The 98,864-nt window shown below is 65.7% G+C and carries 107 protein-coding genes and 3 tRNA genes (1 of these 110 only partly in view); 44 read left to right on the top strand and 66 right to left on the bottom strand.

Features of this window, described 5'->3' with window-relative positions; genetic code table 11:
• Positions 1–39: 39 nt before the first annotated feature.
• Positions 40–116: transfer RNA gene (locus tag K7H93_RS14115), tRNA-Arg, on the bottom strand.
• A gap of 75 nt (positions 117–191) precedes the next feature.
• On the opposite strand from K7H93_RS14115, the gene K7H93_RS14110 reads away from it, so the two are divergent.
• Positions 192–929, top strand: a complete 738-nt coding sequence (locus K7H93_RS14110; RefSeq protein WP_230784144.1) for a queuosine precursor transporter — start codon at positions 192–194, stop codon at positions 927–929.
• Here K7H93_RS14110 and K7H93_RS14105 read toward each other — a convergent pair.
• The 12 genes from K7H93_RS14105 to K7H93_RS14050 all read right to left on the bottom strand — a co-directional run bounded on the left by K7H93_RS14105 (position 926) and on the right by K7H93_RS14050 (position 13,874).
• Positions 926–2,482: a Ppx/GppA family phosphatase gene (locus tag K7H93_RS14105; RefSeq protein WP_230784143.1), complete on the bottom strand. Its 1,557-nt coding sequence runs from the start codon at positions 2,480–2,482 to the stop codon at positions 926–928. The two genes, K7H93_RS14110 and K7H93_RS14105, sit on opposite strands and share 4 nt — an antisense overlap.
• Positions 2,482–4,632 carry an RNA degradosome polyphosphate kinase gene (locus tag K7H93_RS14100; protein WP_230784142.1) on the bottom strand — a complete coding sequence of 717 codons (2,151 nt, stop codon included), beginning with the start codon at positions 4,630–4,632 and terminating at the stop codon, positions 2,482–2,484. The genes K7H93_RS14105 and K7H93_RS14100 overlap by 1 nt, the downstream gene beginning before the upstream one ends.
• Positions 4,633–4,764: 132 nt before the next feature.
• Entirely contained in the window at positions 4,765–5,805 is a 1,041-nt protein-coding gene (gene virB11 / locus K7H93_RS14095) for a P-type DNA transfer ATPase VirB11 (protein WP_230784141.1), read from the bottom strand.
• Between the two features lie 21 nt (positions 5,806–5,826).
• Positions 5,827–6,963, bottom strand: coding sequence for a TrbI/VirB10 family protein (locus tag K7H93_RS14090; protein WP_230784159.1), 1,137 nt, complete (start codon positions 6,961–6,963; stop codon positions 5,827–5,829).
• Between the two features lie 37 nt (positions 6,964–7,000).
• Positions 7,001–7,780, bottom strand: a complete 780-nt coding sequence (locus tag K7H93_RS14085) for a TrbG/VirB9 family P-type conjugative transfer protein (RefSeq protein ID WP_230784140.1) — start codon at positions 7,778–7,780, stop codon at positions 7,001–7,003.
• Positions 7,777–8,979: a TrbL/VirB6 family protein gene (locus K7H93_RS14080; RefSeq protein WP_230784139.1), complete on the bottom strand. Its 1,203-nt coding sequence runs from the start codon at positions 8,977–8,979 to the stop codon at positions 7,777–7,779. The genes K7H93_RS14085 and K7H93_RS14080 overlap by 4 nt, the downstream gene beginning before the upstream one ends.
• Entirely contained in the window at positions 8,976–11,414 is a 2,439-nt protein-coding gene (locus K7H93_RS14075; protein WP_230784138.1) for a VirB4 family type IV secretion/conjugal transfer ATPase, read from the bottom strand. The genes K7H93_RS14080 and K7H93_RS14075 overlap by 4 nt, the downstream gene beginning before the upstream one ends.
• A 23-nt stretch (positions 11,415–11,437) precedes the next feature.
• On the bottom strand, positions 11,438–11,722 hold the full coding sequence (locus tag K7H93_RS14070; RefSeq protein WP_010238208.1) for a VirB3 family type IV secretion system protein: 285 nt from the start codon (positions 11,720–11,722) through the stop codon (positions 11,438–11,440).
• Positions 11,723–11,743: 21 nt separating this feature from the next.
• A complete protein-coding gene (locus tag K7H93_RS14065; protein WP_010238211.1) occupies positions 11,744–12,052 on the bottom strand; it encodes a TrbC/VirB2 family protein in 309 nt (102 codons plus the stop codon).
• A gap of 4 nt (positions 12,053–12,056) precedes the next feature.
• Positions 12,057–12,695: a lytic transglycosylase domain-containing protein gene (locus K7H93_RS14060; RefSeq protein ID WP_230784137.1), complete on the bottom strand. Its 639-nt coding sequence runs from the start codon at positions 12,693–12,695 to the stop codon at positions 12,057–12,059.
• A gap of 209 nt (positions 12,696–12,904) precedes the next feature.
• Entirely contained in the window at positions 12,905–13,228 is a 324-nt protein-coding gene (locus tag K7H93_RS14055; RefSeq protein WP_054524434.1) for a hypothetical protein, read from the bottom strand.
• A gap of 187 nt (positions 13,229–13,415) precedes the next feature.
• Positions 13,416–13,874: a MaoC family dehydratase gene (locus tag K7H93_RS14050; RefSeq protein WP_230784136.1), complete on the bottom strand. Its 459-nt coding sequence runs from the start codon at positions 13,872–13,874 to the stop codon at positions 13,416–13,418.
• A gap of 126 nt (positions 13,875–14,000) precedes the next feature.
• Between K7H93_RS14050 and K7H93_RS14045 the strand changes: the two genes are divergently transcribed.
• The 3 genes from K7H93_RS14045 to K7H93_RS14035 all read left to right on the top strand — a co-directional run bounded on the left by K7H93_RS14045 (position 14,001) and on the right by K7H93_RS14035 (position 15,401).
• Complete coding sequence (locus K7H93_RS14045) at positions 14,001–14,414, top strand: holin family protein (protein ID WP_230784135.1); 414 nt, start codon at positions 14,001–14,003, stop codon at positions 14,412–14,414.
• A 97-nt stretch (positions 14,415–14,511) separates the two neighbouring features.
• Positions 14,512–14,937: an organic hydroperoxide resistance protein gene (locus K7H93_RS14040; protein ID WP_010238218.1), complete on the top strand. Its 426-nt coding sequence runs from the start codon at positions 14,512–14,514 to the stop codon at positions 14,935–14,937.
• Positions 14,874–15,401 carry a transcriptional regulator, SarA/Rot family gene (locus tag K7H93_RS14035; protein WP_338080328.1) on the top strand — a complete coding sequence of 176 codons (528 nt, stop codon included), beginning with the start codon at positions 14,874–14,876 and terminating at the stop codon, positions 15,399–15,401. The genes K7H93_RS14040 and K7H93_RS14035 overlap by 64 nt, the downstream gene beginning before the upstream one ends.
• Before the next feature lie 102 nt (positions 15,402–15,503).
• On the opposite strand, the gene K7H93_RS14030 is transcribed toward K7H93_RS14035, so the two are convergent.
• Positions 15,504–16,256 carry an SDR family oxidoreductase gene (locus K7H93_RS14030; protein ID WP_230784134.1) on the bottom strand — a complete coding sequence of 251 codons (753 nt, stop codon included), beginning with the start codon at positions 16,254–16,256 and terminating at the stop codon, positions 15,504–15,506.
• A gap of 154 nt (positions 16,257–16,410) precedes the next feature.
• Here K7H93_RS14030 and K7H93_RS14025 point away from each other — a divergent pair, with 154 nt between their 5' ends.
• The 4 genes from K7H93_RS14025 (at position 16,411) to K7H93_RS14010 (ending at position 19,549) form a co-directional block, all read left to right on the top strand.
• On the top strand, positions 16,411–16,845 hold the full coding sequence (locus K7H93_RS14025) for a type II 3-dehydroquinate dehydratase (RefSeq protein WP_230784133.1): 435 nt from the start codon (positions 16,411–16,413) through the stop codon (positions 16,843–16,845).
• A gap of 105 nt (positions 16,846–16,950) precedes the next feature.
• Positions 16,951–17,406 (top strand): acetyl-CoA carboxylase biotin carboxyl carrier protein, encoded by a 456-nt coding sequence (accB, locus tag K7H93_RS14020; RefSeq protein ID WP_010238224.1) that lies wholly within the window; start codon positions 16,951–16,953, stop codon positions 17,404–17,406.
• 11 nt (positions 17,407–17,417) lie between these two features.
• Positions 17,418–18,773: an acetyl-CoA carboxylase biotin carboxylase subunit gene (gene accC / locus K7H93_RS14015; protein WP_230784132.1), complete on the top strand. Its 1,356-nt coding sequence runs from the start codon at positions 17,418–17,420 to the stop codon at positions 18,771–18,773.
• Positions 18,774–18,898: 125 nt separating this feature from the next.
• Entirely contained in the window at positions 18,899–19,549 is a 651-nt protein-coding gene (locus tag K7H93_RS14010) for a hypothetical protein (RefSeq protein WP_230784131.1), read from the top strand.
• A 2-nt stretch (positions 19,550–19,551) separates the two neighbouring features.
• On the opposite strand, the gene K7H93_RS14005 is transcribed toward K7H93_RS14010, so the two are convergent.
• The 3 genes from K7H93_RS14005 to K7H93_RS13995 form a co-directional block, all read right to left on the bottom strand.
• On the bottom strand, positions 19,552–20,259 hold the full coding sequence (locus K7H93_RS14005) for an SAM-dependent methyltransferase (protein WP_230784130.1): 708 nt from the start codon (positions 20,257–20,259) through the stop codon (positions 19,552–19,554).
• A 94-nt stretch (positions 20,260–20,353) separates the two neighbouring features.
• Positions 20,354–20,788 carry a GFA family protein gene (locus tag K7H93_RS14000; RefSeq protein WP_230784129.1) on the bottom strand — a complete coding sequence of 145 codons (435 nt, stop codon included), beginning with the start codon at positions 20,786–20,788 and terminating at the stop codon, positions 20,354–20,356.
• Positions 20,789–20,799: 11 nt separating this feature from the next.
• Entirely contained in the window at positions 20,800–21,264 is a 465-nt protein-coding gene (locus K7H93_RS13995; protein WP_010238235.1) for an Lrp/AsnC family transcriptional regulator, read from the bottom strand.
• A 243-nt stretch (positions 21,265–21,507) separates the two neighbouring features.
• Between K7H93_RS13995 and K7H93_RS13990 the strand changes: the two genes are divergently transcribed.
• The 4 genes from K7H93_RS13990 (at position 21,508) to K7H93_RS13975 (ending at position 24,722) form a co-directional block, all read left to right on the top strand.
• Positions 21,508–23,439, top strand: a complete 1,932-nt coding sequence (locus K7H93_RS13990; protein WP_230784128.1) for a sensor histidine kinase — start codon at positions 21,508–21,510, stop codon at positions 23,437–23,439.
• Positions 23,440–23,479: 40 nt separating this feature from the next.
• Entirely contained in the window at positions 23,480–24,469 is a 990-nt protein-coding gene (locus K7H93_RS13985) for a polysaccharide deacetylase family protein (RefSeq protein WP_230784127.1), read from the top strand.
• Positions 24,470–24,540: 71 nt separating this feature from the next.
• Positions 24,541–24,614: transfer RNA gene (locus tag K7H93_RS13980), tRNA-Ile, on the top strand.
• 31 nt (positions 24,615–24,645) lie between these two features.
• Positions 24,646–24,722: transfer RNA gene (locus K7H93_RS13975), tRNA-Pro, on the top strand.
• 87 nt (positions 24,723–24,809) lie between these two features.
• On the opposite strand, the gene K7H93_RS13970 is transcribed toward K7H93_RS13975, so the two are convergent.
• On the bottom strand, positions 24,810–27,278 hold the full coding sequence (locus K7H93_RS13970) for a TonB-dependent receptor (protein WP_230784126.1): 2,469 nt from the start codon (positions 27,276–27,278) through the stop codon (positions 24,810–24,812).
• Between the two features lie 401 nt (positions 27,279–27,679).
• On the opposite strand from K7H93_RS13970, the gene K7H93_RS13965 reads away from it, so the two are divergent.
• Positions 27,680–28,207, top strand: a complete 528-nt coding sequence (locus tag K7H93_RS13965) for a nuclear transport factor 2 family protein (RefSeq protein WP_230784125.1) — start codon at positions 27,680–27,682, stop codon at positions 28,205–28,207.
• Between the two features lie 220 nt (positions 28,208–28,427).
• Here the strand turns inward: K7H93_RS13965 and K7H93_RS13960 are convergent, their stop codons facing one another.
• The 3 genes from K7H93_RS13960 to K7H93_RS13950 form a co-directional block, all read right to left on the bottom strand.
• Entirely contained in the window at positions 28,428–28,577 is a 150-nt protein-coding gene (locus K7H93_RS13960; RefSeq protein ID WP_156313799.1) for a hypothetical protein, read from the bottom strand.
• A 117-nt stretch (positions 28,578–28,694) separates the two neighbouring features.
• Complete coding sequence (locus tag K7H93_RS13955; protein ID WP_230784124.1) at positions 28,695–29,957, bottom strand: cation:proton antiporter; 1,263 nt, start codon at positions 29,955–29,957, stop codon at positions 28,695–28,697.
• A gap of 62 nt (positions 29,958–30,019) precedes the next feature.
• Complete coding sequence (locus K7H93_RS13950; RefSeq protein WP_230784123.1) at positions 30,020–31,423, bottom strand: M20/M25/M40 family metallo-hydrolase; 1,404 nt, start codon at positions 31,421–31,423, stop codon at positions 30,020–30,022.
• Positions 31,424–31,568: 145 nt separating this feature from the next.
• On the opposite strand from K7H93_RS13950, the gene K7H93_RS13945 reads away from it, so the two are divergent.
• Positions 31,569–31,976 (top strand): hypothetical protein, encoded by a 408-nt coding sequence (locus tag K7H93_RS13945; protein ID WP_230784122.1) that lies wholly within the window; start codon positions 31,569–31,571, stop codon positions 31,974–31,976.
• A gap of 13 nt (positions 31,977–31,989) precedes the next feature.
• Here the strand turns inward: K7H93_RS13945 and K7H93_RS13940 are convergent, their stop codons facing one another.
• From K7H93_RS13940 to K7H93_RS13930, 3 genes are read right to left on the bottom strand one after another with little or no spacing between them, the layout of a single operon-like run.
• The gene (locus K7H93_RS13940) at positions 31,990–32,487 is read right to left on the bottom strand and encodes a DUF427 domain-containing protein (protein ID WP_230784121.1); all 498 of its coding nucleotides are present in this window, start codon (positions 32,485–32,487) and stop codon (positions 31,990–31,992) included.
• Between the two features lie 16 nt (positions 32,488–32,503).
• A complete protein-coding gene (locus tag K7H93_RS13935; RefSeq protein ID WP_230784120.1) occupies positions 32,504–33,583 on the bottom strand; it encodes a L,D-transpeptidase family protein in 1,080 nt (359 codons plus the stop codon).
• Between the two features lie 38 nt (positions 33,584–33,621).
• Positions 33,622–34,551 carry an NAD(P)/FAD-dependent oxidoreductase gene (locus tag K7H93_RS13930; protein ID WP_230784119.1) on the bottom strand — a complete coding sequence of 310 codons (930 nt, stop codon included), beginning with the start codon at positions 34,549–34,551 and terminating at the stop codon, positions 33,622–33,624.
• 113 nt (positions 34,552–34,664) lie between these two features.
• On the opposite strand from K7H93_RS13930, the gene ettA reads away from it, so the two are divergent.
• Positions 34,665–36,338 (top strand): energy-dependent translational throttle protein EttA, encoded by a 1,674-nt coding sequence (ettA, locus tag K7H93_RS13925; protein ID WP_230784118.1) that lies wholly within the window; start codon positions 34,665–34,667, stop codon positions 36,336–36,338.
• Positions 36,338–36,541: a hypothetical protein gene (locus tag K7H93_RS13920; RefSeq protein WP_230784158.1), complete on the top strand. Its 204-nt coding sequence runs from the start codon at positions 36,338–36,340 to the stop codon at positions 36,539–36,541. The genes ettA and K7H93_RS13920 overlap by 1 nt, the downstream gene beginning before the upstream one ends.
• Positions 36,542–36,722: 181 nt before the next feature.
• Here K7H93_RS13920 and K7H93_RS13915 read toward each other — a convergent pair whose 3' ends face one another.
• Entirely contained in the window at positions 36,723–37,034 is a 312-nt protein-coding gene (locus K7H93_RS13915) for a GIY-YIG nuclease family protein (protein ID WP_269060260.1), read from the bottom strand.
• Positions 37,035–37,340: 306 nt separating this feature from the next.
• Here K7H93_RS13915 and K7H93_RS13910 point away from each other — a divergent pair, with 306 nt between their 5' ends.
• Together K7H93_RS13910 and K7H93_RS13905 are read left to right on the top strand one after the other, a co-directional pair.
• A complete protein-coding gene (locus K7H93_RS13910) occupies positions 37,341–37,919 on the top strand; it encodes a TMEM165/GDT1 family protein (protein WP_230784116.1) in 579 nt (192 codons plus the stop codon).
• 182 nt (positions 37,920–38,101) lie between these two features.
• Complete coding sequence (locus tag K7H93_RS13905) at positions 38,102–39,865, top strand: methyl-accepting chemotaxis protein (RefSeq protein WP_230784115.1); 1,764 nt, start codon at positions 38,102–38,104, stop codon at positions 39,863–39,865.
• A gap of 69 nt (positions 39,866–39,934) precedes the next feature.
• On the opposite strand, the gene K7H93_RS13900 is transcribed toward K7H93_RS13905, so the two are convergent.
• Together K7H93_RS13900 and K7H93_RS13895 are read right to left on the bottom strand one after the other, a co-directional pair.
• Positions 39,935–40,459 carry a DUF1214 domain-containing protein gene (locus K7H93_RS13900; RefSeq protein WP_230784114.1) on the bottom strand — a complete coding sequence of 175 codons (525 nt, stop codon included), beginning with the start codon at positions 40,457–40,459 and terminating at the stop codon, positions 39,935–39,937.
• Complete coding sequence (locus K7H93_RS13895; protein ID WP_230784113.1) at positions 40,377–41,357, bottom strand: DUF1254 domain-containing protein; 981 nt, start codon at positions 41,355–41,357, stop codon at positions 40,377–40,379. Before K7H93_RS13895 ends, K7H93_RS13900 begins: the two co-directional genes overlap by 83 nt.
• Before the next feature lie 66 nt (positions 41,358–41,423).
• Here K7H93_RS13895 and K7H93_RS13890 point away from each other — a divergent pair, with 66 nt between their 5' ends.
• From K7H93_RS13890 to K7H93_RS13880, 3 genes are all read left to right on the top strand, one after another.
• Positions 41,424–42,083 (top strand): TetR/AcrR family transcriptional regulator, encoded by a 660-nt coding sequence (locus K7H93_RS13890; protein ID WP_230784112.1) that lies wholly within the window; start codon positions 41,424–41,426, stop codon positions 42,081–42,083.
• Complete coding sequence (locus K7H93_RS13885) at positions 42,073–42,354, top strand: acylphosphatase (protein WP_230784111.1); 282 nt, start codon at positions 42,073–42,075, stop codon at positions 42,352–42,354. Before K7H93_RS13890 ends, K7H93_RS13885 begins: the two co-directional genes overlap by 11 nt.
• Positions 42,355–42,558: 204 nt before the next feature.
• On the top strand, positions 42,559–43,059 hold the full coding sequence (locus tag K7H93_RS13880; RefSeq protein ID WP_230784110.1) for a hypothetical protein: 501 nt from the start codon (positions 42,559–42,561) through the stop codon (positions 43,057–43,059).
• 7 nt (positions 43,060–43,066) lie between these two features.
• On the opposite strand, the gene K7H93_RS13875 is transcribed toward K7H93_RS13880, so the two are convergent.
• On the bottom strand, positions 43,067–44,428 hold the full coding sequence (locus K7H93_RS13875) for a chloride channel protein (protein ID WP_230784109.1): 1,362 nt from the start codon (positions 44,426–44,428) through the stop codon (positions 43,067–43,069).
• 33 nt (positions 44,429–44,461) lie between these two features.
• Positions 44,462–45,031: a pyridoxamine 5'-phosphate oxidase family protein gene (locus tag K7H93_RS13870; RefSeq protein WP_230784108.1), complete on the bottom strand. Its 570-nt coding sequence runs from the start codon at positions 45,029–45,031 to the stop codon at positions 44,462–44,464.
• A 211-nt stretch (positions 45,032–45,242) separates the two neighbouring features.
• On the opposite strand from K7H93_RS13870, the gene K7H93_RS13865 reads away from it, so the two are divergent.
• On the top strand, positions 45,243–46,121 hold the full coding sequence (locus tag K7H93_RS13865) for an RcnB family protein (protein ID WP_230784107.1): 879 nt from the start codon (positions 45,243–45,245) through the stop codon (positions 46,119–46,121).
• A gap of 60 nt (positions 46,122–46,181) precedes the next feature.
• Here K7H93_RS13865 and K7H93_RS13860 read toward each other — a convergent pair whose 3' ends face one another.
• Entirely contained in the window at positions 46,182–46,739 is a 558-nt protein-coding gene (locus K7H93_RS13860) for a cytochrome b (protein ID WP_230784106.1), read from the bottom strand.
• A gap of 67 nt (positions 46,740–46,806) precedes the next feature.
• Here K7H93_RS13860 and K7H93_RS13855 point away from each other — a divergent pair, with 67 nt between their 5' ends.
• On the top strand, positions 46,807–47,487 hold the full coding sequence (locus tag K7H93_RS13855) for a prolyl hydroxylase family protein (protein WP_230784105.1): 681 nt from the start codon (positions 46,807–46,809) through the stop codon (positions 47,485–47,487).
• Positions 47,488–47,493: 6 nt separating this feature from the next.
• On the opposite strand, the gene K7H93_RS13850 is transcribed toward K7H93_RS13855, so the two are convergent.
• The gene (locus K7H93_RS13850; protein WP_230784104.1) at positions 47,494–49,140 is read right to left on the bottom strand and encodes a lysine--tRNA ligase; all 1,647 of its coding nucleotides are present in this window, start codon (positions 49,138–49,140) and stop codon (positions 47,494–47,496) included.
• 76 nt (positions 49,141–49,216) lie between these two features.
• Positions 49,217–49,588, bottom strand: a complete 372-nt coding sequence (locus K7H93_RS13845) for a VOC family protein (RefSeq protein WP_230784103.1) — start codon at positions 49,586–49,588, stop codon at positions 49,217–49,219.
• Between the two features lie 113 nt (positions 49,589–49,701).
• Between K7H93_RS13845 and soxR the strand changes: the two genes are divergently transcribed.
• Positions 49,702–50,142, top strand: coding sequence for a redox-sensitive transcriptional activator SoxR (gene soxR / locus K7H93_RS13840; RefSeq protein WP_230784102.1), 441 nt, complete (start codon positions 49,702–49,704; stop codon positions 50,140–50,142).
• On the opposite strand, the gene K7H93_RS13835 is transcribed toward soxR, so the two are convergent.
• The 4 genes from K7H93_RS13835 to ubiA all read right to left on the bottom strand — a co-directional run bounded on the left by K7H93_RS13835 (position 50,139) and on the right by ubiA (position 56,019).
• Positions 50,139–51,620 (bottom strand): S41 family peptidase, encoded by a 1,482-nt coding sequence (locus tag K7H93_RS13835; RefSeq protein ID WP_230784101.1) that lies wholly within the window; start codon positions 51,618–51,620, stop codon positions 50,139–50,141. The genes soxR and K7H93_RS13835 overlap by 4 nt on opposite strands.
• 51 nt (positions 51,621–51,671) lie before the next feature.
• Complete coding sequence (locus K7H93_RS13830; protein WP_230784100.1) at positions 51,672–52,199, bottom strand: SixA phosphatase family protein; 528 nt, start codon at positions 52,197–52,199, stop codon at positions 51,672–51,674.
• A gap of 27 nt (positions 52,200–52,226) precedes the next feature.
• Entirely contained in the window at positions 52,227–54,998 is a 2,772-nt protein-coding gene (locus K7H93_RS13825) for an ATP-dependent DNA helicase (RefSeq protein ID WP_230784099.1), read from the bottom strand.
• Between the two features lie 97 nt (positions 54,999–55,095).
• Positions 55,096–56,019, bottom strand: a complete 924-nt coding sequence (gene ubiA / locus K7H93_RS13820; protein WP_230784098.1) for a 4-hydroxybenzoate octaprenyltransferase — start codon at positions 56,017–56,019, stop codon at positions 55,096–55,098.
• 40 nt (positions 56,020–56,059) lie between these two features.
• Between ubiA and K7H93_RS13815 the strand changes: the two genes are divergently transcribed.
• On the top strand, positions 56,060–56,827 hold the full coding sequence (locus tag K7H93_RS13815) for a 16S rRNA (uracil(1498)-N(3))-methyltransferase (RefSeq protein ID WP_230784097.1): 768 nt from the start codon (positions 56,060–56,062) through the stop codon (positions 56,825–56,827).
• A 40-nt stretch (positions 56,828–56,867) separates the two neighbouring features.
• Positions 56,868–58,238, top strand: coding sequence for a glutamate--cysteine ligase (locus K7H93_RS13810; RefSeq protein ID WP_230784096.1), 1,371 nt, complete (start codon positions 56,868–56,870; stop codon positions 58,236–58,238).
• Between the two features lie 10 nt (positions 58,239–58,248).
• On the opposite strand, the gene K7H93_RS13805 is transcribed toward K7H93_RS13810, so the two are convergent.
• The 5 genes from K7H93_RS13805 to K7H93_RS13785 all read right to left on the bottom strand — a co-directional run bounded on the left by K7H93_RS13805 (position 58,249) and on the right by K7H93_RS13785 (position 64,041).
• Complete coding sequence (locus tag K7H93_RS13805; protein ID WP_230784095.1) at positions 58,249–59,604, bottom strand: methyltransferase family protein; 1,356 nt, start codon at positions 59,602–59,604, stop codon at positions 58,249–58,251.
• A gap of 72 nt (positions 59,605–59,676) precedes the next feature.
• Positions 59,677–61,014, bottom strand: coding sequence for an outer membrane protein assembly factor BamB family protein (locus K7H93_RS13800; RefSeq protein WP_230784094.1), 1,338 nt, complete (start codon positions 61,012–61,014; stop codon positions 59,677–59,679).
• Positions 61,015–61,066: 52 nt separating this feature from the next.
• On the bottom strand, positions 61,067–61,870 hold the full coding sequence (locus tag K7H93_RS13795; protein ID WP_230784093.1) for a tetratricopeptide repeat protein: 804 nt from the start codon (positions 61,868–61,870) through the stop codon (positions 61,067–61,069).
• Positions 61,871–61,999: 129 nt separating this feature from the next.
• Entirely contained in the window at positions 62,000–63,154 is a 1,155-nt protein-coding gene (locus tag K7H93_RS13790) for a glycosyltransferase (protein WP_230784092.1), read from the bottom strand.
• A complete protein-coding gene (locus K7H93_RS13785; protein WP_230784091.1) occupies positions 63,154–64,041 on the bottom strand; it encodes an alpha/beta fold hydrolase in 888 nt (295 codons plus the stop codon). The genes K7H93_RS13790 and K7H93_RS13785 overlap by 1 nt, the downstream gene beginning before the upstream one ends.
• A gap of 69 nt (positions 64,042–64,110) precedes the next feature.
• Between K7H93_RS13785 and K7H93_RS13780 the strand changes: the two genes are divergently transcribed.
• The 3 genes from K7H93_RS13780 to rarD all read left to right on the top strand — a co-directional run bounded on the left by K7H93_RS13780 (position 64,111) and on the right by rarD (position 68,162).
• Positions 64,111–65,535 carry a protein adenylyltransferase SelO family protein gene (locus K7H93_RS13780; RefSeq protein WP_230784157.1) on the top strand — a complete coding sequence of 475 codons (1,425 nt, stop codon included), beginning with the start codon at positions 64,111–64,113 and terminating at the stop codon, positions 65,533–65,535.
• A gap of 84 nt (positions 65,536–65,619) precedes the next feature.
• On the top strand, positions 65,620–67,017 hold the full coding sequence (locus K7H93_RS13775; RefSeq protein WP_230784090.1) for a succinylglutamate-semialdehyde dehydrogenase: 1,398 nt from the start codon (positions 65,620–65,622) through the stop codon (positions 67,015–67,017).
• Positions 67,018–67,250: 233 nt separating this feature from the next.
• Positions 67,251–68,162: an EamA family transporter RarD gene (rarD, locus tag K7H93_RS13770; protein ID WP_230784089.1), complete on the top strand. Its 912-nt coding sequence runs from the start codon at positions 67,251–67,253 to the stop codon at positions 68,160–68,162.
• On the opposite strand, the gene pyrC is transcribed toward rarD, so the two are convergent.
• On the bottom strand, positions 68,159–69,199 hold the full coding sequence (gene pyrC, locus K7H93_RS13765; protein ID WP_230784088.1) for a dihydroorotase: 1,041 nt from the start codon (positions 69,197–69,199) through the stop codon (positions 68,159–68,161). The genes rarD and pyrC overlap by 4 nt on opposite strands.
• A 212-nt stretch (positions 69,200–69,411) precedes the next feature.
• Between pyrC and ygfZ the strand changes: the two genes are divergently transcribed.
• Positions 69,412–70,155, top strand: a complete 744-nt coding sequence (gene ygfZ, locus K7H93_RS13760; RefSeq protein WP_230784087.1) for a CAF17-like 4Fe-4S cluster assembly/insertion protein YgfZ — start codon at positions 69,412–69,414, stop codon at positions 70,153–70,155.
• A gap of 233 nt (positions 70,156–70,388) precedes the next feature.
• Here ygfZ and K7H93_RS13755 read toward each other — a convergent pair whose 3' ends face one another.
• On the bottom strand, positions 70,389–70,994 hold the full coding sequence (locus tag K7H93_RS13755) for a TetR/AcrR family transcriptional regulator (protein WP_230784086.1): 606 nt from the start codon (positions 70,992–70,994) through the stop codon (positions 70,389–70,391).
• Between the two features lie 131 nt (positions 70,995–71,125).
• Between K7H93_RS13755 and K7H93_RS13750 the strand changes: the two genes are divergently transcribed.
• Complete coding sequence (locus tag K7H93_RS13750; protein ID WP_226663885.1) at positions 71,126–71,974, top strand: metal-dependent hydrolase; 849 nt, start codon at positions 71,126–71,128, stop codon at positions 71,972–71,974.
• Positions 71,975–71,999: 25 nt separating this feature from the next.
• On the opposite strand, the gene K7H93_RS13745 is transcribed toward K7H93_RS13750, so the two are convergent.
• The 3 genes from K7H93_RS13745 to rplU form a co-directional block, all read right to left on the bottom strand.
• Complete coding sequence (locus K7H93_RS13745; protein WP_230784085.1) at positions 72,000–72,557, bottom strand: GNAT family N-acetyltransferase; 558 nt, start codon at positions 72,555–72,557, stop codon at positions 72,000–72,002.
• A 163-nt stretch (positions 72,558–72,720) separates the two neighbouring features.
• On the bottom strand, positions 72,721–72,990 hold the full coding sequence (gene rpmA / locus K7H93_RS13740) for a 50S ribosomal protein L27 (protein ID WP_010238344.1): 270 nt from the start codon (positions 72,988–72,990) through the stop codon (positions 72,721–72,723).
• Positions 72,991–73,021: 31 nt separating this feature from the next.
• Entirely contained in the window at positions 73,022–73,531 is a 510-nt protein-coding gene (gene rplU / locus K7H93_RS13735; protein WP_230784084.1) for a 50S ribosomal protein L21, read from the bottom strand.
• Between the two features lie 200 nt (positions 73,532–73,731).
• Between rplU and K7H93_RS13730 the strand changes: the two genes are divergently transcribed.
• A complete protein-coding gene (locus K7H93_RS13730) occupies positions 73,732–74,304 on the top strand; it encodes a hypothetical protein (protein WP_230784083.1) in 573 nt (190 codons plus the stop codon).
• Between the two features lie 72 nt (positions 74,305–74,376).
• On the opposite strand, the gene K7H93_RS13725 is transcribed toward K7H93_RS13730, so the two are convergent.
• The 15 genes from K7H93_RS13725 to coxB all read right to left on the bottom strand — a co-directional run bounded on the left by K7H93_RS13725 (position 74,377) and on the right by coxB (position 86,259).
• Complete coding sequence (locus tag K7H93_RS13725; RefSeq protein ID WP_230784082.1) at positions 74,377–74,907, bottom strand: hypothetical protein; 531 nt, start codon at positions 74,905–74,907, stop codon at positions 74,377–74,379.
• 86 nt (positions 74,908–74,993) lie between these two features.
• Complete coding sequence (locus tag K7H93_RS13720) at positions 74,994–75,461, bottom strand: molybdenum cofactor biosynthesis protein MoaE (protein WP_230784081.1); 468 nt, start codon at positions 75,459–75,461, stop codon at positions 74,994–74,996.
• A gap of 3 nt (positions 75,462–75,464) precedes the next feature.
• Positions 75,465–75,707 carry a MoaD/ThiS family protein gene (locus K7H93_RS13715; protein WP_054526546.1) on the bottom strand — a complete coding sequence of 81 codons (243 nt, stop codon included), beginning with the start codon at positions 75,705–75,707 and terminating at the stop codon, positions 75,465–75,467.
• A 1-nt stretch (position 75,708) separates the two neighbouring features.
• A complete protein-coding gene (gene moaA / locus K7H93_RS13710) occupies positions 75,709–76,749 on the bottom strand; it encodes a GTP 3',8-cyclase MoaA (protein ID WP_230784156.1) in 1,041 nt (346 codons plus the stop codon).
• Positions 76,730–77,110: a Rossmann fold domain-containing protein gene (locus tag K7H93_RS13705; RefSeq protein ID WP_230784080.1), complete on the bottom strand. Its 381-nt coding sequence runs from the start codon at positions 77,108–77,110 to the stop codon at positions 76,730–76,732. Before K7H93_RS13705 ends, moaA begins: the two co-directional genes overlap by 20 nt.
• A gap of 1 nt (position 77,111) precedes the next feature.
• A complete protein-coding gene (locus K7H93_RS13700; RefSeq protein WP_230784079.1) occupies positions 77,112–77,483 on the bottom strand; it encodes a dihydroneopterin aldolase in 372 nt (123 codons plus the stop codon).
• 9 nt (positions 77,484–77,492) lie between these two features.
• Positions 77,493–78,392: a class I SAM-dependent methyltransferase gene (locus tag K7H93_RS13695; RefSeq protein WP_230784078.1), complete on the bottom strand. Its 900-nt coding sequence runs from the start codon at positions 78,390–78,392 to the stop codon at positions 77,493–77,495.
• A complete protein-coding gene (gene thrC, locus K7H93_RS13690; RefSeq protein ID WP_230784077.1) occupies positions 78,392–79,786 on the bottom strand; it encodes a threonine synthase in 1,395 nt (464 codons plus the stop codon). The genes K7H93_RS13695 and thrC overlap by 1 nt, the downstream gene beginning before the upstream one ends.
• Before the next feature lie 2 nt (positions 79,787–79,788).
• A complete protein-coding gene (locus K7H93_RS13685) occupies positions 79,789–80,397 on the bottom strand; it encodes an SURF1 family protein (RefSeq protein ID WP_230784076.1) in 609 nt (202 codons plus the stop codon).
• Between the two features lie 187 nt (positions 80,398–80,584).
• Positions 80,585–81,448: a cytochrome c oxidase subunit 3 gene (locus K7H93_RS13680; protein WP_230784075.1), complete on the bottom strand. Its 864-nt coding sequence runs from the start codon at positions 81,446–81,448 to the stop codon at positions 80,585–80,587.
• A 62-nt stretch (positions 81,449–81,510) separates the two neighbouring features.
• Positions 81,511–82,092, bottom strand: coding sequence for a cytochrome c oxidase assembly protein (locus K7H93_RS13675; protein WP_010238372.1), 582 nt, complete (start codon positions 82,090–82,092; stop codon positions 81,511–81,513).
• Positions 82,092–82,244 (bottom strand): hypothetical protein, encoded by a 153-nt coding sequence (locus K7H93_RS13670; RefSeq protein WP_010238373.1) that lies wholly within the window; start codon positions 82,242–82,244, stop codon positions 82,092–82,094. The genes K7H93_RS13675 and K7H93_RS13670 overlap by 1 nt, the downstream gene beginning before the upstream one ends.
• A complete protein-coding gene (locus tag K7H93_RS13665) occupies positions 82,241–83,191 on the bottom strand; it encodes a heme o synthase (RefSeq protein ID WP_230784074.1) in 951 nt (316 codons plus the stop codon). The genes K7H93_RS13670 and K7H93_RS13665 overlap by 4 nt, the downstream gene beginning before the upstream one ends.
• A 124-nt stretch (positions 83,192–83,315) precedes the next feature.
• Entirely contained in the window at positions 83,316–85,037 is a 1,722-nt protein-coding gene (ctaD, locus tag K7H93_RS13660) for a cytochrome c oxidase subunit I (protein WP_010238375.1), read from the bottom strand.
• 73 nt (positions 85,038–85,110) lie between these two features.
• The gene (gene coxB, locus K7H93_RS13655) at positions 85,111–86,259 is read right to left on the bottom strand and encodes a cytochrome c oxidase subunit II (protein WP_230784073.1); all 1,149 of its coding nucleotides are present in this window, start codon (positions 86,257–86,259) and stop codon (positions 85,111–85,113) included.
• A 203-nt stretch (positions 86,260–86,462) separates the two neighbouring features.
• Between coxB and pyrE the strand changes: the two genes are divergently transcribed.
• From pyrE to ruvX, 9 genes are read left to right on the top strand one after another with little or no spacing between them, the layout of a single operon-like run.
• Entirely contained in the window at positions 86,463–87,044 is a 582-nt protein-coding gene (gene pyrE, locus K7H93_RS13650) for an orotate phosphoribosyltransferase (protein WP_054524675.1), read from the top strand.
• A complete protein-coding gene (locus K7H93_RS13645; protein ID WP_230784072.1) occupies positions 87,041–88,138 on the top strand; it encodes a serine hydrolase domain-containing protein in 1,098 nt (365 codons plus the stop codon). Before pyrE ends, K7H93_RS13645 begins: the two co-directional genes overlap by 4 nt.
• Before the next feature lie 6 nt (positions 88,139–88,144).
• Positions 88,145–88,885: a pyridoxine 5'-phosphate synthase gene (locus tag K7H93_RS13640; RefSeq protein WP_230784071.1), complete on the top strand. Its 741-nt coding sequence runs from the start codon at positions 88,145–88,147 to the stop codon at positions 88,883–88,885.
• Positions 88,882–89,157 carry a pyridoxal phosphate biosynthetic protein gene (locus K7H93_RS13635; protein WP_230784070.1) on the top strand — a complete coding sequence of 92 codons (276 nt, stop codon included), beginning with the start codon at positions 88,882–88,884 and terminating at the stop codon, positions 89,155–89,157. Before K7H93_RS13640 ends, K7H93_RS13635 begins: the two co-directional genes overlap by 4 nt.
• Positions 89,154–89,555: a holo-ACP synthase gene (gene acpS / locus K7H93_RS13630; RefSeq protein ID WP_010238389.1), complete on the top strand. Its 402-nt coding sequence runs from the start codon at positions 89,154–89,156 to the stop codon at positions 89,553–89,555. The genes K7H93_RS13635 and acpS overlap by 4 nt, the downstream gene beginning before the upstream one ends.
• A complete protein-coding gene (gene lepB, locus K7H93_RS13625; protein WP_230784069.1) occupies positions 89,552–90,451 on the top strand; it encodes a signal peptidase I in 900 nt (299 codons plus the stop codon). Before acpS ends, lepB begins: the two co-directional genes overlap by 4 nt.
• A gap of 11 nt (positions 90,452–90,462) precedes the next feature.
• Entirely contained in the window at positions 90,463–91,629 is a 1,167-nt protein-coding gene (locus K7H93_RS13620) for an AI-2E family transporter (RefSeq protein WP_230784068.1), read from the top strand.
• Positions 91,630–91,641: 12 nt separating this feature from the next.
• Complete coding sequence (locus K7H93_RS13615; protein WP_054526557.1) at positions 91,642–92,862, top strand: DUF3089 domain-containing protein; 1,221 nt, start codon at positions 91,642–91,644, stop codon at positions 92,860–92,862.
• Positions 92,841–93,329, top strand: coding sequence for a Holliday junction resolvase RuvX (ruvX, locus tag K7H93_RS13610; protein WP_054526558.1), 489 nt, complete (start codon positions 92,841–92,843; stop codon positions 93,327–93,329). Before K7H93_RS13615 ends, ruvX begins: the two co-directional genes overlap by 22 nt.
• On the opposite strand, the gene K7H93_RS13605 is transcribed toward ruvX, so the two are convergent.
• Genes K7H93_RS13605 through K7H93_RS13595 form a run of 3 tightly spaced genes read right to left on the bottom strand, consistent with a single transcriptional unit; the run spans position 93,321 to position 95,245 of the window.
• Positions 93,321–94,106: a transposase gene (locus tag K7H93_RS13605; RefSeq protein ID WP_230784067.1), complete on the bottom strand. Its 786-nt coding sequence runs from the start codon at positions 94,104–94,106 to the stop codon at positions 93,321–93,323. The two genes, ruvX and K7H93_RS13605, sit on opposite strands and share 9 nt — an antisense overlap.
• Complete coding sequence (locus K7H93_RS13600) at positions 94,091–95,059, bottom strand: hypothetical protein (RefSeq protein ID WP_230784066.1); 969 nt, start codon at positions 95,057–95,059, stop codon at positions 94,091–94,093. The genes K7H93_RS13605 and K7H93_RS13600 overlap by 16 nt, the downstream gene beginning before the upstream one ends.
• A 15-nt stretch (positions 95,060–95,074) precedes the next feature.
• Positions 95,075–95,245: a hypothetical protein gene (locus K7H93_RS13595; RefSeq protein WP_010238509.1), complete on the bottom strand. Its 171-nt coding sequence runs from the start codon at positions 95,243–95,245 to the stop codon at positions 95,075–95,077.
• Positions 95,246–95,366: 121 nt separating this feature from the next.
• Here K7H93_RS13595 and K7H93_RS13590 point away from each other — a divergent pair, with 121 nt between their 5' ends.
• Together K7H93_RS13590 and K7H93_RS13585 are read left to right on the top strand one after the other, a co-directional pair.
• Complete coding sequence (locus K7H93_RS13590; RefSeq protein WP_230784065.1) at positions 95,367–95,846, top strand: PaaI family thioesterase; 480 nt, start codon at positions 95,367–95,369, stop codon at positions 95,844–95,846.
• Complete coding sequence (locus K7H93_RS13585; protein ID WP_230784064.1) at positions 95,839–96,267, top strand: PaaI family thioesterase; 429 nt, start codon at positions 95,839–95,841, stop codon at positions 96,265–96,267. The genes K7H93_RS13590 and K7H93_RS13585 overlap by 8 nt, the downstream gene beginning before the upstream one ends.
• A gap of 18 nt (positions 96,268–96,285) precedes the next feature.
• On the opposite strand, the gene K7H93_RS13580 is transcribed toward K7H93_RS13585, so the two are convergent.
• Complete coding sequence (locus K7H93_RS13580; RefSeq protein ID WP_230784063.1) at positions 96,286–98,424, bottom strand: transglycosylase domain-containing protein; 2,139 nt, start codon at positions 98,422–98,424, stop codon at positions 96,286–96,288.
• Positions 98,425–98,565: 141 nt separating this feature from the next.
• Here K7H93_RS13580 and K7H93_RS13575 point away from each other — a divergent pair, with 141 nt between their 5' ends.
• Positions 98,566–98,793 carry a hypothetical protein gene (locus K7H93_RS13575; RefSeq protein ID WP_010238517.1) on the top strand — a complete coding sequence of 76 codons (228 nt, stop codon included), beginning with the start codon at positions 98,566–98,568 and terminating at the stop codon, positions 98,791–98,793.
• A gap of 33 nt (positions 98,794–98,826) precedes the next feature.
• Here K7H93_RS13575 and cobS read toward each other — a convergent pair whose 3' ends face one another.
• Positions 98,827–98,864, bottom strand: the final stretch of a protein-coding gene (gene cobS / locus K7H93_RS13570; RefSeq protein ID WP_230784062.1) for a cobaltochelatase subunit CobS. It continues 946 nt past the right edge of the window; the window shows 38 of its 984 coding nt (coding positions 947–984); its start codon lies beyond the right edge, outside the window; the stop codon is at positions 98,827–98,829.

Raw genomic sequence — 98,864 nt, 5'->3', positions numbered from 1 at the left:
TCGCGCTTTTGCACCAAATGGATGGCGGAGAGGAAAAACTGGCGCGCCCTGCAGGATTCGAACCTGCGGCCTCAGGATTAGAAGTCCCGTGCTCTATCCAACTGAGCTAAGGGCGCGTGTGCGATGCGCATAGCCATCTTTGCGGCGGTGCAAAACCGGCTTATGCGGGGATAGGCTCCGGGGGGGTAAGAATGTCGGACGAACCAGCGAAACCCGGCGACGTAATCGCGCCTGCACGCTTCAAGCATTACGACCGGGTGATGGCGGCTTTCGTCACCATCCTGCTGCTGTCCAACCTGATCGGCGCGTCCAAGCCCAGCTACGTGATCCTGCCCGGCGGCATGGAATGGAGCTTCGGCGCCGGGGTGCTGTTCTTCCCGGTCAGCTACATCATCGGCGACGTGCTGACCGAGGTTTATGGCTATGCCCGCGCGCGCCGCGTGATCTGGACCGGGTTTGCCGCACTGCTGTTCATGGCCTTCATGGCATGGGCGGTCGTCTCGCTGCCCGCCGCCGATGGATGGGACGGGCAGGAGGCTTACGAAAAGGTCTTCGGCAACACCTGGCGCATCGTCGCCGCCTCCATGATCGCGTTCTGGGCGGGTGAATTCGCCAATTCGTATGTTCTTGCCAAGATGAAGGTCTGGACGAAGGGCAAGGCGCTGTGGACGCGGACAATAGGCTCTACGGTGGTGGGCCAGGGGCTCGACAGCCTGATCTTCTATCCGCTCGCGTTCTATGGCCTCGCGGGATGGCCGCCCGAGCTGCTGTGGCAGGTCGTCATCTCGCAATGGCTGATCAAGACCGCATGGGAAGCGATCCTGACCCCCTTCACCTATCTCGCGGTCAATTGGCTGAAGCGCGAGGAGGGTGTCGAAATCTTCGATACCGACACCGATTTCTCGCCCTTCGCGACCGGTGACCGCTAGCGCTTGATCTGCTGTTCCAGCAGCACAGCCGCTTCGCCCTTTTCGGGCAGCTTCTTCTCACCCTTCACCCGCATCTTCGGCTCGAGCCCGAGATGGGCGGCCAGTTGCGCAAGGTCGCGCTCGGTCGGCGGACCGTAGAGCGCGGCGTGGCTCTTCGCGAGGGTCAGCACCAGCGCGTCGTCCTCGCGCGTCAGCCGCGTGGCGTCGAGCGAGCGTGCCGAGCCTGCCCCCAGCCGCCGGGCAAGCCGCAGCCCCAGCCCCCAGGTAATCGCCTCGTCCAGCGCATCTTTCGAGGCCAGCCTTGGAAGCATCTCGGGAAGCTCCAGCTGATTGGAATTGGCGCAGATCGCGGCGGCCAGCATCGCGCGCCCTTCTGGCGAGATCGACAGCCAGCGCTTATGCAGCGCCCAGTCGACCCCTTGCGTGACCCGCAGGTTGGGCTCGGTCTGCATCGCCGCCATGCCAAGCATGATCGCCGCCAGCCGCAACCGTTCCGCGCCTGTGCGCAGCGAACTGACCGTGTCCACGGTCCACCCGGCCACGCGGGTTGCCTGCAGGGCCGAGGCCCCCCGGCTTTCGGCGAAATCGACCACGCCTGCCAGCAGCGGGTCTTGCGACAGCTGGTAGGGATCAATCCGACCCATCATCAGCCCTTCGCGCAAGCCCCACGCTGAAATCACCACCCGCTGGGGTTCGTAATGCTTCAGCAGCACCTGCAGCAGCTGCCCGGCGTCGGGCAGGCTCTCCACGCGGGAAGAGGCAATCCGCGGGTTCGCCCTGATCGTCTCGATATCCGTCTTGGCGAGCGTTTTTACCAGATCGCCGGCGTCCTCCCGGCTCATCATGAAACCATGCGGATCGGTCAGCGGGAAATCGGAGCGGTCGCGAGCGAACGCGGCGAGCGCGCGCCAGGTGCCGCCGACCAGATACAGATCGCCCTCGCCGGCCATCTCGGGGGCCTTCTTGCCGATCATCTTGCGCAGCTTGTCGCGCAGCTTGCTGCGGTCGCCGCCGCCCAGATTGGGCAGCCGCAGGGTGCCCGCAGGCAGGCTGCATCCCTCGCCCACCGTGCCGTCTTCCACCGGCACCAGTTCGAGGCTGCCGCCGCCGATATCGGCAACGATCCCGCGCGCGACCGGAAATGCGCCGAGCACGCCCTGCGCACTGTAGGTCGCCTCGTCCAGGCCACTCAGCAGCCGCGGTTCGAGGCCGAGCGACTTGACCTGCGCGAGGAATTCCTTGCCGTTCTTCGCGTCGCGCACCGCCGCAGTCGCCACGGTATCGACCCGCTTGACCTCCAGGTCGGCCAGCAGCAGCGCGAAACGCTCCAGCCCCGCGAGAGCCAGCTCAATGGATTCATCGGCGAGCATCCCGTTCGCGTCCAGATCGCGGCCCAGCCGGGCGGTAACCTTCTCGTTGAACAGGATGCTCGGCGCGCGAGGCGGGCCGCCATAGATTACCAAACGGACCGTGTTGGACCCGATATCGATGATCGCGCCGAGCGGTTCGGAGCCGGAAATGGTCGACCGGCCGCGCTTGTCCTTGCGTGCCATCAGACAGCTCCTCGTCGCAGTGCCAGCGTCGGCACACCGCCCGCCTCCAGCGCGCCGCCACGCCCGGAAAGTGAGGGATTGGTCATGAAATAGCGGTGACAATTGAACGGCTTCTCGCCCGGATCGGCGCGCTCGTATGTCCCGTCGGGCTGGAGGAACCAGCTGCGCTCGTTATCCAGCAGATTGGCCAGCAACACCTGTTGCAGCACCTGATCGTGCACCGTGCTGTTCTCGATCGGGACCAGTTGTTCCACCCGCCGATCGAGGTTGCGTTCCATCATGTCCGCACTCGAAATATACACCTTGGTCTCCGCACCCGGAATCGCTGCGCCATTGGCGAACGCATATATCCGGCTGTGTTCAAGAAAACGCCCGATAATCGATTTTACTCGGATATTCTCCGATAGGCCGGGCACGCCAGGGCGCAGATTGCAGATTCCGCGCACCACCAGCTGGATCTCCACGCCCGCCTCGCTCGCGGCATAAAGCCGCTCGATCATGTCATGATCGGTCAGCTGGTTCATCTTGAGCCAGATCCCGCTCGGCCCGCCCTGCCGCGCGGCCTCCACTTCGGCATCAATCCGCTCGTAGAGCGTTTCGCGCAGGTCGATCGGGCTGATCGCGAGCAGTTCGGTTCCGCGCGGTTCGACATAGCCGGTCACGAAATTGAACAGCTTGGCCGCGTCGCGCCCCAGTCGCGGATCGGCGGTGAAATAGCTGAGATCGGTGTAAAACTTGGCCGTGACGGGGTGATAATTGCCGGTCCCGAAATGGCAGTAGGTGCGAAAGCCCTCTTCCTCGCGGCGAACCACCATCGCGACCTTTGCGTGGGTCTTCCAGTCGACGAAGCCGTAGATAACCTGCACGCCCGCGCGTTCGAGCTTGTTCGCCCAGTAGAGGTTCTGTTCCTCGTCGAAACGCGCCTTCAGCTCGACCACGGCGGTCACCGACTTGCCGTTCTCCGCCGCCTCCACCAACGCCTCGATTACCTCGGACTGGTTGCCCGCGCGGTAGAGCGACTGCTTGATCGCGACCACGTTGCGGTCGTTCGCCGCCTGCCGCACGAAATCGACCACCACATCGAAGCTTTCGTAGGGGTGGTGGATGATGATGTCCTTCTCGCGGATCGCGGCGAAGCAATCGCCGTCATGCTCGCGAATCCGCTCCGGGTAGCGGGGGGAATAGGCATCGAACTTCAGATCGGGCCGGTCTTCCTTCACGATGTCCGACAGGCCGGAAATGCCCAGCATGCCGTCGATCTTCACGAAAGTCGCGCCCGGCGTTGCCAGCCGGTCGCGCAGCAGTGCCTCGGCTGTGGGATCGAACTCGGTCTCCAGTTCCAGCTGGATAACCTGCCCGCGCCGCCGCCGCTGGATCGCGCTGCGGAAGGTGCGGACCAGATCCTCCGCCTCTTCCTCGATCTCGATATCGCTGTCGCGCAGCACGCGGAACACGCCGCTGCCGCACATCTCGAAACCGGGGAACAAGTGCTCGGCAAAGCGGGTGATGAGGTTCTCGATTCCGATATAGATCGCCTCTTCACCGGGCACGCGCAGGAAGCGTGGCAGGGCCGAGGGAATCAGCACCATCTCGACCAGCTCTTCCTCCTGGTTCGCCTTGATCTCCTCGCGGCGCACGGTGAACAGCACGCCCAGCCCTTCGTTGGCGATGAAGGGAAAGGGATGCGCCGGGTCGAGCGCCTGCGGCGTGATCACCGGCATGATCTCGTCGAGGAAATGCCGCCGCAGCCATTCATGCGCCTCGCGGTCGATGCGGCGATCGTCGGCCATGTGAATGCCCGCTTCTGCGAGCATTTCGCGAAGGTCGCGCAGCGTTCTCTGCTGGCGTTCGTTCAGCGCGGCGAGCCGCGCGCGAATTTCGGAAAGCTGCTGCGCCGGGGTCAGTCCGTCGACCGAAGGCTTGTCGATCCCGCGCTGGACCTGCCCGACCAGCCCAGCCACGCGGATCATCATGAATTCGTCGAGATTGCTGCCCGAGATGGACAGGAAGCGCAGCCGTTCGAGCAGCGGATAATCGGGGTTGCGCGCTTCGGAGAGAACCCGGTCGTTAAATGCCAGCCAGCTCAGTTCGCGATTAAAGAAACGCGCACTGATATCGCGGTCGGGGCTGGCGCTTAGCGGGGTGTCCATCGGGCTTCGGCACTCGCTTCGATTGTGGCGGCTCACCGCGCCCGCGCGGCGGGGTGAGGCGCATGGGGGATTCGGGCGCGCATCTATCGGCTGGCGGCGCGACTGACCAGCCTGCGCGGCGGCTTCGTTCGCCTACCAGTCGTCCGATTTCAACAGATCGGCGCTGCGCGCGATCTGGGCAATGCCGCGCTTGCCGTCCGCGCCGCGGCCCAGCTGGACCATCACGTCGATGACGCTGGCGGCATAGGCTATTATGTCCCTGCGCGACAGGCCGATGCCGGTCTGCATGACCATCAGGGATAGCTGTTCCAGCGCGCCATGCAGCGAATTGGCGTGCACGGTCGAGAAGCTGCCCGGATGGCCGGTGTTAATCGCCCGCAGGAAGCTGACGCTTTCCTCGCCGCGCAGTTCGCCCAGCACGATCCGGTCGGGCCGCAGGCGCAGCGCGGCCTGGAGCAGCTCGTTGGCAGTAACCTTGGCCTCGCCCAGTTCGCCCTTCACCGCGACCAGCCCGACGCCGTTTTCGCCCGGCAGCTTCAGCTCGGGCGTATCCTCGACCAGCACAACGCGCTGGTCCTTCGGAATTTCGCCGAGCATCGCGTTGAGGAAAGTGGTCTTGCCGGTGCTGGTCCCGCCCGAGATCAGGATCGTCTGTCGCTGCAGGATCGCCTCTCGCAGAAACGCGATCGGCTCTGCCTGCGGGTCAGGCATCGCGGCCTTTTCCTGCTGCTTGAGCGGGCCGGTGTCGTAGGCATCGAGCGGCAGGTCCAGACGCCGGTGGCGCCGGATCGCCATCACCCAGTGCTTGCGAGAGGCGGGCGGTCCGCAGAACTGGACGCGCGCGCCATCGGGCAGGGTCGCGCCGAGCAGCGGATGCTCGCGGTTGATCCCCTGATGACTGACCCGCGCGACCTGTTCGGCCAGCCGCTGGACCAGCATGTCGGTAATCGCGTCGGTCTCGATCCGCTGCATCCCGCCCGGGATCGCGGCATCCTCGATCCACACCTCGCCGGGACGGTTGACGATGATCTCGGTCACCGTGTCCCGGTCGAGCCACTGGCGGAACGGCGCGAGATAGGCGTCGAGGTAGACGCTCCCTCCCCCCGTCGCGCCCGGCACCTGCCGGTCGGCAGCGCCGCTCGCAGGGGTCAGAGGCTGGATATCGGCACTCATGATCGATCGTTCGCCCAGCGCTCAGACGCCGGAGAAATCGAGGTCGCGCGCGGTGAACACGCGGATCGGCTCGCCCTGGCGCACCCGCACCACGGGGCCAAGTTGGCTGTCCTGCGAGACGGCAGCGGCGGCCGCCGCCTGCCCGCCGCCACCGACGATGACCGAGGCACCGCCCGATCCGATCGCCGAAAGGCCTCCGACCACGGAAAGGAGCATCGCGGACCCGAAGCGCTGGAAGAAGCGGCTGTCGACATCGCCCGGCAGGCCGGTGGTGCCATCGAAGCCGATCCCCGGCGATTGCAGGTTCACGCTCGCCCCATCGGGGCGGATCAGGCGGGTCCAGATCACGTAGGCGCGCTTCTGCCCCGCCTGCAGGCCGGACTGGTACTGGCCGACGAGGCGGCTGGAGCGCGGGATCAGCACATTCTTGCCGTCGAAGCTCTTCACATCCTGGCTCACCACCGCGCGCACATAGCCGGGCACGTCGGTATCGATCGCGGTTTCGAGGATCGCGGGGATCAACGTGCCCTGCGTCACCGTGGTACCCGGATTGGCCATCGCCTGCGCGCGCGCGGTGCTGCCGCCCACGCCGCCCACGCGGCTGGCGAAGTCGCCCGCTGCAGTGCCGGTCGCGCCGTTGCTGCCGGGGGCGGCAGCGGCTTCGGGCAGAGCGCCGGTGGGCACGCTGGCGACCGCCCTGCCCGACGCGTCGAACACGATCGTGGGGCTGTTGTTGGGATTGGACGCGGTGCCCGGCGCAAGGTTGGGATTGTTCGAGAGGATCGGTGCGGGCGCAGGGTCCGCGCGCACGACCTGCTGCTGTGGCGCGACGCCGGTCGTGACCGGGGCCGGGTCCACCGCGATCGCGGCGGGGGCTGCGCCGGCATCGGCGGCCACATCGCCGGCAGGAGTAGCGTCCGCATCGTCCAGCCGCGCGCTGTTCATGCTCCACAGCGTGACCAGACCGAGAGCGGCTACGATCGCGATCCCTGCGACCATGCCCATCGTGTCCGAACTCTTCTTGTTCGCCACGCTGGGCAGCACGCTGCGGCTGGCGAGGTCGATCACCTCCGCGCTCTGGTTCTCGCGCGGGTCGGTATCGTGAGCCCCGTTGGCGAAATCGCCATCGGTGGGGTGCTTCTTGGGCGGCATCTTCATTGCGAGGCGCATAGTTCGCTTCCCTTCCTCGGCGGCCCTAGCGGCCACCCCCGACCGGCCCGCTCGCAGCGGTTGCCCGGACCGGACCATTGTTCACCAATACAGCCTTTTCGCGGCCCGAGCGCAGGATCATCTGCCTCGGCACGCCATCGACGATCACCGTGTCTCCGCGCACGGTGGAGTTTACCGGGCCTTCATCGCCCTCGTAATTCTCAATCAAAATCGCGGGCACGGGCCGCTCCTGCTCCCACCTGAGGTAGGTTGATCGGCCATCGTCGTAGATCTCGTCGGGATACAGCTCGCGCTGACCCTCGGGCTCCCACTTGAAGTTGAGCAGCGCGGGGTCGACCACCGCCAGCGGATCGTTCGCCGCCGCCAGCTCGACCGGATTGGCCTCCTGCGCAGGCCCCGCCGCCAGCTGTGCGTCGGCGTCTTCTTCCGGCGGTTCAGGATAGGTGAAACGCAGCACATACAGCGGCTTGGCGCGCGGACTTGCGACCAGATCGAACAAATAGGTGTGGCGATTGGTGACCACGGTCATGTTGGTCTGCGCGCTGGGCTCCAGCGGTTTGACGAACAGCAGGTTGGCGCGCTGGTTGGGGGTCACCTGCCAGGCGTTGGAATCGCCGATCGCGACATTCTCGATCGATTCATCCTCCCCGAACTGGATCGTCGCCTGAACCTTGGTCTTGCCCTGGATCACCACGACCTCGTCGGGATCGTACAGCCGTTCGACCAGCCGGGGGTCGTCGGCCAGAGCCGGGCTCGCGACCATTACTGCGAGGAAGGCGAGCGCTGTGTAACGCGCGGCGATCATTTCATTTTCTCCGTCTGGCGTCCTACGCCCGAAGCGCCGGATGCAGTCTTGAACCGCGTGCCCAGGCCGCTGGTGCGCGAGGCGGCCTTGCTGGCCACGCCGGCATGTCCATCCCCTGAAGAGGTGGCGTAAACCTTGGTCACGCGGGCTCCGCCAGAGCCATCCGCGCCGCCACGATTGCCAAGATCGTTTGCAGCCATGGTCGGGGTGGCGGCGACAACAGCCGTGCGGCGCGCCGCGCTCGATGGGGCAGGTTGAGAGGCGCTGGCGCTGTTGTAGACGCTGGCCGCTGGAGCTGCGGTGGCGGGCGCGCTGGCAGTCGACCGACCGCGCTCGCTATCGGAATTGGCGAGGCCGAATACGGTCCACCCACCGACCAGCGTGCCCATCACCTTCAGCACCATCACCATCAGCGCGACATGCACCGCGCCGATCATGAAGAACGCCATCGCCGCGCGCGCCGGAATATCGCCGGGTACGGCAACCAGAGAGGCCAGGATGGGCACCGACATTTCCAGCATGATCGATCCGCCGAGCACCGCGAACAGCGGGGTCAGCCCCATCATCGTCAGCCCCTTGAGCCAGCCGACGAACAGCCCGCGCGTGCCATCGAACAGCGCCATCACCAGGAAGATCGGGCCGAGCGCGACCAGCAGCGCCAGCGCGATCCGCGCGGTCACCAGCAGGCCCACGGTGCCGAGCATGAACAGCAGCGCACCCATCCACAGCATCCCTGCGGGCGAGAAGGTCTCGATATCCGTCTGCCCTTCACTCGCCTGCTGCACGGCGGCGAAGACGACGTCGATCTTGGTCGCGAAGGTCTGCGTGGCGGAGCCGCTGTCTCCGGTAAGCACGCTCGCCAGCCAGTCCGGCCCTTCGACGAAGATGTTCCAGAACACCGCCTGATAGGCGATCCAGCTGGTCACGAAGGTCAGCACCAGGCCGATCCGCAGCATCCGCGGGGTCAGCGTGCTGACACCCAGCGTGCTGCGCCCGGTCACCAGCTGGATTGCGAAGAATGCGACATACAGCGTCAGCATGATGGTCAGCACGGTGACCAGCACGCCGCCCGGCGCGAACAGCCGCCCGAAGGTGGTGCCCGTCACGTCGGCGGCGACGCAATTGACCGCCTCCAGCGCAGCGGCAACACCGCCCGCAGCCTCGGACATCGCCAGATCGCAGGCGCCGGTCGGGGTCATTCCGCAGCCTGCTTGAACGGCAGGACGACGCTGTCGTCATCCACCGTGCCATCGCTGCGCTCGCCCGGCCATGCATGGCCGGTGAGAGCGGGGAACCAGTCTGCGGGATTGTCGCCCACCGCTTCGCGCAACAGGTCGAGCCGGCGCACGCTGCTCTCACGACCCGAGAGGATCGTGAGGACTTCGGGCGCATTCGACAGGTCGAGCCGGACCACGACGCTCGCATCGGGCTGGCGCACGAGGAAGCAGCGGCTGTGCGCGGGCAGCGTGCGGATCAGCGCGAGTTCATGGCTGGTGAGGCCGAACCCGTCGCAGTAATCCTCGGGCCGGGCGCGGCTGTTGGGCATGAACACCATGGTCGCGGTCTGTTCGACCAGCGCGGTCGAGATGCGGCTTTCCAGAGCATCGCGCGCAGACTGCGTGGCGAACCCGACCAGCGCGTTGCGTTTACGCAGCGTCTTGAGCCAGTCGCGGATGCGCGCGGCGAAGACTTCGTCGTCGAGCGCCTTCCAGCCTTCGTCGATCAGGATCATGGTCGGCTCACCGTCCAACCGCTCCTCGATCCGGTGGAACAGGTACATCATCGTCGGCGTGCGCAGGCGCGGGTTTTCGAGCAGTGCGGTCATATCGAAGCCGAGCGTCTTGCGATCGAGGTCCAGCTCGTCGGTCTCGTTGTCGAACAGCCAGGCGTGTTCGCCCCCATGGATCCAGGCCGACAGACGATCCGCCAGATCGCCCGGCTCAGGACGGCGCGTGCCGCTGAGCAGCTCGCGGAAATTGCGCAACCGGCGCAGGCTCGCGTCGTTCTCGTAAGCCGCATCGACCGCATGGCTTATGGTCTGGAGTTCCTCGGGCCCTTCGGCCTTCAGCATCACACCCAGCCAGTCGCGCAGGAAGGCGCGGTTGGCGGGGGTGTCGGGCAGCGCGAGCGGATTGAACCCCGAAGGCTCGCCCGCATAAATCCGGTCGTAACGCCCGCCGATCCCGCGCACGAACAGCTCTGCGCCGCGATCCTTGTCGAACAGGATGGTGCGCGGATTGAACTTCTGCGCCTGTGCGGCGAGGAAGTTCATCACCACGGTCTTGCCCGAACCCGACGGCCCGATGACCGAGAAATTGCCGAGATCGCCATTGTGGAAGTTGAAGAAGAACGGCGTCGCGCTGGTCGTCTCCAGCAGCGTCACCGCCTCGCCCCAGTGGTTGCCCTCGGCCTGGCCGAGCGCGAAGCCGTGCAGGCTGCCGAAGCTTGCCATATTGGCGGAAGAGATCATCGCGCGGCGCACGATGTACTGCTCGTTGCCGGGGAACTGCGCCCAGAACGCGGGTTCCAGATTGGTATCCTCGCGGACCACTATGGCGCCCGTATCGGCCAGCGCGGCGGCGCAGGCGGCGGTGGCATCGTCGAGCCGGGGGAGCGTGCGCTCGCGCACCAGCACGCTCAGGTGATGATCGCCAAAGCCCACCGCTCCATTGCCCAGCGCATCGCGCGCGGCGAGCATGTCCGCACGCTCGGCCTGCGCTTCCTCGTCGACCGAGCGCAGGCGGCGGATCGCAAGGTCCATCCGCTCGCGCGCCGTGGTCCGTTCCGAAGGGGCATAGCTTTCCGAGACGACCATTTCATAGGGCAGCCGCAGCAGCCCATCGAGCAGGCCCGGGCTGGTCGCGTCCGGGTAATCCTTGAGGCTGAGCATCGCGGCGAAATCGGGCTCACCCGAGCCGCGCAGCTCCATCGCGTCGATCCCGAAGCTCGCCCGGCGATAGGGCAGCATGTGGCCGATATCGCGGTCCTCCGCCGGACGGCGGACCGGCTGCATCTCGCCATTGTAAAGCGCGGAGAGCAGCTCGAGAATTTCCGAATTGGTGTAGCCCTTGGGGCCGGTGTAATCGCCCAGCAACGCCGCCCCGTAGGGTTGCAACGAGGCGACCAGGCCGGTCGCGGCAGCGCGCAGGGATCGCAAGTCCTTGGGATCGACCTCGACCGCCTGCTTCTTGCGGTTGCTGAGCGCCTTGCCCGCCTTCTCGACCCAGCCCGCCTTGCCGCGCGCGGGGCGACGGATGAGCGTGACGAACTGGTCGTTGATGAACAGCGATCCCGAGCCGAGCCGTTCCTTCCACCGCGCATCGATATGACGGGCGAGCGGGTCTTCGAATTCCGCGTCCAGCTCAACCTCGACCCGGCGGCGGATCACGTGGTGATACATCACGAAGCGGCTGTCGAGCGTGCTGCGCAGCATCACCTCGCGCGTGGCGGCATGGGCGTTGAGCGCTTCGGTATCCTCGGTCTCGAACAGCAGGCCGGGCACCTGAATCGCGGTCAGCAGCGCGCCGTCGCGCAGCATCAGCGTGTGCTCGTCCACCAGACGCGCATAGGGCAGCCGGTCGCCGACGCGGGCTTCCTTCGCGCTCCAGGCAGCAGCTCCGATCCATTTGCTCATGCGTCGACCCTCCTAGGTCGAGTTCAGGCGGCGTAGCTGTTGCAGCCCCACCGCTTGTAATTCTTGACCCGCGGACACTTGCTGACCTTGGTGATCCACAGGTCGAAGATGCGCGGTTCGCGAAGGCAGGCGAAATAGCCGATGCCGTGCATCGCGGCGGCGACCGGCAGCGCCAGCCAGCTACCGGTGATCAGAAACACTTCGGTGGTGACGCCGATATTGATGATGAAATAGTTCAGCGTCACGCCCGCAAACATCTGCGGACGGGTCAGCGCGCGGTGGACCGGATGGCGAACGAGCTGATCCATGCGTCTGTCCCCTTCCCCGGCCTAGCCCGCCGCCGCCTGGATGCCCGCGACGATCGAGGCGGCACCGAACAGGATGAACACGCCGATGATCACGGTCGCGCCGAAGCGCCAATTCATCCGGCCGGTCAGCATCATGAAGCCGACCGCAGCCACCGCCATCACCGCGACCGCCGTGGCGACCGAGCCGAGCAGCGTGCCCTGCAGCCACGCCAGCGCGTTGACGATCGGCCCCGCGCCCTGCGGATCGTTCGCCTGGACCTGCGCGAGTGCCGCACTGGGAGAAACCAGCGCCAGAAGCGTCGCAAACCGGGAAAGCGGGTTCATCTTCATACCTTTAGTCGTTCCGTGAATGATTGGAGAGGCGACCCATGATCGCCGCCACGTAAGCCTGCGTCTCGCGGATGCGCGGCACGCCATTGGCGCGGATCACCCGTCCGGGCCCCGCGTTGTAGGCTGCCAGCGCCTTCTCGAGATTGCCGTCGAACCGGTCGAGCTGTTCGCGCAGGTAGCGCGCCCCGCCCTCCAGATTGGCGAAGGGATCGTCCGGGTTCACGCCCAGATCGCGCGCGGTGCCGGGCATCAGCTGGGCAAGGCCCCGGGCGCCCACCGGGGAGCGAGCATCGGCGCGCCAGCGGCTTTCCTGCCATACCAGCGCCTCGATCAGGCTGGGGCTCAGGTCGAAGCGCGCGGCAAGCTCTGCCACCTTGGCCTTGTAGGTATCGGGAACCGCGCGTGCGGTCAGTCGCGGATCGGATGTGACATGCGTCGGCACATCTTCCAGCACTGCTGCGCCATCGAGCGCGGCGAGCTGGGCCGGCGTCATCGACAGGTCGCCCGCGGGCATGCCTGCCTGCTGGCCCGCGATCCAGCGCGCGCCATTCTCTCCGATTTCCATTACATCGGCCCGCGCCGGAGCCGAAAGCAGGGTAAGGGAGGCGAGAATCGCCAACCGACCCGTTGTCCCGAGAATCATCGAGCCCTCCGTCCGACCGCCTTGCGCATCATACATGACAGCGCAGTGACATATAGCTGAACGGTTCCCGCCCGTAATCCCGATTTCGCAACGGCTTGTCGCCGCAAATCGCGCCCGCCCGGGTCGGGAAGGCACGAATTGCGGCGACGAAAAGCACATGCGCGGGCCATCCCGGGGACGGCCGCGCGCACGCAAGTTTTGATCGGTTGCTAGCGGGTGGCGACTTTGTCGCGCCGCTGGGCGAACTCGCCCCGGTCGAGCATCCTTAGCCCGTCACGCGCCAGATCCGCCGGATAGACGTAGCGTCCGTCGGTGGTTTCCAGCGTATAGTCGATCCGCATGCTACGGACCTTTTCGAACGCGCGGCGGGCGGCTTCGGTCTCGCCCTGCTCGGCCAGTTTCACGCCCAGATTGAGAAGCGCAGCCGGGTCTTCCTGCGATTCGATCAGCGCGATCGGCGTCGGCGCGAGCGGCTCGGCGGCGGGCGCTCCCTGAAGCATCATGGCACCCACGATCAGACTTTGGACAATCATGTTTCGCTCTCCTGTTTTCAGGAGATGTTTATGAACCTTTCGCCTCGAAACTGCAACAAAACTGAAACATTGTCATCTTTCCGTCACGCCTTCAGAGGCCAAATCGGCGGTCTTCCGACGCTTTCGCACAAGATTCGGAAAATGACGCGGTGTCACAAATAGTGCTTTCGCCAAGAAAACGCGCCGATCAACTATCCGCCGGGCGCTTCATCTGAAGCCCGCTGCGCTTGCAGCTGGCGACCAGCTCGCCGTGCTGGTTGAACGCGCGGTGTTCGAAGGTGACGATCCCGGCATTCGGGCGCGACTTGCTTTCGCGCAGGGAGACGATCTCGGTCTCGATCCGGATCGTGTCGCCGTGGAACAGCGGCTTGGGGAAGCGGACCTCGTCCCAACCGAGGTTGGCCACAGCCGTACCCAGCGTCGTGTCGTTGACCGAAATGCCCACCATCACCGATAGCGTGAAGCACGAGTTGACGATCCGCGTGCCGAACTCGGTGCCCTTCATATATTCCTCGTCGAGGTGAAGCTGCGCGGGATTGTGCGTCATGCAGGTGAACATGACATTGTCCGTTTCGGTCACCGTGCGGCGGATCGGATGGTCGATCACCTGCCCCACTTCCATATCGTCGAACCAGATCCCGGCCATGTGCATCTCTCCTTTGCTTGAATGCGTTTGTGGCGGGCGTAGCTGCGGCTCTCCGGCCCGCAAACCATTTTCCTACTCGAACCGATCTGGTTACGTGATGCAGCTCCAACAATCCGGAGTCGTGCCATGCCCCTCATCGAAAGCCTGATCGGACCCATCGCCTCGATCATCGACAAGATCATCCCGGACAAGGAAGCACGCGCCAAGGCAAAGCTGGAACTGCTCGCTCTCGAGGGATCGCAGGAACTCAAGGCGATCGAGGCGCGCATGTCCGCAATCGTCGCCGAGGCGCAGTCCGCGGACCCGTGGACCAGCCGGGCGCGCCCCAGCTTCCTCTACGTGATGTACGCGATGATCCTGTTCGCGCTGCCGATGGGCGTGCTGTCCGCCTTCGATCCGCGCATGGCAGTGAACATCGGCAACGGCATCACCGCCTATCTGCGCGGCCTGCCCGAGGAACTCTACGCGCTCTTCGGCACCGGCTACCTCGGCTACACCGCAGCGCGCCAGTGGGGTAAGGTGAAGGGCGTGGAGCGGTAGGTATGTCGCCACGCTCTTCGGGCACATCTCGCGATTCATATTGCGCACAATATGATTGCTCACTACATTGTTTGTCGTTGAACCTAAGGAGCTAACGATGAGCAATCTCTACAAGACACGCGTCAATGCCTATGGTGGGCGCAGCGGAACGATCAGAAGCGAGGACGGCATCCTCGATATGCCGCTCGCCCTGCCCAAGGAACTGGGCGGCAAGGGCGGCGCAACCAATCCGGAGCAGCTGTTTGCGGCAGGTTATGCCGCCTGCTTCGAGAATGCCGTGATCCACGTGACCCGTACCCAGGCCGACAAGGTGCGCGACGAGGATATCGAGGTTTCGTGCGAAGTTGGGCTGGCGCCGAACGGCGAAGACGGCTTTAAGCTCGTCGTGGCGCTCGATGTAGAGATTGCCGGTGTCGAACAGTCCAAGGCAGAGGAAATCGTGAAAGCCGCCCACGCCGTGTGCCCCTACTCGAATGCAATCCGCGGCAATGTCGACGTCACTCTGACCGTCTTCGCGCAGTGAGTGGTTCGGTGGCAGCATCACGCGACCGGGATGACCCCCTGCTGCTCGATCGGCAGATCTGCTTTCCCCTGTATGCTGCCACCAACCTGCTGAACCGACGGTACGGGCCGGTTCTACGGCCGCTCGGCCTCACATATCCCCAGTATCTTGTCATGCTGGTGCTATGGGAGGAGGAGCCTCAGACCGTGGGCGGCCTTGGTACGCGCCTCTATCTCGACAGCGGGACATTGACGCCCCTGCTCAAGCGGATGGAAGCGGCAGGCCACGTCACGCGGTCGCGCGATCCGGATGACGAACGGCGCGTGGTCATCGGGCTTACCGAAAAGGGCAGAGCCTTGCGCGAACAGGCCCTGCACGTGCCCGAGACCATCGCCAGTGGACGAACTCCCGAAGGAATCGAGGAACTCGGCAACAGCGTGCGAAAGCTCGTCGCCATGTTAGCGGATCAGAATTCGGAAGACTGACCCCCTTACGAGCTTAGCGCCACGCTGGCCGAGCTCGACGCGGCGTGATCAGAGGTCTGGAGCGGTGGCAGGCCCATTTCGCCACCGCTCCGGTACAACTGCTTAAAGCTTGACCGCTGCGTTGCCGCCATCCGCCCAGAGAGCCGAACCCGTCACAAAGCTGGCCATCTCACTGGCGAGGAACAGCGCCGCCTGCGCAATTTCGCGAGGGTCTGCGATTCGCTTCATGGCGTGCAGGCTGGCGGCCCACTCTCGCTGATCCGCATCGCCGGCCATTTCGGTGGCGGTCCCGCCGGGCAACAGTGCGTTGGCGCGGATCCCCTGCGCGGCATAGTCCGCCGTGATCGCACGAACGAGCCCCATCAGCCCTGCCTTCGCAGCGGCATAGGGCCCCATGCCAGGCAGCCCGACGCTGTTCCCGACAAAGCTGCCGGTGAACACCAGCGCCCCGCCGCCCCCGGCAAGCATCGCCGGAATCTGGCTCCGCGCTCCAAGAAAAGCGGCTGTCAGGTTTGCGTCGATGACCTGCGTCCACGTCTCTATACTCGCATCTGTCAGCGGGCCGATTTCGCCCACGAGGCCAGCATTGTTGAAAGCGACATCCAGTCTGCCGAAGGTATCGAGCGCGGTGGCGACGGCATCGCGATGGGTCTTCTCCTGCGTAACATCGCCGACCACCACCCTTGCCTGACCGCCCTGCCGTTCGATCTGGGCTGCGACCTCTTCCAGACGGTCCGCCCGCCTTGCGACGAGGACGAGCGAGGCCCCATGCTCTGCGAACAGGTCGGCAGAGGCTCTGCCTATGCCAGCACTGGCTCCGGTGATGATTGCCGCTTTGCCGTCGAGTAATTTCATGATGTGCGCTCCTATTGCTCGGCCACGCGATAGGGGCGGGTGTCGCGCCGATGCGTCCCGGAACATGCGTCCAAACCGGGCTCGCTCGAATTCGCCTAGGGACAGGCATCGCGCCGCGCTTCCTAGACGCCACGCGAGACGCTACGCGCAGCGGATGAGCACCACCATCTTCATCTTCAACGGCCCCAATCTCAACCTGCTCGGCACGCGCGAGCCAGAGATCTACGGCACCACCACGCTGGCCGAGATCGACGCAGCGTGCGTCGCCAAGGCGCGCGAGCATGGTCTTTCGGTCGATTTTCGCCAGAGCAATCACGAAGGCGTGCTGGTCGACTGGATGCACCAGGCGCACAAGGCGAAGGCGCGCGCGATCATCATCAACGCGGCGGCCTATACCCACACCTCCATCGCGCTTCTCGATGCGGCGAAGGCGGTCACCCCGCCGGTGATCGAGGTGCACTTGTCTGACCCGCAGACGCGCGAGGAATTCCGCCACAAATCCTATATCGGCGAGGCTGCCGTCGCCTGCTTCAAGGGCAAGGGGCTGCAGTCCTATCTCGACGCAATCGACGCGGTTGCCGCCCGCTAAACCTTGCATGAACGCGGGCAGCAGCGCATACGCCCCTCTTCCCCCATTCACCGATCAAGGTTGTCCATGGCAGAGCATAGCCGCAATTCCGGTCGCAAATCGAAAATGAACGTCGACATCGAGCTCCTTCGCGAGCTGGCAGAACTCCTTTCCGAAACCGGCCTGTCCGAGATCGAGGTCGAGGATGGCGATCGCAAGCTGCGCGTCGCGCGCGAGCTGCACGCAGCATCCTACACCGCCGCTCCAGCCCCGCAGGCCGCACCCGCCGCGGCTCCGGCCGCGCAGCCGCAGGCCGCGCCCGCCGCAGCCGATAGCGGGCCGGATCTTTCCAACGCAGTCCCCTCCCCCATGGTCGGCACGGTCTACCTCGCGCCCGAACCCGGCGCGGCGGACTTCATTTCGGTCGGTGCGCAGGTCAAGGAAGGCCAGACCATCCTGATCGTCGAGGCGATGAAGGTGATGAACCCGATCACCGCCCCGCGCAGCGGCACCGTGAAGGCGATCCTGGTCGACAACGCCCAGCCGGTCGAGTTCGACCAGCCGCTCGTCGTCATCGACTGAGGACGCTACCAATGGGCATTACCCGCATCCTGATCGCCAACCGCGGCGAAATCGCCTTGCGCATCCATCGTGCGGCGCACGAAATGGGGATCGAAACGGTCGCGGTGCACTCCACCGCCGATGCCGACGCGATGCACGTGCGGCTCGCGGACCATGCGGTGTGCATCGGCCCGCCGAGCGCGACCGACAGCTATCTCAACATCGCCAACATCATCTCGGCGGCCGAGATCAGCCAGGCGGATGCGATCCATCCCGGCTATGGCTTCCTGTCCGAAAACGCCAAGTTCGCCGAGATCGTCGAGGCGCACGACATCAAGTGGATCGGCCCCAAGCCCGAACACATCCGCACGATGGGCGACAAGGTCACCGCCAAGAAAACCGCCGGCGATCTGGGTCTGCCACTGGTCCCGGGCAGTCCGGGCGCGGTCGAAAGCGTCGAGGAAGCGAAGCGGATCGCCGCCGAAATCGGCTATCCCGTGCTGGTCAAGGCGGCGAGCGGCGGCGGCGGTCGCGGCATGAAGGTCGTGCCCGAGGAAAGCCAGCTCGAAAGCCTGATGAGCCAGGCCAAGTCCGAAGCAAAATCCGCGTTCGGCGACGACACCGTCTATCTCGAGAAGTATCTCGGCAATCCGCGCCACATCGAATTCCAGGTGTTCGGCGACGGCAATGGCAACGCGATCCATCTGGGCGAACGCGACTGTTCGCTCCAGCGGCGCCACCAGAAGGTGCTGGAGGAAGCGCCCTCCCCCGTGCTCACCTCTGCCGAGCGTGACCGGATGGGCAAGGTGTGCGCGGATGCGATGGCGCAGATGGCCTATCGCGGCGCGGGCACGATCGAATTCCTGTGGGAAAACGGCGAGTTTTTCTTCATCGAGATGAACACCCGCCTGCAGGTCGAACATCCCGTGACCGAAGCGATCACCGGGGTCGATCTGGTGCGCGAACAGATCCGCGTCGCCGAAGGCAGGCCGCTGTCGGTCGCGCAGGACGAGATCGCGTTCAAGGGCCACGCCATCGAATGCCGGATTAACGCCGAAGACCCGTTCACCTTCGCCCCCTCGCCCGGGAAGGTCAGCTATTACCACTCGGCCGGCGGCATGCATGTGCGCGTCGATAGCGGGCTCTACGCCGGCTATTCGATCCCGCCTTACTACGATTCGATGATCGCCAAGCTGATCGTCTATGGCCGCACGCGCGAGGGCTGCATCATGCGGCTGAAGCGCGCGCTGGAGGAAATGGTGATCGAGGGTCCGAAGACCAACATCCCGCTGCACCAGGCGCTGCTGAAAGAGGCCGACATCCTCAACGGCGACTATTCGATCAAGTGGCTGGAAGAGTGGCTCGCGCAGCGCGAGAGCGAAAGCTAACGGCACTTGTAACTTACGCTTCGCCCCGCGCGATCCTATCCGCTGTCTTCACCGACAAGACGATCGCGGAATAGGGGTGCGGGGCGGCTCATCCTCGCCCGCAGGAGGACCAGCCCATGCGTAAGTTGATCTGCACCATTGCCGCAATTTCCCTGTGCGCCGGAACGGCGGCGTTCGCGTCGCAAAGCGATACCCGACCCGGCGAAGCTGGAGCCGCGCTGGCCGTCGCGGAGACCCGGATGGCCACGGAAGGTGACACACGGGATCGCAACTACGAGCTGGCAAAGGACTGGGGCAAGCCGCGTGCCGAAGGGGTGAACGGCGAGATTTTCAGCCAGATGCGCGCGAACCATGTGTTCGGCCGCCATCTGACCACCGGCGACTTCCGGCAGGACTTGCTCATCGGGTTGGACAGCAAGGCCAACCTCAAGGTTGCCATCCTCAATGCCGGAATCGGAGATAGCTGCGAAAATCTGGCAGAAGACACTTTCGCGCTGACCCTCGCTTCGAGAGCGGGGAGCCTGACCTTGGACAGCGCCACCACGCGCAAGTTCACCGCCGGAGAGAAGAGCGGGTGTTTCGTCCAGATCGTCGGCAACTGGAGCACGCTGCGCGATTTCCTGAATCAGTCTGGCGACCTGCCGGTCCTGGTCAGGCTCAATGTCAGTGGCAAGGATTACCCCGTCTTCGCCAGCTTTCCGCGCCAAAAAAAGCTGTTCTGGCAGCCCGCCAGCCTGCTCAAGCTGCGGCAGAGCTTCGCGGTCACGGGCGGCTGAAGTCAGGCGGACGGCTTGTCCGCATGCCATCCGCGAATCATGAATGCCTGGAAGAACGGCACCGGCACAGCAAAGCCTGCCTCGCGCCATAAAGCCTCCGTTTCCGCCGGGCCGATCACGCCGAGAACGTTGCGCAAGGTGTCGCCCAGCGAGGCGAGCGATTCCTCGTTCGCGCCCGTCAGCGCGTGAACCTGCCGCCAGTCGTCGACCATCGCGGGAAACTGCGGTGCGTCGAGGTCGCCGCTGATCTCTGCGCTGAGGAAGCGCCCGCCCGGCGCGAGCCGATCGTAAATCGCGCGGTAGAACGCGGGGCGGTCTTCACGCTGCACGAAATGGGCGACGAGCAGGCTGACCACCGCGGCGAAATCGCGCTCCGCCACCGCGTCGACATAGCCGTGGACCAGCTCGCACCGAGCGCCGATGCCTGCCTCGTCCAGGCGATATCGGGCAATCTCCAGCATCTGGGCCGAAGGGTCGACGCCGACGAACTTCAGGTCGGCACGTTCGCTGGCGAGCGCGAAAATATCCGCCCCCGTGCCAACGCCCACGCATAGCACGCGGGCGCTCTCGGGCAGCGATGCAAGCGTCAGCCGCAGCAGGAAGTGCAAGCCGTCGGAAATCGGGGCCAGCCGGCTGTTTCGCTCGTCGTAGCTGTCGGCGATATTCTGGTCGAAGAAGTCGGAGGTCGAATTGGATGCAGGATTGCTCATTGATACAATGTATCATCTTATCGATGCGCTGTCTCGCCCATTTTTGCCGGTATTGGAAAATGACGAGAGAGCGGGCCAACCCGCCGACGCCCGCCTAGTCGAAGGTAAAACCCGCCGCCTTGGCCTCCGCAATCACTTCCGCGCCGGTCTGGCGCGGGTGAGCGCCCTCGATCCGGCACCAGTCGGCGCGCTCGTCGATGAAAATCTCTTTCTCGATTGCGTGGTGCGCCGCGCCGTCGAACAATCCTGCGGAAAAGCTGCGGTTGCCCGTCGGCAGGAAGCGGAACCACAGCCCGCTGCCGCACTGTTTGCAAAAGGCCCGGCTGGCCCACTCGCTAGAGCGGTATTCGGTGACGAAATCCTCGCCCGTTACCGTCGCCTCGGAACCTCTCTGCGCGGCATAGAATGCCCCGCCCCAGCGGCGACACATATCGCACTGGCAGATTTCCACCTCGCGCGAGGGCTGCGCCAACACGATGGCCACCTCGCCGCACAGGCAATGGCCCGAAAGCGGTTCGGACGAAGTCATTCTCGCCCCGCTTACTTGAGCGGAACGCCCGGGGTATATTTGCTGGTCCGGATCGTCAGAGAGGTCTTTACACTCGCCACGTTGGGCGCAGGGGTCAGCTTGCTGGTCAGGAATTCCTGGAAGCTCTGCAAATCCCGGCTCACGATCTTGAGAACGAAATCGATCTCGCCGTTGAGCATGTGGACCTCGCGCACCTCGGGCAGATCCTGCATCGCGGCCTCGAACTCGCGCAGCGAATCCTCGGCCTGGCTCTTCAAGCTGACCATTGCGAAGACCACGATCGCAAACCCCAGCTTCGAGGGTTCCAGATCGGCGTGATAGCCGCGGATCACGCCCATGTCCTCCAGCGCGCGCACGCGGCGCAAGCATGGTGGTGCCGTCAGCCCGACACGGCGCGCCAGTTCGACATTCGTAATCCGCCCTTCAGCCTGCAATTCCTGCAGCAGCTGCCGATCGATCTCATCAAGATTGGCCACAGGCCCCCCTTCCGCAACAATCCATCATCCCTGTCGCCATCCGAACCAATCCTGAAAGGATCACCTTTGTTAATAATTCGAGCGACTAACATTATTGTTCATGACAGCGAATGTCCCGCTTTGCAACGTGGGGACTGACTGGCATTCCTGCTGCGTGTTAAAGGGTTATGCACCATACACGTCGCGCCGCCCGGGCCGGCGGACCCTTTCGTTTGTCGCCGGAGCCCGCGTCTTTTCCCGATCATGCAGTTCGACGATCGCCTAGCCACTGTCCTGCGCCAGAAGGCGAGCGCGAGCGCGGGTGCGCGCACGCAATATCGCCAGTTGCTGGACCTGCTCGGTCGTCCCCGCGAAGGGCGCGATCCGAGCCTGCTTGCGGCTGCGCGCCTGCGGCTCGAATCACTCGCCGAAACCATCTCGGTTCGCGAGCGGGCCGAGATCATTCGCGAACAGGGCCGACGGCTGAACGATCCGGAGCTGGTCGCGCATTTCGCGGAAGGCGAACCCGACGTCGCCTGCGCCACCTTGTCCACCGCACGGCTCACGGAAGAGCAGTGGCTCGAACTGATTCCCGAGCTACCGGTGCGCGCGCGCGGGTTTATGCGCCTGCGCCGCGATCTGCCCGGAAAGGTTGAGGATCTGCTCGAAAGGCTCGGCGTGCGCGACCGCGCGCTGCCGCTGCCGGACGCAGAAGAGCCGCTGGTGGAAGACGCGCCGACTGACGAAGCGCCGGTGGCTGAAGAACCGGAGCCCGAACCGGAGGACGACGACATCGTCGATGGCGAATTCACCGAGGTCGACGAGACCACCGAGGCCGAGCCCGTACATGCGCCCGCCACCGCCGGCGGTAGCGAAATGGCTGCGGCGATCGGCGCGCTCGCGGCGGGTATCGCCGGCGCGCAGGCCGCCGCCCGCACCGAATCGCCTTCCGCTTCGGATCGCGAGCCCGCGGCGGAGCCCCAACCTCAGCCGCAACCCCAAGCACAACCTGACGCACAGGGCGAAATCGCCGCGCTGCGCCACCGGATCGAAGCGTTCCAGCGCGCCAAGGAAGAGAAGAACGCCGGGGGCGGAGCGAGCAACGACGATGATCGCCGCGCTGCCGCCCCGGCAGAGCCCGACCGCACCGCCCCCACCCTGCCCTTCACCGAGGCGAGCATCCGGCAGGAGGAGCTGACCGGCTTCGGCTTTGCGACCGACACCACAGGCACGATCGACTGGGCAGACAGCTTCGCCGCATCGCGCGTGATGTATCTGTCGCTCCCCTCGATCCTGCCCGACGAATTCGCCGAAGCGATCGCGCTGCAGCAGCCGCTGCGCGCCGTACAGGTAAAGCTCGAAGGTGGTCCGGCCATCGCGGGCGACTGGATTCTCGATGCCCACCCGCGCTTTTCCAGCCCGGACGGGCGCTTCCTCGGCTTTGCAGGCGGGATGCGCCGCGCGCTGGAGGCGGAGGAGCCGGGCAACCACAGCGATCGCCTGCGCCAGCTGCTGCACGAGCTGCGCACGCCGGTAAACGCGATCCAGGGATTTGCCGAAGTCATCCAGCAGCAGGTGGTCGGCCCGGTCCCGCACGATTATCGCGCGCTTGCCGCGGGGATTGCGGGCGACAGTGCGCGCATGCTCGCCGGGTTCGACGATCTGGAACGCCTCAGCCGCCTGGAGAGCGGCCAATTGCGCCCGGCCGGCGGCGATGCGGATATTGCTGCGATCTTCCGCCAGCATGTCGCGCAACTGATCCCGATGCTGCAGCCCCGCAGTGCGAGCTTCGTCGCCACGCTGGGCGGGGTGTGCAAGGTCGATCTGGCCCGCGCGGACGCGGAGCTGCTCAGCTGGCGCATCCTCGCCACGCTCGGCTCGGCTGCCGCGCCGAGCGAGAAGCTCGCGCTGACGCTGGAAACCCACGCAGGTACGGCACAACTCATCGCCGACCTGCCCGCCTCGCTCCACGGCAGCGACGATATCTTCGCCGCGCGCGGCAAGCCGCTGTCGGTCGCGATCAGCGCCGGGCCGTTCGGCCCCGGCTTCGCGCTGCGCCTCGCGCGGGCCGAAGCGCGTGCGATCGGCGGCAGCCTACGGCGCGAGAACCGGCAGTTGATACTCACGCTGCCCGCTTTGACCGCAAACGAACCCGCCGCTAATCAACGTGGCGGAGTGCCCGAACACGCGGTTTGAACTGCGGGCGTGGCGCCCGACCTGACGGGGGCCAAAACCTATGCTGAGATTGCCGACGGCGGACCAGGCGGCGCAATTCGCGCCCGGCTTCGCGCCCGTTTCGCTGCTGACCGTCGATACCGAAGAAGGCTTCGACTGGGACAAGCCCTTCACCCGCGACCAGCACGATCTCGACCATGTCGAGCAGATCCCCCGGTTCCAGTCCTTCTGCGAAGAGCTGGGCGTCTCGCCGCTCTATCTGGTCGACTGGCCGATCGTGCAGTCGGCCCGTGCGCGCGAGATCATCGGCGATGCGGTGCGTCGCGGAAAGGCCGAGGTCGGCGTCCAGCTGCACCCCTGGGTCAATCCGCCCTTCGATGAGGAAGTGAATACTTTCAACAGCTTCGCAGGCAATCTTCCGGCAGAGCTGGAACGCGAGAAGTTCATCCGCCTGCGCGATGCGATCGAGGAAGGTTTCGGCACCGCGCCCATCTCCTACCGCGCGGGCCGCTATGGTCTGGGCCCTTCGACCAAGGCGATCCTGCACGACACCGGCATTCGCGTGGACACATCGGTCCGCGCGCTGTTCGACTATTCGGAGCAGGACGGCCCCAATTACGAGGATTTCCCCAACCACCCCTACTGGGTCTCTCGCGAGCCCGAGCTGCTCGAACTGCCGGTCACCAGCGTCTATCGCGGCGCGCTGAGGCGCTCTGGCGCGACGCTGTTCCCAAAGCTCACCCGGCTGCCCCGAGGTGCCGGAATCGCATCGCGCACCGGCCTGCTCGAACGGGTGCGGTTGACGCCAGAGGGTACGCCGCTGGGCGCTGCAAAGAAAGCAGTCGATGCCGCGCTTGATGCGGGGCTGCCGGTGCTGGTCCTGTCGTTCCACAGTCCCTCCCTCGCGCCCGGCAACACGCCCTATACCCATAGCGATGCGGATGTGGACCGGCTGTACGGCTGGCTGAGCGGGGTTTACGCGCACATGGCCGCGCACAAGGTCGCGCCGAGCACGGTTGCCGATATCTGGGCAGCCGCGGACCACGATTGAGGGCCACTGCCCGCTTGCAGGCTCGCGCAATCGCGGCTAGCGCCCGGCCTTGCGATGGCATCGCGATCCGGGGGCCTGTAGCTCAGTTGGTTAGAGCTGGCCGCTCATAACGGCTAGGTCGCGGGTTCGAGTCCTGCCGGGCCCACCGGAAGCGACCGCCATAAAGATACCCGTGTCGGGGAGTAGCGCAGCCTGGTAGCGCATCTGCTTTGGGAGCAGAGGGTCGCAGGTTCGAATCCTGTCTCCCCGACCATTTTCCGCGAGAAGCCTCACCTCCGCATTGCTTGCCAGCGCAGGAGCGGTGGCTTGCGAGCCGCACATCCGCCGCGAACCGTGTCGATCAGAACCGCTTGGTGACTTCCACCATCACGGTGCGCGGCAGCGATCCGAAGCCGACCTGGTCGGCCTTGACGCCGGTCGCGGTGCCCGTCCCGCTACCCGTCTGCGGGCCATCGACGACCCCGGTCACGTAGAACTGGTTGGTCAGGTTCTTGCCGATCACCGCCAGCGTCCAGTTATCGTCGTCGGCACCGAAGCGCACGCCAACGTCGAGCGTGACGTAGCGATCCTGCAGCGACAGGGGATTGCCGAAGCCCGATGCCAGGTATTCGTCGGAATAGCGGGCATCGGCATTGAAGCCGAGCTTCATGCTGTTGCCCACCGGCATTTCGTAGACCACGCCAAGATTTCCGGTCCAGTCCGGCGCGACCGACAGCGCAGCGCCGGTCAGATCCTGGCGGGCCGTGATCCCGCCGATCAGCGTGCATCCTTCCGAAACTGTCTGGCCGGCATAGCAGGGGGCCAACGGGAAATCGGTATATTGGGCGTCCGTGTAGTTGATCGAGCCGCTCAGGTTCAGTCCGGGAACGCCGCGGGGGGCGAATTCGAACTCCAGCTCGACGCCGCGCGTCCGGGCATCTGCCGTGAGCGTCTGGAACGCGAAGATCGGCGAGTTGAAGAAGTCGACCTGCAGATCCTTGTAGTCATAGGTGAACAGCGTCAGGTTCAGGCGCAGCTGACGATCCAGCAGCGTCGATTTAATGCCGAATTCGAAACCCTCGGCAGTCTCGGGATCGAATGTCAGGTCGTCCTTCGGGTCCGCGGAAAACTTGGAGTTGATGCCGCCGTTGGAGAAGCCGCCCGATTTGTAGGCGGTCTTGTACGCGCCATAGATCATGAGGCCGGTCGAAGGCTTCCACGTGATCGTCGCTTCGGGCGAGAAATCGGTGAAGTCCTGGCTCGCGGTGATGACGCCCAGCCCGTCCGGATCGTCCTGCGGACGGAAGATCGCGGCCAGCCCGGGATTGTTGTACGGCTGGGTGAAAAAGCTGTCCTTCGATTCAGTCGTATACCGGCCACCGGCCGAAACTTCGAGGGTCGGCGTGATCTCGAAGGTCGCCTGACCGAACACGGCGAGGGTGTCGCCGTCGGTGAAGCTCGTCTTCGAAGTCCCGACATACTCGAAGCCGGGAGGGGCCGCGCTGTTGGCGACACCGCCGAGAATGATGTACTGCTCGAAGTCGCGCTTGGTCGTCTGATAGAGCGCGCCGACCATGAAATTGAACGGGCCGTCGAGCTGGCTCAGCGCGCGCAGCTCCTGCGAGAACGCCTTCCAGCTCGAATTCTCGGTCGCCCAGTTGGAAATGTCGCTCGACTGGAAGTCGCAGGCGCAGGCCCAGCGGTTGTTGGTCCACTGGTAATTGGTCACCGAACTGATCTGCAGCACGTCCGCATCATACTGGACGTTCAGCGTGCCCGCAGCCGACCGATAGCGGTTGTAGAGCGAGCCGTCCTGCCTTGCAAAAGGGAAGCCGCTGGCGGCGATCGCTGCGGGAATGTTGTTCTGGTGCGTGACGAAGTCCCTCTCGCACGCATATTCGGTGAGCTGCGATACGCCCGAGGGCAGGCCGCATGCATAGGGGACGTAATTCCACGAGGAGTTGTTGACATTATTGCTGTCGAACGTCCCCTTGAGGGTGAGCGTAAGGCGATCGCCCGGTTCTACCTTGAGCGTGGCGCGACCGATGAATTCCTCTTCCGCAGGCTGCCAGGTTGGCGCGGGCGTCGCGATCAGGTCTTCGGTCGTGCTAGTCGCCAGGTCGAAGACCGAATAGGTCCGGTCGACGCTTTCGTTGCGGTAGTATCCCTTGTTGGAGTTCGAGTAGCGCGCTGCGAGGCGGACGCCGACCGTGTCCGACAACGGAACCGAGGCAACCCCTTCGACGCGATACTGCTGCGCCTGGAATTCGTAGCCGCCGCGCAGCATGAATTCAGGGTTCGGCCCGGGATCTGCGCTGGTAATCGAAATCACGCCGGCCGTCGCGTTCTTGCCGAAGAAGAGCGCCTGCGGCCCCTTGAGAACCTCGACCCGCTGCAGATCGAAAAAGCCTTCCTGAATGACGCGGCCCTGACCGTAGTATGCCCCGTCGACCACCACCGCGACCGACTGCTCGATACCGATCGAGGTGGAGGAGGAGCCGATACCGCGCAGGGTCAGCTGCGCGCCCGAGCCGTTCGACGCGCGCCCGACATTGAAGTTCGGCGCGATCGCGGCGATCTTCTCGACACTGGTGATGTCCCGGTTCTGGATCAGCTTTTCGTCGAAGGCACTGACAGCAACGGGCACGTCCTGCAGGCTTTCCTCACGCTTGCGCGCGGTGACGACGATCTCTCCGATCCCGCCCTCCTGCGGCTCATCCGCCTGGCTATCCGATGAGACCTCGCTGTCCTGCGCAAGGGCCGGAGAAACACCAGCCACCAGCGCGGTCGCAGCAGACGACAACAACACACCACGAAGAACGAGGTTCATGATCCACTCCCATTTTTGTTATGGTATTGGCTTAGGAGCTTTCGTTACTTGGCCACACTAGTCCAATGGCTAGCGTGTCTGGCGCGCTGGCTGGGAACATTCGCCTCTTAGTGCATTCTGCGGGCACCAGCCTTCCTGCACACCGAACAACTGCGCGGCAGAGGCGCCTCCGCGACCATGCGGCCACCTAACCAGATGGCGAGTGGATGGCGCATCCCGCAGTGCCTAGCCTCCACCATCCTGGCAGCAAGCCGACGCGCGAAGAGCGCGGACCAAGAGGGGGAGTTTCCGATGAAGACAGTGCCGAGCCCGCGCACCGGCGGCGGCTCTACGAGCGTGCATGAGCACAGTTCGCACCGCGATCGGGCCATCCACCCCACGATAAATTGCGAGACGCCGAAATGAGCGGGTTCGACCTGGAAGCGGAAGTTCGGGATCTCGCAGCGCGGCGCGATATTACTGCAGCAGTACAGCGCTACGTGCGCGGACTCGACCGGCTCGATGCCCCGCTTCAGCGCAGCGCCTTCCACGACGACGCGCATGTCGATGCCGGGCTGTCGGCAGGCGGGCCGGACGAATTCGTCGCCTTCTGCCAGCAATTCCTCGGCCAGGCCGGTGCCTCGCACCATCAGCTGGGACAGGTGTCGATCACCTTCACCGGTGCGGACACCGCGAGCGGGGAATGCTATTTTCAGGCGTGGCACAACAGCACCGGCGAGGACGGCGCACCGCGCGACCTGTTCATCGCGGGCCGTTATGTCGACGAATACGCCTGCAGGAATGGTGAGTGGCGCATCGCGAAGCGGCGGCTTGTCACCGACTGGGTGACCGACCAGCCCGCAGACCATTCCTTCTTCGACCAGCCCGGCATCCACCGCGGCGCACGAAGCGGAGCGGATTTCAGCGAACGACGCGATTGGCCAGAATAACCCGCAGCCAGATAGGCGCGGCCGCCTCCAAGCAATACTGCATCGATCAACGGCGTACCGCGATCCGGATCTTGTGGCGCGGATCGTGCGTCCTCGAAGCGGGCTTCTTCCGGCGTGCGGTCGCTGTCGTCCTGCGGGTGGAACAGGCACCACGGGGCCGACTGGTCAGTCTGCTCCCGCGCCTGCTCGCCCCGATCTCGGGGTTGCTAGACGAGGAGAATCAAAGCCCTTGCGCGTAGGCCACGCCCAGCAGCGCCGCAGCAAGCAGCAGCAGACCGATCACGATCGCCTTGCCGAGCGTCTTGCGGTCGCGGCGGCGTTTGAAATAGGCTTGGCGACCTTCTTCGGTATTGGGGATTCGGCTGGCCAAGGGTCGCTCCTAACAAGTTCGCTGAAAAACCTTACTTTTGGGGCATTTGACAAGTCAAGTTAGAGAACCTCTTAAACTGTCAATCGCGTCGATCATCGAGGCATCAGCGCGGACCGCTCAGGTCGGCTCGCTTGGCCGCTCGCCTTCGTGGGTCGCCGCCCACACCACGCTGCCCGCGCTGAAGCCGTGGACGATGGTCGATAGCAGGATCGTGAAAGTGACCGTCGCCCACAGCGCGCCCTCGTCCACCAGGTTCAGCTGGCCGCCGGCGTAGGCGAGGTAATAGATCGAACCGATCCCCCGCACCCCGTAGAAGGCGACCACCCCGCGCTGGCGCAGCGACATCGGATCGCCCCACAGGGCCAGCATCCCGCTGATCGGGCGGATGATGAAGATCAGCGCAACGCCCAGCAGCGCGTGCTGCCAGTCGAGATAACCCAGCAGCGCCGGAATCGCGCCGCCCAGCAGCACCAGCAGCACGGCGGTAACCGAGTGTTCCAGCGCGCTCGAAAAGCTGTGCAGCCGCCCATGATACTCATGCTCCGCCTCCTTGCGGCGCAGCACCAGCCCCATGAAGAAAGCGGCGATGAAGCCATAGCCCTCAATCAGTTCGGTCAGGCCATAGGTGACCAGCACACCGGCCAGCGCGATCACCCCGGTTCCGGCATTGGCCAGCGGATTATCTCCCGGAAGAGTGAACAGCACCCGGCCGAGAACCCATCCGGCGGCGCAGCCCGCAATTACGCCAACCGCGATCTTGTACACGACGTAAAAGCCCAGCCATTCGCCGATCCACTCGCCCACCCCACCAGTCGCCGCGACGATGAAGATCGCCAGATAGACGAAGGGGAAGGCCAGCCCGTCGTTCAGGCCAGCCTCGGTCGTGAGTGCGAATCGGACCGGGTGTTCGCCCCCTTCGAGCGGCGGGCCGACCTGCACGTCGGCGGCCAGCACCGGGTCGGTCGGGGCCAGCACCGCCGCCAGCAACACCGACCCGGCGAGCGACAGACCAATCCCCAAGCCCAGCACGACCACCGACAGGATGCACAGCGGCATCGCGATGGTTAGCATCCGGATGGTGGTGTTCCAGAGGTTGTGGCCGCGGATCTTGTCAATCCGGAGGCCGGTGCCGAACAGCGCGATGATCACCGCGAATTCAGATGCCAGTTCCCACACGCGCGGCCTGTCGATCGGGTTCAGCGCGTCGGGCACGCCGGGCAGCAGCCCGAAAACGGCCAGCCCGCCCAGAATCAGCAGGCCCGATGCGGCCGGCTCCCGCCCCCGGAAATAGCGCGGCAGCCAGTAGGCGGCGATGATCGCCAGGCCGCAGCCGGTCAGCAGAATGTGGTAGGGGTCGAAACCGAAGGTGGCCTTGTCCATGGGTCCCCAACGCACGGCAGGCGGGTCTGGGGCCGGCTATCCCGCCAGGCCCCCTCGCCCCGTCACTCCGCCGGCTTGAACGGCTCGCGCGTGTTGGCGAGAATGCCCGCCACCTGCGTGTACACCGCCACGTTCTGGCGCAGCTGCGCCGGGTCGATCTTGTCCAGCGTATCGTTGTTGGTGTGGTGCAGGTCGAAATAGCGGCTGCCATCCTGCTGCAGATCGATCAGCGCCCCGCCCTGGTCGCGCACGATGTTGATATCCGCACCGCCGGTGGCGACTTCGCGCGAGGGTGCGACGCCGAAGCGGGCGACGGCCCGCGCCAGCTTGCCGTAGAGATCGGGGTTGGAGGCGGTGAAATTGCTGTCGATCCGCCAGATTCGGTCCGCGCCGAAATCGCTTTCGATACCGACCGCGATCGGCTCGTCGATATGTGCCTCGGAATAGGCGGTGCTGCCGAACAGGCCGACTTCCTCTGCCCCGGCGAACAGCACGCGGATGGTCCGCAGCGGCTGACCCGCCTTGGCGACGTTGAGCGCGGCGGCCGCCACGATCCCGCAGCCTGCGCCATCGTCGAACGCGCCGGTGCCGTTCCACCAGCTGTCGAGGTGACAGGCGAGCAGCACCGGCGGCAGCGAGGGATCGCGGCCGACGATCTCGCCGACCACGTTGCCGCTGGTCGCCTCGCCGATCACGCGCGGGGTCAGCACCAGCTTCATGGTGATCGGCTTGCCGCCCCCGGTTTTCGCCGCGCGGGCGAACATCCGCTCCAGATTGTCGGCATCCGGGTTGGACAACGCGCCTGCCGGAGTCGGCGCAACGCCGTCGGGGAAGCTGGTGCCGCCGGTATGCGGCGTACGCTCGGTCTCGGTGCCGATGGAGCGGATCACGGTCGCGACGGCGCCCTTGCTCGCGGCGAGCCCTGCGCCGGTCCAGCGAACCGGCCCGGCAAAGCCGTAGCCCGAGCCATCCTGGGTCGGACGCATATCGTGACTGATGAAGGCGATCTTGCCGGTCAGCGAACCTTCGGGCGCGGCGGCGAGATCGGCGTAGCTGGGGAAATAGACCACTTCGGCCTCGATCCCCGCTTCGCCCGTGCTGGCGCTATTGCCCAGCGGCACGATCATCAGGTCTTGCGCATAGGGCGCGGTGACGCGTGCGGTCGCGTTACTGCCGGGCACCCAGGTCTGCATTTGGTAGGGTTCGTCGGCGACATTGCGGAAGCCATTGGCGCGAAGCCATTTCACCGCCCAGTCGCGCCCGCGCTGTTCCGCTTCGGTGCCCGCCTGACGGGGGCCGACCTCGGTGGTGATCCCTTCGACGAAGTCCCACGCGGCGGTGTCGCTTGCCAGCGCCTCATCGGCCACTGCGGAGAGCCGGTCGGGCGCCTCCTGAGCAAGAGCGGGAGAAGCCGAGAACGGGGCGGCGAGCGAGAGCGCAGCGAGCGCGACGAGCGAAGTTTTCATGGCCCGCAGCGCTAAGCCACTCGCCACGATCTGCCAAGCCTGTCGACAGTCGGAGGTGTTTTTGGGGAAGCCTGCTTGACGCGCCCTGCAAGCAGGCTTTAAACGCTATTGCGAAGCACTCGCAATGATAGACAGGGCTCAACCGATGACTTTGCACACGCTGCTCGCAACCCCCAACCTCGACGATGTCGCGGCGATCCACGCTCGGCTGGTGTGCGCAATGCGCTACGTCCACCTCGCCCGGTGCGAGGGCAAATATAGCTGCCGCACGCTCGCCGCGCAGATCGGTACGCCGGACGCGGTGCGCCCGTTTCACGTCTTCATGGACGAGGCTGGCAGGGCATGGCCCGAGCCGATCGCGCTCAACCGGCCGTGCCAGATGGCACTGAGCTATGACGAGATGCTGCTGGTGGACCTGTGCACCGCCGCCGCGCGCAACGAACGCGGCGTGTTCGACGAGCTGGTGGAGGACATGATCGGCCGCGCGGGCCGCAATTCGATCTGGACCGCCGCGCGTCGGCTGATGAGCACCGTGGTGGTGATCGTGCGCTAGGCGCTCCGGCCAATCACCAGAAGCGGCTGCCGGGAACGCCCTTGAACGGGCCGACCACCCGCGACGTGATCCACCCTCCATAGAATTCGCCCGGCTGCGGGGTCACGACCTCTCCATCCACTGTGATCCGGTCGAACGGTGCGGGGTAGAAGGCGACGTGGTCGGTCAGGATGCGAAAACCCGGCGTGGGGTCGGAATAGCTCCAGCCGACCTTGGCCAGCCGATCGCCCCCGGCGACGACATCCCAGTAGCGCGCCTGCCCCTTCCACTCGCATAGCGAGCGGCCCGGCGCGGGCTCCAGCACGCCATTGGTGATGTCCTGCGGGGGAATGTAGTACTGGGGCGGGTGACTGGTTTCGAGCACGCGGATCGCGGCCCGCGTCTCAGCGACCCGCACACCGCGATGCTCGATCACGATGTGGACGTCGGTCGGTTCGGCAATCGCGGGGCGCGGATAGTCCCACACGCTTTCCTGCCCCGGGCCGGGCGGGATCGGATCGGGCCGTTTCATGCGGTGCACCTGCCGGTCATGCGAACACCACCTTGGTGCCCTTCTCGATCGCCTTGGCGAGCGCGGCGGCATTCCAGTTGGTCAGCCGCACGCAGCCGTGGCTCTCTCCCTTGGCGATGAAGTCCGGGTCCGGCGTGCCGTGGATGCCGTAGCCGTCCTTGGTCAGGTCGATCCATGTTCCGCCGACCGGATTGTTCGGCCCCGGCGGGAGGATGAAGGTGCCGTCCGGCCCCCACTCCTGCTTGTCGCCATCGAACGTGTAGTTGGGTTCGGGCGCGACGGTGTTGACCGCCATCGACCCGCTCGGGCTCGGGAATTCGACGCTGCCGATGCTGGCGGGGAAGCTGGCGACGATCTCGCCCGCGTCATCGAACGCGACCAGCCTGCCCTCGTTTTTGCGCACCTCGAGCTTGGCAATATCGGCGGGCACCTTCTCGTTGCCGTGGCTCACGATCACCAGCTTCGTGCCGGCCTTGCCGAAATCGGCGTCGGGGTTGAGCGTCTGCAGGAACCCCGCGTCCATATGGAACCGCTCGGCCAGCATCTCCAGCGGGGTTTCGTAGCCCAGTGCATCCATTTCGGCCATGTCGGCGAAGTCTTCGGGCAGCTTCTTAAACGGCCCATTCGCGTCCTTCTCGGTCACGGTGTAGGTGCGGAAGACATCGCCGCTCGTCTCGTCGAACAGCGCCTGCAGCAGCTTGCCATCGACCCCGCCATCGGCGGACATTCCATGCGCCTCGCGAAAATAGCGGATCGCGCTGTCGGTATTGCCGCCGCCGAAGCCATCGATCACGCCGGGCGCGTGGGCCGTGTGGTCCAGCATCACCTGCACCGCGATCATCTCCGGCGTGCGGTCGCCCAGCATCTCCTGCGTCACGCCGTCGGGCAGTGTGAGCGAGAGCTTGCCATCGCTCACGCTCGCTTCCGGCTCGGCAGCGGTGCGCGGATCGTCGTAGCCGCCGGTCGCGGCAGGCGTCTCAGCCTTGCGCTGGACAGGCGTCTGTTCATCCTTGTCGGTGTCGGTTCCTTGCAGGCCGCAGCCCGCCAGCGCGGTGAGGGAAAGGGCGAGGCACAGCGGGCTGAATATCCTGTTCATGCCACCCGAACGGCGGCAGCGCGCAAGCCGTTCCCCGACTAACCTGCGATGCGCCGGGCCAGCGCCAGACCGGAGAGAAACGCGTTCTCGACCCGCGGGCCCGACAGCCAGTCTCCGCACACGCCGATGCGCAGCCCAGCGTCCCACAGCGCGCCCGCATCGTTCTTCTCGCACTTGGCATAGCGCCAGCGGTGCGCGCTGCTGAACAGGACCGGCGGCAGATCGCCGACCGCGCGGGCGAAATGGGCGAGCAGTTCCTCGCCGACATTCTCCGCCTCCCGCTCCAGCTGGGCGCGCGACCAGCGCGGATTGGCCTGAATCACCCAGCATTCCTGGTCCGCATCGCGCCCCGGCTTGGCCGAGTTGCGCGCCGCCCAGCCGATCGCGCCTTCATCGGCCAGAGTGTCGGGCGCGTCGACCCGGCTCTCGAACGCGACCATCGCGGTCCAGCACGGTTCGCTTTTCACATCGCGCGCATCCTCGGCGAAATCGGGTGCGTGGACGGCGAGCAGCGGCGCCGCCTGTTCGGCGGGGACCGCGATCACCACCGCGTCGAAGCGGTCGTCGGGTGCGCCCTCGCCCTCCAGCCGCCAGCCACCGCGATCGGGCACCAGCCCCGCAATCCGCGTGCCGAAGCGCACCTCCAGGGCCTCTGCCATCGCCCGGATCGGCGCGTTCATCCCCGGCGTGCCGACCCATGCGCCTTCCTTGGCGGCGGGCCAGGGCGCGACGATGCCATCCGCCTCCCACGCGCGCACCTGCGTCTGGAACGCCATCTCGCGCGCGGTGAAATATTGCGCGCCGTGATCGAAGCGGAAGGTCGCCCCGTCATGCTCCACCCGGCGAGTCGCCATGCGCCCGCCCGGCCCGCGCCCCTTGTCGAACACCGCGACATTGTGGCCCGCCTCGACCAAGCGAGAGGCGCATGTAAGCCCGGCCATTCCGGCCCCGATAACTGCAACGTGCATAGAACATCCTGTCGTGTGGGTGCGCGGGCGGGCGGACGCTTGCCCCCTCGCCCCTTCGCGCCTATCTCACCGCCCAATTCCCGAACCCGACAGATTGATCCGAAGGACCCACGATGGCCGCGCAATACGCCTACGTCATGAAGAACATGACCAAGACCTTCACCGGCGCCCCCAAGCCGGTGCTGAACAACATCAACCTGCAGTTCTACCAGGGCGCGAAGATCGGCATCGTCGGGCCCAACGGCGCGGGCAAGTCGACCCTGATGAAGATTATGGCCGGGATCGATACCGATTACGCGGGCGAAGCATGGCCGGGCGAGAACATCACGGTGGGTTACCTGCCGCAGGAGCCCGAGCTCGACCCCAACAAGACCGTCCTCGAAAACGTCAAGGACGGCGCGCGCGAGACTGCCGACATGGTCGAACGCTTCAACCAGATCGGGATCGAGATGGGCGAGGAAGACGCCGATTTCGAAGCGCTGAGCGAAGAGATGGCCGAGCTGCAGGACAAGATCGACGCGGTCGATGGCTGGACGCTCGACAACCAGCTCGAAATCGCGATGGAAGCGCTGCGCTGTCCGCCCTCTGACGCCTCGGTCGAGAACCTCTCGGGTGGTGAAAAGCGCCGCGTTGCCCTCACCCGCCTGCTGATCCAGAAGCCGGGCATCCTGCTGCTGGACGAACCGACCAACCACCTCGACGCTGAGTCGGTCAACTGGCTCGAAAACCACCTCGCCGAATATGCCGGCGCGGTGCTGATGATCACCCACGATCGCTACTTCCTCGACAACGTGGTGGGCTGGATCCTCGAGCTCGATCGCGGCTCGTACTACCCTTACGAAGGCAATTACTCGACCTACCTCGACAAGAAGGCCAAGCGCCTTGCGCAGGAAGAGCGTGAGGATTCTGGCCGCCAGCGCGCGCTGTCCGAAGAACTCGAATGGATCCGGCAGACGCCCAAGGGCCGCCAGACCAAGTCCAAGGCGCGCCTGCGCAAGTTCGAGCAGCTGCAGGACGCGCAGAGCGACCGCAAGCCGGGCAAGGCGCAGATCGTCATCCAGGTGCCCGAACGCCTCGGCAGCCAGGTGATCGAGGCGCACAACATCTCGAAATCGTTCGGCGACAAGCTATTGTTCGAAGACCTCAGCTTCACCCTGCCCCCCGGCGGCATCGTCGGCATCATCGGCCCCAACGGCGCGGGCAAGTCGACGCTGTTCAAGATCATCACCGGTCAGGAAGAGCCGGACTCAGGCACGATCAAGATCGGCGACACCGTGCACCTGGGCTACGTGGACCAGAGCCGCGACGACCTGACGGCGAGCAACAATGTGTGGGAGGAAATCTCCGACGGGCTCGATTACATGAAGGTCAACGGCCACGACATGAGCACGCGTGCTTACGTGGGCGCGTTCAACTTCAAGGGGCAGGACCAGCAGAAGAACGTCGGCAAGCTCTCGGGCGGCGAACGCAACCGCGTGCACATGGCCAAGATGCTCAAGGAAGGCGGCAACGTGCTGCTGCTGGACGAACCGACCAACGACCTCGACGTGGAAACCCTGCGCGCGCTGGAAGACGCGATCGAGAACTTCGCCGGCTGCGCCGTGGTCATCAGCCACGACCGCTTCTTCCTGGATCGGCTGGCGACGCACATCCTCGCCTTCGAGGGCAACAGCCACGTCGAGTGGTTCGAGGGCAACTTCGAGGCTTACGAGGAAGACAAGCGGCGTCGTCTGGGCGATGCGGCGGATCGGCCTACAAGGCTGGCGTACAAGAAGCTGACGAGGTGATGAAAGTCGAGGTCTTCGCGGGAGAACATGGCGATACACTGCTCTTTGCAGGCAATTTCCCCGCGATGCCTCGGATTGGTGAAACAATCTCGAGGGACGCTGGTGGCTATTTCGAGTATTTTGACGTGACTGGCGTTTGGTATCGTCAAGACGGCGAATCTGGCCGGTTCAACGCCTGCGTTTCTGTGAAGTTGAACGACTAGCTCGCAAGAGAGTGTCGTCCAAAGAAGCCTGATCCCGGCTCGGGGGCCGGGATGACGTTGGTGGGTGTGTAGCGCCTATCCATCCCCGTCGGCCCGTGCTTGACACGGGCCAGGGCTTCTTTTGGCTTGGCGGGGAAGAAGGGGAGCCTTGGGCCGTGTCGAGCACGGCCCGACGATGTTGCTAGGGGCGTGCGTTATCCCCGTCGAACCATACCTCCCACAGGTCATTCCACTCGGGGTTCTCCGCCTCGATTAGTGCGAATTTCCATTCGCGGCGCCATTTCTTGACGAGTTTCTCGCGGGCGATGGCGGCTTCGATATCCTCGTGGCTTTCGGCGTAGACGAGCAGGGTCGTCCCGGTCTGCGCCACGTGATCCGAGCCTTTGCCGCTGCGGTGCTGGTGTACGCGCGCGATCAGGTCTGCGGTGACGCCGACATACATTCCGCCGCGATAGCGGTTGGCCATGAGGTATACCCAGCCGCCCTTTTCCATCTGGGCATTATGCCGGAGCGCGTGGTTGAAAAGAAGCCTTGGCCCGGATCAAGTCCGGGCCGACGAGATGGTGAGACCTTGCCCCCCGCCCTCCCCGCCGCTAACCAGCGCCCGTCATCTGGGGAGTAGCCCGCCGCCGCCCACGCGCAGCGGTTCCCTCGCGTCAACATACTCGGCCGAGAGGTCGTGGCGCAGGGGCGCGGAAGTGTCCGCACGGGCAAGACCAATGGCACCTGACTTCCACCTGGCCGGGCGGGAGGTCATGTGCCGTTGCTGTCTTGTTCGCCCGGCCCGGAGATACGCAAAGTGGACGCCATCCTCACCTCTACCGCCGTGGTCGCGCTGGCCGAGATCGGCGACAAGACCATGCTGCTCGCCATCGTGCTCGCCGCGCGGTTCCGTGCGCCGGTGCCGATCATCCTCGGGATCCTCGTCGCCACGCTCGCCAACCACGGCATTGCCGCCTTCCTCGGCCACGCGATCGCGGGCCTGCTCGATGGGCAGTGGTTCCGTTATGCGGTGGGCGTCGGCTTCGTCGCGATGGCGGCGTGGACGCTGGTGCCGGATAAATTCGAGGACGACGACCAGCCCAGGGTCGGTCGCTTTGGCGCGTTCCTAACCACAGCAATCGCCTTCTTCCTGGTCGAGATCGGCGACAAGACGCAGATCGCCACCATCGCGCTGGGCGCGCAGTTCGGCAACGTGCTGCTGGTCACCATCGGCACCACGCTGGGCATGATGCTGGCGAACGTCCCCGCTGTGTGGTTCGGCAACGCGATTATCGAGCGCGTATCGCTCAGGGCCGTGCGGATCATCGCCGCGCTGCTGTTCCTCGTCATCGGGCTGTGGGTGATCGCTCAGGCAGCCGGAATGCTCGGCGGGTAAGCGGCTCACAGGATGTCGCGAGGGGCCGATTAACCCTCTGGGAACAGGCTGTTGCAGGCGCATGCGGGGGGCAGCCACTTGGTCTGCCACCGAAGAAAATGGCGGCCTTCCGCCAAAAAGGGCGCTTCTCATCTAAAATGGACGGGTATTTCCCAGTTCCATTGCAGAGAAGATCCTCCCGGATGACCCTGAAGCTAAAGCTCTTTGCCTGCCTCGCGATCCTGAGCGCCGCCCTGTTGGCGCTCGCAGGGGCCTTCTATCACACCGCGCAGAACAACGAGGCGGCCTTTTCGACTATCCTGGTCGACCGCGTCGAGCCGCTCGAAGACCTCAAGACGGTCGCTGACACCTATGCGGTGCTGATCGTCGATAACGCGCACAAGGCGCTCAACGGCAATATCGGCTACGCTGAAGCGGAAAAGAACGTGCGCGAGGGCGAGGCGGCGATCAAGAAGGCTTGGGCATCCTATCGCGCGACCGAAATTCTCGGCGAAGAGGAAGTGCTGGCGAAGCAGGCAGAAGTGCGGATGGCGGCTGCCGACGCGGCTGTCGTGCGGCTGGAAGCACTGCTGGAAGCCCGCAATTCTGACGCGCTGAAGCGCTTCGTCGATAACGAACTCTACCAGACCATCGATCCGGTGTCCGAGAGCATCGCGGCGCTGACCAAAATGCAGATCGACATCGCCAGCGATGTCACCGGGCAGGCGCTGAGCGAAACAAACGTCGCGCTGACCATCGCGCTGGTACTCGCCATTTTGGCGGTCGCGGCGATCGCGATCTCGATCTTCATCGTCACCCGTAAGGTCGTCCACCCGATCACCAACCTGTCGAGCGTGGTGCACGACCTCGCCAAGTCGGGCGACGGCCAGCTGCCGCACCTCGAACAGAAGGACGAGATCGGCGACATGGCCCGCGCGATCGACGCCTTCCTGAATGCCGTGCTGGAGAAGGACCGGGCGGCGGCGGCGGCGATCGCCCGCGAACAGAAGATGGTCACCGATACGCTGGCCGAAGGTCTCTCCGCACTCGCGGCGGGCGATCTGACCGCCGAGGTGACCGCAACCTATCCGCCGGCCTATGCCAGCCTGAAAGCCAACTATAACGAAGCGGTCAAATCGCTGCGCGGGCTGATCGAACGCGTCACTAAGGGGACCGATTCGATCCGCCTGAGCTCCAGCGAAATTGCGCAGAGCTCCGAATCGCTCGCCCGCCGGACCGAAGCCAACGCCGCCAGCCTGGAAGAAACCTCCGCCGCGCTCGCCCAGATGAACGACCGGATCTCGCGCGGGGCTGCTGCGGCCAAGGACACCGCCCACAGCGCCAACGAGGCCAACGGCGTCGTGCACGAAGGCCGCTCGCTCGCCGAAGAGGCGATGCAGGCGATGGGCCGGGTGCAGGAAAGCGCCGAGGGGATCGACACCGTGATCGAAGGGCTCGACAAGATCGCCTTCCAGACCCGCGTGCTCGCGATGAACGCCGCCGTCGAAGCGGGCCGTGCGGGCGAAGCGGGCCGCGGCTTCGCGGTGGTCGCCGATCTCGTCTCCGCGCTCGCCATGCGGGCCGAGGAAGAAGCCGGCTCCGCGCGCGAACAGCTGACCACCACGCAGGAAGAGGTCGGCAACGCGGTGGGCCGCGTCCAGCGCGTCGATGCGGCACTGGAACAGATTTCGACCAGCGTGGGCAATGTGAACCAGCTGCTCGATACGATGGCGGCGGACAATCAGGCGCAGGCCTCGGCCATCTCCGAAATCGTCTCCGCCGTCACCGACATGGACACCTCCACGCAGCAGAATGCGGCCATGGTCGAGGAAACCTCGGCAGCATCGCGCCAGCTGGCGTCCGAGGTGACGACCCTGGCCGAAGAAGCCGGCCATTTCCGCACCCAGGCCGGCACGGCGAAACCGATGTCCTTCGCACCCGCGGCAAGCACCGCGATGGTGCACTAGGCCGGGGCAAGATAGCGCGCGCGTACCCAGCCGGGGGGTAGGAACTGGGTCCGCGCGCGCGGCTGGCCGCTAGCCCTGCTTTGCCAGCGGCGGGACACTCCAGCTGCCGTCGATCACCGGCTCTTCTGGTCGATAGGTTCGGAAGATCGCCTCGAAAGGCCCTTCGGGTGTCGGCACCCAGACCACGTCCTTCTCCTCCGGGCGCTCGCGCGAGAGGTGGAGGACGATCGATCCGTCGGAGCGTTTCACCAGATCGGACGAGCCCGAATTGATCGAATGCCGATCGATCGGCACCTTGAAGAAGAACAGCCGCCCGTCGGCATCGGGCTGGTACACGCTCAGCGACCAGAACGCCTTCACCGGCACGCCTGCGGGCGGGATCACCATCCGGTAGGAAGACGTGCCGCTCAGCGCGTCGCCCGCGGCATCGGTCTCGGTCCGGAAATAGCGGGCATCCTGCGTCTTGAGCGCGCCGAAGCCGATCAGCGCGATGGCGGCGCGGACCAGGTCGTTATTGCCATAATCGCCCAGGATCAGGGGCGGCGCGTTCCAGCCCGGCTTGTCCTGCGACCGCGAGAGCCCCTTGCGCAGCATGTCCAGCGAACGGGGCAGCCACGGCGCGCGAACGCAGGGATAGGCCGTCCCACACGCTCAGATCGCCCGGCACGATGCCCTTGTCCGCGAACTTCGCGGCGCGCGCGACCTGCGGGTGGCTCGGCGAACGGCCGAGCACTTCGTTGGTCAGGGCGAGGAAGCTGTGCGGTTCCATTTCGGACGGCGCGAGCGTGGTGAAGAGCAGCGGCTTCGACTTCGTATCGACAGGCTCCACCACGATCCCGCTCTGGACCGCGCGCGCTGCATCGAGATCGTCCACCCCGGCCACGAAGGTGCGCGCCAGCAGCCACACATCGTTCGACGGCATGCGGATCACGTCGGGGCCGTCCTTCACCGGGCTGTCGGGCCCGACGATAAGGTACGTCCCCGCCCTGCCCCCATTCTCCGCATGGCCCACCATGGTCTGGTCGGTGAACATGTCCATCAACGCGACCGACAGATAGCGGTCGCCCGAGTCGGGCAGCGTCAGGCGCACCGGAGTCTTGGAAAGCTCCAGCACCGCCGAGGTATAGAGCGTGTCGTTGTTCGGCGCGGTGACCGAGCGGATCCTCTCGTCTGCCAGATCGCGCACATGGATGTGCCGGTTGATGAGCACGTTGGTATCACCCGCCCGCTTCGCAGCATCGGCCAGCGCCTCTTCGGATACCAGCGTATCGCCGACGTCGATCTGGCCTGAGAGCGCCTGCATCGACCGGGCGAATTCATACGGGCCGAAAGCGTAGAAGAACGCGTCGATCACCGTCCCGTCGACCGCGCCGGTCAGCTGGTCCTCGCGCGAGTTCGGGTCCGGCTGGATCGACGCACAGCCGGGCAATGCGATGAGCGATGCTGCGGACAGATTGAAAAGCGCAGCGCGGCGGGTGATACCATGACGCATGAGAATGATCCTTTCGCCCAAAAAACCTGACTTGGCATTATATGTACACCCGTACATATACGAAGCATGACGAGCGAAGGTCAAGACGGATCGGCCCCGCGCCGCGGACGGCGGACGGCGGATGCCCCCGCGGGGCGCGATGCGCTGCTGCGTGCGGCGACGCGGTGCTTCGCCGATAACGGGTTCGAGGCGGCGAGCGTGCGGATGATCGCCAGCCGCGCGGGGGCGGCACCCAACCTCGTCGCGGTCCATTTCGGCAACAAGGGGGGGCTGTGGCTCGCCTGCGTCGATCTGCTGACAGAGACCTTCGCGCCGAATATCGCCGCGCTGACCGCGATGGCGAACGACGCAAAGACGCCATTGCGCGAGAGGCTGCGGCTCGCGATCGGCATGACTGCAGGCTATTACGACCGCCATCCGGATCTGCGCGGCTTCGTCGCGCGTGCCAGCGTGGAGCCGCCGCCGCGCAGCGACATTGTCTCCGAACGGCTGCTGAAGCCTTTGTACGAAGCAGCCCGCCCACTGATCCAGCAGGGGATCGACGCGGGCATCATTCCGATCGGCGATCCGGCGATCGTCTTCGTGATCCTCAACCTCTCGCTCGGCCAGCCCGATCGCGTCGCCTCCGCGCTCGCGCTGCTGTCCCCCGGGCATCCGGTGGACGAGACTGCCAGCCGGATGGGCGAAGCCATGGCGCAACTGCTGCTGGGCAGGGATGGCGGCTAGTATGCAGGTCGCCCGTCACCTGATCCTGCATGGCCGCGTGCAGGGCGTGTTCTACCGCGACTGGACGGTGCAGACCGCGCGCTCGCTGGGCCTTGCGGGCTGGGTCCGCAACCTTCCCGACGGCACGGTGGAGGCACATCTGGAAGGCGAGGAGACTGCCCTCGCCCGGATGATAGAGGCGATGCACGATGGCCCGCCGCGCGCTGCGGTCGACCGGATCGACGAGCGCGATATACCAGCCGAGGGGTTCGAACGCTTCGAGCGGCGCTGAAGCGGTTTTCCTACTCGCCCCGCGCGCGCTAGGTCGGCGCCATGCTCTTGCCGCGACGATGCCCTGCCCCTGTCTGGAAGGCGGGGCATGCACAGGGGAGTTTTTCTTACCCCTGGACTGTGTGTCAGGTGTGTCAGGCTGGCGGGGGGCAGACCCACAATTGTCGGTTTCGGAGCTTTGCCTGCGCTCAACCGCTGCGGGGGCATGGCATACAAACACACGCTTCTATGGCCCCTCCTCAGCTTCCTCGTCTTCTGCCTCATCGGCCTCGGCGCGCGTCAGGCGATCGGCACCGTCTATGGCGCGGCCGAAGCGCGCGACCTGCTGGAGGCGCTCAGCCGCGCGGGGCTCTACCTCGGCTCGGCAATCGCGACCGCCTCTGCCACCACGCTCGCGCTGATGCTGACGCTGATCGGCATGATCCGCCGGATAGAGACCGACTTCGACCGCGATACCTACAAGCAGGTCACCCGGATCGCAGTGCTCTCGACGGTGACGCTGATGATCAGCTTCCTCGTGCTGCTGGCCTTCACCCTGCCGATCGGCGAGTTCGAGAACCTGCCGAAGGGCTGGTACAACTACCTCTACACCGCGCTGTTCGCGCTGACCGTGGGGATGGTGGCGCTCGCCTCGGCCAGTGTGACGATCGTGTTCATGACGATCCGCTCGATCGTCTCGCACATCACCCCGGGGGACGATGTCTAGCGGGGCCTCAGCTGCCCTTGGTCGGCTTGGCGTCGGTCGCGGCTGGCGCGTCGTCGCCCTCGCTGTCGCCCTTGCCCGGCAGGAAGTCCCGCGAAAGCGCGTGGTAGAGCCGTTCCTTGCACACCATCGAGCCGGCCCAGTCACCGATCAGCGCGGTCGCGAACAGCGGCAGGATCGCGTGGCTGGAGCTGGTCGCCTCGCTCAGAATGATGACCGAGGTCAGCGGCGCGCGAACCACGCCGGTGAAGTACCCGCCCATCCCGATCAGCACGATCAGCCCAGCCTGTTCGGGCGGGAAAAGCGGGGTCAGCAGCTCGCCGAAACCGGCACCAACCGCCAGCGATGGAGCGAAGATGCCGCCCGGAATGCCGCTGGCGGTGGTCGCCAGTGCGGCGAGGAACTTGGCCGGACCGAACCAGTATTCCGCGTCCGCTCCGGTCAGCAGATCACGCGTCGGCTCGTACCCGGTGCCCGAGGTTGCGCCCGCCGTCAGAAAGCCGAGCACGCCGACCACCACGCCGCAAACCAGCGCGGTCGCCAGCGGACGCGCTTTGAGCCGGGAGGCAAAGCGCCCGCCCGGCCCCCGCAGTGCGAGCACCGCGCGCGAGAACAGGCCGCCTGCCGCTCCGCCCAAAAGCCCCGCGATCGGCGCGGCGATCAGCACGGTCACGATCGGCAAACTGCCGCCCAGCTGGCCGAAATAGACGTAATCGCCGGAGATGCCCTGCGCGGTCAGACCGGCGATCATCACCGCACCCATTACCAGCACCGCGACCCGCTGTTCGTAGGCGACCGAAAGCTCCTCGATCGCGAAGGCGATCCCTGCGAGCGGCGTGTTGAACGCCGCGGCCACGCCTGCGGCACCGCCAGCGATGTACACGCCCGCGCTTGCCTGGACGCGGAACAGGCGGTGGACCTGAACCATGATCGCCGCACCCAGCTGCACGGTGGGGCCTTCACGCCCGACCGATGCCCCGCCCAGCAGCGCGGCGACGGTCAGCACCGCCTTGAACAGCGCGGTGCGGATCGCGACCAGCCCGGCCATCGCCGCACTGCCCGGCATGCGGCTGGCGGCAATCACCTGCGGAATGCCCGATCCGCGTGCATCGGGGGCAACCCGGTTGGTGATCGCGACGATCGCGACGAACACCAGCGGTGCGGAAACGAGATAGACCCATGGATGTGCGGCGGTGGTGCGGTTGAACAGCTCGGACGCATGGTCGCCCGCAATCGCGAAGCCGATCGCGACCAGGCCGATCAGCACCGCCCCCACCAGGGTGGCGGCACGGCGGCTCCAGTCGCTCGCGCTGATCAGCTCCTCGCCCATGCCCGGCAACAGATCTCTGGCAGGCAAGTGGGGGCGCTTCATGCTGCCTCCCCTATGGCAAGCAGCGCGCGCGGTCTAGGGCGTCACCCACCGCGCAGTGCCTTGCGCCAGATCGAACTGGGCGCGGCAATGGCCATCATGCGCGAGATGGAACCAGTCGAGCCGGGTCAGCTCGACCAGCAACACCGCGAAGTGCTCGCGCGCGGGGATCAGGTCCTCGTCGCTCGGCTCGGGGCCTTCGAACTGCGGCGGCAGGCCGGAGGATGCGGTTTGCGCGACCGTTCCCGGCCCATCGCCGAGGTAACAGCGGCGCGCGAAGTTGTTGCCCGCCTCCCACGCCGCCTGCGCGACCGCACTGTCACGCTCGATCCGCGCCTGCCCCTGCACGCGGATCTGCACTTTCTCCGCCTTGTCGTAGAACAGCACGCCGATTCGCGGATCGGCCTCGATCACGCCGACCTTGGGCGCGCGGGCATCGGTGTGGAAGCGCAGCGTCCACGGATCGAAGGCGCGCAGCACCATCACCCGGGCATCGGCATCCCCGGTTGCGATCACCGGCGTGTGCATCGGCGAGCGGCGATCGCGTGCCGCACGCTCCAGCCGCGCCTGCGCATCGCCGCGGACCTTGTCGAGACTGTCGAACATTGCCGCGATCAACACATGGCGCAGCGGCGCATGTCAATGTCCCGTGAAAATAGCGTCATTCATCATTGCGACTGGAAATATGAACAAGGAACCCTAACTCCGGTTCAGAAACGTGTCAGGCCGTATCAGGCATGTAATACATACGGACAAAGGGGCCGCCTGGTGGGTGCGGCGCGAATGGTCCATCGCCATGAAGGGAACCGCTAGCACCATGTATAATCCAACAGATCTTTTTCGATATGGCGGGCTGACTGCGCTCGGCCTCGCGCTCGCCGCGACCGGCCTGCCGGCCAACGCCGCCGTCGCTCCGGCACCGGCCAACCGGGTTTCGACCTATCTTCAGGCCGACACCCAGTTTGCCGGGCAGCCCTCGCGCGAAGAGCGTCGCGCCGAGCGTCGCGAGGCACGCGGCAACAGGGGCGATCGTTCGCAGATCCGCGAGCAGCGTCGCGAGGCGCGTCAGCAACAGCGCCGCGAAGCACGGCAGGACAGACAGCAGACGCGCCAGCGTTCTGCGGCCGAGCAGCGGGCGTGGGACGCCCGGATGCAGTCGCGCGAGAACTACGCCCGCGAGCAGCGCCGCGAGGCGCGTCGGGACGTACGGCAGGACCGGCGGGAAGATCGTCGCGATGCGCGCCGTGACGCACGCCGCGATTATCGTCAGGATGCGCGGCGCGATTACCGCCGCGATGCCCGTCGGGAAGCACGGCGGGACTATCGGCAGGATGCGCGCCGTGACTATCGGCGTGATGTCCGCCGCGAGGCGCGCCGCGACTATCGCCGGTGGAACCGCAGCTGGCGGAACGACAACCGCTACAACTGGCACCGCTATCGTGCGCAGAACCGGCGGCACTACAACCTGGGCCGCTATTACGCGCCCTATCGCAACTACAGCTATCGCCGGATCGGGATCGGCTTCTCGCTAGGCAGCCTGTTCTTCGGCAGCCGCTACCAGATCAACGATCCTTGGAGCTATCGCCTGCCGCAGACCTACGGCCCCTATCGCTGGGTCCGCTATTACGACGATGTGCTGCTGGTGAACACCTATACCGGCGAAGTGGTCGACGTGATTCACGACTTCTTCTGGTAAGCGTTCGCTCTCCCAAAAACGGACGCCCCGTCGATCAGTGCGATCGGCGGGGCGTTTCGCTTACTGGCGCGCTTTTCCGCCAAAAGGCAGCATCCGGAAGATGCCCAGATCCTTGTCGATGAAGGTATGCTTCAGCGCGCCCAGGATGTGCAGACCGATCAGGTAGATCATGATCGTGCCCGCGGTCTTGTGAACATCGAAGATGGTGCCGCCCAGATCCTTGTTCTCGCCCACCGGCAGTACCGGGATGGTGAAGATGCCGAAGAAATCGATCGGGCGATCGAACATCGAAGTCGCGAGCCAGCCGCCCAGCGGCAGACCGATCAGCAAGACGTAGAACAGCACGTGAGTCGTCCGCGCGAGCATCCGCTCCCACGGTGCGTAGTTGTTCGGCAGGCTCGGCAGCGGGTGCGTCAGGCGCCAGGCGATACGGCCCAGCGTAAGCGCGAGGATCAGCATTCCCAGCGCCTTGTGATTGGCGAAAACAGCGCCCTTCTCTGCGTCCGAGAGATTCTCCGCGCTTTCCGCGATCCGCCAGTTCACGATCACCAGAATGGCGATCAGCCAGTGAAAGATCATCGCGCCGATGCTGTAGCGCTTCTGGTTAGCTGTGCTCATGCTTGCTTCCCCTCACATGTGTTCCCGCTGTCTAGCGGGCACGCGGTGCACTTGCTAGAAAACTTGCATGACAGACTCGACCACAAAGCCCGCCAAAGTGCCCGATCAGGATGCCCTCGCCAAAGTCGGCGAAACCGTCCGCAAGCGGCTCGACGCCGATCCCAAGGCCTACCGCGTTCCGACGGACAAAGCGGAAATCTACGCCGTGGGCGAATTCCTGACGAGCAACGAATGTCGCAAGCTGGCCGGAATGATCGATCAGGTCGCCCGGCCCAGCTCGCTCTACGAAGGCACTTACAAGGACGGGTATCGCACATCGTACTCGGGCAATTTCGACCGCGACGACCCGATGGTGAAGATGGTCAGCCGCCGGATCGACGATTGTCTGGGCCTGCCCGGCAAGTTCGGCGAGACGATGCAGGGCCAGCGCTATCTGCCGGGCCAGCAGTTCAAGGACCACCACGACTATTTCTATCCGGGCGAGGATTACTGGAAGCAGGAGAGCAAGAATGGCGGCCAGCGCAGCTGGACCGCGATGATGTTCCTCAACACGCTGAAGGGCAGCGGCGCGACCGCCTTTCCCAATTGCGGTATCCAGATCGAACCCAAGGCCGGCGTCCTGCTGGTCTGGAACAACGCCAACCCCGACGGCACGCCGAACGAGGATACGCTGCATGCCGGCACGCCTGTCGCGTCGAGCGCGAAATACGTCATCACGCGCTGGTATCGCACCCGCAAGTGGGGCTGAGGCGGGCTAGCCTGCGGTGTTGGCCGCAGCCAGCGCCTCTGCGATCAGCTTGCGGGTATTCTCGACCCCGTAGAGCGCGATAAAGCTGCCCATGCGCGGACCCTGTTCGGACCCGAGCAGGGTCTCGTAGAGCGCCTTGAACCAGTCGCGCAGATTGTCGAACCCGAACTCCTCGCGCTTGCCGGTTTCGTAAACGATCGTCTGCAGGTCTTCCGCGCTCGTATCCGCGGACACCTGAGACAATTCGCCGTCGAGCGCGGCCAGTGCGGAGGCTTCGTTGGGCGTAGGCGCCCGGCGGTTGAGCGTCGGGGCGACAAAGTCGCGGTTATAGGCGAGCGCGGTGGTCACCAGCCCGTCCAACTCAGGGTGCTTCGCCGGATCGGGATCCTCGATGTAGTTGCCGAGGTAGGACCACACCTGCTCGCGCGTCGCGGTCGCGCCCATCACGCCGACCAGATTGAGCAGCAGGCCATAGGTCACCGGCAGGCTGTCGCCCGCACCCGGTGCTTCCTCCGCCTCATACCCGCCATTGGCGCGCAGCAGGTGCCACGCGGGATTGCCCAGCTGCTTGTCGAGTGCCTGCTCGGGCAGCCGCTCGCGGAACTGCCAGTAGTCGTCGACCGCACGCGGGATCACGCCGACATGCAACTGCTTGGCGCTCTTGGGATTGGGGAAGATGTAGAAGCCGAGCGATTCCTCGCTGCCATAGGTCAGCCATTCCTCGATCGTCAGGCCATTGCCCTTCGACTTGGAAATCTTCTCGCCCTTCTCGTCGAGGAACAGCTCGTAGATCAGGCCTTCGGGCTTGCGGCCGCCCAGCACCTTGGCGATCTTGCCCGACTGGATGCCGGTATCGGTCAGATCCTTGCCGTACATTTCATAGTCGACGCCCAGCGCCACCCAGCGCATGGCGAAATCGACCTTCCATTGCAGCTTGGCCTGCCCGCCCAGCGCGGACTGTTCGACGACCGTGCCGTCTTCATCCGTGAAGCGGATCGTGCCTGCATCGGCATCGATCACCTCGACCGGAACCTGCAACACACGGCCCGTCACCGGGCTGATCGGCATGATCGGCGAATAGGTCGCCGCACGCTCCGCCCGCAGGGTCGGCAGCATGATGTCGAGGATCGCCTGGTTGTGCGCGAGCACCTTCTTGAGCGCTTCGTCGAACACACCGGTATCGTACTGGGTGTGGCTGGCGATGAATTCGTAATCGAACCCGAACCGGTCGAGGAATTCGCGCAGCTTCGCATTATTGTGCGCAGCGAAGCTGTCGTGGTCGGTGCCGAACGGGTTGGGAATGCGGCTCAGCGGCTTGTGCAGATTGTCCTGCAGCAACTGCGCGTTGGGCACATTGTCGGGCACCTTGCGCAGGCCATCCATGTCGTCGCTGAACGCGACCAGCCGCGTTTTGCCATCTTCCGGCTTCGCGCCGATCAGCGCCTCGAACGCGCGGCGGACCAGCGTGGTCCGCAGCACTTCCTGAAACGTGCCGATGTGCGGCAGGCCCGAAGGGCCGTAGCCGGTTTCGAACAGCACCGGCTCGCCGCCGGGCTTCGTTCCATCGGGATAGCGTTTGAGCAGACGCTGCGCCTCCTGGAACGGCCAGGCCTTGGACACGCGGGCGGCTTCGATCAGATCTTGCATGCTCATGGCAGCAGCCTGTTGCGCAGGCTCCCCCATGTTGCAAGCGCGAATGGCCGGAGCGCCGCCGCCCCGGCCCTTCGCATCAGTCGTAATTGACCACTTCGAACTCGATCCCGTCCCAGCCGAAGAAATAGAACCGGCGGCCGGGTTCGTAGTCGGCATGGTTGAAGGGTTCGAGCCCGTGGCGCTTCACCACTTCCTCCGCCGCGTCGAGATCGTCGACCACGAAGGCGATGTGGTTGAGCGGATGGCCCTTGGCGAAATTGCCGGTCACGTGCTCACCGGTGTAAAGCGCCACATAATCGACCTCGCCCCCGACATGGATCGTGTGGCCATTGTTGAGCGATGGCCCCTCCCACCGTTTGTGCCAGCCGAGCAGATCGACCAGCAGCGCGGTGCTGCGCTCCAGATCCGTGACGGAAATATTGGCGTGTTCGAGATAGCCCTTGGGCATCGCTGTTCTCCTTGATTGAGCGAGGCCGGATCGCCCCGCGACTGCGATGTACGCATCAATGCAACCTCAACCTCACTTGAGGTCAAGCATCAATATGCCTATCGTCGTGATCGATGAAAGCGAACGATCTCCTGCCCATCGGCGAACTGGCCCGTCGCACCGGGCTCAGCGTGTCGGCCATCCGCTATTACGAGAGCAAGGGACTGATCGAACCGCACCGCACCGGCGGCAACCAGCGGCGCTTCCTGCGGTCCGATATTCGCCGGCTCAGCTTCATCCTGATCGCGCAGCGGCTGGGCCTCTCGCTGGGTGAGATCGAGGCGCAGCTCGCCCGCCTGCCCCAAGGGCGCACGCCCAATGCGCGCGACTGGGGCGCGATCAGCCGTGCGATCCGCGACCAGCTCGACGCGCGAATCGCAGAGCTTGAGCGCGCACGGCAAAACCTTGACGGCTGCATCGGCTGCGGGTGTCTGAGCCTTAAGCGCTGCGCGCTGTACAATCCGCAAGACAGGCTTGCGGAAGAAGGCCCCGGGCCGAGGACGGTACTGGGCTAGTCCGCAGGGATGCGCCGCCGCGCCATCGCCGCGACCTCTTCGACCGCGCGCCAGTGACCTGAAACCGGGTCGTCCGCCGGATAGATTTCGAGCGCAACGTCCGGCGCGATCCCTCTTTCTTCGAACACATTCCCGGCCTCATCCGCAAAGGTCTCGTTCGACAGCTCCAGCAGCCAGCCATTGGGCAGCGGCTTGGCCAGCGGGGTGGAGAACGCACCGCGCGTCGTCCCGCCCACCTGGGTGACATTGGGCAGCTGGCGGAAGGCAAGCGTGGCGAGCTCGCCGCCGCTGACCGTCACATCGCTCGTCATCAGATAGACCGGCCCGGTGAAGCGCAGGCCATCGGCGGGCGCGATGCGGTTGGGAAACGGCACAAGGCCCGAACCGCGAGCCTGCGTCGTAAAGCCGGTGAACGCGGCGTCGGTGAAACGGCTCGGGAGAGCCTTCGCCACACGATCCCACCCGCCGCGATTGTTCGACAGGTCGACGATGACCGCGTCGGTATCCTGAAACGCGCCCAGCGCCTCGTCCAGAATGCGATTCAGCTCGGCCATTTCCGCCACAGCCCATGTATCGCTGGAGAAATCCTCGCCGGGGGTAAATCCGCCCATGACGAACACCTGTAGATAGCCGATCCGCGCTCCGTCCGGGCCGTCGATCACGCCCCATAGGATACGGTCCTGCCCCTCATGATGCGCGCTGTCGCCGAGCTTTGCCTTGGCCTGATCGATCAGTCCGCCCAGCCATGCGCCCTCGCCGCCCTGGCTCGCGCGGATCATCGGCAGAGTCGAGCCCTGCCCGTCCTGCACCCGCCGCCGCTCGCCATCGATCGTACCGATCAGCTTGGTATGGCTGTCGGAGAGCCCCTCCATATAGGCCGCCAGAGCATCCCACAGCTCGGCCTCGCTAGTGTCGTCGGAGATCAGACCGCGCAGCCGCGCCGCGCGCTGTTCATGGCCGGGCGGACGACGATCGAAGAAGGCGTAGTGTTGCGCGAAGGCGTTCAGAAACTCGTCGGCGACGGCCTGCGGCGATGTATCGGGCGCATCGGTGCACCGTGCCGGCAGGCGATCGAGCCGGTCGAACACGACATTGGTATCGCCCTCCAGCAGCTGAAAGATCGCGGCGCGATTTCCGGGCAGCATCCGGAAGAAGCGATATTCGATCGAGTCCATCGTACTCTGACCGCCGTTCTCGCCGGGCGGGGTGTAGCACTGGACGCCATCCTGATACCGCGTGACGCCGGTCTCATCGATCGCGAGAATCCAGCCATAGCCGCGCGATTTCCACACGCCTCTGGCCGCAGGCTCTGTCTTTCCCGATGAATCGACAATGCGCTTGAGCGGCGCGGCTTCCAGCCACGGCTGCGATTCAGAGATGTGGGCCGGTTGGGCGTTCAGGCCGCATGGCGCGACCAGCGCGGCGAGCATCACTGCGGCGGCCCATCGCGGCCTGCGGATGAGAGCTTGAGAGGTCATGAGACCCGTTGATAAATCGCCCGTCACGACGATCAACCGGCCGCGATGTCGTTAGTCGAGCGGTCCCAGCGACGGGTCGAGATCGCGCGGTCGCTTGAAATGGACCAGCTTGGCGTTCTGCGCGCCCAGCTCGCTCCAGTCGTCGATCGGCAGTTCGAGCACGGCGAAGGACGCGGTCGGGAACTTGACCATTGCCTCGCGGAAATCGGGCGTCTCGTTCTCTTGCGAGACCAGCGCCAGCACCAGATCCTGCAAACCGGGATTATGCGCCGCGATCAGCACCGCGTCGGCATCGCCCGCCTTGTGCTTGATCACTTCGAGGTGAGTCTCCGGCCCGGCGAGATAGAGCCGCTGGTCGAAGGTCAGCTTTACACCGATCGCGGCCTCTTCCAGCGTCAGGCGCACCCGTTCGGCAGGGCTGGCGAGAATCATATCCCACGCGGGCTCCTGCCGCCGGATATGGCGGCCCATGATTCGCGCGCCTTCGCGCCCGCGCTCGTTCACGCTGCGGTCGAAATCGCGCGTGCTGCTGTCGTCCCAGTCGGACTTCGCGTGCCGGAACAGGCCGAGATATTTCACGTGATCCGCCTCATGAGCGCTGCATCCTCAGCCCGTCGTCGTGTCTTCACGCGCGGGCAGGGTTCCTCCCTGCCTTGCCGGTGGCCCCGCTGCAAGGCGCGATACGGCTTCGTCCAGCGTGACGCGGTGAATCGGCGTGCCGGTGGGGAAGGCGCTGAGCAGACGGCTGGGGAACGCAGGGGAGAGCACCACGAAGTGGCCGCTGTCTTCACGCGAGCGAATCAGCCGACCGAAGGCCTGCGCCAGCCGCGCGCGGATGATCCGGTCGTCATAGGCACTGCCGCCGCCGGCCTCGTCCGCAAAGGCGGCGCGGCGCGCGCGGTGCAGAATGGTCGGGCGCGGCCAGGGCACCGCCTCCAGCACCACGCTGCGCAAGCTGTCGCCCGGCACGTCGATCCCGTCGCGCAGGGCATCGGTGCCGAGCAGGCTGGCGCGCGGATCGTCGCCGAAAATATCGGTCAGCGTGCCGGTGTCGATCGGGTCGACGTGCTGTGCGTAGAGCGGCAGGTTGCCGCGCGCGAGCCGGTCCGCAATCCGCGCATGGACCGCGCGCAACCGCTTGATCGCCGTGAACAGGCCCAGGGTTCCGCCGCCCGCCGCCTCGATCAGGCGGGCATAGGCTCCCGCAAGCCCAGCAATATCGCCGCGCTTGATGTCGGTGACGATCAGCACCTCTGCCTTGCTCGCGTAATCGAACGGGCTTGGCTGGCTGGCCAGCTGCGGGGTCAGGCCGATATGCTCCGCCCCGCTCGAGGCGATCGCGCGGGCCCAGTCAGGCTCACCCTCTGGGCCGCGGTCGGCCAGGGTCGCGCTGGTCAGCATCACGCCATGCGCAGGCTCGAGCACGATCTTGGCGAAGGGCTTCATCGGGTCGAGCCAGCGGCGGTGCAGTCCGATGTCGTATTCGCGCGACTCGAACCGGTCGACCGCCAGCCAGTCGACAAAATCGGGATCGGTCGGCCCCCCTATCCTGCCGAGCAAGGCCTCCCACGCGGCGATCAGATCGACCCGCCAGGCGAGCGAGTGCCGCGCGCCCTCGATTCGTGCCCGCCCCTGCCCGTCGAGCCAGTCGGGCGCGTCTTCCAGCACCGCCTCCAGCCGCTGGCCGAGTTTGAGCAGCGGTTTGCGGATATCGGCCAGCGCGCCCTGCGCCTCTTGCGCGGCATCCACCAGCGGACCGGGAGGGTCGGCGATCTCGGTCTCGATCCCGTAGCCCGCTTCGGAGCCGCCGCTCTCGTCGCGGGCGAACACGGTTGCGCGGACCTGCGCGAGCAGTTCTTCCAGCGGGCCGGAGGGTGCCCCCTCGCCGATCCGCCCCAGCCAGCCGTCGGCGGGCAGCGCCTGCGCCGCCTCGATCGCGGCTTCCACCGCCTCGCCGCCAGCATCGTCGTAGGATGCGATGTCGGCCAGCCGCGCGGCAAGCCCGCGTCTGCGCCCGCGCGTGTTGCGTTCCGGGCCGATGATCCACCGGCGCAGCTCGATCGCTTCCTGCCCGCTCAGCGCGGCGGCGAAGGTGCTGTCGGCGGCATCGAACACGTGATGGCCTTCGTCGAAGATCAGCCGCGTGGGCGGCTGGCCATGATGGCGCCCGCGCGCGGCATTGATCATCACCAGCGCGTGGTTGGCGATCACGAGATCCGCCTGCGCGCTGGTCCGCGCGGCGCGTTCGATGAAGCACTTCCGGTAATGTGGGCACCCGGCATAGACGCACTCGCCGCGCTGGTCGGTCAGCGCGGTGATCCCGCGCCGGGGGAACAGCGTGCCCAGCCAGCCGGGCAGGTCGCCGCCGATCATGTCGCCATCGCGCGAATACTGCGCCCAGCGTGCGACCAGCTGCGCCAGCACCGCGCCGCGCCCGGCAAACCCGCCCTGCATCGCATCTTCGAGGTTGAGCAGGCACAGGTAATTCTCGCGCCCCTTGCGCACCACCACCGGCGCGCTGCCATCGGCGCGCTTTTCGGGCCAGGCACGGCGGCTTTCACGGCGCAGCTGGCGCTGGAGGTTCTTGGTGTAGGTGCTGACCCAGAGCGTGCCCTGCGACCGCTCTGCCCACACGCTTGCAGGCGAGAGGTAGCCCAGCGTCTTGCCGATCCCGGTGCCCGCCTGTGCCAGCAGCAGATGCGGCTTGCCCCGCCCCTCTCGCGGAGCGAAAATGCGGGCGACATCGCCTGAGTAGGCGCGCTGGCCCTCGCGCTTCTCCGCGCCTTCGCCGGTCAGCCGGGCAAGCTGGGCCTGCACCTCTTCCTCGCCGATCGAAACCTGCGCAGGCTGCGGACGCTCGGGCGCATCTTCCCATTCGGGCAAGGTCGCGAACAGCCAGCGCTCGGCCCGTTCGGGTCGCTCCACGAAGGGGCCGAGCACCTGCGCCCAAGGCCAGCGCGCACGGGCGAGCGATTGCAGCGTGCTCCATCCGCCGTGCCGCTCCGCCCAGTCATCCCGCCCGCACACCGCCAGCATCGCGCCGAGCGCGCGCTGGAGGAAGGCAGGCGTCGCGCCCTCGTCCTCAGGCGGGTCGATACCCAGCGTCGCAGCCAGTCCCTTGGGCGTCGGCACGCAGAACCGCGCGGGGTGGAGGAAGGCGTACAGCTCCAGCAGGTCGAGGCCGGAGAGATCGGGATAGCCCAGCCTCGCGGCGACCAGCGGCGCGTTGAGCAGCAGCACCGGCGTATCGGCGCAGGCATTTATCGCCTGCCCCTTGCCGATCTCCTGCGTGGTGCCATCGGGCGCGGCCAGCCACAGCCCGGCATGGCTGGCGTGGAGCGCGGGCAGAGCAGGCGGTTCGGGGGTCGGCGCGGCCATCGCGGTCCAGTTTCGGGTCCGTGGAACGAAAAGTAAACAGCTGCGCGGGCGTCATCCCGGCGAAAAGCGGGATCATTCACCGCAAAACTGCCGAAACTCAGGCCCCTGCGTTACCGACCACGAAGCACGCCGCAGCGAACAGGAACCCGGCCCAGCGGTTCGCGCGGAAACGGTGCAGCGGGTTGCCCGGGTCTTTCTCGTCCAGCGTCACAACCTGCCAGCCGAGGTGCCATGCAACCGGCAGCAGCGTGAGCCACGCGACCGGGTCCGCCCGCAACAGCCAGAAGCCGAGCGCCCACAGCGCGACTGCCAGTGCGTAACATGTCGCCACGCCCTGCTTCACCTTGCCCCCCATGCGCAATGCGCTCGACCGGATGCCGACCAGCGCGTCGTCTTCCTTGTCCTGCACGGCGTAGATCGTGTCGTAGCCGACGGTCCATGCGACGCAGGCCAGATAGACCGCGATCGCCACGCCCCAGTTCGCGTCGGCCAGAGTCGCCCAGCCGACCAGCAGCCCCCAGTTGAAGGTCAGCCCCAGCCACGCCTGCGGCCACCAGGTGATCCGCTTCATGAAGGGATAGGCCGCGACCAGCAGCAGGCTCGCCAAGGCGACGATCTGGGCCTGCAGCGGTATTTGCAGCAGCACGATCAGGCCGACGAAGCTGAGCGCCGCGAGCCATATCCACGCGGTCCGCTTGCTCACCCGGCCGCTGGCGATCGGGCGGCTGGCGGTGCGCGCAACCTGCCGGTCCAGCTCGGCATCGGTGATGTCGTTATAGACGCAGCCCGCGCCGCGCATCGCGATCGAACCGGCGAGAAACCACAGCAGGAGGCCGAACTGCCAGCCGGTGCCGCTCAGCCACACGCCGAAGACGCAGGGCCAGAACAGCAGCCACCAGCCGATCGGCCGGTCGAACCGGGCCAGCTGGGCAAGATCGCGGGGGAGCTGCGGCAGCCGCTCGATCAGCCCCCTGTGCTCGCTGTCGGGGACGATCGTTTCTACGGAGTCGCTGGTGCTCATGGACTTGCTCCCTAGCGCGCCGCGTGGCACCTGCCCAGCCATGCCCGCAACCCCCGCCTGGCCCCCGAAAAGCGCCCCGCGCCTGTTCGTCGAGGACGAGCTTGGCGAAGGCCGTAGCTCCGCTCTCGACGGCAATCGCGCGCATTATCTGGGCAAGGTCATGCGCGTGTCCGAAGGCGACACGGTGATCCTGTGCGACGACGTGACCGGCGAATGGGCCGCCCGAGTCGGGCAGGTGGACAAGCGGCGAGTCGATGTGACCGTGGTCGAGCGCTTGCGCGAGCGCGAGGCGGTGCCCGACCTGTGGCTGTGCCCCGCGCTGCTGAAGAAAGACCGTTTCGACCTGGTGCTGGAAAAGGCGACCGAGCTGGGCGTCGCCGCGATCCGCCCGGTCGTCACCCGCCGCTGCGTCGCCGACAAGCTCAACCCCGAACGTGCGGCGACCATCGTCACCGAAGCGGCGGAGCAATGTGCGCGTACCGCACTGCCGCAGGTGGCCGGGCCGGTGAAGCTCGACGCGCTTCTGGCCGACTGGCCTGCAGAGCGCGCGCTGTTCTTCGCCGATGAGGAAGGTGGTGAGGATGCCGCCAGCGCCTTCGCCCGCCACGGTGCCCCTGCCGCGATTCTCACCGGCCCCGAAGGCGGCTTCGACGATGCCGAACGCGCGGCGATCCGCGCCCTGCCGCAAGCAACCCCGATCACGCTTGGCCCGCGCATCCTGCGCGGCGAAACCGCGACTATTGCCGCAATCTCGATCTGGATGGCGCAGGCGGGCGACTGGTCTCCTGTGTCAGGAGGCGAAGAATAATTTCCTTCCCTCGCGAGAACCAGTTTTCTAACGCCACCCGATGAGCACACGCAACGCATCGAACGAAGACGAACCCGTCATCGAAAACCGCGACCAGCTGGTCGCTCCGATGCAAGCGGGTGAGAAGCCCAAATCCGCCTGGCGGATCGGGACCGAGCACGAAAAGCTGGTCTACAAGCGCGACGACTTTCACGCGCCAAGCTATGACGAACCCGGCGGCATCCGGGATATCCTGCTGAGTTTGCAGGATTTCGGCTGGAAGCCGGTGGAAGAAGGCGGCAAGGTTATCGCGATGAGCGGCGATGACGGCACGGTCAGCCTCGAACCGGCAGGCCAGCTCGAACTCTCGGGCGCGCCGCTCGAAAACCTGCACGAGACCTGCAACGAGGCGGGTCGCCACCTCAGTCAGGTGAAGGAAATCGGCGAACGCTGCGGAGTCGGTTTCCTCGGCCTTGGCATGTGGCCCGACAAGACCCGCGAAGACCTGCCGATGATGCCCAAGGGGCGTTACGACATCATGGCCCGGCACATGCCGACGGTCGGCAATCTCGGGCTCGACATGATGCTGCGGACCTGCACCATCCAGGTCAATCTGGACTATTCCTCCGAAGCCGACATGGCGCAGAAATTCCGCGTCGGCCTCGCGCTGCAACCGCTCGCGACTGCGCTGTTTGCCAATTCGCCGTTCACCGAGGGCAAGCCCAACGGATACCTGAGCTACCGCAGCCACATCTGGTCGGACACCGATCCGCATCGCACCGGAATGCTGCCCTTCGTGTTCGATGAGGATTTCGGCTACGAACGCTATGTCGACTACATGCTCGACGTGCCGATGTACTTCGTCTTCCGCGACGGGAAATATCTCGACGCGGCGGGTCTCAGCTTCCGCGATTTTCTCGATGGCAAACTGTCGATCCTGCCGGGCGAAAAACCGACCGAGAGCGACTGGTGGGACCACCTCTCGACCGCTTTTCCGGAAGTCCGGCTCAAGAGCTTCCTCGAAATGCGCGGTGCCGATGGCGGCCCGTGGAGCCGCATCTGCGCGCTGCCCGCGCTGTGGGTCGGCCTGCTATACGACCAAGGCGCGCTCGATGCGGCGTGGGATCTGGTCAAGGACTGGTCGATGGAAGAGCGCGAGGCGCTGCGCAACGCAGTGCCGAAGGAAGGCCTCGCCGCGAGCGTACCTGGCGGTCGCACGCTGCAGGATCTGGGCAAGGACGTGCTCGAAATCGCCCGGTCGGGCCTCACCGCGCGTGCGCGGTTGAACACGGGCGGCGACAACGAGACCGGCTTCCTCCAGACGCTCGACGAGATCGTCGAAAGCGGCAAGTCGCCCGCGCAGCGGATGCTCGATCGCTATCACGGCGAATGGGGCGGCGATATAACCCGGATCTACAAGTACAGCTTCTAGCCTGCGGCGTTCATTCCGCGGGGTGGAGCGGCTGCTGGCTGCGGCCGCGCGAGATCGCATGGCCCAGCGCCCCGATGGCAACGGTAAGCGGCCCGTTGCGGCTCATCCACGCGTGATATTCGCGATACTTGGCATCCTCGCACAGCAGGTGCGCCTCTTCAGTCCGCGCGCGCCAGTAGTAGATTCCCGAGACGAGCGCGAGGCCGACGACATTGCGCACCGCCTCCAGCAGGCCTCCGTTGGTGACGAGGAACGGCAGCGCCGCACTCCACCAGAACAGGTTCTTCGAGAGATAGGCCGGGTGGCGGGTGAAGCGGTAAGGCCCGTGGGTGATCACGCCGCGATAGGTCAGGTTGGAGAACCGCAGGCCGAAGACCACCGTCGCCCAGGCATACATCCCGGTCAGCACCACCAGCCAGCCGCCCCACAACGCCATCAGCCACGGCTCGCCCGCCAGCCAGTGCTGCCAGCCGGGAGCGTTGTTTTCGTATGATAGCAGGCCGCCCGCGCCCGTGATCCCGTACACGAACGGGGGGTAGCACAACAACGCGGCGATCCAGCCCGCAAGAAACGGGTTGCCGCTGCGGATATGGGTATCAAGCGGGCGCATCGTCATCACATAACCGACCGTCCCGATCTGCACGTCGATCACGAACAGCAGCGAGATGACCGCCAGCGCCAGCGCACCGGGCCGGGTCGCCAGCGCGGCAGGATCGGCGTTGACCACCTCGGCGAAACCGCCGGGCAGGATCGAGATCATGAACGCGCCGAAGAAGCCCTTGATGATCCACGCGCGCCAGTGGCCGATGACCTTTTCGCGGTCCCACTGCTCGCGCGCGAGCAGGAAGGCCCCGAAATGCCAGGTGCCGTCGCGCGGGTCTTCCATCCGCCGGTCGATCCAGAAGATATAGGGCACCGAGAGGATCAGCGCGGGAACCGCGGCGTAGGCCAGCACCTCCATCGCGAACAGATAATTGCCATCCCAGTACCAGCGGCAGAGCCCGTAGAGCACGGCAATCACCGCCCAGGTCGCCCACAACCCGGTCAGCTTGGTGAAGGAGATTGCCCGCGTACTGTGTCCCGGGCCCTGTTTGCCCAGCACAAGCCCGGTCGAAGCGCGTCGATGGACCTTGTCGACCAGGATCGACCACAGCACCATCGGCACACCACTGGCGAGCAGGCCGCACAGCGCCGCATAAGGACCCGCCAGCCGCGCGTGGGGCCCGGGCAGGTCGAGCGCGATCGAGATTTCAGGGAAGGCGCGGCAGAACGCGATCCAGCCGAGAAGCCCGGCGAGGCCGACAAGACCTACGCCAGCGGAGACATCGCTGCGGGGCGGTTGTGAGCTGGAGGCGTCTTCGCGCATGACGCCGCTTTAGGCCCAAAAGGGTTAAATGCTCGGTAACGCGGCGGCTCTCAGGCCGCCGCGTCACTGCCGTTAGCGGAACGCGGTGATGGTGCCGCTGTCGTCGAGTACGTAGAGCGTGTTGTTGGCGACGATCGGCGGCAGGGTGACGCCGGCCTTGAGCTCGGTCATCAGGTTGGCCGCGCCTTCGCCCACGCTCACCTGCCACAGCTCACCGTTCGAATTGCCGACGTAGAGCATGTTGTTGGCGAGCACCGGACCGGTCCAGAAGATCGGGCCCTTGCGGTCTTCCTCATTGCGATAGCGGGCGAGCTGGGTGATCCAGCGGATCTTGCCGCTGCCCCGGGCAATCGCCAGCAGGCGCGCATCGCTGGTCAGCGTGAACAGCCACTCACCCGCCAGCGCCGGGGTCGAAATCCCGGCGAGGTTGAGTTCCCACACGCGCTGGCCGGTGACCAACTCGTAGGCGGCCATGCGGCCACCCTGGCCCAGCGCATAGACGCGCCCGCCATCGATGATCGGATCGGCATCGATATCGGTCAGGCTGCCGACCTCGGTCGAAATCGAGGTGCGCGCCAGCGCATCGGCCCACAGCTCGCGCCCGTTCTCGTAACGATAGGCGACCAGTTCGCCCGAGCTGTAACCCGCAACGATGGTGCCCTGCCCGGCGGCGGGCGATGCCACGCCGAACACGCCAGCCTGCGCGGTCGAGCCGGAGTTTTCCCATTCGACCGAGCCATCATCCTGGCTGAGCGCGATGATCCGGTTGTCCTGCGTCATCACCAGCACAAGGTTGAAGGCGAGCGTGGGCGAATCGCGCAGCGGCCCGGCGGGGCTGGCGCTCCAGATTACGCTGCCGTCAGCGGTGTTCAGCGCGACCACCTGGCCGGTGCCGCTGGTCGCGAACAGGCGATTGCCCGCGACCGCGATGCCGCCTCCGAAGGCCGTGCCGCGCAGATCCGAGTCGATCTCCGGCCGATATTCCCACTTGCGCCCACCAGTATCCGCATCGAACGCGTGCACAGTGCCCGCAGTATCGGTGACGTAGAGCGTACCGCCCGCAACGATCGGGGCGGCGCCCAGACGGCGCTTGTTGCTCGATCCCGGAATCTGCGCGCTCCACGCGCGGGTCGGGCTGGCACCAAGCGCGAGGTTGCCATAGCTCTTGCTCGGCGTACCGCTGGCCATCGCCCAGGTTTCGTTGACGCGTGCGGGAGGCAGCACCACCGAAACGCCGGAGATGCTGGGGTCGACCTTGGCACCGCTTTCAATGCGGGAGAGAACCGGCTCGCGATTGCCCACGGTCGGGGTAACCTTCTTGTCTCCGCCGCCGAACAGACCGCCCGAACAGCCGGTGACGAACAGCGCCGCGAGAAGAAGCGGGGTGGCACCAATGGATCGCAAGGTCATCCTCCGAAATGTCGCCCCGCCTCGGGGGCCAAGTGTTAGGTGTGTGCGCCGTTTATTCCGGCTGTGCGCCTGTCGGCGGCGCACCGCCCGCGCCGGCGGGCCCGCGCAGACTTTTGATCAGTTCGTCGACATCGCCGACCGCATCCACACCCAGCACGCTGGCCATCTGGCGCGCGCGGCCGCGGATCGTGTCGGGCACGTCGTCATCCATGGCAATCTCGCCGAACAGCTTGCCGGCGCGTTCCTTATCGCCGCCTTCGAGATAGGCCATCGCCAGGATCTCGCCCGCGCTGCCGTAGTACGGCTGGTCCGGCTGGGCGAGCGGGGTCAGGCGGCGGATCACCTCGGCAGGCTTCATCGAGTCATAGCCGGCAACGACCGCGCGCAGTTCCGCGAGATCGCGGATCGACTGGGGCACGTCGTCGTCGGCGGCGACCTGGCTGAACAGTTCCGCGGCTTCCTTCGCCCGGCCCTGCTCCAGCGCGATGCCCGCGCGCAGCATCTGCGCCTGCGTCTTGCCCCCGCCCCGGCCATCTTCGGCCAGCGGAGCCAGCGCCTCGTCGGCCTGATCCAGATTGCCCGCCTCGACTTGGTCGAGCGCGGTCACCAGCGTTTCGGATTCGGATTCGCGATTGCCTTCGCTCTGGCCGCTGAAGAACAGCACGGCAGCGAATGCGATCAGCCCCAGCACCACCACACCGATTATGTAGATGCCGTAGCGGGTCCAGACATGGCGGTACTGGTCGGTGCGGACGGCATCGTCCACCTCGCGCAGCAGCGCTTCGTCCTGTGCGGCCTGGGTTTTGGCCTTGCGGTCGGCCGCCTTTGCGCTGTCGCGATTGGGTAACAGGGCCACGCCTGGGGGACTTTCCTTAAAACTGCCGGGAACGGGGCGGTTCTTTAAACCATGACGCCGTCAATTCAATAGCCACCGGTTGAACAGCAGCGCGGGTGAATGGGCGCTGAAAGCGCGCCCGGCTGCCGGTCAGCGGATCGCTCCACCGCCCAGCGCGCTGTCGTAGAGCCGGCGGTAGGCCGCAACCATGTCCGCCGCGTCGAAGTGCTTGCGCGCCTTCGCCCGGTTGGCTTCCCCGATCTGCGCCCGCAAATCCGGGTCGGTGGCCAGCACCTGCAACGCCTCGCCCAGCGCAGCCTCGTCGTTCGGGCGCACGATGAAGCGCGCATTCTCCTGCGCCACCATCGCCGCGATATCCCCCACGGCGGGCGCGGCAACGGGCAGCGCGGCGGCCATCGCCTCGACCACCGAGAGCGGGAACTGTTCGGACCGGGAAGACAGTGCGAAGATGTCGAACAGTCCGATATAGCTTGCCGGGTTGGCGACGAAGCCGGGCAGGTGGACGCGATGCGCGATCCCCGCCGCTTCCGCAGCATCGCGGATCGAGTCACGCTGCGGCCCTTCGCCAACAATCACCAGCTGCCAGTCCTCGGGCAAGTGGGCGACCGCGCGCACCAGAGCGGTGAGATTTTTCACAGGGCGCAGGCCTGCCAGCGCGCCGATCCACTGCTCGCCCTCGTGCTTGATGACCCCGCGCAGCGCATCGGGCGGCGGGCTGGCAGAGAACTTCGCGGTGTCGATCCCGTTCGGGATGTGCTTCACGCGGCCGATCGGCTGCTGCCAGGCCTGCAGCGCGATCCCCTCCAGCACCTCTGAGGGGACGACCAGCCCGCTAGTCTTGCCCAGCGCGATCCGCCGATACCAGTTGCGGCTGGTTTTCAACCGCTCCTGCTCATCCTCGTTGAAGCCATCCTCGTGATGGATAAGCGGTGGCAGACCCATCGCATCGGTGAACAACGTATGCGCCATCACCGCGTCCATCGCCCCCCAGTTGTAGGTCAGCACCAGATCGTATGGCTGCATCGCGCGGGCGAGTTTCTGGAGCCGCCGCGGCAAAGGCTTGCCCTGTAACGAGGGGAAATCGCGCGGGTAGCGGACCTCCACCCCTTGCTTGATATGCTCTGCGGCACCGTACTGGCCCGGATCGGCAGAGACGATCGCATGGCGCAGCGATTCGCCGAAGGCGTTGATCAGCTGCACGCTGCGCAGCTCCTTGCCCCCGGCCGCGAAGGTGGAGTGGAGATGGAGGACGCGCGGTGCCCCTTCGCGCGCGGAGCCCGCCATCAAACGGTTTCCCGGGTGCGGACCTTCGCCAGCAGCGCGTCGATCGCGGCGACCGCCTCCGGCTCGTCGAGCATCGGCGCGTGGCCGGTATCGGGCACGAGGACGACCTCCATCCCCGGGTTGCGGACCTTCATCTGCCGCACGGTTTCTTCCGACAACAGGTTGGACAGAGCACCGCGCACCAGCAGCAGCGGTGTGTTGCCGAGCGATTCGAACGCCAGCCACAGGTTGGCAGGCGGGGCACCGCCGCTGTCGGGCGTCTCGCGGAAGGCATCGCCCAGCGCCATGTCGTAGTCGAAGCTGATCCGCCCGTTCTGGCCGAGTACCATCACGCGCTTGGCCGCCAGCAGCCAGTCGTCCAGCTGATAGGTCGGGTGCGCGTCCTCGTGCGTTTCCTGAAGTGCGCGCGCGGCGTGCATCCAGGTCGGGAAGCTGCGGCCCTGGCCCACGTAGGTGCGGATCTTGTCCAGTCCGGCCTCGTCGATCTCGGGCCCGACATCGTTGAGCACCGCGCCCGCGAGCCGTTCGGGAGCGCGGCTGGACAGCAGCATCGTCATCAGTCCGCCCAGCGAAGTGCCGATCGCGACGAAGCGGTCGATGCCCAGCTCGGCAAGCAGCGCCTCCACATCCTCGACATAGTTGAGCGGAGTATAGGTCGCGGCGTCTTCGGCATAATCGCTCTGCCCGCGGCCGCGCATTTCGGGCACGATCACCCGCCATTCGGGCGAAAGCCGCTCCGCCAGATCGGCGAAATCGCGCGAATTGCGGGTCAGCCCGTGCATGCAGATAATCGGCGGACGGCCGTCCTCACCCCCGGGATAGTCGCGGTAATAGAGCTTGAGGCCGTCTGAACTGCGCCAAAAGCCATCGGTAAAGCGCTGATCCATGGGCATCTTTCAAACATGATCTGGACGGGTCGGTTGCGCGGGAGCCCGCGCGGCCCCACTATTGCCGCGATGGTCGAAATTCCGCAACAGCACCGCGACACCGGCTCCCCGCCGATCCTCGATCTGGCCGACTGGATCGCCGATCCGGTAGAAGCGGCCGACTTCCCACGCACAACGCTGCGCTGGCGCAACGACCGGGCGGCGGACGATATCGGCCTCGCCGACCTGTCGGACGACGAATGGCTCGCCCATTTCGGCCGGTTCGAAACTCTCCCCGACAATCTGCCGCAGCCGCTCGCGCTGCGATACCACGGGCACCAGTTCCGGGTGTATAATCCGGAACTGGGCGACGGGCGCGGTTTCCTGTTCGCCCAGCTGCGCGACCAGCGTGGCCGCCTGATGGATCTGGGTACCAAGGGTTCGGGCCAGACACCATGGAGCCGTGCGGGCGACGGGCGGCTGACGCTGAAAGGCGCGGTGCGCGAACTGCTTGCAACTGAGATGCTTCAGGCACTTGGCGTCGATACCTCCAGGACATTCTCGATCGTGGAGACGGGCGAACAGCTGGTTCGCGGCGACGAACCCTCGCCCACCCGCTCCGCCGTCCTGACCCGGCTCAGCCACGGACACATCCGCATCGGCACCTTCCAACGCCTGCTCGCGCACGACGAGCCGGAGCATATGCGCCAGCTGGTCGATTATTGCCTGACCCAGTTCCCCGGCCCGCCCCCGCCCGAAGATGCGCCTGACCGGGACGACCCGGCGGTGTGCCTGCTGCACCAGGTGGTCGACCGGATGGCCGATCTCGCCGCCAGCTGGATGGTCGCAGGCTTTGTCCACGGCGTGCTCAACACCGACAACATGAACATCTCGGGCGAAAGTTTCGATTATGGTCCGTGGCGCTGGCTGCCGAAGTGGGAGCCAGGATTCACCGCCGCTTATTTCGATCACGCGGGGCTTTATGCCTTCGGACGCCAGCCAGAGGCGCTCGGGTGGAATTGTGCACAGCTTGCCACTGCCTTGCGGCTCATTGCCCCCTCGGAAGGCCTTATTGCCGCGCTTGAGCGCTTTGGCACGCTCTATCCCGCCCACCTGCGGCGGCGCTGGCTGTGGCGGCTCGGAGTGGCCCCGCAGAATGAGCCCCGCGATGCTGCACTTATCGCGGCGTGCGAGCGGCACATGCGTGAAACCGGGCAATCGCCCGATGAGTTCTTCTTCTCCCACCGGGGCGGACGGGCTCACAGCGCGGAACTTCAGGCACTGTTCGCCGATTATGAGGCGACCGGCTCAGATCACGACTACTGGCACGACGGCGCGCCGCAGAGCATGCTGTACGACGAGGTGGAAGCGATCTGGTCCGCGATCGACCGCGACGACGACTGGCAGCCGTTGCTGGACAAGGTCGCTGCGGTCCGCAGGATGGGGCAGGCGCACGGCACCCCGCCGGTTCCCGCCTCGCGCGGAACAGGTGACGAAAGCGAAAAGGCACGCTAATGCGCGCCGCTAGGCCAGAATGCGGCAGCATAACTGCCGAGACGAGGAACTGAGGAACTGCCCGGAGTGCCACTTTCCGAGATTGTGTCTTTCGAACCCGCCACCGGGCGGGAACTCTTTCGCTCGTCCATCGGCGATGTCGATGAAGCGGTGGCCCGCGCGCGCGAGGCGTTTCCCGGCTGGGCGTCGCGCCCCGTGGCCAACCGGATGGAACTGGTCCGCCGCTTCGCCAACGAAGTGCTCGCCGCGACCGACGAATTCGCAGAGCTGATCGCGCGCGAGACCGGCAAGCCGCTGTGGGAAGCCAAGACCGAGGTCGAAGCGGTCATCGGCAAGGTCGAGATCTCGATCAATTCCTATCTCGAACGCACCGGGCAGAAGAAGCTCGACAGCGCGCTGGGCGGCAGTTCCGCCGTGCGTCACAAGCCGCACGGCATCATGGCCGTGCTCGGCCCCTATAACTTCCCCGCACACCTTCCCAACGGCCACATCGTGCCCGCGCTGATCGCGGGCAACACGGTGGTCTTCAAGCCGAGCGAGAAGACCCCGGCAGTAGGCGCACTGCTGGTCGAATGCTTCCACCGCGCCGGGATCGACAAGCATGTCGTCCAGGCGCTGATCGGCGGGCCGGACGAAGGCAAGGCTCTGGTTGCGCATCCCGAAGTCGACGGCGTGCTGTTCACCGGCAGCGCGCAGGCGGGGATCGCGATCAACCGCAAATGCGCGACCAACCCGGGCAAGATCCTGGCGCTGGAGATGGGCGGCAACAACCCGATCGTCGTTATGAAGACACCCAAGGTGGAGGATGCGGCGCTGCTGATCGCCCGCTCCGCCTTCACCACCGCAGGCCAGCGCTGCACCGCGGCGCGGCGGCTGATCGTGACCGAAGACATGTACGACGAGACGGTTCAGGCCGTGAAAGACCTGATCCCGAAGATCATCGTCGACGAGCCTTTTGCCGACCCCGCGCCCTTCATGGGCTGCGTGATCGACAACCAGGCAGCCGACCAGCTGGCGGAGAGCTTCCTCTATCTGCTTTCCAACGGCGGCAAGGCAATCCGCCACCTCAAGCGGCCGCAGGAAGACAAACCCTTCGTCACGCCTGCGCTGATCGACACGACCGCGATGGAAGAGCGCCCCGATGTCGAGCTGTTCGGCCCGCTGCTGCAGGTGATCAAGGTGACCGATCTGGACGCTGCTATTGCCGAGGCGAACAACACGCGCTTCGGCCTGTCTGCGTCGCTGATCGGTGGTGCTCCGGAAGACTACAACCACTTCTGGGCCAATATCCGCGCCGGCATCGTCAACTGGAACCAGCCGACCAACGGCGCCTCCTCGAAGCAGCCCTTCGGCGGGCTCGGCCTGTCGGGGAATCATCGCCCGGCTGCCTATTACGCCGCGGATTACTGCGCCTACCCGGTCGCCAGCAGCGAGATCGGCCAGCCGCGCGCAAGCATGGGTGTTGGCTTCAAGACCGACTGAGCGGGCTGTCATAGTGAAAACGCCCCGACACTTTCGTGCCGAGGCGTTTTCCGCGACGCTGGTGGGACGCCGCGCCCTGGCCCTCCCTGGGAAGCGCCAAAGCTAGTAATTCCGGGCCGATCGGCAGGCGCACTATTTGGCCTCCCGAATCGGTATGCGTTCATAAATAGCGGTATTAAGCTGAACGATCAGCAACGCTTGTTCAGGCTTTCGTACAGGACTAGGGCGCACTCGTGAGCGAGAACGAAGCACCCCGGCCTTCCGGCCTTCCGCAGGCACTGGGCGCCTATGTCGTATGGGGCTTCATGCCCTTGTACCTGCTGCTGGTGAAGCAGGTGCCCGCGTTCGAATTCGTCGGCTGGCGGATTGTCTGGACGCTGCCGGTCTGCCTCCTCATCGTTGCCTTCCGCGGCCAGTTCCCCGCCATCCGCGAGGCTCTGAGAGACGTGCGCGCGGTGCTGGTGCTGGGCGCCAGTGCGCTTCTCATTGCGGTGAATTGGCTCGTCTACGTCTGGGCGATCCAACAGGGTGAGGTCTATGCGGCCAGCCTTGGCTATTACATCAATCCGCTGGTCAACATCCTGCTCGGCACGCTGATCCTCAAGGAGAGGCTGAGCCGGGCGCAGTGGGTCGCGGTGGCGCTGGCTGCGGTCGGGATCGCGATCCTCGCCGCGGGTGCGCTTTCGACCCTGTGGATCAGCCTGACCCTCGCCTTCAGCTTCGCGACCTACGGCCTGCTGCGCAAGCAGGTTCCGGTCGGCGCGCTGCCCGGCCTCACCATTGAGAGCGCGATCCTGCTGATCCCCGCGCTGGGCGTTGCCGCGTGGTACTGGGCGAGCCCGCAGGGCTCCTCCTTCGATAACAGCCTCGCGCTCTCCCTCTCGATCATGTTCGGCGGGCTGCTGACCGCCGTGCCGCTGCTAATGTTCGCGATCGCCGCGCGGCGGATGGACTACTCAGTGCTCGGCTTCGTCCAGTTCCTCGCGCCCAGCATCGTCTTCATTCTGGGCCTGACCGTGTTCGGCGAGGAGCTGCATCCGGCAGAGCTGTTCTGCTTCGGCTGCATCTGGCTCGCCGCGGCGATCTTCGTGTGGGACCTGCTGGCCAAGCGCCGCGCGGCGCGCAAGCCGGTCCCGACCGCCTAGCCCTCGGTAAGGCTCCACCCGATCGTCCGCCCGGCCATGAACGGCACGACCTGCGTGGCCGCTGCCGGAATGCTCTCGGGCACCGCCTGCTCGCGCTTTACCAGCGTCACCGTGCTCTCGTTCACCGGCAGCCCGTAGAAGCGCGGCCCGTTGAGCGAGGCGAAGGCTTCGAACCGGTCCAGCGCGCCCTCTTCCTCGAACACCTGGAGATAGGCCTCCAGCGCGTGCGGCGCATTGTAGATCCCCGCGCAGCCACACGCGCTTTCCTTCGCATGCTGCTCGTGCGGCGCGCTGTCGGTGCCGAGGAAGACCCTGGACGAGCCGCCCGTCGCGAACGCCCGCAGCGCAAGCCGGTGCTCTTCCCGCTTGGCAACCGGCAGGCAGTAGGCATGCGGCCGCATCCCGCCGACCAGCATCGCGTTGCGGTTGATATGCAGGTGGTGCGGGGTGATCGTCGCGCCGACATTCTCGCCCGCGCTTTCCACGAACTCCACTGCATGACGGCTGGTGATATGCTCGAACGCGATCTTCAGCTGCGGCAGGTCGCGGTGCAGCGGCGCGAGGATGCGCTCGATAAACACCGCCTCGCGGTCGAAGATGTCGATTTCGGCATCGGTCACCTCGCCGTGGACGCACAGCACCATGCCCGCCTCTGCCATCGCCTCGAACACCGGGCGCAACTTGCCGATATCGGTCACCCCGTGCGCAGAATTGGTGGTCGCATTGGCGGGGTAGAGCTTGGCCGCAGTGAACACGCCGTCGCGAAAGCCCCCGATCAGGTCCGCCGGATCGGTATCGTCGGTCAGGTAGGCGGTCATCAGCGGCGTGAAGTCCATGCCTTCAGGCACGGCCGCCATGATCCGGTCGCGATAGGCGCGCGCCAGCGCGGCAGTCGTCACCGGCGGGGTGAGATTGGGCATCACGATCGCGCGGGCGAACTGGCGCGCTGTGGCCGCAACCACGCTTTCCAGCATCGCGCCATCGCGCAGGTGAACGTGCCAGTCGTCGGGGCGGCGGATCGTGAGCGTTTCGGTCATGCCCCGCCCCCTAGCCCAACAGGCCCGCACAGGGGAGCCCTGACACACCTGACACACAGTCCAGAGACCAAAAACCCTGCCCCTCTCGCGGCCATGAGAAACAGGCGGAGGGAGGAGGTCGCGCGGCGCATCGCGCAATCGATATACGCGCCGCCGTACCTGTAGGACAGCGCCGGGTGGCATGATGGCATCCGGAGCCCTATCTCGGCAGCATGACAGCAACCCGCCTCCAGAACCGCGCCGTGATCCGCCTCAGCCCCACCGCAGCCGGGGAGGATGTCGCGGGCTTCCTGCAAGGCCTGCTGACCAACGACGTCACCGGGGAACTGCCCGCCTATGCCGCGCTGCTGAGCGCGCAGGGCAAGACCATGTTCGACATGATCGTATGGCCGGGCCGCACGGGCGAGCATGGCGCGACGATCCTGCTCGATTGCGAGGCGGATGTTGCGGACGATCTGGTCAAGCGCCTCTCCCTCTACCGCCTGCGCCGCAAGATCGAGATCGCGCGCGACGAGAGCCTGGCCGTGCACTGGAGCGTGGAGGCGATCGATGCCCATCCGCCCGATCCCCGCCTCCCCGCGCTCGGCCATCGCTGGCTCGCGCCTGCCGACGACAGCGAACCTGCCGACGCGGCATGGCTCGCCCACCGCCTCTCACTCGGCGTGGCCGAAGGCCAAGGCGAGCTGGCCGACATCCTGTGGCTGGAGACCAATGCGGTCGAGCTACACGGCGTCAGCTTCTCCAAGGGCTGCTATATCGGGCAGGAGAACACCGCGCGGATGAACTGGCGGCAGAAGGTCAACCGGCGACTAGTGGTGGTCCCGCTCGAGCGGTCGGAGGAGAAGCGCCGCAAGGCGGAGTATCCCGATCTCGGTCTGGCGCTCGATCATTTGCGGGTGAGCGATATTCCCGCCGAGCTGGTGCCCGGCTGGATGCGGCTGGAAGCTGCGGAGTAGCCGCACCAAACGTCATGCTGAACTCGTTTCAGCATCCAGACTACCTCCCGCGCCGACAGTTCAAGGGGCAGACTGGACCCTGAAACAAGTTCAGGGTGACGGTTCGAGCGACGACAGGTCGCAGGATGTCCGCCGGACGATGCCGACGCGCCACCTCACATCTCGTCGCGCCGGGCCCGACCCGGGCCAGTGCTTTCTTCGATCAAACGGATAAGCCGAGCGCCCAAACGCCCCTAAGCGCCCCGCTGCTCAACCTTCTCCAGCGAATCGTCCACAAACCGCTCGGCAATGTCGCGCGCGGTGTGGTTCGGCAGCTTGAGCGCGGATGACAGTGGCCCGCCGATCAGCGACTGGCCCAGCGCCAGCAGCACCACCGTCAGCGTGGATTCCAGCGCATCGCGATCCGCCGGCTGATCCGCGCCCAGCTCTTCCTTGTGCACCGTCTCGATCATCTGATGGATCGCCTTGGCGAAAGGTTCGAGCGCGTCTTCCTGGCCCGTGGCGAGCAGCCAGCTGACCAGCGCGCCGCCGCCCTCCCCATCGAAGGCGTCGAACGCCTGATCCACGATCATCCGCGGGCTCGCTCCGCCCGACCGGCTGGCGCGGATCGTCGCCGCGATTCGGTCGCACACGGACTCCGCCAGATAGACGCCCAGCGCGTGCTGCAACCCGGCGGCCGAGCCGAAATGATGCAGCAGGTTCGCGTGCGTACGACCGACCCGCGCGCCCACCGCCTTCAGCGTCACCGCCTGCGGACCCGCCTCGATCAGCAGATTGCGCGCGGCCTCGAGCGCTCCGGCGCGGGATTCTTCGGGACTCAGACGTCTGCGTGTAGCCATCGAAGCGTGGTAGTGCGCGGGGGCGGATGCGGCAAGGAACCTCCTACTGACATGATTGTTAATGCTACTGACATTGGTGTAAGTTATAGTGCACCGAACGACCGACGTTACGGAAATATGGAGTAGTCAGCATGACCGCCCACGACCAAACCCTTGCCGCCAACCCCGCGATCACCATTCGCGACGAGCGCTTCAACAGGGATACCACACCCTCCCGCTGGTGGGCTGGCGATCCCTTTGGCACCGCATGGCACAACGCGCTGTCGGGCACCTTCCCGCGCGGCGAAGCCTTCTTCATCGAATCGGTAAAGGCCTTTCGCGAAGGGACCGATCCCAAGCTGGCGGCGGAGATCCGCGCTTTCGTGAAGCAGGAGATCAACCACACGCGCGAGCACATCGCGTTCAACCGCCTCGCCGCAGATGCGGGTTACGACATGGAGATGATCGACCGGCGCACGAAGGAACTGCTCGATATGGCGGCGGACAAGCCCACGATCGCCAAGCTGGGGATCACCATGGCGCTGGAGCATTACACCGCGATGATGGCGCACGAATTCCTCGCCAATCCGCAGCATTTCAAGGATTCGGACCCCGAGGTCCGCAAGATGTGGGAATGGCACGCGGTCGAGGAGATCGAGCACAAGGGTGTTGCCTACGACACCTGGAACCACGCAACGCAACAATGGACCGGCTTCCAGCGCTGGGCGCGGCGCAGCATCATCATGCTGGCAGTGACCAAGCGGTTCCTCAACAACCGCTGGAAGGACGCGATCGAACTGCTCGCGCAGGACGGGATCACTGGCGCGCGTGCCCATTGGGGGCTGGCGAAGTATCTGTTCGGCACGCCGGGCGTTCTGCGCCGCTGCTTCCCCGCATGGCTGGGCTATTTCAAACCCGGCTTTCACCCGTGGGATCACGACGATCGCGCGCTGATCGGCAAGTACGAAGGCGATTACGCGGACGCGCTGCTGCCCGCGTGAGGACGCCCCAAGGCGGCGGCCTGAGCTAGGCCGCCGCCGGGAGCGATCGCTCCACCTCCTCTGCCAGGTCGAGCGCATAGCCATTTGTCTGCGCTTCATAGCCGCGGGCGAGGCTGAAGTGCCGCCCGCCCTTGCCGGTGGGCAGGAAGCCAGCCTTGCGCAGCACGCGGCCCGATGCCGGATTGTCCAGAAAATGGCTCGCGACGATGCGCGGATGGCCGCAGGCGCGGGCGATCTCGACCATCGCACGCGCCGCCTCGCCGGCATAGCCGCGGCCCCAGTGCGGGCGCGCGATCCAGTAACCCAGCTCCATTGTCCCATCGCCGCCGCCCTCTTCGGGCGGCAGCGGACCGATGCCGATGCAGCCGATAACCTCGCCGGAATCGGCCAGGGTAATGACGAAACGGGGTGCTTCGGGCGTGAAGGGGAGCGCGCACCACGCGCGCGCGTCGGCAGCCGAATAGGGCCACGGCGCGGTGGCGAGGTTGCGCACGATACCCTCGTCCGCAATCGCTGCGTGCACAGCCTGCCAGTCCTCGGGCCACGCGGGCCGCAGCAGCAACCTCTCGCTTCTGTGAAACATCGTCGTTTCTCCCCTCGCGCGGCGCGCCCTTCCTCGGCGGGCGGCCACGGTGACAAGGGAGACGAAAAAAGGGAGACGGGGCTGGCCCCCTCTCCCTTGATGGCCGGATTTTACCTCCGGCGGGGCCGTCCCGGTGGACAACCCCTGTTATCGAGTTGCCCGATTATTCGGCAGCTTGCGCCATAAGGTCGACCGATACGTATTTGCGGCCGAGCTTCCCGTCGTGGAAGCGCACAATACCGTCGGTAAGCGCAAAGAGGGTGTGGTCCTTGCCCATGCCGACGTTGGTGCCCGCGTAGAACTTGGTCCCACGCTGGCGCACGATAATGTTGCCCGCAACGACGCCTTCGCTGCCGAACTTCTTCACGCCAAGACGGCGGCCTGCCGAATCGCGACCGTTCCGCGAAGAGCCGCCTGCTTTCTTATGTGCCATTGCGCTTAGTCCTTATCCGTCTGGGCCGCGCTTACGCGTCGCCCGAATCCTTGGTGTCGGCCTTCTTGGCGGCCGGCTTCTTGGTCGCTGCAGCCTTCTTCGGCGCGGCCTTCTTGGCAGCGGGCTTGTCAGCCGCTTCGGCCTTGGGCGCAGCAGCCTTCTTGGCCGGAGCCTTTTCGGCAGCCTTGTCGTCGGCAGCATCGGCCTTCTTCGCGGCGGGCTTGGCAGCAGCCTTCTTGGTGCCTTCACCCACTTCGAGAATGCGCAGCAGCGTCATCTGCTGGCGATGGCCGTTCTTGCGACGGTAATTGTGACGACGGCGCTTCTTGAACACCACCACCTTTTCGCTCTTCGCCTGGGCGATGATTTCCGCCGAAACGGACACCTTGCCGGCGTCGGAAAGGCTGTCGCCCTCACCTGCGAGCAGAACGTCACCCAGGGTGATCGTCTCGCCGGCTTCGCCTGCGAGCTTTTCGACCGCGATTTTGTCTCCGGCGGCAACCCGGTATTGCTTGCCGCCCGTGCGCACCACTGCGAACATCGGTATCAACTTTCAATCGTTTAGCTGTGACCCTGCCCCTAACGAGACAGCGTATCGACGGGCAACACCGTGGTGAGCCCCCCAAAGAAGGGCGCGCTTACGGTATGGTTTTGCGAAAGTCAACGCCGGGCAGCCCAGAAAAGCGCCGCAGCGTGCCATCGCCTCTACCACGGCGCGACGCGCGTGCTAAGGGTGCGCGCATGTCCGCTGCACGCCTTGCGATCGCGATCGCCACACTCCCCGCCATGGGTGCCCTCGCCGCCTGCGCCACTACGCCCGACAGCGCCTATCCCTCTCTGGGAGTGCGCGAGGCCGAATACGAGAGCGGCGAGTTCCCCCGCCCGACCGGCGATTGCGCGCCCGACGGACCAGCACCCGTCACCGGCCAGTTCGAGCCCACGGACCCGGTCGCGCCGCCGCCTCCACCGCCCCCCGTCCTGTCCGCCGATCTCGCCGAGCGGGTCGGCCAGCTGGAAGAGCAGGCGCGCGCCGCTCATGCCGATTTCGAAAAGGCCGTGCCCGCCACCCGCGCGGCGGTTCGGGGCAGTGGCAGCGTGGGGTCCAAGGCGTGGGGCCGTGCGCAGGTCGCCTATGCGAACCTCGAATCGATCCGTGCGCGCACGGCGATTCCCTTCGCCGATCTCGACAGCATGCTGGCGATCCGATCGGTCGATGGCGAACCGGTCGAGGCGGTTGCCAAAGCGCACGCGGAAGTCGCCAGGCTGATCGCCGAGGAAGACGCAATCCTGAACGAGCTCGCGCCCGCCAACTGACCGCCTACGCAAAAACGCGCGGGATCGAACCAGTCGACCCCGCGCGCCTCCCCCAACTCCGGGGCGAGCCGGTCAGGCCGAGACGACCCCGGCAATCACCAGCACGGTGCACCCCCAGAGAACGATCAGCACCGGCAACACCATCATCTGGGCCACTGCGTCGCGGCCCTTGAGAAAGCCGGTGTGCGTCTGAATTCCGCCGCGCATCAGTTCGCCGAAGCTCTTCGCCTGCGCCTCCGGCTTGCGCCCGAGGCCCAGCCACAGCGCCGGTGCGCCGAACAGGCCGACGATGAAGATCGCGAAGATCGCCATCGGGATTGCGAGTTCGGGGGTCGATAGGCCGACACCCAGGATCGCGATAAAGCCCAGATAGAGCGCGACGGTCGCGCCGTAGAGCACGCTCGGCATTTCGAACGTGCGATCCACATCCTGGCGGATATTGGCGGTCTCGACCGCTTCGGGAGCCCGATAGGTGGCGATCGCTTCGGCCAGCGTGGGCTCGCTGCGTTCGAAAAGAGCGTGCCCAGCAGCGCGCGCGCGGGGCAGTTCGGCATGGACGATCGCCTTTTCGGCGACGGCGGCGCTGTTGAGACGTTCGGACATTTCATCACTCCTCGTTGTCTTGAGGAAGGATGTGCGCCGATCGGCCGCGCCGCGCCTTGATCTCGATCAAATGCCGCGCGGAAAAATCACTCCCAGCGATTGCGGTCGGCAAAGTCCTGCGCGCGCGGTTCGACCCAGTGCCAGCCATCTGCGCGTTTCTCGCGCTTCCACAGCCACGCCGCGCTCTTGAGATAGTCCATCAGGAAATCGACCGCGTGGAAGGCATCGCGGCGATGGCGCGCGGCGGCCGCGACCAGCACGATCCCCTCGCCTGGATTCATCACCCCGATTCGGTGCCACACCAGCACCCCGTCGAGCGGCCAGCGCGTCAGCGCCTCATCCGCCAGTTCGCGCATTCCGGGCAGGGTCAGGGGCTCGTAATGCGTCAGTTCGAGCACGCGCACGTCGTCGTCGGGCCGCACCTTGCCGAGGAAGGTCGCAATACCGCCAGCGTCGGGATGCGCCGCGTTGAACGCGGCCAGCGCCTCGCCAACCGACATTCCCGAATCGAGCAGCCGCACATCGGCTGGGGTTTCGAGTGTGAGGCGCGGCATGCGCTAGCCTCCGCTGACCGGCGGCAGCAGCGCCACCTCTTCGCCGTCGCCTGCCATCAGCGCCTTCTTGTCTTCCAGCAACGTGCCCGCGACCGCGATCCTGACGCGCGCTTCGCTAAGCCGATCCGCGACCGTCCGCGGAACCGCGCCCAGCAACCCCTCCCAGCACAGCGGTGCCGGCAGATCCATCCGGTCGGCCCCGGTGAGATCGCGCAACGGGCCGAGGAAAAGAACGGTGACACTCATCTCAACCTCCGGTCACGGACATATGGCGCAGCTGAGTGGGCGCGAGCCCTGCACCGATGCGGAAATCGTGCTTCTCCGGCTTGATCGCCATCGCGCGGTCGAGCGCGTCGGCGACCTGCGCTTGTGGAGCATCGGAGCGCAACGCAGCGCGCAGATCGACCCGCTCTCCGCCGCCAAGGCAGGGATAAAGCTGACCGGTGGCGGTCACGCGCAGGCGGTTGCAGCCGGAGCAGAAATTCTCGCTCATCGGCGTGATGAAACCGATCCGCCCGCCGGTCTCGACAATATCAAAATAACGCGACGGGCCGGGAGTGCGCGCCTCGCTGGGCGTCAGCGTCCAGCGCGACTCGAGATCGCGGCGGACATCGGCCAGCGAGACGAAGCGATCCTCGCGCGCCTCGTCCACCTCGCCAAGCGGCATGGTCTCGATCAGGCTGATCGCGTGGCCTTGCGCATGCGTCCAGGCGACGAGATCGGGAATCTCGCGATCGTTCACGCCGCTCATCGCCACGGTGTTGAGCTTGACCTGCAGCCCCGCATCCTTCGCCGCGGCAATCCCTTCGAGCACCTGGGGCAAGGCATCGCGGCGCGAAAGCATGCGGAATGTGTCCGGATCGCGCGTATCGAGCGAGACGTTGATCCGCCGCACCCCTGCCCTCGCCAACGCATCGGCATTGCCCGCCAGCTGCGTGCCATTGGTGGTCAGCGTGACCTCGTCCAGCTCAGACCCGACATGCCGCCCGATCGCGCGCACGAGATCTATCACGTCGCGCCGCACCAGCGGTTCGCCGCCGGTGAGCCGGATCGTGCGCACACCGCGCGCCATGAAGCTGCGCGCCAGCACGTAAAGTTCTTCGAGCGAGAGAACCTCGGCCTTGGGTAGGAACTGCATCCGCTCGGGCATGCAATAGGTACAGCGCAGATCGCAGCGATCGGTGACCGAGAGGCGCAGATAGGTGATTCGCCTCTGATAGGTATCGACCAGCGGCGCAGCCGCAGGCCGAGCTTGCGTGTCGAGGCGATCAACCGTCCGTGTCATCATCCCCAAGTCGGCCATCGCTGCCGCTCTCGCAAGGGGCACTGTCCGCCAGCGGCAGGTATTGTCCGGTGATGGCAGGCGCGCGGCCCAGGAATTCGACCATTCGGGCGAGTGCGGCACCTTCCAGCCCGGCGACGATATTGATGCAATTGTCGGCGTGCGCGCGGGCCAGACCGCGGGCAGCAGCGCGCCGCCAGTCGGCATGGTCGAACGGAGCGGGGTCCAGCACCACAATGACGAATTCGTAGTTTTTGGCGGCGTTGCCCACCTGCTGCGCCCAATGCGCGTGGAAGGCAGCCGCAGCGTCCAGCGCCGGCCCGGGCAAGCGCTCCACCCGGATGATCGCGGGTGCGCCGTCGCTCACGTCAGGGCCGTTCGCGATGGAGCGTGATCCCGATCTTCTCGCTGCCGATCCCGATCGCCAGCTTGACGATATGCACGGTCAGCGCCTCGATCCGCTCGTCCTGCAGGAACAGCGTTTCGCAAATATGGTCGGCGAAGCTCTCGATCAGCTTGAAATGGACACCCTCGGGCACCGCCTCGGTCGCGGCATGGCGCAGGTCCATGTAGTTCTTGCTCTCGGCCAGCGGCGTGTCCGGATCATACCGGTCGAGCGGCTTCATCCGCGCCTCGATCGTGATGCGCAGCGGCTGCGGCTTGCCCGTCTCTTCGGAATAGATGCCGGTGAGCACATCGGTTTCGAGATCGGCGACGCGCAGGGTGAGAGTGTCTTTCATCGGGGCTCCCTAGACGCTGTTGCGCCATCTTGCGAAGATGGCAGTTGGCAGAACGCGGCCCGCCTGTCCGCCATCGACGGTTTCCTCGCGCACGCCCAGATCGCCATGCTCGATCGTGCCGGGCAGGCCTGCGAACGCCTCGTCGAGCAGCGCGGCGAGCGCAAGGCTGCTCATCCGCACGGCATAGACGGTGAGGAACAGGAAGCGGCTGTTCTCGTCCAGCAGCTGGCGACAATCGGCGATCAGCGGGGCGAGGCCCTCCTCGATCCGCCAGGTTTCGTTCTTGGGTCCACGCCCGAACTTGGGCGGGTCGAGGATGATGCCGTCATAGCGGTTCTCGCGCCGGACCTCGCGCGCGGCGAACTTCGCCGCATCGTCGACCAGCCAGCGGATCGGGCGGTCTTCCATTCCGGCCAGCGCCGCATTGTCGCGGGCCTGGGCGACCGACTTCTTGGACGCATCGACATGGGTGACCGGGCCGCACTGGCTCAGCGCAAGCGTGCCGACGCCGGTATAGCCGAACATGTTGAGCGTCTGCGCGTCCGGCTTGCCTGCCAGTTCTCCGCGCATCCATTCCCACACCGGGGCCATGTCGGGGAAGAAGCCGAGATGGCGGAAGGGGGTGCATTGCGCGCGGAAGCGGACATCGTCCCACGCGAGCGGCCAGCTGTCGGGCACTTCTGGCGAGAGATCCCAGCGGCCGCCGCCATCCTCGTCCGCACCGGGGAGGAATTCGCCATCGGCCTGCCAGTCGTCCTGCCGCGGGCTCCACATCGCCTGCGGTTCGGGGCGGATGAAACGGAACTCTCCGAATCGCTCCAGCTTGCGGCCATGTCCGCTGTCGAGCAGCGCGTAATCGGCCCAGGGTTCGCCGATCATCAGCTGCGGTTCGAGGCGCAGCTGCGCCATCAGCGCGTGGCCTTGGCGGAAATGTAATCGCGCACCGCGTCATACTCGGCGGGCAGCGCTTCGAAGCGTTCCTCCAGTGCGAACAGATCGCCGACCCGCGCGGGCAGCGCAGCCTCGATGCCGATCGCCTGCTTCACAGCGTCGGGGAACTTCGCCGGATGCGCGGTGGCGAGCGTGACGACGGGCACTTCTGGATCCGCGGCCAGAGCGCGTGCCGCATGCAGACCGACCGCCGTGTGCGGGTCGATCACCTCGCCGCAGCTCTCATGCGCCCAGCGCATCGCCGCCAGCGTCTCTTCGGGCGTGGCGCGCTCTGCCGAGAACATCGCCGCGATTGCCTCGCGCTGCGCGGATTCGAGCGGGAGTGTCTTGCTCGACGCAAATCCGTCCATCTGCGCCGCAAGCGCCGCCGCATCGCGCCCGTTCGCCTCAAACAGCAGGCGTTCGAAATTGGAGCTGACCTGAATGTCCATCGACGGGGTAATGGTCGCGTGGCTCTCACCAACCGAATAGTCGCCGTCACGGATTGCGCGGGCGAGGATGTCGTTCTTGTTTGTCGCGACGATCAGCCGCTCGACCGGCAGCCCCATCTGAGCGGCGACGTAGCCCGCGAAGACATCGCCGAAATTGCCCGTCGGCACGCTGAAGCTGACCTTGCGATCGGGCGCGCCGAGCTGAAGCGCGGCGTAGAAGTAATACACCACCTGCGCCATCAACCGCGCCCAGTTGATCGAATTGACCGCACCGATGTCGAGCGTGGCGGTCAGCGCCTCGTCGGAGAACATCCGCTTCACCATCGCCTGCGCATCGTCGAAGCTGCCGGCAATCGCGATGTTGTGGACGTTGGGCGCGCTCACCGTGGTCATCTGGCGGCGCTGGATCTCGCTCACCCGGCCTTCCGGGTGGAGCATGAATATCTGGGCATTGTCGCGCCCCGCCACCGCGTGGATCGCGGCCGATCCGGTATCTCCGCTGGTCGCACCGATGACCGTCAGCGGACGTTCGCGCTTTTCCAGAAACGTTTCGAAAAACGGCCCGAGCAGTTGCAGCGCGACATCCTTGAACGCCAACGTCGGGCCGTGGAACAGCTCCAGCAGCCAGTGCTGTTCGTCGAGCTGGACCAGCGGGGTCGTCGCAGCGTGCGAGAAATTGCCGTAGGCGCGCTGGCACAGGTCGCGCAGCTCCGCTTCGGTCAGGCTTTCGCCCACGAATGGCGCCATGATCTGCACAGCGAGTTCGGAATAGGGGAGCCCGCGCAGCGCGGCGATCTGGTCACGCGAAAACTGCGGCCACTCCTGCGGCAGATAGAGCCCGCCATCGCTCGCCAGCCCGGTGAGCGTGACACCTTCGAAATCGAGCACGGGCGCCTGTCCGCGCGTCGAAACGTACCGCATTTCTATTCCCCCGCGTTATCGCCGCTGCCCGCATCCTGCCCCAGCAGGCGCTTCCTCACCGCAAGCCCGTAGATCACCAGCGCGGTCATCGCGAACAGGAACCACTGCCAGGCATAGGCCATATGATTGTTGGGCAATTCCGAAGGATCGGGCTTCTGCAACGGCAGCAGGCCAGCGCGCGGCGGGTCCGCGACCAGGCGCGGCCCCGGCGCGACGATTCCCGTCACCTCACCGCCATTCCAGAGCGGGCCGTCGGGCACCCGGGTCCAGCCCAGCGCAATCCGCGCCGTGCCCTCTCCCTTGAGCTCACACTCCGCGATCTGCGCCCAGCCATGCGATCCCCGCGCGTTGGTGCCGGCGACCGCAGAGAGTTCGGTCACCCGCGCGCACACGACCTTGCTGCGACGATAGAGGCGCTGCTTGAGCGCGTCCTTGTCTTCGCCCGGCCACGCGACCAGTTCCTGATTGTCGCCCGCTGCGGCGTAACGCGCGAGCAGTTCTGCCTTCTCATCCGCGCGCCCCAGTTGCCAGAAGCCGAGCGCGATCATCACCGCAATGGCGAGCGCCACGATAATCGTGGGGATCAGCGGCAGGCGTTGCAGATAATTCATCGTCCAGCCTTCTGCGCATTCAGGCGATATCCGGACCCGATCAGCACATCGCTGCAAGCCAGCACTGCGCGGACCGATCGCCCAGCTGCGCGCGGGGCGCACAGGCCGAAAAGGGCAGCCTCGCGCAAGGCGGGCTGCCCTTTCGTCCCGGCATAATCGCCGGAGGCCTCACGGCCGTTATCTGTCATCAGTGGACTTCGGCGCCCCAGCCACCCCAGACGTAAACGGAGATGAACAGGAACAGCCACACCACGTCGACGAAGTGCCAGTACCAAGCAGCAGCTTCGAAGCCGAAGTGCTGGCGCGGGGTGAAGTGGCCTAGATAGGCGCGACGCAGGCAGACGATCAGGAAGATCGTGCCGACGATCACGTGGAAGCCGTGGAAGCCAGTCGCCATGTAGAAGGCGCTGGTATAGTTCACACCGCCGAAGCCGAACGGCGCGTGCAGGTATTCGTAAGCCTGGATCGCGGTGAACAGAACGCCGAGGCCGATCGTCGCCCACAGGCCGAGCTTGAGCCCTTCACGATCGCCATTGATCAGCGAGTGGTGCGCCCAGGTGACCGTGGTGCCCGAACACAGCAGGATCAGGGTGTTGATCAGCGGCAGGTCGAACGGGTCGATGACATGAATGCCGTCGGCCGGGAACTGGACCAGGGAAGCTGCGCCATCCTGCCCGATCAGGTTCTGCCAGGTGCCCTCGGCAACCATCTCCAGCGGCGCCGGGAACAGCGCAAAATCGAAGAAGGCCCAGAACCACCCGACGAAGAACATCACTTCGGAAAGGATGAACAGGATCATGCCGTAGCGCATGTGCAGCTGGACCACCGGAGTGTGGTCGCCCGCCTGCGCTTCCTTGACGATCTTCGAGAACCAGCCCCAGAAGGTGGCGATCAGCAGCGCGATGCCTGCGCCAAGGATCGCTTCCCATCCGGCCATCGTGTGCATGAAGAAAACCATGCCCGTGGTGAAGGTCAGCGCCGCAAAGGCACCGACGAACGGCCAGATGTCGGGAGCGAGAATGTGATAATCGTGGTTCTTGGCGCCGGCCATTTTTCGTCTTTCCTATTCAGCGGCTCCGCCCTTAACCGGGAGGCTTGCCGCGGTCCAGAGGGTCAGCTGTCTTCAGGCGGTTTGCGGTGGAAGGTGTAGCTCAGGGTAATCTGTTCGACCCCTTCCATGTTGGGATCGTCGAGCGCGGCCGGATCGACATAGAAGAGCACGGGCATCCGCACCTCCTCGCCCGGCTGCAGGGTCTGCTCGGTAAAGCAGAAACACTGGATCTTGTTGAAATAAGGTGCCGCCTGCTCGGGCTCGACATTGAAGGTCGCGGTCCCGGTGATCGGCACGGAGGAATTGTTCTTCGCGGTGAAGAAGGCGAGGTCGCGTACGCCGATCTGCACCGAATCGCTGGTGTGCACCGGCTTGAAGGTCCATGGCATCCCGCTCGCGGTATTCGCATCGAAGCGGACGGAGATCGGCGGCGTGCCCGCGCTCGAGGCGAGCCGTTCGGCAATCGCGGCATCGCTCTCGTTCGCCACCTGGGTGGTCCCACCGAAGCCGGTCACCTGGCAGAACATCCGGTACAGCGGCACCGACGCAAAGCCGAGGCCGACCATGCAGGCCGCCGCCAGAAAAGCGAGGGCCGCAATGCGCAGATTGCGACGGTCGAGACTGGAGGCGGACGCGCTCGACATCAGTCGCCCATCCGTACGATCGTGATCGCATAGAACAGCACTGCGAAGAACAGCAGCACCGCGCCGATCGCGAGATTGCGGCCCTTGCGGGCTTCCTTGAAGCGCGCTTCCTCTTCGGGGCTCATACGGGGCGGACGGTTGTCGTCGCTCATGCGAGACCTCCTGCAATAATACCGGCGTTCTGCAGCACGCGGTCGATCACCAGCACACCGAACAGCGCGAACAGGTAGAGGATCGAATAGGCAAACAGCCGCTTTTCGGGCTTCATCGTGTCGCCGTCGACAGAGCGGCGCAGGCCCACGGGCACTGCGAGTGCCGCGAAGAAGCCGGTCAGCGCGAGCGAGGCAGCGCCGTAGACTACGCCTGCCGTGCCCAGATACCAGGGTGCCGCGGCGAGCGGGACCATGAACAGCGCATAGGCCAGGATCTGGTGACGGGTCGCCACCTCGCCATGGACCACCGGCATCATCGGGACGCCGGCCTGCGCGTAATCGCTCTTCACGAACATCGCGAGCGCCCAAAAGTGCGGCGGCGTCCAGAAGAAGATGATCGCGAACAGCAGCACCGGCGTGAGCGTAATGTCGCCCGTCACCGCGACCCAGCCGATCAGCGGCGGGAACGCGCCCGCGCCGCCACCGATCACGATGTTCTGCGGTGTGCGCGGCTTGAGCCACATCGTGTAGACGACGACGTAGTAGAAGATCGAGAGGGCGAGGATCGCGGCGGCGAGCCAGCCGATCGCCAGCCCCATCACCAGCACCGATGCGCCGCACAGCACGCTGGCGAAGTCGCGCGCGTCGTTCCTGCTCACCCGGCCGGCGGGGATCGGGCGCTTGGCGGTGCGCTTCATCCGCGCGTCGAGCTCGGATTCGTACCACTGGTTGAACGCGGCAGCGCCACCGGCGGCGAGCGCGATGCACAGGATCGCGGTGAAGCCGAGCACCGGATTGATATGGCCCGGCGCGGCCAGCAGCCCGCACAGACCGGTAAAGACCACCAGTCGTACGACACCCGGCTTGGTCAGCGCGAGGAAGTCGCGCCAATGGCTCGACATCGGCGTCGCTGCGGTCGGCGTGATGAGGGTCGTCGTGGTCGTCATGTCATTCCTCCCCTCCTGCTTGCGGAGGGGTAGCGGGACAAAGGCCTGCCCCGCCCGATCAAGCACAAGCGGGGCGCGGCCCACCCCATGGCCCCCTCCCGCGAACGGGAGGGGAGATGTATCGTCACGCGTGCGCCGGCTTGCCTTCGCCCGGCAGGTGGTTGTGGTAATCGTGGTGATCCTCGATCACCGGCAGCGTTTCGAACTGGTGGAACGGCGGCGGGCTGGACAGGGTCCATTCCAGCGTGGTCGCACCCGGACCCCAGTAGTTCGCTTCCGCCTTCTTGCCCGCCACGAAGGCGTAGACGAGGTTGGCGAAGAAGATCAGGACCGAGATCGCGACGATGCCGTAGCCGAGCGTCGAGATGTGGTTCCAGAACTCGAACTGGCCCGGGTAGTCGGGAATGCGGCGCGGCATCCCGTTCACGCCGAGGAAGTGCATCGGGAAGAACACGAGGTTCACGCCGACGAAGAACACCCAGAAGTGGATGTGGGCCAGCAGTTCGGAGTGCCAGCGGCCGCTCATCTTCGGGAACCAGTAGTAGAAGCCCGCGAAGATCGAGAACACCGCACCCATCGAGAGCACGTAGTGGAAGTGCGCGACGACGTAGTAGGTGTCGTGCAGGTTGTCGTCGATGCCGCCGTTGGCGAGCACGACGCCGGTCACACCGCCCACGGTGAACAGGAAGATGAAGCCCATCGCCCACACCATCGGCGATTTGAACTCGATCGAACCACCCCACATCGTGGCGATCCAGCTGAAGATCTTCACGCCGGTGGGCACCGCGATGACCATGGTTGCGGCGGTGAAGTACATCTTCGTGTTCACGTCGAGGCCGACGGTATACATGTGGTGCGCCCACACGATGAAGCCGACCACGCCGATCGCGACCATGGCGTAGGCCATGCCGAGGTAGCCGAACACCGGCTTGCGGCTGAAGGTCGCCACGATCTGGCTGATCATGCCGAAGCCCGGCAGGATCATGATGTACACTTCCGGGTGGCCGAAGAACCAGAACAGGTGCTGGTAGAGGACCGGATCGCCACCGCCCGACGGATCGAAGAAGGTGGTACCGAAGTTACGGTCGGTGATCAGCATGGTGATCGCCGCGGCCAGAACCGGCAGCGAGAGCAGCAGCAGGAAGGCGGTGACCAGCACCGACCACACGAACAGCGGCATCTTGTGCAGGGTCATGCCCGGCGCGCGCATGTTGAAGATGGTGGTGATGAAGTTGGTCGCACCCAGGATCGAGCCTGCGCCCGCAAGGTGGAGAGAGAAGATCGCGAAGTCGACCGCCGGGCCGACCGAACCGCTGGTCGAAAGCGGCGCATAGACCGTCCAGCCGGTACCCGCGCCCGGCCCGACACCGCCGGGGACGAACATCGAGAACAGCAGCGAGAAGAAGCCGGCCACGGTCAGCCAGAACGACACGTTGTTCATGCGCGGGAAGGCCATGTCCGGCGCGCCGATCATCAGCGGCACGAACCAGTTGCCGAAGCCCCCGATCATCGCGGGCATGACCATGAAGAACACCATGATCAGGCCGTGCGCGGTGATGAACACGTTCCACAGGTGGAGCGTCTGGTCGAGCTGCGCGGGATCGGCACCGAGCCAGGGCGCAACCACGTTGAGCACCTGGATACCCGGCGCGGCCAGCTCGGCCCGCATGATCCCGGAGATCGCGCCGCCGATTACGCCCGCGATGATCGCGAAGATCAGGTAGAGCGTGCCGATATCCTTGTGGTTCGTCGACATGAACCACCGGGCGAAGAAGCCCGGCTTGTGATCGGCATCGTGATGATGCTCGTCCGTATGGGCCTGGAAGGTGTCAGCAGTGGTAGCCATGTCGCTCTGGTTCTCTTCGGTTCTACGTGACGTCTAAAAGTCGAATATTCTCTCGCGGGTTTGCGCCCGCCGGTCAGGCCGCCGTGTCGACAGCCTCGCTCGCGTCGAGCGGCACGGACGGCGCTTCGCCGCCATCATCCGCCGCGGTCGGGGCACCACCTGCGGCAGGAGCCCCTTCGGTCGCGCTCGCCGGAGCCTGAATGTCCGCCTGTTCGCTACCTTCGGCACCTTCCTCGAAAGTGCCGCCCTTGGAAAGCACCCACTGGCGCCACTTGTCCATCGGGACGGCTTCGATCGCGATCGGCATGTAGCCGTGGCGCGCGCCGCACAGTTCGGAACACTGGCCGTAATAGATGCCCGGCTCCTGAATGGTCAGCACACGCTCGTTCAGGCGACCCGGGACGGCGTCGACCTTGAACCACAGGCTCGGGACCGAGAACGAGTGGATCACGTCCGCACCGAAGGTCTGGATGCGCAGCGGCACGCCGACTGGCACGACCATGCGGTTATCCACAGCAAGCTGCGCCGGTTCGCCGCGCGATAGTGCTTCTTCCTTGGGCAGCATGTTCGAAATCACTTCGAAACCGCCCTGGTCGGGATAGGTGTAACCCCAGTACCACTGATAGCCGGTCGCCTTGATGGTGATCGCATCGGCCGGCGCCGTCTTGTACTGGCGCGCGAGCAGCGTGATCGAGGGGACCGCGATGACCACCAGGATCAGCACCGGAACCAGCGTCCAGACCACTTCGATCAGCGTGTTGTGCGTGGTGCGCGAAGGCTCGCGCCCCTCACGACGGCGATAGCGGACTACCACTACCAGCAGCAGGAAGAACACGAAGGCGCTGATGAACACGATCACCGGCACCAGGATGTAGTTGTTCATCCCCAGCGCGAACTGGCCATCGTCGGTATACTGGTCCTGGAAACTCATCGATTTGAGCGCGTTGTCTTCGAACGAAGTCGGCTGGCCCTTGATCCATTCGGGGCCGAGATGTTCGTAACCACCTTCGCTATCGGCGGCGGCAGCATCACCCTCGCCGGCAGCTTGATCCGCGCCCGTCGCGGTATCGGCAGCGGCGGCCTCGGTCTGCGTCGCAGCAGCCGGCGCACCCGTGTCGGGCGCGGCGGCAATGGCAGCCTGGGCGGCAAGGCCAAGGCCCGCGACGGCAAGAACTGCAATCAGGAAACGGCGGATATCGCGATAGGCGGCGGCAATTGACATTGTCGGTCTGACTTCCTTCGAACCTTGCAGAAACACGGGCCCTGTAACCCATTTTAGCATGCTTGGGCGTGATTTCGGGCTCGCCCTATAGGGGCGCTTGCCGCGACTCTCAAGCGCCTCTAGACCGGAATTAACGGGGCGTCCAATGCGTTTGGTGCAACACCAGCCCCATCACTACACAGATAACGAAGGCACGAACGGTCATGACGGATGAAGAGATCATCGGTGAACTGCGGGGTTGCGACGCCCTGCTCGAAGGACATTTCCTTCTGAGTTCAGGCCGCCACTCGGCCCATTATCTGCAATGCGCGCGGGTGTTGATGGACCCTGAACGCGCCAGCCGGCTGGCCTTTGCGCTGTGCCAGAAGATCCCGCGCGACATCCGCAGCCAGATCGACGTGGTCGTAAGCCCGGCGATGGGCGGCCTTATCATAGGGCACGAAATGGGCCGCGCGCTGGGCAAGAACGCCATGTTCCTCGAACGGCCCGAAGGCACCTTCGAACTGCGCCGCGGCTTTGCGCTGGAAAAAGGCGCGCGAGTGCTGATGGTGGAAGACGTGGTCACCACCGGCAAATCGAGCGTGGAGGCGATCGAGGCGGTCGGGCGCGAGGGCGGCGAGGTGATCGCCGAGGCCGCGCTGGTCGATCGCTCGTCCGGCGAAGCGGACATGGGCGTGCCGTTCTTCCCGCTGATCCAGCTTTCCTTCCCGACCTATCCCGAAGACGAGGTGCCCGAGAGCCTGAAGGCGGTGCCCGTGACCAAGCCGGGGAGCCGCAAGGCTTGATCCTGCGCGCAGCCCTTGGCGCGCTGGCCCTAGTGGCCGCCACGGGCTGCGCGCCCCACGATCTGCGCGACACACCCCCGACGCCCGGCGCACCCGCGGCGTCGGACCCTTTTGCGCAGGCTCTCTACAAGAGCGCCTTTACCGGCGAAGCGGTGGTGAGCCGGAGGCCGGGCGACCTTTCCTCGGTCTCGATCGGGCGCGCTGCGCGGGACGAGGCGGATAATCCCGAGCGGTGGCCGTGGGCATCGGTGACCAAGCAGGTGCTGGCGGTGCTGGCTATACAGCAGGTCGAGGCGGGGGCGCTCGATCTCGACGCCCCGGCGGATCGCTATCTGCCCGAGCTTGGCTCCAAGGTGCCCTCCTCTACGATCCGCCAGCTGCTCCAGCACCGATCCGGCCTTGCCAATCCTGACGACAGCCCACCGGATGCGACCGGCTTCCCGTCGTTCTACTCCGACGGGCCGACCGGGCTCGACTGGTGTCTGGCTGATCGCACCGCGCCGAGCGATCAATGGCGCTACAACAACTGCGACTACATCGTGCTGGGCGCGATCCTCGAAAACGCGACCGGCGAACCGATCGAGGCGCTCCTGGAGAAGCGGGTCGCCATACCATCGGGCTGGCGCGATACCGCGCTGCTTCGCGCTGGGAGCGCGCGCGACTATGCCGGGCGTGACCCGGCCTACGCGACCCGCATCGCCCGCTACGGCACCTCCGCGGCGCTGATCGGTCCGCTGGCAGACATGCTGCGCTTCGACCGTGCGCTGATGGCGGGTAAGCTGCTCGGCCCGGAGGCGCGCGCCGCGATCTGGCAGGGCGATCCTCAGCTGGAATATATGGCGCTTGGCCAGTGGGTCTTCGAGGCCCCGCTCGAAGGCTGCGATGCGCCGGTCCGCATCGTCGAGCGGCGCGGCGCGATCGGCAAATATCAGGTGCGCAACATCATCCTGCCCCAGCGCGACATGGCGCTGGCACTGGCGACGGCGGACGGCGAGTTCGATTTCGGCGAGATATGGACCGGCTCCGGCGCGTTGCACGATGCACTTGCAGCACTCGCCTGCAACGCAATTGCGAGCCCGGCGACACGCCGCTAGAGCGCGATGATGAGCACCCGCCCCCAAAAACTCCGCCTGGGCGTCAATATCGATCACGTCGCGACCATCCGTAACGCGCGTGGCGGCGACCATCCCGATCCCGTACGCGCGGCGCAAATCGTCGCGGCTGTGGGCGGCGATGGCATTACTGCGCACCTGCGCGAAGACCGCCGCCATATACGCGACGACGATCTGAAGCGCATTCAGGATGCGACCGACCTGCCGCTCAACCTCGAAATGGCGGCGACCGAGGAAATGCTGGCGATCGCGCTGCGCCATCAGCCGCACGCCGCCTGCATCGTGCCAGAGAAGCGCGAGGAACGCACGACCGAAGGCGGGCTGGACGCAGCGGGCCTGCACAACCAGCTCGCACCGATCGTGTCGCAACTGACCGACGCGGGCATCCGCGTCTCGCTGTTCATCGAAGCCCATCCTGCACAGCTCGAAGCGGCAATGCGCCTCGGCGCGCCGGTGGTAGAGTTCCACACCGGCGAATATGCGCATGCAACTGGCGAGCAGCGCTCGATCGAACTGAAGCGGATTGCGGACATGGCGGCTCTGGCGGTGAAGAACGGGATCGAACCCCATGCAGGCCACGGCCTGACCTTCGACAATGTCCAGCCCATCGCCGCTATCCCGCAGCTCGCCGAGCTAAACATCGGGCATTATCTCGTGGGCGAAGCGATTTTCGCCGGCCTCGAACCCGCGATCCGCCGGATGCGCGAGCTGATGGACGAAGCGCGGTGAGTGCGCCTGCACAGATCACCCGCGGCCAGCGCTTCTGGCCGATCGCAGGGGCTATCCCCTTTCTTCTCAGCATCTTCCTGCTGGGTGTGTCGCTCAATTCGGGCGCGCTGACGGTTTTCGCCGTCGTCTGGCCCCTGCTGCAAGTCGGCGGTTACACCATGACCTTGCGTCTGGCGAAGGGCGACACCTCACACGATCTCGTCAAGACGCAGGTCATCCTGCATTATGTCGCCCTGATCCTGCTCGTCGTCCTGCTGGTGCGCGCATCATGATCATCGGTTTCGGCTCCGACCTGTGCAATATCGAGCGGATCCAGAACTCGCTCGACCGCTATGGCGAGCGGTTCGAGAACCGCGTTTTCACCGAAAAGGAACGCGCCAAGGCGCGGCGGCGACCCTTCACCATCGCGGGCACCTACGCGAAGCGGTTCGCCGCCAAGGAGGCATTCTCCAAGGCGGTGGGCACCGGCTTTCGCCAGGGCGTGTTCATGAAGGACATCGGCGTGGTTAACGCACCCTCGGGCGCGCCGACTCTCGAACTGGCACATGGCGCTGCCGAGGCGCTTGCGAAAATAACCCCGGCGGGCCATGTGGCACGCGTTCACCTGACCCTCACGGACGATCATCCATGGGCACAGGCTCTGGTGATGATCGAGGCACTTCCCGAATGAGCAACCTGACCAGCATGAGCAAAAAAGACACCGCACCCAAATCCGGCGACGACGAAAAGGTCAACTGGTTCGCCGAATTCCGCGGGCTGGCGCTGATGCTGCTCGCGGTGCTGGCGTTTCACAGCTTCGTCGCCAAGCCGTTCTTCATCCCGTCGACCAGCATGATGCCCAACCTGCTGGTGGGCGACCAGCTGATCGTCAGCCGCTACCCCTACGGCTACAACTGGTCTTCGGTCACCTTCCACATGCTGCCGCGCGGCAACTGGCGCATTTTCGGCGGAACGCCCGAATATGGGGATATCGTCATCCCGACCCATCCGCAGCGCAGCGAAGACTATATCAAGCGCGTGGTTGCCCTGCCGGGCGACCGGATCGCGGTGAAGAACGGGCAGATCATCCTCAACGGCAAGCCCGTGCCGCAGAAGGTCGAGCCCGCGATGCTGCTGCCGATCGATCTCAATTCGCCCTGCCAGGGCCCCGGTTTCACCACCGTCACCGGCCCCGACGGCACCCGCAAGTGCCGCGTTCCGGTCGAACGCGAGACCATGCCCAACGGCGCAAGCTATCTGATCATCGACGCGCTGCCCGATCAGCCGCTGGACAATTATCCCGAAATCCAGGTGCCCGACGATGCGGTGTTCGTGATGGGCGACAACCGCGATGCCTCGGCCGACAGCCGCGCCTCGATCGCCAATCAGGGCCTGGGTGGCCCCGTCCCGCTCGCCAATATCGGCGGGCGCGCGGAATTCATCACCTATTCGCTGGACGGAACGGCCAGCTGGAATCCGTTCACCTGGTTCGGCGCGATGCGCGGCGACCGGGCGTTCACCACGCTGCGCCCGACCAAATCCGATGACGCCGCCAAGGCCGTCGAAGACACCGGCAAGGGCGCCTGACCGGACCGCCAATGGCACAGCCTGACGATCCTTCGCGCGAGTCCGCAACGCCGGACAGCACCCGCGGCCCCGATACCGATGGCGAATACGAGGGCTGGGACGATGCCAGCCCGGCCTACATCTCCAATCCTCAACTGAGGCTGGAGATGCACAAGGCGATGGTGTGGGTCGGGGTGATCGGCCTCGCCGCGCTGGCGGTCTATATCTCGCAATCGCTGCTGGTGATCTTCGCCGCCCTGGTGTTCGCCTCGATGATCGACGGCGGCGCGCGCCTGATCGGCCGCTATCTGCCGATCCCGCGCACCTTGCGGATCGTCATGGTGCTGCTGCTCGCGATCGCATTCCTCGTCTGGCTCGGCTATTTCGCAGGCTCGCAGATCGCCGAACAGGCTGCCACCCTCCCCGCCATCGTCGAGAAACAGCTGAACGAGATCATCGCGCTGGCCCAGCAAAACGGCATGCAGGTGTCCCTGTCGGATGCGCAGTCGATGGCCAACCAGGTGGTCAGCGGCGTCGGCACCGTAACCCGCGCGATCGGCGGAATTGCGGGCATCATCGGTACGACCGCGATCATCCTGATCATCGGCATCTATGTCGCGCTCGAACCCAACCTGTACGAGCGCGGCGTCGAATGGATGGCCCCGCGTGGCGAGCGCAGCGAACTGCGCAAAACGCTTGCCGAAATGGCGCTGACGCTGCGTCGCCTGATGGCGGGCCGCATCGTGGGCATGGTGTTCGAAGGGTTCTTCACCTGGGTCGCGCTGGAGATGTTCGGAGTGCCGATGGCGGCGCTGCTCGGCATCCTGACCGGGCTGCTGGCGTTCATTCCCAATATCGGCGCGGTCGTCTCGGGCCTGTTGATGGCGACCGTGGGCTTCTCGGTCAGCATGGAGACCGGGCTGGCCGCCGTGGCGATCTATTTCGTGGTCCAGACCTTCGATGGCTACGTCGTCATCCCCATGATCGCTCGCAAGACGGTCGACCTGCCTCCCGCGCTGGTGCTCGGCGCGCAGCTGATCATGGGGCTGCTGTTCGGGATTATCGGCCTGCTGCTGGCCGACCCGCTGCTCGCCATGCTCAAGGTCGCGCTGGTGCGCCGTTCGGAAGCGAACCAGGCCGCGCAGGACAGCGAATACGCCGCAGCCGCTGCAGCCGCCGCGAGCCGCGCGGACGCATAGGGGGAAAACACGATGGTACGCGCATTTCTCTATTTCATCGCGACGATGATCGTGCTCGTGATCATCGGGCTGTTCGCGCTCAATTACTGGTCCGACAAGGCGACCGAGATCGCCTTCGTCCCCAACACCAAGTTCGTCGAGCAGGAGGCGCTGGCCGAAAACGCCTATTCCGACCCCGACATGTGGTATTCGCGCCCCGGCATCGGCACCAATGATCCCGCGCGCTACCAGCCCGCAATCGCAGAGACGCAGAACCCCCTGCCCCGCAGCGAGGACGAGCGCACGCTGGTTGAGCAGGCGAGCGAGGCCGGATCGCGACGCGTTACCGCCGACGATGAACAGAGCGCACCGCCCTTCGCGGTCTTCTTCGTCCACCCGACCAGCTACATCCCGACCAATCTCGACCGCGACATCCAGTGGAACGCGAAGCTGGGCAACAGGGAGGCGGAGGACCGCGCAAATCTGTTCCTGCGCGGGCTCGCCAGCCCATTCAACCGCGCCGCCGAGATCTGGGCGCCCAAGTATCGCCAGGCTACCGTCGGTGCCTTCATCACCGACAAGCCCGAGGCGGAGCAGGCGATCGACGCGGCTTACCGCGATGTCGAGCAGTCGTTCGATTATTTCCTCGAAAGCGTGGACAAGGATCGCCCGATCATCCTCGCCGGGCACAGCCAGGGCTCGCTCCACCTGCTGCGGTTGCTGCGTGAGCGGATCAAGGGCCGCCCGGTGGAGAACCGCATCGCGGCGGTATATGCGGTCGGCTGGCCGATCTCGATCGACCACGACCTGCCCGTTCTTCCGCTCCCCGCGTGCGAGCGCGCCAACGAGGCAGGCTGTATCCTGAGCTGGGTGAGCTTCGCCGATGATGGCGACCCGACCCAGCTGCTCAGCCGCTACCGGGCGAGCCCCGGCTTCGATGGGGAGCCGCGCGGCAACGGGGCGATCCTGTGCGTCAACCCGATCACCGGTTTCGCGAACAGCGCCGCCCCGGCGGACGACAACAAGGGCACGCTGGTGCCGAGCGAAGATCTTACCTCCGGCGAGTTGGTGGCCGGTGCGGTCGGCGCGCGGTGCGACGAGCAGGGCATTCTGCGGATCGGCGACCCGCCCGAAATGGGCTCTGCCGTGCTGCCCGGCAGGAACTACCACGTCTACGACATCCCGCTGTTCTGGCGGAACCTGCAGGACGACGTGGTCACGCGCGTGCGCGAATGGACAGCCGCGAACTCGTAGGTGAGAGTGCCGCAGGTCTGGCCGAGACGCTGCCCGACGGGGGCGCGCTGATCGGGCTGGACCTGGGCACCAAGACCATCGGCATCGCGGTGTGCGATGCGGGCTGGCGCTTCGCCTCCGCACTCAAGACATTGCCGCGCGGCAAGTTCGGTCGCGATCGCGACGAGCTGCGCAAGCTCATCGAGGCGCGCAGCATTCGCGGGATCGTGATCGGCCTGCCGCGCAACATGGATGGCAGTGAAGGCCCGCGCGCGCAGGCGAGCCGCGCCTATGCGCGCAACCTCGCCGAAGCCTTCGGCCTGCCGGTGCTGCTGTGGGACGAGCGTTGGTCGACCAAGAGCGCCGAGGACGCGATGATCGGGCTCGATGTCAGCCGCCGCAAGCGGGCGGAGCGTATCGACGCGGAGGCCGCGACGATCATCCTTCAGGGTGCGATCGATGCGGCGACGGGTTCGCCGTTACTCTGACCGGATCATTGTACTCGCCACCCGCCGCATCGCAGCACTGGGGTGATGTGTCGCGAAATGCTGCGCACAATGCCTCGCATCCTCCTCGCCCAGCACCACACCCAGCCTTAGCAAGACCTCGTTCGCGCTCGCGTTGAGCACGCCCGCGATCCGGCCGGCTTCGGTGTCGAAACGGTACTGGTCGAACCAGCCTTGCGCGGGGTTGGCGGCGCAGATGTTGAGCGAAACGGACAGGCTCTCGGGCGGATGCTGGCAATGCACGTCGCGATGCGCGCGATAGTGCAGCACGCGCCCCTCGCTCAGCTGCGATCGCCCAACGCACCGCAGATCAACCGCCTCCCCGACTTCTCCCGAGACGCTCGCGTAGTCGTATTCCCAATAGTCACTGACATAGCCCGGCCCGAAATAGCCGACCGTCAGGAAGTCGAAATTGTGATCATGCGGCAAGCCATAGACGAAGCTTGCCGCGCCGCTTGCCTCAAAAACCGGATCGCCGCGCGCGGGCCAGATATTGGCGCGCAGGAAATAACCGTTGCGCGGCCCCGCCAGCATGATGGCCTGCGGGCCGTAACCGCTCGCCTGATCCTCTGCATCGGCCAGGAGATCGATCAGCAGATCGCCGAGGAAACCGCGATTGGCCGCGAGCCCGGCAAGCAGCGATGCTGCATTCTGTAGCGAAAGCTCGTCCGCCGGATCGAAGCCGTGCTCGTCCAGCTGCGCGAGGCACTCTGCGAGTGTCAGGGGGGTGCAAAAGGATGGCGTCAGCTCGCGAGGCATTGGCTCTCCCGCAACTTGGCAAGTTGTGGATAAGTTGTGTATAGCTTGTGGCGAAGTGTAGCGGCTTCGCATGCCAGCGGATCACTGTCGCACTCCGCAATAGCGCACAAAGCCTCGAAACCGCTGGCCGTGTCGAGCGCCAGTGCGTGACGCAGTGCCTGCCACCGGGCCCCCTCCCCCGCTTGTCCACAGCCCCCCTTCCCGCAGGCATAGCGCGCTAGGCTTGGCGCGGCGTCCGTGCGCCCCATCGCGCCCAGCAATGCAGCCGCCAGTTCGGCGCGACCGTCTGCAGGGCTCGGCGAGGCGCGGTGGACGATCCGCCCCGTTGCCAGTTCCACCTCTCGCGTCGGGCGCGGATGGGCGGGCTCGCGTGCTACCCGTAGCAACACCAGCGGCGTATCCAGAGCGGTAATGTAGCGGGAATGATCGGCATCGCCGGTGAGAACCGTCCCGGGGGCGAGGCGAACTTCTTTAGCCACAGGCGGCGCACCGTCGCGCCGTGTGTAACGGACCGCCGCCCCCTGCCCGGCCAGCACCACCTCCCGCCGATCGCAATCGGAAAACGCGATGGTGCGCGGCGCTCTGTCAGCCGGCTCGACCAGCACAAGCGCCAGCGTCACCGGCCCGTCGCGGTGGATGTGGACGATGCCCTGCCCGGCAGCATAGCTGTGCCGAAAGGGCAATTGCGCAAGTGGCTGGTCCCGCCACGCAGCCAGCATGGCCGCGATGAACTGCGCGACGAACTCTTGCGCGCCGTCGTCATCGATAAGAGGTAGCAATGCGCCGCAGCGCGCCAAATCACCGGTGTTTCGCAGGGTCCGGCAATCGGCCAGAACTCGCGCGACCTGTGGCCGCGCCTGCCACTCGGCCTGCGCGGCCAGCACGCGATCCTGCGCCGCGGCCTGCGCGTGGCTATCGCCCGCAAATTCGCGCAGCGCAGCATCGACATGCATTGTCGGCGACCCGCCTCAGAACAGGCCGGTGGGCACTTCGGGGGGGAACGTTTCGTAGAGGTAGACCATCAGGATCACGACCCGGTCGTCGGTCGTCGCGCTGGCCAGATCGGACAGGCTCCCGATCAGGCCAGGCGCATCGATCAGGCCTGGCAGGCTGTCGAGCGAAAGCTTGGGCAAGTTCATAGATGTTGCTCCCTTGCATGGCGCGGCTCCCCTGCCGCGCAGCCTCATCGATCCCGCGAAGCACCCAGCTTTGCGAATTAAAACATTGTCATCGCCGCCATCTCCCGACAGATGACCGGGCATGGAGAAAGAGGCCCCACACCGCGATCCGTCGAACCTGTTCGACCCGGAAAAAGCCGCGCCCTTCCTGTTTGCGGGCGGGCACCCGGGCTGGCTTGGCCTGACCTATCTTGGTCACGGAGAGGACTGGACCGAAATCAGGCTGCCATGGCGCGAGGAGCTTATGGGCGACGATATTCGCCGCGTGATCGCCTCCGGGCCGATCTTCTCGATGCTCGACATGGGTGGCGGCATCGCGATCTGGACACGCGCCCAGCGGTTCGTTCCGATCGCCACGCTCGACATGCGGGTCGACTACCAGCGCCCGGCGGGCGAGCGGGCGGATGTGATTGCGCGGTGCGAATGTTACCGCACCACGCGCTCTGCCGCCTTCGTGCGCGGGATCGCGCATGACGGCGATCCTGACGATCCGGTGGCGACGATGGCGGCGGTTTACATGACCATCGGCGATTTCAATCCGGCGGGGGCGAAGAATGACTGAGACCGGCGAACCCGAGATCGACCTTCTGTCGCACTATGCCCGCTCGCTCGGCATCGAAGTCTCCGGCTTCGAAGACGGCGTACCGGTGCTGTGCGTTTCCGGCATCGACGCAATCGAAGGGCGCCCCGGCCATTTCCACGGGGGCGCGACCAGCGGGCTGATGGAAACTGCGGCCTACGCGCTGCTGCGGCTCGCGCTGCACGAGCGCGGCGAGCAGGCGCAGCTCAAACCGATCAACATCACCGTTCAGTTCCTTGCTGCGGCGAAGAAGGCTCCGCTGTTCGCCAAGGCGCGGATCACGAAGCTCGGCCGCCGCAGTGCGAACGTGACCGTCGAGGCATGGCAGGAAGAGCGCGACCGCCCGCGGGCAAGCGCGGTGATGAACGTGATGATCGCCCGGAGCGAACCCGAAGCCGACTGACTCGAATCGACGGGGCGATCAGTTCGCCGGTGCCGGGTCCTCTTCACGCAAAGGTGCAATCTCTGGCGCAGGCCGCGGCGCATCGCTCGGCGCGTCGATCGGCGGTGCCTCGCGAATGGTGATTCCGCTTTCGTCGGTGGTGATTTCCGCACCGTCTTCCGCGATCGATGCCGGAATGTCACTCGCATCGGGCACGTCGAGCGGCTGGACCGGCGCGTTGGGGCTGCGCCGACGCACGGGTGCGGCATCGCCGCTGCCCTGCGCCCGGCGCATGAACGCCTTCCATATCCGCGCAGGCAGCCCGCCGCCGCTGATTCCCTTGAGCGGGGTGTTGTCGTCATTGCCGATCCAAACGCCCACCACCAGATCGCCCGCATAACCCACGAACAGCGCATCGCGGTTGTTCTGAGTCGTGCCGGTCTTGCCGAAGTTGGGCCCCGGCAACTGCGCCGCGCGCCCCGTCCCGCTGTTGATTGCGGTGCGCAGCAATTGCTCGATCTCCCGGTGGCTCGAGGCGGACATGCTGCGCGGCGCGTTGAAGATCCGGTCCCACAGGCCGACCGGTTCGCGCACGAATGCAGTCGGGCGAACGGGGTAGGAATTGCCCGCGATTCCCGCATAGGCGGCAGTCAGCTCCATCAGAGACATGCCTGCGGTGCCCAGCGCCACGCTGGGGTCGCCGCGCGCGATCGGGCTGTTGATGCCGAGGTCGCGGGCAAGGCCGATCACCCGATCGCTGCCGACCTCGTTGAACAGCCGCACGGTGGCGACATTGCTCGACCGGGCAAAAGCCTGCTCCAGCGTCAGAAAGTCGGAATAGCGATCGTCGTAGTTTTCCGGGCGATAGCTTCCTTGCGTGAAGGGCCGGTTGCCGATCGGATCGTCCGGGTCGAAGCCCTCCTGCAGCGCGGCGAGATAGACGAAGGTCTTGAAGGTCGATCCCGGCTGACGCGTGGCCATGGTCGCGCGGTTGAAGGCGCTTTGTGAATAGTCGGTCCCGCCGATCATCGCGACCACTTCTCCATTGGGACGCATCGCCACCAGCGCAGCCTGCGCATTGCCCAGCCCCGCTCCGGCGATCACGTCGCGCGCAATGTTCTGCAGCCGCGCGTCGAGCGTGGTGGTGAGCGATTGCTGGGCATAGCCGGGCGATGCACGGTCGCGCGCCTCGGGCAGCGCCCAGTCGGCGAAATATGTGCCCGTTGGCAGGTCGTTGGTCAGCCGCATGTCGAGCGGCGGCGGGCGCATCGCGTCCGCCTCTTCCTGCGTGATGTAGCCGGCGGAGACCAGGCTCACCTTGACCGCGCCCATCCGCTCGACCGCGCGCTGGTAATGCTGCGAGGGAGCGTAGGCCGATGGCGCCTTCAGCAGCCCGGCCAGCATCGCCGCCTGATTGGGCTTCAGCTTTTCCGGCTGGCGGTAGAAATAGTGCAGGCTCGCCGCGCGCAGGCCGTAGGTGTTGTCGCCGAAATAGGCGTTGGAGAGATAGCGCTCGAGGATCTCGTCCTTGGTCAGCCAGGTTTCCAGCCAGAACGCGATCAGCATCTCGCGCGCCTTGCGAGAGAGCGATTGTTCGGGCGTCAGAAAGGTGAACTTGGCCAGCTGCTGCGTGATCGTGCTCCCCCCTTGCGTGGGCCCGCCCGTCCAGTTGTTGATCGTCGCGCGTGCAAGGCCGCGCGGATCGACGCCCCAGTGATCGTAGAACCGGCGATCCTCGGTCGCGAGGAAAGCTTCCACCACGTGATCGGGCAGGCGGTCGACCTCGACCGGCTCGTCATAAACAGCGCCATTGCGCGCGATCGGGGTGCCGTCCGCCGCCAGCAGCGTAATCTGCGGCGGGGCGATCGGTTCGAGAGACTTGGACAGCGGGGCCGTGATCGCGAGCCAGATAACGATCAGGATCAGCAGGAACAGGAACGCCGCCGCACCCCGGATCGCCCAGAACCGCGTGCTGTGTGCGGTTAAAATATCGATCCCGCGATCCCAAAGCGCAGGCCACACGCTTTGTCCCTGCGAGCGCTCGTCGGCGAAATCCGGGTCGTCTTCCTCCCACGGATCGTCGATCATGCTTTCGGACAGGGAGTAATAGCCGGTGTGCCCGACAGGCCCGGCCTCATCCTCCCCGTCGTCGCGCCATGTCTCTCGCGGTGATGCCATGTGGGCCTGAATACAAGAACCACATGAACCACACCAGACGATGCGTGCGGGTGCGCATGCACGCTGCTTGCCCGCTCAGCCACGCCGCGCTAATTTCCGCCGGTTACGAAGCTACCAATCTACCAAAAAGGAACTCCGATAATGGCAGCCAAATCGGCCTGCATCATTACCACCAGCAACGAAAACCAAGGTGCCTACGGCGTGCGTTGCGACACCGACGAGAGCATCTACTTCCCGATCAGCGTGGCCGACGCGCTGGGGCTGGAGGAATTCGACGAGGTCGAGGCGATCATGATCCGCAACGACCGCGACGAGCCCAAATGGAAGGCGATCAAGGCCCGCTATCTGGACGAGGCCGACGCGGACTGAGGCGGACGGCCCCAGCCCGTCAGCGCCGCGCGGCTATCGCGCGACGACGCTTTCGGGCAGGTCCGTGCCGA

The organism is Citromicrobium bathyomarinum, from assembly GCF_021021475.1.
In the GTDB taxonomy this organism is placed as follows: Bacteria; Pseudomonadota; Alphaproteobacteria; order Sphingomonadales; family Sphingomonadaceae; genus Alteriqipengyuania; species Alteriqipengyuania bathyomarina.
This window is presented reverse-complemented; position numbering and strand designations above follow the sequence as displayed.

What these genes read in the sequence shown, in the direction of transcription:
- K7H93_RS14110 (WP_230784144.1), top strand. Translation starts at nt 192, where the DNA reads ATGTCGGACGAACCAGCGAAACCCGGCGACGTAATCGCGCCTGCACGC.
- K7H93_RS14105 (WP_230784143.1), bottom strand. Translation starts at nt 2,482, where the DNA reads ATGGCACGCAAGGACAAGCGCGGCCGGTCGACCATTTCCGGCTCCGAA.
- K7H93_RS14100 (WP_230784142.1), bottom strand. Translation starts at nt 4,632, where the DNA reads ATGGACACCCCGCTAAGCGCCAGCCCCGACCGCGATATCAGTGCGCGT.
- virB11 (WP_230784141.1), bottom strand. Translation starts at nt 5,805, where the DNA reads ATGAGTGCCGATATCCAGCCTCTGACCCCTGCGAGCGGCGCTGCCGAC.
- K7H93_RS14090 (WP_230784159.1), bottom strand. Translation starts at nt 6,963, where the DNA reads ATGAAGATGCCGCCCAAGAAGCACCCCACCGATGGCGATTTCGCCAAC.
- K7H93_RS14085 (WP_230784140.1), bottom strand. Translation starts at nt 7,780, where the DNA reads ATGATCGCCGCGCGTTACACAGCGCTCGCCTTCCTCGCAGTAATGGTC.
- K7H93_RS14080 (WP_230784139.1), bottom strand. Translation starts at nt 8,979, where the DNA reads ATGACCCCGACCGGCGCCTGCGATCTGGCGATGTCCGAGGCTGCGGGC.
- K7H93_RS14075 (WP_230784138.1), bottom strand. Translation starts at nt 11,414, where the DNA reads ATGAGCAAATGGATCGGAGCTGCTGCCTGGAGCGCGAAGGAAGCCCGC.
- K7H93_RS14070 (WP_010238208.1), bottom strand. Translation starts at nt 11,722, where the DNA reads ATGGATCAGCTCGTTCGCCATCCGGTCCACCGCGCGCTGACCCGTCCG.
- K7H93_RS14065 (WP_010238211.1), bottom strand. Translation starts at nt 12,052, where the DNA reads ATGAAGATGAACCCGCTTTCCCGGTTTGCGACGCTTCTGGCGCTGGTT.
- K7H93_RS14060 (WP_230784137.1), bottom strand. Translation starts at nt 12,695, where the DNA reads ATGATTCTCGGGACAACGGGTCGGTTGGCGATTCTCGCCTCCCTTACC.
- K7H93_RS14055 (WP_054524434.1), bottom strand. Translation starts at nt 13,228, where the DNA reads ATGATTGTCCAAAGTCTGATCGTGGGTGCCATGATGCTTCAGGGAGCG.
- K7H93_RS14050 (WP_230784136.1), bottom strand. Translation starts at nt 13,874, where the DNA reads ATGGCCGGGATCTGGTTCGACGATATGGAAGTGGGGCAGGTGATCGAC.
- K7H93_RS14045 (WP_230784135.1), top strand. Translation starts at nt 14,001, where the DNA reads ATGCCCCTCATCGAAAGCCTGATCGGACCCATCGCCTCGATCATCGAC.
- K7H93_RS14040 (WP_010238218.1), top strand. Translation starts at nt 14,512, where the DNA reads ATGAGCAATCTCTACAAGACACGCGTCAATGCCTATGGTGGGCGCAGC.
- K7H93_RS14030 (WP_230784134.1), bottom strand. Translation starts at nt 16,256, where the DNA reads ATGAAATTACTCGACGGCAAAGCGGCAATCATCACCGGAGCCAGTGCT.
- K7H93_RS14025 (WP_230784133.1), top strand. Translation starts at nt 16,411, where the DNA reads ATGAGCACCACCATCTTCATCTTCAACGGCCCCAATCTCAACCTGCTC.
- accB (WP_010238224.1), top strand. Translation starts at nt 16,951, where the DNA reads ATGAACGTCGACATCGAGCTCCTTCGCGAGCTGGCAGAACTCCTTTCC.
- accC (WP_230784132.1), top strand. Translation starts at nt 17,418, where the DNA reads ATGGGCATTACCCGCATCCTGATCGCCAACCGCGGCGAAATCGCCTTG.
- K7H93_RS14005 (WP_230784130.1), bottom strand. Translation starts at nt 20,259, where the DNA reads ATGAGCAATCCTGCATCCAATTCGACCTCCGACTTCTTCGACCAGAAT.
- K7H93_RS14000 (WP_230784129.1), bottom strand. Translation starts at nt 20,788, where the DNA reads ATGACTTCGTCCGAACCGCTTTCGGGCCATTGCCTGTGCGGCGAGGTG.
- K7H93_RS13990 (WP_230784128.1), top strand. Translation starts at nt 21,508, where the DNA reads ATGCAGTTCGACGATCGCCTAGCCACTGTCCTGCGCCAGAAGGCGAGC.
- K7H93_RS13985 (WP_230784127.1), top strand. Translation starts at nt 23,480, where the DNA reads ATGCTGAGATTGCCGACGGCGGACCAGGCGGCGCAATTCGCGCCCGGC.
- K7H93_RS13970 (WP_230784126.1), bottom strand. Translation starts at nt 27,278, where the DNA reads ATGAACCTCGTTCTTCGTGGTGTGTTGTTGTCGTCTGCTGCGACCGCG.
- K7H93_RS13965 (WP_230784125.1), top strand. Translation starts at nt 27,680, where the DNA reads ATGAGCGGGTTCGACCTGGAAGCGGAAGTTCGGGATCTCGCAGCGCGG.
- K7H93_RS13955 (WP_230784124.1), bottom strand. Translation starts at nt 29,957, where the DNA reads ATGGACAAGGCCACCTTCGGTTTCGACCCCTACCACATTCTGCTGACC.
- K7H93_RS13950 (WP_230784123.1), bottom strand. Translation starts at nt 31,423, where the DNA reads ATGAAAACTTCGCTCGTCGCGCTCGCTGCGCTCTCGCTCGCCGCCCCG.
- K7H93_RS13945 (WP_230784122.1), top strand. Translation starts at nt 31,569, where the DNA reads ATGACTTTGCACACGCTGCTCGCAACCCCCAACCTCGACGATGTCGCG.
- K7H93_RS13940 (WP_230784121.1), bottom strand. Translation starts at nt 32,487, where the DNA reads ATGAAACGGCCCGATCCGATCCCGCCCGGCCCGGGGCAGGAAAGCGTG.
- K7H93_RS13935 (WP_230784120.1), bottom strand. Translation starts at nt 33,583, where the DNA reads ATGAACAGGATATTCAGCCCGCTGTGCCTCGCCCTTTCCCTCACCGCG.
- K7H93_RS13930 (WP_230784119.1), bottom strand. Translation starts at nt 34,551, where the DNA reads ATGCACGTTGCAGTTATCGGGGCCGGAATGGCCGGGCTTACATGCGCC.
- ettA (WP_230784118.1), top strand. Translation starts at nt 34,665, where the DNA reads ATGGCCGCGCAATACGCCTACGTCATGAAGAACATGACCAAGACCTTC.
- K7H93_RS13920 (WP_230784158.1), top strand. Translation starts at nt 36,338, where the DNA reads ATGAAAGTCGAGGTCTTCGCGGGAGAACATGGCGATACACTGCTCTTT.
- K7H93_RS13915 (WP_269060260.1), bottom strand. Translation starts at nt 37,034, where the DNA reads ATGGAAAAGGGCGGCTGGGTATACCTCATGGCCAACCGCTATCGCGGC.
- K7H93_RS13905 (WP_230784115.1), top strand. Translation starts at nt 38,102, where the DNA reads ATGACCCTGAAGCTAAAGCTCTTTGCCTGCCTCGCGATCCTGAGCGCC.
- K7H93_RS13900 (WP_230784114.1), bottom strand. Translation starts at nt 40,459, where the DNA reads ATGCTGCGCAAGGGGCTCTCGCGGTCGCAGGACAAGCCGGGCTGGAAC.
- K7H93_RS13895 (WP_230784113.1), bottom strand. Translation starts at nt 41,357, where the DNA reads ATGCGTCATGGTATCACCCGCCGCGCTGCGCTTTTCAATCTGTCCGCA.
- K7H93_RS13890 (WP_230784112.1), top strand. Translation starts at nt 41,424, where the DNA reads ATGACGAGCGAAGGTCAAGACGGATCGGCCCCGCGCCGCGGACGGCGG.
- K7H93_RS13885 (WP_230784111.1), top strand. Translation starts at nt 42,073, where the DNA reads ATGGCGGCTAGTATGCAGGTCGCCCGTCACCTGATCCTGCATGGCCGC.
- K7H93_RS13880 (WP_230784110.1), top strand. Translation starts at nt 42,559, where the DNA reads ATGGCATACAAACACACGCTTCTATGGCCCCTCCTCAGCTTCCTCGTC.
- K7H93_RS13875 (WP_230784109.1), bottom strand. Translation starts at nt 44,428, where the DNA reads ATGAAGCGCCCCCACTTGCCTGCCAGAGATCTGTTGCCGGGCATGGGC.
- K7H93_RS13870 (WP_230784108.1), bottom strand. Translation starts at nt 45,031, where the DNA reads ATGTTCGACAGTCTCGACAAGGTCCGCGGCGATGCGCAGGCGCGGCTG.
- K7H93_RS13865 (WP_230784107.1), top strand. Translation starts at nt 45,243, where the DNA reads ATGTATAATCCAACAGATCTTTTTCGATATGGCGGGCTGACTGCGCTC.
- K7H93_RS13860 (WP_230784106.1), bottom strand. Translation starts at nt 46,739, where the DNA reads ATGAGCACAGCTAACCAGAAGCGCTACAGCATCGGCGCGATGATCTTT.
- K7H93_RS13855 (WP_230784105.1), top strand. Translation starts at nt 46,807, where the DNA reads ATGACAGACTCGACCACAAAGCCCGCCAAAGTGCCCGATCAGGATGCC.
- K7H93_RS13850 (WP_230784104.1), bottom strand. Translation starts at nt 49,140, where the DNA reads ATGAGCATGCAAGATCTGATCGAAGCCGCCCGCGTGTCCAAGGCCTGG.
- K7H93_RS13845 (WP_230784103.1), bottom strand. Translation starts at nt 49,588, where the DNA reads ATGCCCAAGGGCTATCTCGAACACGCCAATATTTCCGTCACGGATCTG.
- soxR (WP_230784102.1), top strand. Translation starts at nt 49,702, where the DNA reads ATGAAAGCGAACGATCTCCTGCCCATCGGCGAACTGGCCCGTCGCACC.
- K7H93_RS13835 (WP_230784101.1), bottom strand. Translation starts at nt 51,620, where the DNA reads ATGACCTCTCAAGCTCTCATCCGCAGGCCGCGATGGGCCGCCGCAGTG.
- K7H93_RS13825 (WP_230784099.1), bottom strand. Translation starts at nt 54,998, where the DNA reads ATGGCCGCGCCGACCCCCGAACCGCCTGCTCTGCCCGCGCTCCACGCC.
- ubiA (WP_230784098.1), bottom strand. Translation starts at nt 56,019, where the DNA reads ATGAGCACCAGCGACTCCGTAGAAACGATCGTCCCCGACAGCGAGCAC.
- K7H93_RS13815 (WP_230784097.1), top strand. Translation starts at nt 56,060, where the DNA reads ATGCCCGCAACCCCCGCCTGGCCCCCGAAAAGCGCCCCGCGCCTGTTC.
- K7H93_RS13810 (WP_230784096.1), top strand. Translation starts at nt 56,868, where the DNA reads ATGAGCACACGCAACGCATCGAACGAAGACGAACCCGTCATCGAAAAC.
- K7H93_RS13805 (WP_230784095.1), bottom strand. Translation starts at nt 59,604, where the DNA reads ATGCGCGAAGACGCCTCCAGCTCACAACCGCCCCGCAGCGATGTCTCC.
- K7H93_RS13800 (WP_230784094.1), bottom strand. Translation starts at nt 61,014, where the DNA reads ATGACCTTGCGATCCATTGGTGCCACCCCGCTTCTTCTCGCGGCGCTG.
- K7H93_RS13790 (WP_230784092.1), bottom strand. Translation starts at nt 63,154, where the DNA reads ATGGCGGGCTCCGCGCGCGAAGGGGCACCGCGCGTCCTCCATCTCCAC.
- K7H93_RS13785 (WP_230784091.1), bottom strand. Translation starts at nt 64,041, where the DNA reads ATGGATCAGCGCTTTACCGATGGCTTTTGGCGCAGTTCAGACGGCCTC.
- K7H93_RS13780 (WP_230784157.1), top strand. Translation starts at nt 64,111, where the DNA reads ATGGTCGAAATTCCGCAACAGCACCGCGACACCGGCTCCCCGCCGATC.
- pyrC (WP_230784088.1), bottom strand. Translation starts at nt 69,199, where the DNA reads ATGACCGAAACGCTCACGATCCGCCGCCCCGACGACTGGCACGTTCAC.
- ygfZ (WP_230784087.1), top strand. Translation starts at nt 69,412, where the DNA reads ATGACAGCAACCCGCCTCCAGAACCGCGCCGTGATCCGCCTCAGCCCC.
- K7H93_RS13755 (WP_230784086.1), bottom strand. Translation starts at nt 70,994, where the DNA reads ATGGCTACACGCAGACGTCTGAGTCCCGAAGAATCCCGCGCCGGAGCG.
- K7H93_RS13750 (WP_226663885.1), top strand. Translation starts at nt 71,126, where the DNA reads ATGACCGCCCACGACCAAACCCTTGCCGCCAACCCCGCGATCACCATT.
- K7H93_RS13745 (WP_230784085.1), bottom strand. Translation starts at nt 72,557, where the DNA reads ATGTTTCACAGAAGCGAGAGGTTGCTGCTGCGGCCCGCGTGGCCCGAG.
- rpmA (WP_010238344.1), bottom strand. Translation starts at nt 72,990, where the DNA reads ATGGCACATAAGAAAGCAGGCGGCTCTTCGCGGAACGGTCGCGATTCG.
- rplU (WP_230784084.1), bottom strand. Translation starts at nt 73,531, where the DNA reads ATGTTCGCAGTGGTGCGCACGGGCGGCAAGCAATACCGGGTTGCCGCC.
- K7H93_RS13730 (WP_230784083.1), top strand. Translation starts at nt 73,732, where the DNA reads ATGTCCGCTGCACGCCTTGCGATCGCGATCGCCACACTCCCCGCCATG.
- K7H93_RS13725 (WP_230784082.1), bottom strand. Translation starts at nt 74,907, where the DNA reads ATGTCCGAACGTCTCAACAGCGCCGCCGTCGCCGAAAAGGCGATCGTC.
- K7H93_RS13720 (WP_230784081.1), bottom strand. Translation starts at nt 75,461, where the DNA reads ATGCCGCGCCTCACACTCGAAACCCCAGCCGATGTGCGGCTGCTCGAT.
- K7H93_RS13715 (WP_054526546.1), bottom strand. Translation starts at nt 75,707, where the DNA reads ATGAGTGTCACCGTTCTTTTCCTCGGCCCGTTGCGCGATCTCACCGGG.
- moaA (WP_230784156.1), bottom strand. Translation starts at nt 76,749, where the DNA reads ATGATGACACGGACGGTTGATCGCCTCGACACGCAAGCTCGGCCTGCG.
- K7H93_RS13700 (WP_230784079.1), bottom strand. Translation starts at nt 77,483, where the DNA reads ATGAAAGACACTCTCACCCTGCGCGTCGCCGATCTCGAAACCGATGTG.
- K7H93_RS13695 (WP_230784078.1), bottom strand. Translation starts at nt 78,392, where the DNA reads ATGGCGCAGCTGCGCCTCGAACCGCAGCTGATGATCGGCGAACCCTGG.
- thrC (WP_230784077.1), bottom strand. Translation starts at nt 79,786, where the DNA reads ATGCGGTACGTTTCGACGCGCGGACAGGCGCCCGTGCTCGATTTCGAA.
- K7H93_RS13685 (WP_230784076.1), bottom strand. Translation starts at nt 80,397, where the DNA reads ATGAATTATCTGCAACGCCTGCCGCTGATCCCCACGATTATCGTGGCG.
- K7H93_RS13680 (WP_230784075.1), bottom strand. Translation starts at nt 81,448, where the DNA reads ATGGCCGGCGCCAAGAACCACGATTATCACATTCTCGCTCCCGACATC.
- K7H93_RS13675 (WP_010238372.1), bottom strand. Translation starts at nt 82,092, where the DNA reads ATGTCGAGCGCGTCCGCCTCCAGTCTCGACCGTCGCAATCTGCGCATT.
- K7H93_RS13670 (WP_010238373.1), bottom strand. Translation starts at nt 82,244, where the DNA reads ATGAGCGACGACAACCGTCCGCCCCGTATGAGCCCCGAAGAGGAAGCG.
- K7H93_RS13665 (WP_230784074.1), bottom strand. Translation starts at nt 83,191, where the DNA reads ATGACGACCACGACGACCCTCATCACGCCGACCGCAGCGACGCCGATG.
- ctaD (WP_010238375.1), bottom strand. Translation starts at nt 85,037, where the DNA reads ATGGCTACCACTGCTGACACCTTCCAGGCCCATACGGACGAGCATCAT.
- coxB (WP_230784073.1), bottom strand. Translation starts at nt 86,259, where the DNA reads ATGTCAATTGCCGCCGCCTATCGCGATATCCGCCGTTTCCTGATTGCA.
- pyrE (WP_054524675.1), top strand. Translation starts at nt 86,463, where the DNA reads ATGACGGATGAAGAGATCATCGGTGAACTGCGGGGTTGCGACGCCCTG.
- K7H93_RS13640 (WP_230784071.1), top strand. Translation starts at nt 88,145, where the DNA reads ATGATGAGCACCCGCCCCCAAAAACTCCGCCTGGGCGTCAATATCGAT.
- acpS (WP_010238389.1), top strand. Translation starts at nt 89,154, where the DNA reads ATGATCATCGGTTTCGGCTCCGACCTGTGCAATATCGAGCGGATCCAG.
- lepB (WP_230784069.1), top strand. Translation starts at nt 89,552, where the DNA reads ATGAGCAACCTGACCAGCATGAGCAAAAAAGACACCGCACCCAAATCC.
- K7H93_RS13620 (WP_230784068.1), top strand. Translation starts at nt 90,463, where the DNA reads ATGGCACAGCCTGACGATCCTTCGCGCGAGTCCGCAACGCCGGACAGC.
- K7H93_RS13615 (WP_054526557.1), top strand. Translation starts at nt 91,642, where the DNA reads ATGGTACGCGCATTTCTCTATTTCATCGCGACGATGATCGTGCTCGTG.
- ruvX (WP_054526558.1), top strand. Translation starts at nt 92,841, where the DNA reads ATGGACAGCCGCGAACTCGTAGGTGAGAGTGCCGCAGGTCTGGCCGAG.
- K7H93_RS13605 (WP_230784067.1), bottom strand. Translation starts at nt 94,106, where the DNA reads ATGCCTCGCGAGCTGACGCCATCCTTTTGCACCCCCCTGACACTCGCA.
- K7H93_RS13600 (WP_230784066.1), bottom strand. Translation starts at nt 95,059, where the DNA reads ATGCATGTCGATGCTGCGCTGCGCGAATTTGCGGGCGATAGCCACGCG.
- K7H93_RS13595 (WP_010238509.1), bottom strand. Translation starts at nt 95,245, where the DNA reads ATGAACTTGCCCAAGCTTTCGCTCGACAGCCTGCCAGGCCTGATCGAT.
- K7H93_RS13590 (WP_230784065.1), top strand. Translation starts at nt 95,367, where the DNA reads ATGGAGAAAGAGGCCCCACACCGCGATCCGTCGAACCTGTTCGACCCG.
- K7H93_RS13585 (WP_230784064.1), top strand. Translation starts at nt 95,839, where the DNA reads ATGACTGAGACCGGCGAACCCGAGATCGACCTTCTGTCGCACTATGCC.
- K7H93_RS13580 (WP_230784063.1), bottom strand. Translation starts at nt 98,424, where the DNA reads ATGGCATCACCGCGAGAGACATGGCGCGACGACGGGGAGGATGAGGCC.
- K7H93_RS13575 (WP_010238517.1), top strand. Translation starts at nt 98,566, where the DNA reads ATGGCAGCCAAATCGGCCTGCATCATTACCACCAGCAACGAAAACCAA.